Annotated in this window: 88 protein-coding genes and 1 tRNA gene; 49 read left to right on the top strand and 40 right to left on the bottom strand. The window is 60.2% G+C overall.

Annotated elements, in window-relative coordinates:
- A partial coding sequence (gene argF, locus JHD62_RS05295; RefSeq protein WP_199102055.1) for an ornithine carbamoyltransferase occupies positions 1 to 881 on the top strand: 881 nt, incomplete at its 5' end.
- 265 nt (positions 882 to 1,146) lie between these two features.
- Positions 1,147 to 2,091: a carbamate kinase gene (gene arcC, locus JHD62_RS05290; RefSeq protein WP_199102054.1), complete on the top strand. Its 945-nt coding sequence runs from the start codon at positions 1,147 to 1,149 to the stop codon at positions 2,089 to 2,091.
- A 111-nt stretch (positions 2,092 to 2,202) separates the two neighbouring features.
- Here the strand turns inward: arcC and JHD62_RS05285 are convergent, their stop codons facing one another.
- Positions 2,203 to 3,240: a patatin-like phospholipase family protein gene (locus JHD62_RS05285; RefSeq protein WP_199102053.1), complete on the bottom strand. Its 1,038-nt coding sequence runs from the start codon at positions 3,238 to 3,240 to the stop codon at positions 2,203 to 2,205.
- Positions 3,241 to 3,453: 213 nt separating this feature from the next.
- On the opposite strand from JHD62_RS05285, the gene JHD62_RS05280 reads away from it, so the two are divergent.
- Entirely contained in the window at positions 3,454 to 3,792 is a 339-nt protein-coding gene (locus tag JHD62_RS05280) for a PadR family transcriptional regulator (protein WP_199102052.1), read from the top strand.
- On the top strand, positions 3,789 to 4,619 hold the full coding sequence (locus JHD62_RS05275; RefSeq protein ID WP_199102051.1) for a DUF1700 domain-containing protein: 831 nt from the start codon (positions 3,789 to 3,791) through the stop codon (positions 4,617 to 4,619). The genes JHD62_RS05280 and JHD62_RS05275 overlap by 4 nt, the downstream gene beginning before the upstream one ends.
- 67 nt (positions 4,620 to 4,686) lie before the next feature.
- On the opposite strand, the gene JHD62_RS05270 is transcribed toward JHD62_RS05275, so the two are convergent.
- Both JHD62_RS05270 and JHD62_RS05265 read right to left on the bottom strand, forming a co-directional pair.
- On the bottom strand, positions 4,687 to 5,244 hold the full coding sequence (locus JHD62_RS05270) for an adenine phosphoribosyltransferase (RefSeq protein ID WP_199102050.1): 558 nt from the start codon (positions 5,242 to 5,244) through the stop codon (positions 4,687 to 4,689).
- A gap of 100 nt (positions 5,245 to 5,344) precedes the next feature.
- A complete protein-coding gene (locus JHD62_RS05265) occupies positions 5,345 to 6,643 on the bottom strand; it encodes an NCS2 family permease (protein WP_045845437.1) in 1,299 nt (432 codons plus the stop codon).
- A 167-nt stretch (positions 6,644 to 6,810) separates the two neighbouring features.
- Between JHD62_RS05265 and gmk the strand changes: the two genes are divergently transcribed.
- The 9 genes from gmk to rpoD all read left to right on the top strand — a co-directional run bounded on the left by gmk (position 6,811) and on the right by rpoD (position 15,661).
- Positions 6,811 to 7,440, top strand: a complete 630-nt coding sequence (gene gmk / locus JHD62_RS05260; protein ID WP_199102049.1) for a guanylate kinase — start codon at positions 6,811 to 6,813, stop codon at positions 7,438 to 7,440.
- Positions 7,441 to 7,510: 70 nt separating this feature from the next.
- Positions 7,511 to 7,717, top strand: coding sequence for a DNA-directed RNA polymerase subunit omega (rpoZ, locus tag JHD62_RS05255; RefSeq protein ID WP_045845439.1), 207 nt, complete (start codon positions 7,511 to 7,513; stop codon positions 7,715 to 7,717).
- A 23-nt stretch (positions 7,718 to 7,740) separates the two neighbouring features.
- Complete coding sequence (locus JHD62_RS05250) at positions 7,741 to 9,897, top strand: bifunctional (p)ppGpp synthetase/guanosine-3',5'-bis(diphosphate) 3'-pyrophosphohydrolase (protein ID WP_045845440.1); 2,157 nt, start codon at positions 7,741 to 7,743, stop codon at positions 9,895 to 9,897.
- Between the two features lie 3 nt (positions 9,898 to 9,900).
- The gene (gene thiS / locus JHD62_RS05245) at positions 9,901 to 10,101 is read left to right on the top strand and encodes a sulfur carrier protein ThiS (RefSeq protein ID WP_199102048.1); all 201 of its coding nucleotides are present in this window, start codon (positions 9,901 to 9,903) and stop codon (positions 10,099 to 10,101) included.
- A 24-nt stretch (positions 10,102 to 10,125) separates the two neighbouring features.
- Complete coding sequence (locus tag JHD62_RS05240; RefSeq protein WP_199102047.1) at positions 10,126 to 10,920, top strand: thiazole synthase; 795 nt, start codon at positions 10,126 to 10,128, stop codon at positions 10,918 to 10,920.
- Positions 10,921 to 11,051: 131 nt separating this feature from the next.
- Complete coding sequence (gene rpsU, locus JHD62_RS05235) at positions 11,052 to 11,264, top strand: 30S ribosomal protein S21 (RefSeq protein WP_045845443.1); 213 nt, start codon at positions 11,052 to 11,054, stop codon at positions 11,262 to 11,264.
- Positions 11,265 to 11,370: 106 nt separating this feature from the next.
- Entirely contained in the window at positions 11,371 to 11,817 is a 447-nt protein-coding gene (locus tag JHD62_RS05230) for a GatB/YqeY domain-containing protein (protein ID WP_199102046.1), read from the top strand.
- A 62-nt stretch (positions 11,818 to 11,879) separates the two neighbouring features.
- Positions 11,880 to 13,661: a DNA primase gene (dnaG, locus tag JHD62_RS05225; RefSeq protein ID WP_199102045.1), complete on the top strand. Its 1,782-nt coding sequence runs from the start codon at positions 11,880 to 11,882 to the stop codon at positions 13,659 to 13,661.
- A 71-nt stretch (positions 13,662 to 13,732) separates the two neighbouring features.
- The gene (rpoD, locus tag JHD62_RS05220) at positions 13,733 to 15,661 is read left to right on the top strand and encodes an RNA polymerase sigma factor RpoD (protein ID WP_045845446.1); all 1,929 of its coding nucleotides are present in this window, start codon (positions 13,733 to 13,735) and stop codon (positions 15,659 to 15,661) included.
- 479 nt (positions 15,662 to 16,140) lie between these two features.
- Here rpoD and JHD62_RS05215 read toward each other — a convergent pair whose 3' ends face one another.
- The gene (locus JHD62_RS05215) at positions 16,141 to 16,902 is read right to left on the bottom strand and encodes a tyrosine-protein phosphatase (RefSeq protein WP_199102044.1); all 762 of its coding nucleotides are present in this window, start codon (positions 16,900 to 16,902) and stop codon (positions 16,141 to 16,143) included.
- Between the two features lie 405 nt (positions 16,903 to 17,307).
- On the opposite strand from JHD62_RS05215, the gene JHD62_RS05210 reads away from it, so the two are divergent.
- Entirely contained in the window at positions 17,308 to 18,576 is a 1,269-nt protein-coding gene (locus JHD62_RS05210) for a dicarboxylate/amino acid:cation symporter (RefSeq protein ID WP_131355737.1), read from the top strand.
- A gap of 165 nt (positions 18,577 to 18,741) precedes the next feature.
- Entirely contained in the window at positions 18,742 to 19,818 is a 1,077-nt protein-coding gene (locus JHD62_RS05205) for a type II asparaginase (protein WP_082696095.1), read from the top strand.
- Between the two features lie 197 nt (positions 19,819 to 20,015).
- Here the strand turns inward: JHD62_RS05205 and JHD62_RS05200 are convergent, their stop codons facing one another.
- From JHD62_RS05200 to JHD62_RS05185, 4 genes are all read right to left on the bottom strand, one after another.
- Positions 20,016 to 21,347: a sigma-54 dependent transcriptional regulator gene (locus tag JHD62_RS05200; RefSeq protein WP_199102043.1), complete on the bottom strand. Its 1,332-nt coding sequence runs from the start codon at positions 21,345 to 21,347 to the stop codon at positions 20,016 to 20,018.
- On the bottom strand, positions 21,340 to 23,199 hold the full coding sequence (locus JHD62_RS05195; RefSeq protein ID WP_199102042.1) for an ATP-binding protein: 1,860 nt from the start codon (positions 23,197 to 23,199) through the stop codon (positions 21,340 to 21,342). The genes JHD62_RS05200 and JHD62_RS05195 overlap by 8 nt, the downstream gene beginning before the upstream one ends.
- Before the next feature lie 164 nt (positions 23,200 to 23,363).
- Positions 23,364 to 24,953: a PAS domain-containing methyl-accepting chemotaxis protein gene (locus tag JHD62_RS05190; RefSeq protein ID WP_199102041.1), complete on the bottom strand. Its 1,590-nt coding sequence runs from the start codon at positions 24,951 to 24,953 to the stop codon at positions 23,364 to 23,366.
- A 181-nt stretch (positions 24,954 to 25,134) separates the two neighbouring features.
- On the bottom strand, positions 25,135 to 26,040 hold the full coding sequence (locus tag JHD62_RS05185) for a LysR family transcriptional regulator (RefSeq protein WP_199102040.1): 906 nt from the start codon (positions 26,038 to 26,040) through the stop codon (positions 25,135 to 25,137).
- 117 nt (positions 26,041 to 26,157) lie between these two features.
- Here JHD62_RS05185 and lysA point away from each other — a divergent pair, with 117 nt between their 5' ends.
- Positions 26,158 to 27,393 (top strand): diaminopimelate decarboxylase, encoded by a 1,236-nt coding sequence (gene lysA, locus JHD62_RS05180; protein ID WP_199102039.1) that lies wholly within the window; start codon positions 26,158 to 26,160, stop codon positions 27,391 to 27,393.
- Positions 27,394 to 27,467: 74 nt separating this feature from the next.
- On the opposite strand, the gene JHD62_RS05175 is transcribed toward lysA, so the two are convergent.
- Both JHD62_RS05175 and JHD62_RS05170 read right to left on the bottom strand, forming a co-directional pair.
- A complete protein-coding gene (locus JHD62_RS05175; RefSeq protein WP_199102038.1) occupies positions 27,468 to 28,586 on the bottom strand; it encodes a porin in 1,119 nt (372 codons plus the stop codon).
- 407 nt (positions 28,587 to 28,993) lie between these two features.
- Positions 28,994 to 29,293, bottom strand: coding sequence for a BON domain-containing protein (locus JHD62_RS05170; RefSeq protein ID WP_045845453.1), 300 nt, complete (start codon positions 29,291 to 29,293; stop codon positions 28,994 to 28,996).
- Between the two features lie 260 nt (positions 29,294 to 29,553).
- Between JHD62_RS05170 and JHD62_RS05165 the strand changes: the two genes are divergently transcribed.
- The 4 genes from JHD62_RS05165 (at position 29,554) to JHD62_RS05150 (ending at position 36,072) form a co-directional block, all read left to right on the top strand.
- A complete protein-coding gene (locus JHD62_RS05165) occupies positions 29,554 to 30,801 on the top strand; it encodes a murein transglycosylase A (RefSeq protein ID WP_233160647.1) in 1,248 nt (415 codons plus the stop codon).
- Between the two features lie 76 nt (positions 30,802 to 30,877).
- Positions 30,878 to 31,954 (top strand): efflux RND transporter periplasmic adaptor subunit, encoded by a 1,077-nt coding sequence (locus tag JHD62_RS05160; protein ID WP_199102037.1) that lies wholly within the window; start codon positions 30,878 to 30,880, stop codon positions 31,952 to 31,954.
- 10 nt (positions 31,955 to 31,964) lie between these two features.
- On the top strand, positions 31,965 to 35,099 hold the full coding sequence (locus JHD62_RS05155) for an efflux RND transporter permease subunit (RefSeq protein WP_199102036.1): 3,135 nt from the start codon (positions 31,965 to 31,967) through the stop codon (positions 35,097 to 35,099).
- Between the two features lie 118 nt (positions 35,100 to 35,217).
- On the top strand, positions 35,218 to 36,072 hold the full coding sequence (locus JHD62_RS05150; RefSeq protein WP_199102035.1) for a hypothetical protein: 855 nt from the start codon (positions 35,218 to 35,220) through the stop codon (positions 36,070 to 36,072).
- A 22-nt stretch (positions 36,073 to 36,094) separates the two neighbouring features.
- Here the strand turns inward: JHD62_RS05150 and gcvA are convergent, their stop codons facing one another.
- Positions 36,095 to 36,976, bottom strand: coding sequence for a transcriptional regulator GcvA (gene gcvA, locus JHD62_RS05145; RefSeq protein WP_199102034.1), 882 nt, complete (start codon positions 36,974 to 36,976; stop codon positions 36,095 to 36,097).
- 76 nt (positions 36,977 to 37,052) lie between these two features.
- Here gcvA and JHD62_RS05140 point away from each other — a divergent pair, with 76 nt between their 5' ends.
- The 10 genes from JHD62_RS05140 (at position 37,053) to JHD62_RS05095 (ending at position 46,667) form a co-directional block, all read left to right on the top strand.
- Positions 37,053 to 37,616: a chromate transporter gene (locus tag JHD62_RS05140; RefSeq protein WP_199102033.1), complete on the top strand. Its 564-nt coding sequence runs from the start codon at positions 37,053 to 37,055 to the stop codon at positions 37,614 to 37,616.
- Positions 37,610 to 38,131: a chromate transporter gene (locus JHD62_RS05135; RefSeq protein ID WP_199102032.1), complete on the top strand. Its 522-nt coding sequence runs from the start codon at positions 37,610 to 37,612 to the stop codon at positions 38,129 to 38,131. Before JHD62_RS05140 ends, JHD62_RS05135 begins: the two co-directional genes overlap by 7 nt.
- A gap of 75 nt (positions 38,132 to 38,206) precedes the next feature.
- Complete coding sequence (locus JHD62_RS05130) at positions 38,207 to 39,127, top strand: fatty acid desaturase (RefSeq protein WP_199102031.1); 921 nt, start codon at positions 38,207 to 38,209, stop codon at positions 39,125 to 39,127.
- Between the two features lie 62 nt (positions 39,128 to 39,189).
- Positions 39,190 to 40,251, top strand: a complete 1,062-nt coding sequence (gene hemE, locus JHD62_RS05125) for a uroporphyrinogen decarboxylase (RefSeq protein WP_199102030.1) — start codon at positions 39,190 to 39,192, stop codon at positions 40,249 to 40,251.
- Positions 40,252 to 40,741: 490 nt separating this feature from the next.
- The gene (locus JHD62_RS05120; protein WP_370541030.1) at positions 40,742 to 42,916 is read left to right on the top strand and encodes a primosomal protein N'; all 2,175 of its coding nucleotides are present in this window, start codon (positions 40,742 to 40,744) and stop codon (positions 42,914 to 42,916) included.
- Entirely contained in the window at positions 42,917 to 44,329 is a 1,413-nt protein-coding gene (dacB, locus tag JHD62_RS05115; RefSeq protein ID WP_199102028.1) for a D-alanyl-D-alanine carboxypeptidase/D-alanyl-D-alanine-endopeptidase, read from the top strand.
- A gap of 26 nt (positions 44,330 to 44,355) precedes the next feature.
- Positions 44,356 to 44,613: a glutaredoxin 3 gene (gene grxC / locus JHD62_RS05110; RefSeq protein ID WP_045845463.1), complete on the top strand. Its 258-nt coding sequence runs from the start codon at positions 44,356 to 44,358 to the stop codon at positions 44,611 to 44,613.
- 147 nt (positions 44,614 to 44,760) lie between these two features.
- Complete coding sequence (gene secB, locus JHD62_RS05105) at positions 44,761 to 45,213, top strand: protein-export chaperone SecB (RefSeq protein WP_045845464.1); 453 nt, start codon at positions 44,761 to 44,763, stop codon at positions 45,211 to 45,213.
- Positions 45,213 to 45,659: an SH3 domain-containing protein gene (locus JHD62_RS05100; RefSeq protein WP_199102027.1), complete on the top strand. Its 447-nt coding sequence runs from the start codon at positions 45,213 to 45,215 to the stop codon at positions 45,657 to 45,659. Before secB ends, JHD62_RS05100 begins: the two co-directional genes overlap by 1 nt.
- 3 nt (positions 45,660 to 45,662) lie before the next feature.
- Complete coding sequence (locus JHD62_RS05095) at positions 45,663 to 46,667, top strand: NAD(P)H-dependent glycerol-3-phosphate dehydrogenase (RefSeq protein ID WP_199102026.1); 1,005 nt, start codon at positions 45,663 to 45,665, stop codon at positions 46,665 to 46,667.
- Positions 46,668 to 46,737: 70 nt separating this feature from the next.
- On the opposite strand, the gene JHD62_RS05090 is transcribed toward JHD62_RS05095, so the two are convergent.
- The 7 genes from JHD62_RS05090 to aroQ all read right to left on the bottom strand — a co-directional run bounded on the left by JHD62_RS05090 (position 46,738) and on the right by aroQ (position 52,290).
- On the bottom strand, positions 46,738 to 46,968 hold the full coding sequence (locus JHD62_RS05090) for a hypothetical protein (protein WP_199102025.1): 231 nt from the start codon (positions 46,966 to 46,968) through the stop codon (positions 46,738 to 46,740).
- 187 nt (positions 46,969 to 47,155) lie between these two features.
- On the bottom strand, positions 47,156 to 47,701 hold the full coding sequence (locus tag JHD62_RS05085; RefSeq protein WP_045845468.1) for a thiol peroxidase: 546 nt from the start codon (positions 47,699 to 47,701) through the stop codon (positions 47,156 to 47,158).
- Between the two features lie 123 nt (positions 47,702 to 47,824).
- Positions 47,825 to 48,991 carry a DUF3426 domain-containing protein gene (locus tag JHD62_RS05080; protein ID WP_199102024.1) on the bottom strand — a complete coding sequence of 389 codons (1,167 nt, stop codon included), beginning with the start codon at positions 48,989 to 48,991 and terminating at the stop codon, positions 47,825 to 47,827.
- Positions 48,988 to 49,884 (bottom strand): 50S ribosomal protein L11 methyltransferase, encoded by an 897-nt coding sequence (gene prmA / locus JHD62_RS05075; protein WP_045845470.1) that lies wholly within the window; start codon positions 49,882 to 49,884, stop codon positions 48,988 to 48,990. The genes JHD62_RS05080 and prmA overlap by 4 nt, the downstream gene beginning before the upstream one ends.
- A complete protein-coding gene (accC, locus tag JHD62_RS05070) occupies positions 49,884 to 51,242 on the bottom strand; it encodes an acetyl-CoA carboxylase biotin carboxylase subunit (protein ID WP_199102023.1) in 1,359 nt (452 codons plus the stop codon). Before accC ends, prmA begins: the two co-directional genes overlap by 1 nt.
- 99 nt (positions 51,243 to 51,341) lie before the next feature.
- Positions 51,342 to 51,806, bottom strand: coding sequence for an acetyl-CoA carboxylase biotin carboxyl carrier protein (accB, locus tag JHD62_RS05065; RefSeq protein ID WP_199102022.1), 465 nt, complete (start codon positions 51,804 to 51,806; stop codon positions 51,342 to 51,344).
- A 34-nt stretch (positions 51,807 to 51,840) separates the two neighbouring features.
- On the bottom strand, positions 51,841 to 52,290 hold the full coding sequence (gene aroQ, locus JHD62_RS05060) for a type II 3-dehydroquinate dehydratase (RefSeq protein WP_199102021.1): 450 nt from the start codon (positions 52,288 to 52,290) through the stop codon (positions 51,841 to 51,843).
- Positions 52,291 to 52,590: 300 nt separating this feature from the next.
- Here aroQ and queA point away from each other — a divergent pair, with 300 nt between their 5' ends.
- The 6 genes from queA to ubiB are packed head-to-tail and all read left to right on the top strand — an operon-like array spanning position 52,591 to position 57,550.
- Positions 52,591 to 53,622, top strand: a complete 1,032-nt coding sequence (gene queA, locus JHD62_RS05055; RefSeq protein ID WP_199102020.1) for a tRNA preQ1(34) S-adenosylmethionine ribosyltransferase-isomerase QueA — start codon at positions 52,591 to 52,593, stop codon at positions 53,620 to 53,622.
- Between the two features lie 27 nt (positions 53,623 to 53,649).
- Positions 53,650 to 54,021 (top strand): gamma-butyrobetaine hydroxylase-like domain-containing protein, encoded by a 372-nt coding sequence (locus JHD62_RS05050; protein WP_045845475.1) that lies wholly within the window; start codon positions 53,650 to 53,652, stop codon positions 54,019 to 54,021.
- A 2-nt stretch (positions 54,022 to 54,023) separates the two neighbouring features.
- Positions 54,024 to 54,758 (top strand): bifunctional demethylmenaquinone methyltransferase/2-methoxy-6-polyprenyl-1,4-benzoquinol methylase UbiE, encoded by a 735-nt coding sequence (gene ubiE / locus JHD62_RS05045; RefSeq protein ID WP_045845476.1) that lies wholly within the window; start codon positions 54,024 to 54,026, stop codon positions 54,756 to 54,758.
- 11 nt (positions 54,759 to 54,769) lie between these two features.
- Positions 54,770 to 55,399, top strand: coding sequence for a LysE family translocator (locus JHD62_RS05040; protein ID WP_199102019.1), 630 nt, complete (start codon positions 54,770 to 54,772; stop codon positions 55,397 to 55,399).
- A 26-nt stretch (positions 55,400 to 55,425) separates the two neighbouring features.
- Complete coding sequence (locus JHD62_RS05035; RefSeq protein ID WP_199102018.1) at positions 55,426 to 56,004, top strand: SCP2 domain-containing protein; 579 nt, start codon at positions 55,426 to 55,428, stop codon at positions 56,002 to 56,004.
- A 19-nt stretch (positions 56,005 to 56,023) separates the two neighbouring features.
- Positions 56,024 to 57,550: a ubiquinone biosynthesis regulatory protein kinase UbiB gene (gene ubiB / locus JHD62_RS05030; protein WP_199102017.1), complete on the top strand. Its 1,527-nt coding sequence runs from the start codon at positions 56,024 to 56,026 to the stop codon at positions 57,548 to 57,550.
- 74 nt (positions 57,551 to 57,624) lie between these two features.
- On the opposite strand, the gene JHD62_RS05025 is transcribed toward ubiB, so the two are convergent.
- From JHD62_RS05025 to JHD62_RS05005, 5 genes are all read right to left on the bottom strand, one after another.
- The gene (locus tag JHD62_RS05025; RefSeq protein WP_199102016.1) at positions 57,625 to 58,305 is read right to left on the bottom strand and encodes a CoA transferase subunit B; all 681 of its coding nucleotides are present in this window, start codon (positions 58,303 to 58,305) and stop codon (positions 57,625 to 57,627) included.
- Between the two features lie 2 nt (positions 58,306 to 58,307).
- Positions 58,308 to 59,021: a CoA transferase subunit A gene (locus JHD62_RS05020; protein WP_045845717.1), complete on the bottom strand. Its 714-nt coding sequence runs from the start codon at positions 59,019 to 59,021 to the stop codon at positions 58,308 to 58,310.
- A 19-nt stretch (positions 59,022 to 59,040) separates the two neighbouring features.
- Complete coding sequence (locus tag JHD62_RS05015; protein ID WP_199102015.1) at positions 59,041 to 59,817, bottom strand: 3-hydroxybutyrate dehydrogenase; 777 nt, start codon at positions 59,815 to 59,817, stop codon at positions 59,041 to 59,043.
- 61 nt (positions 59,818 to 59,878) lie between these two features.
- On the bottom strand, positions 59,879 to 61,270 hold the full coding sequence (locus JHD62_RS05010; RefSeq protein WP_199102014.1) for a GntP family permease: 1,392 nt from the start codon (positions 61,268 to 61,270) through the stop codon (positions 59,879 to 59,881).
- 293 nt (positions 61,271 to 61,563) lie between these two features.
- A complete protein-coding gene (locus JHD62_RS05005; protein ID WP_370541029.1) occupies positions 61,564 to 62,979 on the bottom strand; it encodes a sigma-54 interaction domain-containing protein in 1,416 nt (471 codons plus the stop codon).
- Between the two features lie 131 nt (positions 62,980 to 63,110).
- On the opposite strand from JHD62_RS05005, the gene JHD62_RS05000 reads away from it, so the two are divergent.
- Entirely contained in the window at positions 63,111 to 63,470 is a 360-nt protein-coding gene (locus tag JHD62_RS05000; RefSeq protein ID WP_199102013.1) for a carboxymuconolactone decarboxylase family protein, read from the top strand.
- A gap of 75 nt (positions 63,471 to 63,545) precedes the next feature.
- On the opposite strand, the gene JHD62_RS04995 is transcribed toward JHD62_RS05000, so the two are convergent.
- The gene (locus JHD62_RS04995) at positions 63,546 to 63,914 is read right to left on the bottom strand and encodes an Mth938-like domain-containing protein (protein WP_045845718.1); all 369 of its coding nucleotides are present in this window, start codon (positions 63,912 to 63,914) and stop codon (positions 63,546 to 63,548) included.
- A gap of 245 nt (positions 63,915 to 64,159) precedes the next feature.
- Between JHD62_RS04995 and JHD62_RS04990 the strand changes: the two genes are divergently transcribed.
- From JHD62_RS04990 to JHD62_RS04950, 9 genes are all read left to right on the top strand, one after another.
- The gene (locus JHD62_RS04990; protein WP_131360836.1) at positions 64,160 to 65,389 is read left to right on the top strand and encodes a pyridoxal phosphate-dependent aminotransferase; all 1,230 of its coding nucleotides are present in this window, start codon (positions 64,160 to 64,162) and stop codon (positions 65,387 to 65,389) included.
- Between the two features lie 139 nt (positions 65,390 to 65,528).
- On the top strand, positions 65,529 to 66,839 hold the full coding sequence (locus JHD62_RS04985) for a homoserine dehydrogenase (protein WP_131355686.1): 1,311 nt from the start codon (positions 65,529 to 65,531) through the stop codon (positions 66,837 to 66,839).
- A gap of 52 nt (positions 66,840 to 66,891) precedes the next feature.
- Positions 66,892 to 67,239 carry a hypothetical protein gene (locus JHD62_RS04980; RefSeq protein ID WP_199102012.1) on the top strand — a complete coding sequence of 116 codons (348 nt, stop codon included), beginning with the start codon at positions 66,892 to 66,894 and terminating at the stop codon, positions 67,237 to 67,239.
- Positions 67,240 to 67,306: 67 nt separating this feature from the next.
- Complete coding sequence (gene thrC / locus JHD62_RS04975) at positions 67,307 to 68,716, top strand: threonine synthase (protein WP_199102011.1); 1,410 nt, start codon at positions 67,307 to 67,309, stop codon at positions 68,714 to 68,716.
- Positions 68,717 to 68,888: 172 nt separating this feature from the next.
- The gene (flgA, locus tag JHD62_RS04970; RefSeq protein WP_233160645.1) at positions 68,889 to 69,563 is read left to right on the top strand and encodes a flagellar basal body P-ring formation chaperone FlgA; all 675 of its coding nucleotides are present in this window, start codon (positions 68,889 to 68,891) and stop codon (positions 69,561 to 69,563) included.
- Positions 69,564 to 69,633: 70 nt separating this feature from the next.
- Positions 69,634 to 69,933, top strand: a complete 300-nt coding sequence (gene flgM / locus JHD62_RS04965; protein ID WP_199102010.1) for a flagellar biosynthesis anti-sigma factor FlgM — start codon at positions 69,634 to 69,636, stop codon at positions 69,931 to 69,933.
- 24 nt (positions 69,934 to 69,957) lie between these two features.
- A complete protein-coding gene (locus JHD62_RS04960; protein WP_045845490.1) occupies positions 69,958 to 70,422 on the top strand; it encodes a flagella synthesis protein FlgN in 465 nt (154 codons plus the stop codon).
- Between the two features lie 98 nt (positions 70,423 to 70,520).
- A complete protein-coding gene (locus tag JHD62_RS04955; protein WP_045845491.1) occupies positions 70,521 to 71,441 on the top strand; it encodes a CobD/CbiB family protein in 921 nt (306 codons plus the stop codon).
- 121 nt (positions 71,442 to 71,562) lie between these two features.
- Positions 71,563 to 72,975 carry a DEAD/DEAH box helicase gene (locus JHD62_RS04950; protein ID WP_199102009.1) on the top strand — a complete coding sequence of 471 codons (1,413 nt, stop codon included), beginning with the start codon at positions 71,563 to 71,565 and terminating at the stop codon, positions 72,973 to 72,975.
- A gap of 122 nt (positions 72,976 to 73,097) precedes the next feature.
- Here the strand turns inward: JHD62_RS04950 and JHD62_RS04945 are convergent, their stop codons facing one another.
- The 4 genes from JHD62_RS04945 to JHD62_RS22950 all read right to left on the bottom strand — a co-directional run bounded on the left by JHD62_RS04945 (position 73,098) and on the right by JHD62_RS22950 (position 77,243).
- Positions 73,098 to 73,664, bottom strand: coding sequence for an LUD domain-containing protein (locus JHD62_RS04945; protein WP_199102008.1), 567 nt, complete (start codon positions 73,662 to 73,664; stop codon positions 73,098 to 73,100).
- Positions 73,661 to 75,061, bottom strand: a complete 1,401-nt coding sequence (locus JHD62_RS04940) for a lactate utilization protein B (protein ID WP_199102007.1) — start codon at positions 75,059 to 75,061, stop codon at positions 73,661 to 73,663. The genes JHD62_RS04945 and JHD62_RS04940 overlap by 4 nt, the downstream gene beginning before the upstream one ends.
- Positions 75,058 to 75,813, bottom strand: a complete 756-nt coding sequence (locus JHD62_RS04935) for a (Fe-S)-binding protein (RefSeq protein WP_199102006.1) — start codon at positions 75,811 to 75,813, stop codon at positions 75,058 to 75,060. The genes JHD62_RS04940 and JHD62_RS04935 overlap by 4 nt, the downstream gene beginning before the upstream one ends.
- Positions 75,814 to 75,917: 104 nt before the next feature.
- Positions 75,918 to 77,243 carry a PAS domain-containing methyl-accepting chemotaxis protein gene (locus JHD62_RS22950; protein ID WP_199102005.1) on the bottom strand — a complete coding sequence of 442 codons (1,326 nt, stop codon included), beginning with the start codon at positions 77,241 to 77,243 and terminating at the stop codon, positions 75,918 to 75,920.
- Positions 77,244 to 77,541: 298 nt separating this feature from the next.
- Here JHD62_RS22950 and JHD62_RS04925 point away from each other — a divergent pair, with 298 nt between their 5' ends.
- On the top strand, positions 77,542 to 78,111 hold the full coding sequence (locus JHD62_RS04925; RefSeq protein ID WP_199102004.1) for a hypothetical protein: 570 nt from the start codon (positions 77,542 to 77,544) through the stop codon (positions 78,109 to 78,111).
- 207 nt (positions 78,112 to 78,318) lie between these two features.
- Here the strand turns inward: JHD62_RS04925 and JHD62_RS04920 are convergent.
- From JHD62_RS04920 to JHD62_RS04910, 3 genes are all read right to left on the bottom strand, one after another.
- Positions 78,319 to 78,413 (bottom strand) — tRNA-Sec (locus tag JHD62_RS04920).
- Positions 78,414 to 78,435: 22 nt separating this feature from the next.
- Positions 78,436 to 80,349, bottom strand: a complete 1,914-nt coding sequence (gene selB / locus JHD62_RS04915) for a selenocysteine-specific translation elongation factor (RefSeq protein ID WP_199102003.1) — start codon at positions 80,347 to 80,349, stop codon at positions 78,436 to 78,438.
- Positions 80,346 to 81,284 carry a cation diffusion facilitator family transporter gene (locus tag JHD62_RS04910; RefSeq protein WP_199102002.1) on the bottom strand — a complete coding sequence of 313 codons (939 nt, stop codon included), beginning with the start codon at positions 81,282 to 81,284 and terminating at the stop codon, positions 80,346 to 80,348. Before JHD62_RS04910 ends, selB begins: the two co-directional genes overlap by 4 nt.
- Before the next feature lie 174 nt (positions 81,285 to 81,458).
- Here JHD62_RS04910 and JHD62_RS04905 point away from each other — a divergent pair, with 174 nt between their 5' ends.
- Positions 81,459 to 81,797, top strand: coding sequence for a GlpM family protein (locus JHD62_RS04905; protein WP_199102001.1), 339 nt, complete (start codon positions 81,459 to 81,461; stop codon positions 81,795 to 81,797).
- Here the strand turns inward: JHD62_RS04905 and selA are convergent.
- Both selA and JHD62_RS04895 read right to left on the bottom strand, forming a co-directional pair.
- Positions 81,794 to 83,212: an L-seryl-tRNA(Sec) selenium transferase gene (gene selA / locus JHD62_RS04900; RefSeq protein ID WP_199102000.1), complete on the bottom strand. Its 1,419-nt coding sequence runs from the start codon at positions 83,210 to 83,212 to the stop codon at positions 81,794 to 81,796. The two genes, JHD62_RS04905 and selA, sit on opposite strands and share 4 nt — an antisense overlap.
- A 10-nt stretch (positions 83,213 to 83,222) precedes the next feature.
- Positions 83,223 to 83,450, bottom strand: a complete 228-nt coding sequence (locus tag JHD62_RS04895) for a hypothetical protein (RefSeq protein ID WP_199101999.1) — start codon at positions 83,448 to 83,450, stop codon at positions 83,223 to 83,225.
- 97 nt (positions 83,451 to 83,547) lie between these two features.
- Here JHD62_RS04895 and JHD62_RS04890 point away from each other — a divergent pair, with 97 nt between their 5' ends.
- Complete coding sequence (locus tag JHD62_RS04890) at positions 83,548 to 84,540, top strand: serine/threonine protein kinase (protein ID WP_199101998.1); 993 nt, start codon at positions 83,548 to 83,550, stop codon at positions 84,538 to 84,540.
- A 21-nt stretch (positions 84,541 to 84,561) separates the two neighbouring features.
- On the opposite strand, the gene JHD62_RS04885 is transcribed toward JHD62_RS04890, so the two are convergent.
- The 7 genes from JHD62_RS04885 to JHD62_RS04855 form a co-directional block, all read right to left on the bottom strand.
- Complete coding sequence (locus JHD62_RS04885) at positions 84,562 to 85,773, bottom strand: EAL domain-containing protein (protein WP_199101997.1); 1,212 nt, start codon at positions 85,771 to 85,773, stop codon at positions 84,562 to 84,564.
- A 14-nt stretch (positions 85,774 to 85,787) separates the two neighbouring features.
- The gene (locus JHD62_RS04880; RefSeq protein WP_131355649.1) at positions 85,788 to 86,849 is read right to left on the bottom strand and encodes a chemotaxis response regulator protein-glutamate methylesterase; all 1,062 of its coding nucleotides are present in this window, start codon (positions 86,847 to 86,849) and stop codon (positions 85,788 to 85,790) included.
- Positions 86,850 to 86,887: 38 nt separating this feature from the next.
- On the bottom strand, positions 86,888 to 87,361 hold the full coding sequence (locus JHD62_RS04875; RefSeq protein ID WP_199101996.1) for a chemotaxis protein CheD: 474 nt from the start codon (positions 87,359 to 87,361) through the stop codon (positions 86,888 to 86,890).
- A 67-nt stretch (positions 87,362 to 87,428) separates the two neighbouring features.
- A complete protein-coding gene (locus JHD62_RS04870; protein ID WP_199101995.1) occupies positions 87,429 to 87,947 on the bottom strand; it encodes a chemotaxis protein CheW in 519 nt (172 codons plus the stop codon).
- The gene (locus tag JHD62_RS04865) at positions 87,940 to 88,467 is read right to left on the bottom strand and encodes a chemotaxis protein CheW (protein ID WP_199101994.1); all 528 of its coding nucleotides are present in this window, start codon (positions 88,465 to 88,467) and stop codon (positions 87,940 to 87,942) included. Before JHD62_RS04865 ends, JHD62_RS04870 begins: the two co-directional genes overlap by 8 nt.
- Positions 88,468 to 88,525: 58 nt before the next feature.
- Positions 88,526 to 90,136: a methyl-accepting chemotaxis protein gene (locus JHD62_RS04860; protein WP_199101993.1), complete on the bottom strand. Its 1,611-nt coding sequence runs from the start codon at positions 90,134 to 90,136 to the stop codon at positions 88,526 to 88,528.
- Positions 90,133 to 91,885, bottom strand: a 1,753-nt coding sequence (locus JHD62_RS04855) for a chemotaxis protein CheA (protein ID WP_199101992.1), incomplete at its 5' end; no start/stop codon positions are given. The genes JHD62_RS04860 and JHD62_RS04855, both read right to left, overlap by 4 nt.

Raw genomic sequence — 91,885 nt, 5'->3', positions numbered from 1 at the left:
TGAAGGGCAAGAACATCGCCCTGATCTTCGAAAAAACCTCCACCCGCACCCGCTGCGCGTTTGAAGTGGCCTGCTACGACCAGGGCGCCAACGTCACCTACCTCGGACCGTCCGGCTCGCAGATCGGTATCAAGGAATCGATGAAAGACACCGCCCGCGTGCTCGGTCGCATGTATGACGCCATCGAATACCGCGGCTTCGACCAGGACATGGTCGAGAACGAACTGGCCAAATTCGCCGGCGTCCCGGTGTACAACGGCCTTACCGACGAATGGCACCCCACCCAGATGCTGGCCGACGTACTGACCATGTGGGAAAACAGCGACAAGCCCATCTCGCAAATCAGCTACACCTACCTGGGCGACGCCCGCAACAATATGGGCAACTCCCTGCTGGTGATTGGTGCCAAGCTGGGCATGGACGTGCGCATCGGCGCCCCGAAACACCTGTGGCCGACCGACGAACTGGTGGCCGAATGCCGTGAAATCGCCACCCGCACCGGCGCCCGCATCACCCTGACTGAAGATGCTGCCGCAGCCGTCAAGGGCACTGACTTCATCCACACCGACGTCTGGGTATCGATGGGCGAACCGGCCGAAGTGTGGGCCGAACGCATCCGCCTGCTCAAGCCCTACCAGGTGAATGCCGCCCTGATGGCTGCTGCCCAGAACCCGCAAGTGAAGTTCATGCACTGCCTGCCGGCCTACCACAACAGCGAAACCAAGGTGGGCAAGGAAATTGCCGCCCAGTACCCGGACCTGGCCAATGGCATTGAAGTGACTGAAGACGTGTTCGAAAGCGAAGCCTGCATTGCCTTCGAGCAAGCCGAGAACCGCATGCACACCATCAAGGCGATTCTGGTAGCGACGCTCGGAGATTAAGCCTGAGGCACCGTGGCAAAGCCCTGCGGCTTTGCCACACCGCCAGTGACTGCAGTCTGACAGCCACACCGCTTCACCCACCACGACGACACCCCCTTGAAGTCGTGGCGGCGGAATCCGCTCCCCCTCACTCAGGCGGATTCCACCCTCCGGCAGGTCATCCCCCGGTGACCTGCCGCCCCATCCGACACACACCGGCCTGCCACAGGCAGACCGGCCACGCCACTGTCCCGACTGTGCGGACAGGGCCAGAAAAGGAAACATCATGCGAGTCGTCGTAGCCCTGGGCGGCAATGCCCTGCAACGTCGTGGCGAAGCCATGACCGCTGACAACCAACGCGCCAACGTCAAGGTGGCTGCCGAACAACTGGCCGCCGTCACCCGGCTGGGCCACAACCTGGTGATGTGCCACGGCAACGGCCCGCAAGTCGGCCTCTTGGGCCTGCAAAACGACGCCTACGCCCGCCACGTCGACGGCAAGGTCACCCCCTATCCGCTGGATGTACTGGGTGCCCAGACCGAAGGCATGATCGGCTACATGATCGAACAGGAACTGGGCAACGTGCTGCCGTTTGAAGTGCCGCTGGCCACCATCCTCACCCAGACCGAAGTCGACGCCGCCGACCCGGCCTTCCAGAACCCCACCAAATTCGTCGGCCCGGTGTACAGCAAGGAAGAAGCCGAAACGTTGGCTGCCAGCCACGGCTGGACCGTCAAGGCCGACGGCGACTACTACCGCCGCGTGGTGCCCAGCCCGAAACCGAAACGCATCTTCGAGCTGCGCCCCATCAAATGGATGATAGAAAAAGGCGCGGTGGTGATTGCTGCCGGCGGTGGCGGCATCCCCACCATGTACCAGGGTGACAAGCTGGTCGGCGTGGAGGCGGTGATCGACAAAGACCTGGCCTCTGCGCTGCTGGCCCGCGAAGTGGACGCCGACTACTTCGTCATCGCCACCGACGTGAAGAGCGTGTTTGTTGGCTGGGGCACCCCGGAAGCCAAGGCCATCCGCCACGCCCACCCGGACGAAATGGACAAGCTGGGCTTTGCGGCCGGTTCGATGGGCCCGAAAGTGGAAGCTGCCTGCGAATTTGCCCGCCTGACCGGCAAGCGTGCAGTGATTGGCGCGCTGGAAGACATCGAGAAGATCGTCAAGGGCGAAGCCGGTACCATCATCTCCACCGAGAAGAGCGGTATCGAGTGGTACTGAGGCCGGGCGCTGCAACACCTGCGGCGGCGTGTCGACGTCGGCTGAAGGGCAGGTGAGATGTGGATCAACAAGGGCTGCCAGGGCAGCCCTTGTTGCATGGTGGCGGCAGAATCAGGCCAGGCCCAGTTCTGCTGCATGGTCGCGGCATAATGCCTGTCCGGCCGCATAGCCTGCCTGATACATCTGCGACAGGTTGGAGTAGGACCAGTCCAGTTCCTGCTCGCGCTGTTCCGGGCGGATGAACTTGTCATAGGGCACGCGCAGCAAATTGGTGCGCGGCTTGCCCTCGGCATCCTTGTTATGCAGGGCCTCGAACAGCTTCAGGTCATCGCGGGCAATTTCGGTCAGCGGGGTGATGATGGATTGCACCCAGGCGTCGTACAGGTCGCGTGGCGGATGGAGGATCTCTTCGCTGCCCAATACATCGAATACCACGGTGGTATCGATGTAAGGGTGATCCTGGAACAGGCGCTTGAAGTTGAGGGTGTCAATGGCCGCGCCTTCGATGTAGTAATCACCATCCAGCAGGTAAGGCGGGTAGATCAGCGGGAAGGACAGCGCGGCCAGAAAGTGTTCGTGGTTGATCTGCTGCTTGTTCCAGCAATCCATGCGCTTTTTGCTGAGGTTGTAGGCATTCAGATAAAACTGCGGCTTGATGTCGGCCAGTCTGGCAAAGTCCACTACCTGGTCGATAAACGGTACATGCGCGCACAGGCCCTGGCTTTTGGCGTTCAGATCGCTGGGGCAGAGCGTGGCCATCAGCCAGCTGCTCCAGTCGGCCGCCAGCCGTTGCAAGGGGCCCTGGTCTGCCTGGGCCTGGATGGCTTGCAGTACCGGATTGGCCTGCTGCCACTGGCGCCACAGATCTGCCAGCGGGCCGGGTTTGTTGAATACCTTGAAGTTGACCGGGAAGACAGAGTACAGCGCATCGGCCACTCCCATGTCGGCCAGTTTTTCCAGTGCGGCTTTCGGGTCCTGCCCTTTGGCGGCGGTATAGAGCAAGCCGACAATGGCACCCGCACCCGAGGTGGAAATGATGTCGAACTCCACACCCGCTTCGATGAAGGCTACCAGCGAACCTGCCATCAATGTGGCGTTAGGGGCGCCGCCGCCCAGTACCAGCGCCAGCGATTTCTTCTTGCTGCTCATGTCTGCCACTCCTGCATGGGAAATGATCAGAATTATGCTTTATGAATTGTGAATTTTCTTTTATTTGATAAGAAAATTCTTAGCAGGAGCTGACTGTTTAGCTAAGTGGTTTTACCATGTACCTTGCAATACATAATAGCTGGAACTAGAATCCGGTCTGACCTTGCGTTGGGCACGTCAAACTATCGTGCAATGCAAGGTAGAGGGTTAAACATGAAAACACAGTTGAAGAAGGGCACGCTGGACATGTGTGTGCTGGCTGCACTGGCGGCGGGGGACAGCTACGCCTACGAATTGGTGAGCATCCTGTCGCGCAGCATGGAGGTGAGTGAGGGAACCATGTATCCCCTGATGCGCCGCCTGCAGGCCGAGGCCTGGGTATCGACTTATCTGGTGGAGTCGGCCAGCGGGCCGTCGCGCAAGTACTACACCTTGACGGCTGAAGGACGACGCCAGCTGACGCTGATGCAACAGGAATGGCAGGAGTTTGTCTGCGACGTAAACAGTGTGTTGCAACTGGCCGCAGGCCGGGCCACGGGAGAAATAGCATGAACCAACAGGAATTCATCCGTCAGTTGCAGGACGCACTGGCACGACTACCGCAGCAGGAAAAGCAGGAGATCATCGCCGATTATCAGGAATACTTCCGCGATGGACTGGCCGCCGGTCGGTCGGAGGAGGAGATTGCCGCTGCTCTGGGTGACCCGCAACAACTGGCGCGGGAGCTGATGGCACGCCACCATATTGCCCGTTGGGAAGACCGCAAGACGGTCGGCAACCTGTTTGCCGTGGTGGGTGCCATTGCCGGCATGGGCTTGCTCAATTTCCTGTTGGCCGTACCCTTCCTGTTTTATCTGTGGATGCTGACCATGGCGGCGCTGGCTTCCACCGGCATCCTGATTGGCGGTCTGGTGCTGTTTGGCACCCTGGCGTGCAATGAGCTGTTCGGCTGGCCGGCCATTCACGAATCGCGCGACGTACGGGCCATCTGGTCCGATTTCGCTCAGGGCGGCCCGGCGGGGAATATTCATATCCGTGGCAGTAACGGCGAAACGGTTGATGTGGTGCGCGAGGCGTCGTCCGGCCGGGCCAGCATTCATATCCAGTCCAGTGATGGTACGGTCAGCCTGGAGCGCAATGCCAGCGAGGCGCTTGGCCGGCTGCATATCAAGGATGAAACCGGGCAGGTGGATATCGGTGGCCTGGACTGGGGCCTCAGCCGCCATGGCATGCTGCTGACCGGCTTGCTATTGATGGCGCTGGGTGGTGGCGGCTTGTTTCTGTGCTACTTGCTGGCGCGCTGGACCTGGCGTGGCTTGCTGGCCTATGGCCGTTACCAGCTGGGTTTGCTGGACAAGGCCAGGGGGAGGGATGTTTGAATAGTCTGGAGTGACAAGCAAAAACGGACCCGCGGGTCCGTTTTGCATGATGATGACGCTGAGAGCCTCAATGGCCGTCGTAGGAGCAGACGGTGAACACATCCAGCCCGCTATCGCGGATCAGCTTGCCGCCACCCAGTTCCGGCAGTTCGATGATGGCGGCGGCTTCCAGTACATCCGCCCCCAGTTTTTTCAGCAGCTTGTAACCGGCCATCATGGTGCCGCCGGTGGCGACCAGGTCATCGATCAGCACTACCCGGTCACCCGGCTTGCAGGCATCGGTGTGGATTTCCACCGTGGCATTGCCGTATTCCAGCTCGTATTCTTCTGCCACCGTGGTGAATGGCAGTTTGCCCTTCTTGCGGATGGGTACGAAGCCGACATTCAGTTCGTAAGCCAGAACCGAGCCGATAATGAAGCCACGTGCGTCCAGTCCGGCAATCAGATCCACCTGTTCCAGCATGTAGCGATGCACATAGATATCGATCAGCATGCGGAAGGTTTTCGGGTTTTGCAGCAGCGGGGTGATGTCGCGGAACATCACGCCCTGGCTGGGCCAGTTGGGTACGGTGCGGATCCAGCCTTTCAGATAGCTGGAATAGTCGAGATTGCTGAGATTTTCCATGGCGCTATTGTACTTTCAAATGAAGCGACCGTGTTTGCTGTCGCACAAAGCAAAAAGGCCCGCCGCACCACGCAGCAGGCCTTGAGTGACCGGATCGGGATCAGGCAAAGAATGCCAGCTTGAAGATCCACAGTGCGGCAATCACCACGACTGCCGGTTTCAGGTCGGCAAAGCGGCCAGCCAGAATCTTGATCACAGCATAGCTGATGAAGCCAAAAGCGATACCGTCGGCAATCGAGAAGGTAAACGGCATGGCCAGTGCAGTCATCACCGCAGGGGCGGACTCGGTCAGGTCGCTCCAGTCGATTTCTGCCAGACCACGTGCCATCAGCACGGCAACATAGCACAGGGCCGGTGCGGTGGCGTAGGCCGGTACGGTTTTGGCCAGCGGGGAAATCCACAGGCAGGCCAGGAACAGGATGGCCACCACGGTGGCGGTCAGGCCGGTACGACCACCCACGGCGGTGCCGGCGGCGGATTCGATATAGGCAGTGGTGGAGGAGGTACCCATGATGGCACCGGCAGTGATGGCCACCGAGTCAGCCAGCAAGGCGCGCTTCAGGCGCGGCAGCTTGCCGTCCTTGTCCAGCAGGCCGGCGCGGTGCGACACACCCACCAGGGTGCCGGTGGTGTCAAACAGGTCGACAAAGAAGAACACGAAGATCACGCCCACCAGACCGGCGCTCATGGCACCGTGCAGGTCCATCTTCATGAAGGTGGGTTCCATGCTCGGTACCGGAGCGAAGATGCCTTCAAACTTGGACAGGCCCAGCGCGATGGACAGTGCGGTCACTACCAGAATGCCGATGATGATGGAGCCCGGCACCTTGCGGTATTCCAGCGCCACGATCAGGAAGAAGCCCAGAATGGCCAGCAGGGTGGTCGGATTGTGGATGTTGCCCAGCGTCAGGTAGGTGGCCGGATGGGCTGCAATCACGCCGGCATCTTTCAGCGCGATGATGGCCAGGAACATGCCGACACCGGCAGAAATGGCAAACTTGAGCGAACGCGGAATGGCGTTGACGATGGCTTCACGCACCTTGAACAGGCTGACAGCCAGGAACACGATGCCGGAAATGAATACCGCACCCAGAGCCGCCTGCCAGGGGATCCCCATGCCCTTGACCACGCTGAAGGTGAAGTAAGCATTCAGGCCCATGCCCGGTGCCAGTGCCATCGGATAATTGGCCACCAGGCCCATGATGGCGGTGCCAAGTGCAGCGGCCAGGCAGGTCGCCACGAAGACTGCGTTCAGGTCCATGCCGGTGGCCGACAGGATCAGCGGATTGACCAGGATGATGTACGCCATGGTCAGGAAAGTGGTGAAGCCGGCAATGACTTCGGTCTTGACCGAAGTGCCGTGTTCCCTCAGCTTGAAAAAGCTTTCCAGTATTTGCATGTCAGAGATGCTCCGAGCCTTGTTATGGTTTGGTGAAGACGCGCGATTTTACTTCGGTGTGAAGACAAATACCTAAATCTTGACATGAAGATACTTTTGCACTTAACCGGAAAAGCAGTCTGTGGTATTCTGAAAAATTACCCTTTCTTTGGCAGGAAGCGCGTTTGATGACCAAAGCAGTCGGGAACATCTATATCGTAGTGGCCCCGTCCGGTGCCGGCAAAACCTCTTTGGTGTCTGCCCTGTTGCAGGCCGAACCCGCGGTGGAGTTGTCCATCTCCTACACCACGCGTGCGGCCCGCACCGGTGAAGTGGATGGTCAGCATTATCATTTTGTGGATCATGCGACTTTCCAGTCCATGATTGCCGCCGGTGACTTCCTGGAATATGCCGAAGTGTATGGCAATTTCTATGGCACCAGCGTGCGCTGGCTGCAAAGCCGCCTGGAAGAGGGACGCGACATCCTGCTGGAAATCGACTGGCAAGGGGCGGAGCAGGTGCGCAAGGTTTTCCCTGAGGCACTTGGCATTTTCATTCTGCCGCCGTCCATCGAAGAGCTGGAACGCCGCCTGCGCGGTCGTGGCACGGACACCGAAGAAGTCATTCTGCGTCGCCTGTCCTCCGCCCGCTCGGAAATCGACAAGGTCGCAGAATACGACTACATCGTGGTCAACGATGACTTCGAACGCGCACGGCTGGACCTGATCAGCATTTTCCGTGCACGCCGCCTGCGTGCTGCCGTGCAAGTGGCACGGCTGGCTCCGGCACTGGCGCGCATGGGCGTGCAGCGCAGCTAGCACGCATTGGTTGCCCCGGCAAAACTCGATATAGTTAAACGCATTGCGTTTCATTCATGAAAGAAATCACATGGCACGTATTACCGTAGATGACTGCCTGGATCGTATCCAGAACCGTTTTGACCTGACCCTGGCTGCAGCTTACCGCGCCCGTCAGGTAGCCTCCGGTGCCACCGCCTTTGTGGATGCCGGTCGTCACAAGCCTACCGTGGTTGCGCTGCGTGAAATCGCGGCTGGCCATGTTGGCCGTGAAGTCCTGACTCGCAACAAGGGCTGATCTGGGTGGTGGCGGAGCGAAGCATGGAGACCGGAGTTCAGAGCGTCATCGACTACAACGCACTGATCGAGCGCGAAGCCGCGGCCTTTTTCGAGGCGGCGGCGCGCTACCTGAAGCCGGAAGACGTGCAACTGCTGCGCCAGGCATTCGAAGTCAGTCGTGAAGCGCACGAAGGCCAGACGCGCAAGAGCGGCGAGCCTTACATCACCCACCCGCTGGCCGTAGCCACCATGCTGACCGACTGGCGGCTGGATGTGCAGGGCCTGGCGGCGGCGTTGCTGCATGATGTGCTGGAAGACACCGGGGTGACCAAGCCCACCCTGGTGGAGAAGTTCGGCAAGGTGGTGGCCGACCTGGTGGACGGCCTCTCCAAGCTGGAAAGGCTGGAATACCAGACCAAGGAAACCGCCCAGGCGGAAAACTTCCGCAAGATGGTGCTGGCCATGGCGCGCGACATCCGCGTCATCATCGTCAAGCTGGCAGACCGGCTGCACAATATGCGCACGCTGGACTCCATGCGTGAGGACAAGCGCCAGCGCATTGCGCTGGAAACACTGGAAATCTACGCGCCGATTGCCAACCGCATCGGCCAGAACAAGGTGTACCGCGAGTTGCAGGATCTGGCCTTCAAGCACCTGCATCCGCATCGCTACAGCGTATTGTCCAAGGCAGTGCGTGCCGCACGCGGCAATCGCCGCGAAGTGGTCAACAAGATCCTGAAAACCGTCAGCCAGCGGCTGGTGGAAAGCAATATCGAAGCCACCATCAAGGGGCGCGAGAAAAACCTGTACAGCATCTACAAGAAAATGCAGGAAAAACACCTGTCGTTTTCCGAGGTGCTGGATATTTACGGTTTCCGCGTGGTGGTGAATGACATTCCCAGTTGCTACCTGGCGCTGGGGGCCCTGCACAGTCTGTACAAGCCCATCCCGGGCAAGTTCAAGGATTACATCGCCATTCCCAAGGGTAATGGCTACCAGAGCCTGCACACCACCTTGTTCGGCCCGTACGGCACGCCGGTGGAAATGCAGATCCGCACCCGTGAAATGAACGGTGTGGCTGAAGCAGGTGTGGCTTCGCACTGGATGTACAAGAGCGGCGATGCCGGCATCAATACTGCCCAGCAGCGCACGCACCAGTGGCTGCAAAGCCTGCTGGACATGCAGGAGGAGAGCGACGACGCCGTCGAATTCCTCGAGCACATCAAGATCGACCTGTTCCCGGACGAAGTGTACGTGTTCACTCCCAAGGGCAAGATCATGGTGCTGCCGCAAGGCTCCACGCCAGTCGACTTTGCCTATGCCGTACATACCGACGTAGGTCATCGCTGTATTGCCGCGCGCGTCAATCATGTGCTGATGCCCTTGCGCACCGTGCTGCGCAATGGCGATACGGTGGAAGTCATCACATCTACCCAGGCCAAGCCCAATCCGTCCTGGCTCACCTTTGTGCAGAGTGGCCGTGCGCGCTCCGGCATTCGCAATTATCTGAAGAGCCTGCAGCGCGAAGAAGCTTCCACGCTGGGTGAAAAACTGCTCAAGCAGGCGATTGGTGCCCTGGCGGTATCACCGCTGCTGCTGGACGATGCACTCAAGGCCGAGTACATGGCAGTGCATGGCGACAAGCTGCAAGGCTTTGCCGAAGTGCTGGCCGAAATTGGTGCCGGCAAGCTGCTGCCCATTGCCGTGGCCCGCCGTCTGGTGGAACTGGCGGGAGAGCGTCTTGGCGAGGACGTCAAGGTTGGCCCCGTCACCATCCGTGGCAATGAGGGTGGAACGGTTCAGCTGTCCAGCTGTTGCAACCCGCTGCCTGGTGATGAAATCCTCGGTGTCATCACCAAGGGGCAGGGCCTGGTGATTCACCGGGTGGCTTGTCCGAATGTGCAGCGTGTTGATCATGACAAGCTGTTGAATGTGAACTGGGAAACTCAGCGCGACCGCATGTTCGGTGTCAGCGTCAGTGTGCTGGCGCGCAACGAGCGCGGTGCCCTGGCGGATATTGCCGCGGCCATTTCCCAGGCTTCGGCCAATATCGAAAGCGTGGACACGCAGGACACCCATGTGGGCGATGGCTTCATCCACATTCATTTCCGTTTGCAGGTGGAGAGTGTGGATCACCTCTCCCGCGTACTGAATGCCGTGCAAAGCCTGGTGGTGGTGCAGCGGACGGAGCGGAGATAACACATGCAATTGCGCATCAATGGTGAAGTGAAAGAATTCGCCCGGCTGGCCACGGTTGCCGAGCTGGTGCAGGCGCTGGAGATTGGAGACAAGCGCATTGCCGTCGAGCTGAACGGAGAAATCGTACCGCGCAGCCAGCATGCCGTGATGGCGCTGGCCGACGGGGATGAGCTGGAAATCGTCGTTGCCGTTGGCGGCGGCTGACAACACCGTAGCAAGGAGTAGACAGTGCAGGATCAACTGGTCATCGCAGGCAAGGCATACAATTCCCGTTTGCTGGTGGGTACCGGCAAATACCGCGATTTCGAACAAACCGCCCAGGCGCTGGATGCCTCCGGTTGCGATATCGTCACCGTGGCCATCAGGCGCGTGAATCTGGGTCAAAACGCCGGCGAACCCAATCTGCTCGATTTTTTGCCGCGAAACCGTTACACTCTGCTCCCCAATACGGCGGGGTGTTATTCCGCCGAGGATGCCATCCGTACCTTGCGCCTTGCGCGCGAGCTGCTGGATGATCACCGGCTGGTGAAGCTGGAAGTGCTGGGTGACTCCGGCAATCTCTTCCCCAACGTCAAGGAAACCCTGAAAGCTGCCGAAGTGCTTGTAGCCGAAGGCTTTGATGTCATGGTGTATACCTCCGATGACCCGATCATTGCGCGTGAGCTGGAACAGATAGGCTGTTGCGCAATCATGCCGCTGGCCAGCCTGATTGGCTCCGGCATGGGCATTTTGAATCCGTGGAACCTGAAACTGATCATCGAGCAATCCAGAGTGCCGGTGCTGGTGGATGCCGGGGTGGGTACCGCCTCCGATGCGGCCATCGCCATGGAACTGGGTTGTGATGGCGTGCTGATGAATACCGCAATTGCCGCTGCCGGCAATCCGGTATTGATGGCACATGCCATGAAACTGGCTGTCGAGGCTGGCCGTGCTGCCTACTGTGCAGAGCGGATGCCGAAACGTTTTTATAGCGCTGTACCAAGTTCTCCTAGTGAGGGGGTGATTTCTTCTCGCAAGCCGTGATGCACAAAAGCGCCACAAAAAGCTTGCCGGGAATGCTTCAGACTTTTACAAACTGCGTATTGTTGTTAAAATGCTGTTTTTTATAGGTTGCCCTATGGGCGCAGCCTAGAAATCTAAGGATACTTGAGTCAATGCCGAATATTCGCGTTAAAGAAAACGAGCCGTTCGAAGTCGCCATGCGTCGCTTCAAGCGCGCTGTAGAAAAAACCGGTCTGCTGACCGAACTGCGTGCTCGCGAGTTCTACGAAAAGCCGACCACCGAACGCAAGCGTAAGCACGCTGCTGCCGTTAAGCGCCACTACAAGCGCATTCGCAGCCAGATGCTGCCGCCGAAACTCTACTAAGAGTTGCATCGGTCATAAAGCGGGACCGCAGGCCATGCCTGCGGTTTTGCCATTTGTACTCCAGAATTCTCGCCATGTCTTGACATGGCCCTCTCGTGAGCACGACATGAGCCTCAAAGTCCGTATCAGCGATGATATGAAGTCCGCCATGAAGGCGAAGGAAACCGAGCGTCTGGCCGCAATTCGCCTGTTGATGGCAGCCATCAAGCAGAAGGAAGTGGACGAACGCATCGAGCTGGATGATGCCGCCATCGTGGCGGTGATCGACAAGATGCTCAAGCAGCGCCGTGATTCCATTTCCCAGTACGAAGCAGCCCAGCGCCAGGACCTGGCTGACAAGGAAAAAGCCGAAATGACCGTGCTGATGGCCTACATGCCGCAGCAACTGTCCGAGGCTGAAATCGACGAGCTGGTTGCCAAGGCCGTGGTCGATTGCGGTGCGGCTTCCATGCAGGACATGGGCAAGGTCATGGGCCTGTTGCGTCCCCAGCTGGCTGGTCGAGCCGATATGGCATTGGTTTCGACGCGTATCAAGGCCAGGCTCTCTGCCTGATCTCCGGCCGGTTACCGTATGGTGCCGGTAATGTTTTTTCCGTGTAAGGCAGGTGTTCGGCGTTGATTCCACAGGACTTTGTTGATCAGTTGCTGTCCCGTGTCGATCTGGTCGACGTGGTGGATCGCTATGTCCCGCTGAAAAAGGCTGGCCAGAACTATCTGGCTTGCTGCCCGTTCCACAAGGAAAAATCCCCCTCTTTTACGGTAAGCCCCAGCAAGCAGTTCTATCACTGCTTTGGCTGTGGTGCGCATGGCTCGGCCATCGGCTTTGTCATGGAGTATCAGGGGCTGGGCTTTGTCGACGCCGTCAAGCTGCTCGCCGAAAGTATCGGCATGCAGGTGCCACAGGTGCGTACCGCCAACCCGGAAGCAAGCCGGGTGGCGCGCGAACGCCAGATTTCGCTGGAAGAAGCCATGCAATTGGCTGCCGGTTATTACAAGCAGCAGTTGAAGTCGGCCCCGGTTGCCATCAGTTACCTGAAAGGGCGCGGTGTCAGCGGCGAAGTGGCCGGTCGTTTCGGTCTGGGCTATGCCCCGGGTGAGTGGCAGAACCTGCAAGCTGTTTTTCCGCAGTATCAGGATGACAAGCTGGTGGATGCCGGCCTCGTCATTTTCAACGAGGAAAGCGGCAAGCGTTACGACCGTTTCCGTGAGCGGGTGATGTTTCCCATCCGTAATCAGCGCGGCGCCATCATCGGTTTTGGTGGTCGCGTGCTGGACAAGGGGGAGCCGAAGTACCTGAACTCGCCGGAAACGGTGCTGTTTGAAAAAGGCCGTGAACTGTACGGCCTGTACGAAGCCCGCCAGGCTATCCGCGAGAAGAACCGCGTGCTGGTTGTTGAAGGTTATATGGATGTGGTGGCGCTGGCCCAATACGGCATCAGCTATGCAGTTGCCACACTGGGAACGGCCACGACTGGTGAGCATGTGCGCAAGCTGATGCGCCATGCAGACCAGGTTTATTTCTGTTTTGACGGTGACAAGGCTGGTCAGAAGGCAGCCTGGCGTGCACTGGAAAACAGCCTGCCGCAATTGCAGGATGGCAAGGCGCTGAATTTCCTGTTCTTGCCGTCAGAACACGACCCGGACAGTTACGTACGGGAGTTCGGTGCCGAGGCATTCGAACAGCAGTTGGCAGAGCACAGCCTGCCACTGTCGGTTTACTTTACCCGCGAGCTGACAGGCCGCGTGGACATGAATACGCCGGAAGGGCGCGCCGACCTGATCAAACAGGCCAGCCCCCTTCTGGCACAGATTGCAGCACCGGCGCTTGGCTTCATGATCAGAAAGCGGCTGGCAGAACTTGCCGGCATGGACGTCGACGATTTCGACATGCTGACTACAGGCAAGAAGGCGCCGGAGCGCAAGGGCAAGCGGGAATACCGTTTGCCGGAGGAATCATATCGCCAGATCAACACGCCCATTGTTCACAAGCAGATCAAATGGCTGCTGATGAACCCGGCGTGGGCCAGCGATGTGAGTTTGCCGGACAGCCTGCCGCTGTCCGACGAGCTGGCCTGCTTTGCGATGTTGGCCGAAAGCGTGCAACAACACGAACAGCCGCCCAATACGGCGCAGTTGATAGAGGGCTTGCGTGGCACCCCCTACGAAGGGCTGATCGACAGTGTATTGCACCAGGCCATGCAGGATCCGGACGAGTTTGCCGATCCCGGTGAGGATGACCGCATTCAGTTTCAGCATGGCAATGCCCGGCTGTTGAAAATGTTGCGTGAGGCCCAGGTGGAAAGGCTAAAACTGAAAGACCGTAATGAAGGTCTAAGTCCGGAAGAAAAAGCATTATTCAGGGAACTGCTCCGAGACCTGCTCGGCTCGCCACCGTGAGCCCGGGCGGAAGTGACGTAGTTGTGTTATAATCAACTGTTTTTTTCGGCTTTTTTAAAGCAGGAAGCAAAATGGCGGCCTCTCCCGAAAATCAAAAAGATGTGCAGGACAACGAAGAACAGGTCATGAGCCTGGAAGAGCAGCGTAAACGGCTGCGCCAGCTGATTGCCCTGGGCAAGGAACGTGGTTATCTCACCTACGCCGAGATCAACGACCACCTTCCGGAAGATGTGTCCGATGCCGAACAGATTGAAAACATCGTCACGATGATTTCCGGTCTGGGCATCCAGGTTTATGACGAAGCACCGGACGCAGAAACCCTGCTGATGTCCGATGCCACGCCGGCCGTGGCCGACGAAGATGCGGTGGAAGAAGCCGAGGCGGCCCTGTCGTCGGTAGATTCCGAGTTTGGCCGCACCACCGACCCGGTGCGCATGTACATGCGTGAAATGGGTTCGGTCGAGCTGTTGACCCGCGAAGGCGAAATCGAAATTGCCAAGCGTATCGAAGACGGCCTCAAGCACATGATTCTGGCGATCTCGGCCTGTCCGGGTACGGTTGCCGAAGTGCTGGAGCTGGTTGAGCGCATTGGCAAGGAAGAAATCCGCGTTGATGAAGTGGTGGATGGTTTCATCGACCCCAATGCCGAAGCTGCTGAAGCTGCGCTCCCGTTTGCCGAGCCGGAAGTCGAAGAAGACGCCCTGCTGGAAGATGAGGAAGAAGAGGCCGAGGACGACGAAGCCAGCGCCGAAGCCGCCAATCTGGCCAATCTGGAAGAACTCAAGCAGCAGACACTGGAGCACTTTGCCGGTGTGCGCATGATGTTCGACAAGATGGTCAAGGTGCTGGAAAAGGAAGGCTCCAAGTCCAAGGCTTATCTGGAACTGCAAGACGCCATCACCACCGAATTCATGATGGTGCGCTTCTCTACCCGCCAGATTGAATCGCTGTGTGAATCGCTGCGCCGTCGCGTTAACGAAATCCGTACGTTCGAACGCGATATCCAGGATATCTGCGTGACGCGCGTGCGCATGGACCGCACCCACTTCATCAAGGTATTCCCCGGCAACGAAATCAACACCGCCTGGGTGGAGACCGAAATCGATTCCGGCAAGGCCTGGAGCGAGGCACTGACCCGCTTCAAGTACGCCATCATCGAGAAGCAGACCAAGCTGTCCGAGTTGCAGGATCGCGCCATGCTGCCGATCAAGGAGCTCAAGGAAATCAACCGCCAGATGTCGGCGGGTGAGTCCAAGGCGCGCCGTGCCAAGAAGGAAATGATCGAGGCCAACCTGCGTCTGGTGATTTCCATCGCCAAGAAGTACACCAACCGTGGCTTGCAGTTCCTCGACCTGATCCAGGAAGGCAATATCGGCCTGATGAAGGCGGTGGACAAGTTCGAATACCGTCGTGGTTACAAGTTCTCGACCTATGCCACCTGGTGGATTCGTCAGGCCATCACCCGCTCGATCGCGGACCAGGCCCGCACCATCCGTATTCCGGTGCACATGATCGAAACCATCAACAAGATGAACCGCATTTCGCGTCAGATCCTGCAGGAAACCGGCCGTGAGCCCGATCCGGCCGAACTGGCGGAAAAAATGGAAATGCCGGAAGAGAAGATTCGCAAGATCATGAAGATTTCCAAGGAGCCCATCTCCATGGAAACCCCGATCGGCGATGACGACGATTCCCATCTGGGTGATTTCATCGAGGACCAGAACAACCTGGCACCGTCCGATGCTGCGATGTACTCCAGCCTGAAGGACGCGACCAAGGAAGTGCTGGATACCCTGACCCCTCGTGAGGCCAAGGTATTGCGCATGCGTTTTGGTATCGACATGAATACCGACCACACGCTGGAAGAAGTGGGCAAGCAGTTTGACGTGACGCGTGAGCGTATCCGTCAGATTGAAGCCAAGGCTTTGCGCAAGCTGCGTCACCCGACCCGTTCGGAACGCCTGCGCAGCTTCCTGGACAACGAGCCGGGCGGTCAGTAATACAGCCTGTCTTTTAAGACGGCATCCCCAAGCTGCTTGCATCAGGGCTTGGGGATTTTTATTTCATTCTGTTATACTGCGCAGCTTCGGGCCTCTAGCTCATGCTTGGTTAGAGCAGCGGACTTAACAAGTGAGCTCCTACGACTCGCAAGAGTACGGAGTGCACTGATTGGGTTGCCTTGGAGCAAGTTGACTCTGCTCTCTGGTAGAACTGCTCAAATTCGGGGAAACCTCTGCTGGCGTGGCGGCGTGGCAATCCCGAGCGAAGCTCTCGCAAGAGAGAACGTGTAGAGACTGTACGGGCAGGTCGTAAAGACAAGAGACAGTCCAGACCACAAACCCGAAAGGGGCGGCGAAAGCCGTAGCGGGTAAGCATAATCCGTTGGTGCCGGGTTCGACTCCCGGGGGGCCCACCAAACAAAAAAGCCGCTGTGAATCATTCACAGCGGCTTTTTCATGTCTTGTTATCTTGGCAGTGTCTATTGCAGATACTGCTGTTGCAGTTGCCGCTTGCAGTGTGGATCCAGCCCGATGACAGATTGCAAGTAGTCATCCACCGAGCCGTAGTGTTCTTCTACCGTCCTGTAAAACCGATCCAGATACCGGCTGTCCACGCGTAGCGCAATGGCGAAGGCTGCTTGCTGGGCTGGGGTGGCACCAGCGGCCGCCGCCTGGGCAAGCAGGCGTGCGTTTTCCTCCTGGCGCAGGCGGTTGGTTTGCAGATAGTCCTGGTAGATCACAGGCCTGGCCACTTCCAGTGCTTCCAGAATCAGCATGGCGGCAATACCGGTGCGATCTTTGCCTGCGGCGCAATGAAACAGCACGCTTTCATGTGCGGCATTATTGAGCAGTTCCCGGAAAAAACGCTGATACCCGACGTGTGCGGCCGGAGCAAGCGCCAACTCCTGGTACAAGGTCAGCATGTATTCGTGGGTATTGCTGCGGTCGTCCAGCTTGCGGAATGCGGCAATGGAGGCTTGTGCCATATGCGGTGTATCGCTCAAAAGCTCGATATGGATATAACGGATGCCGTCAATGAGGGTGTCAGGTCGCTGGCGCACTTCTTCTGCACTGCGCAAATCAATGATTTTGTTCAGCTGGTAATCCTGCACCAGCTGCTTGGCTTCTGCGGCAGACAATTGCGACAGTTCGGCAGAACGTAGCAGACGATGTGCAAGCAGATGCTGACCATGTCTATTCTGTATGCCGCCCAGATCTCGGAAATTGGTGATGATGCTCAAGGCAGGGTTCCTAATGTGGTCTGATCATAATGCAGCAGCTGCCAGGCAAACTGGACTGCTTGCCGGGGCTGCCAGCCATTTTCGGTGATTCTGCCGCTTACACAAAAGGGTGGTGGTAACGGTGGAGCTGTCTGCAAGTGCATGTTGCAGTGCGGAAACTTTTCGCCGGATAGCAGGTCACAAGAGCCCCAGCGCGGTATCCACTGCCACCATTCCGGTCGGTTTTCCAAACGCCGTTTTCAGCTTCCATTCGGATTTCCGAATCAATGCTATTGTATTTTTATTTTTATTCATAAAAATCAGATATTTACGTGCTAAAAATGTGAATTTTTCTTGGCACGCTTTCTGCTGTATAGAGCGTACTCAACACCGGCCATAAAGCCGGGTTACTCTGGAGAAACGCTCGTGAAAACCAACAAGATTACCCTGTGGGTCTTGATCGCCCTGGTGCTGGGCATCGCAGTCGGCTACGGCTGTCACACCTCGATTACCGATCCGAAGCAACTGAAAGATGTTGCCGGTTACTTCTCCATCCTGACCGACGTGTTCATGCGTCTGATCAAGATGATCATTGCACCGCTGGTGATGTCCACCCTGGTGCATGGCATTGGCAGCAGTGATTCCCGCTCTGTGGGTCGTGTTGGTCTGAAGGCCATGTGCTGGTTCATGGGTGCCTCGCTGGTTTCCCTGTTCCTGGGCCTGATTTTCGCCAACAGCCTGCAACCTGGCGTGGGTTACACCCTGCCGGTGGCTGATGCTGCGGCACCGGCCCTGAAGACCAGCGCGCTGAACCTGAAGGACTTCATCACCCACATGTTCCCCACCAGCTTCTTTGACGCCATGGCGAAAAACGAAGTGCTGCAAGTGGTGGTGTTCTCGGTGTTCTTCGGTTTTGCCATTGCTTCTTACAAGGGCCCGAAACCGGACATCCTGATGAAGGGTCTGGAACAGCTGGCCAACATCATGCTGCGCGTCACCAATATCGTGATGATGTTTGCCCCGGTTGGTGTATTCGGTGCCGTTGCTTCCACCATTACCGCTGATGGCCTGGGTGTGCTGTCCATGTACGCCAAGTTCATGGGTAGCTTCTACCTGGCCCTGGCTTGCCTGTGGATGCTGATGATTGCCGCGGCCTATGGCTTTGTCGGCAAGAAGATCTTCGCCCTGCTCAAAACCATCCGCATGCCGCTGATGCTGGGTTTTGCCACCGCCAGTAGCGAAGCTGCTTACCCGACCCTGCTGGAGCAGCTGGAACGCTTCGGCATCAAGGAACGTGTTTCCGGTTTTGTCCTGCCGCTGGGTTATTCGTTTAACCTGGACGGTTCCATCATGTATACCTCGTTTGCCGCCCTGTTCATCTCCCAGGTTGCCAACATCAACCTGACCCTGGGCCAGCAAATCACCATGCTGCTGATCCTGCTGATCACCAGCAAGGGTATTGCGGGTGTACCGCGTGCTTCGCTGGTGGTGGTGGCCGCCGTGCTGCCGATGTTCAACCTGCCTGAAGCCGGCATTCTGCTGATTCTGGGTATCGACCACTTCCTGGACATGGGCCGTACCGCCACCAACGTGCTGGGTAATGCCATTGCCACTACCGTGGTTGCTGCTTCGGAAGGCGATATCGATGCCGAAGCTGCGCATGCCAACCCGGCCCTGGCCGAAGATCAGGCCTGAGCCCCGGCGTCCCTGCCACGCATAAACAAATAAGAAATCAGGCGAGACTCCCCGCCCAGCCAAAGCTGCCGATACAGGTGGACAAGCTGGTGACGGGGGGATCGCTGCAGTGAGTTGCTCCCCGGCAACGTCATCTCCCACTTGTCTTTCTACAAAGGAAGAGACATGAAAAAAACCTTCAAAATGTTGTTGTCCAGCGCAGCTGTCATGGCTGCATTGTGTGGTCAGTCCGCCCAGGCGGCTGATGCGGCCAAGCCGCACGTGGTGATTCTGGCAACCGGTGGCACCATCGCCGGTACTGGCGCTACCAGCACCACCACCATTGGTTACACCGCAGCCAAGCTGGGCGTGGACAAGATGATTGCCGCCGTACCCGAGCTGTCAAAGGTGGCTGATGTACGTGGCGAACAGGTTGCACAGATCGCCAGCGAAAGCATGACCAATGAAGTGTGGTTGAAGCTGGCCAAGCGTGTGAACGAACTGCTGGCCCAGAAGGATGTAGACGGCGTGGTGATTACCCACGGTACCGACACCATCGAAGAAACCGCTTACTTCCTGGACCTGGTGGTGAAGAGCAAGAAGCCGGTGGTTGTGGTTGGCTCCATGCGTCCGTCCACCGCCATCAGTGCAGATGGCCCGATCAACCTGTATAACGCGGTGATTCTGGCTGGCAGCAAGGATGCGGTTGGCAAGGGTGTGCTGGTTGCGCTGAACGACCAGATCAACGCCGCCCGCGAAGTCACCAAGACCAATACTTCCACTACCGACACCTTCAAGACGCCGGAACTGGGTTATCTGGGTTACATGCAGGACAACAAGCCGCACTTCTACCGCATGTCCACCCGCAAGAACACTGCAGATACCGAATTTGACATCTCCAAGCTGAACAGCCTGCCGCGCGTCGACATCGTTTACGGTTACGCCAACATGGACCGCGTGGCCATGGACGCCGACATTGCTGCCGGTGCCCAGGGCATCGTGCAAGCCGGTGTGGGCGATGGCAGTATTGCCGCCCAGATGATGCCTGCCATCCGTGATGCCCGTAAGAAGGGTGTGATCGTGGTACGCAGCTCGCGCGTGGGTAGCGGTATCGTGGCGCGTAATGGTGAAGCCAATGACGACCAGGAAGATCTGGTGGTGAGCGACACGCTGAATGCGCAAAAAGCCCGCATCCTGCTGATGCTGGGTCTGACCAAGACCCACGACACCAAAGAACTGCAACGCATGTTCTACACCTATTGAGCTGGCTGACAGGCGCTGTACCGGCCTGTCTGTCGACTGCGACACCGTTGGTGTGATCCCCCAGCAGCGACAGCATGGTGTAGCGACTGATCAAGCAGCCTTTGGCAAGCGGCCCCGGTGGCCGCTTTTTTTATGCCTGCAGCCCGGTGCCGGCCGGGACTGCGGGCATGCCAACAGCCCGGTCATCAACCGGGCCATCAACCCGATTGATTCAGGCCGTATTTTTTCAGTTTGTCGAACAGGGTGGTCTTGGCCACTTTCAGCGCTTCGCTGGTGCGGCTCAGGCTGTAACCGTGGCGACGGAACTCCTCGGCAATCAGTGCCCGTTCGAACGCTTCCACGGTTTCGGCCAGCGGCAGGCTCTGGCTTGGCTCGCCGGATTCCGACAGCGGGGTGCGAATGCCCAGCACATAGCGTTCGGCCACATTGCGCAATTCGCGCACATTGCCCGGCCAGTCGTAGGCCAGCAGCTCGGCCTGTTCATGGGCTTCCAGTTGCGGGGTAGGGCGGTCGAAACGGCTGGCCGATTGCAGCAGGAAATACTCGAACAGTAGCGGAATATCCTCGCGGCGTTCGCGCAGCGGCGGTAGTTGCAGCGTGACCACGTTCAGCCGGTAGTAGAGGTCGCTACGGAAGCTGCCGTTATTGCCCATGGCTTTCAGGTCGGCCTTGGTGGCCGATATCACGCGACAATCCACCGGAATGGGGGTATTGGAACCCAGCCTTTCCAGCGTGCGTTCCTGCAGCACGCGCAGCATCTTGATTTGCAGCGGTAGCGGCATGCTTTCGATTTCATCGAGAAACAGCGTGCCGTTATTGGCATATTCGATGCGGCCGATACGGCGTTTGGCGGCCCCGGTGAAAGCATGGGCCTCGTGGCCGAAAATCTCGCTCTCGAACAGGTTTTCCGCCAGCCCGCCACAATTGACGGCGACAAAGTTGTGCTTCTGGCGACGGCTGATTTCATGCAGGCAACGCGCCACCAGCTCCTTGCCGGTGCCGGTTTCACCCAGGATCAGCACATTGGCCGAGGTATCGGCCAGGTCGGCAATCATGCGGCGCACTTTTTCCATGGCCGGCGAGCGGCCGATCAGGCGCGATTCCAGGCTTTGCTTGTCCTGCAGCTGACGGCGCAGGCTTTCCACTTCCAGGCTCAGGCGGCGCTGCTCCATGGCACGGCACACCACATCGTGCAGGCGCTCTGGGGAGAAGGGCTTTTCGATGAAGTCGTAAGCGCCATCTTTCATTGCCTGTACCGCCAGGCTGACATCGCCATGACCGGTGATCAGGATCACCGGCAGGCTGGCATCACGGGCCAGCAAGTTGCGCATCAGCGCCATGCCATCCTGTCCTTGCAGGTGGATGTCGCTGACCACGACGCCTGGAAAGCCTGGGGTGACTAGCGCCAGGGCTTGCTCGGCGCTGGCCACGCCGCGGGCATCCAGGCCTTCCAGCATCAGCGCTTGCTCGCAGCCCAGCCGCACGTCCGGATCATCTTCGACGATCAACACTTTCATCCCATCAAACATGACGGTTTTCCTTTGTGGCAAGCGGCAGGGTGATGGTGAACACGGCACCGCCCTGCGGGTGATTGTCGGCACTCAGGCTGCCACCGGCTTCGGCAATGATGCCGGCGCTCAGGGTCAGCCCCAGGCCCAGGCCGATACCGGCGGGCTTGGTGGTGACAAAGGGTTCGAACAGCTGGGCGCGCACTGACTCGTGCAGGCCGGGGCCGTTATCGCGGATTTGCAGCACCAGCTGGGTGGGCGTGCGATGACCGCTGATTTCAATCTGCCCTTCCGGGCGCTGTTGCAGCTCGTCCAGTGCATTGGCCAGCAGATTCACCAGCACCTGTTCAAAGCGGTTGGGGTCGCAACGTGCTTGCCATGGCTCCGGGGCATTGGGGCGCAATATCCTGATGCCACTTCCCTCCAGCCGGTTGCGCAGCAATAACAGGGCGCTGTCGATGGCCATGCTGATGTCTACCGTACCCAGGCTGTTGGTGGACTTGCGCGAGTAGCTTTTCAGCGCACTGGTGATTTCGCCCATCTTGTCCACCAGCTGGCAGATGGTTTGCAAATTGGTGCGCACCGTGTCGGTTTGCGCGCGCTCCAGAAACTTGATGGCATTGCCGGACAAGGTGCGCAGTGCCGCCAGCGGCTGGTTCAGTTCGTGCGCCACACCGGTAGCCAGCTGGCCCAGTACTGCCAGCTTGCCTGCCTGCACCAGATTGTCCTGCGTCTGGCGCAAATGCTGTTCGGTCCGGATACGTTCGCTGACTTCTTCTTGCAGTCGCTGATTGGTCAGCGACAGGTCGGCGGTACGTTCTTCCACCTTGCGTTCCAGCTCCCGGTAGGCTTGCTGCAGCGCTTCGCGTGCGGCCAGCTTGTCGCGCAGGCGGCGACGGCGCTCGTTCAGCCACAGAATGCCGGTCAGGCTCAGCAGTGTCAGCACTGCGGCCAGCGCGGCCCGGTTGTAGGCCAGCTGGTAGACCGGGTCCAGGCTGGACAGCACGGTGAGCCGCCAGTTGGACAGCGGCAGCTGCAAGGACTGGCCCAGCATGTCCCGCGGGTAGGCCAGGCGGCTAAGCGGCTTGCGTCCTCCCTGTTCCAGCCGGTAGATGTGGCTGCCATTGCCCAGGCTGCGCCGCTCTTCCAGCCCCAGTGGCGGCAGACGTTTGCGGTTGTACTGCAAATTGCGGTCAAACGCGTCCTGCAAGGCCTTGCTGAAGGGTTTGAGCGTATTGAATTTCCAGCCCGGTTCGGTGGCCAGAATCACCACGCCGTTCTGGTCCGATACCATCACCGTGGTCTTGTTTTCCCGCCACAGTTTTTCCAGGTATTCCATATTCACCTTCACCACCGCCACCCCGATGATGCGGCCGTGGCTGCTCAGCGGTTCGGACAGATAGTAACCGGCTTCGCTACGGGTGGTGCCAACGCCAAAAAAGCGGCCGGGCTGGCCATTCATGGCATCGGTGAAGTAGGCGCGGAATGCGTCGTTCTCGCCCAGATAACTGTCCGGCTGGCGCCAGTTGCTGGTGGCCTTGACCACGCCCTTGTCATCCATGATGTAAATGGCACTGGCACCGGTGCGCTGGCTCAGGCGTTCCAGATAATCATTGGCGGCCTGCTGGCGCTGGACATCGTCCGGAGCGTGCAGCAAACGGTCTACATAGGGGGACAGGCCCAGCAGGCTGGGCAGGCGGGCGTAGTGCCCGATTTCACTTTCCAGGCTGTTGGCGTACAGCTCCAGTCGCTGGGTATTGGCCGCACGCAGTTCTTCCAGCGAGCCGTCCACGCTGGCGCGAAAGGCACTGACGGCAGCAATGTCCATCAACACCAATAACAGCGCAATTCGTAGCACGGTACGCAGTTTCAAGCGAAATCCAATCCTGAGGTCGAAAGTTGCCCGGCTGGCGGTCTGCTGGCCGTAAAACACAGCAAGGCGGCCCAGGGCCGCCTTGTTCAGATTAGTGCTGCCCCAGTTGACGGGGCAGGGCTATTGTAGCAAAAGCATGGCGCTTCGCGTGGATGCTGACCGGCTCACAGATGACGCTCGAAGTGGCTGACCAGTCGCTTCAGATCATGCGCCGTGGTGTGCAATTGCTGGGCCACTTCACGCGTGGTGGCAATGCTGTGGCTGTTCTGCTCGGTCAGCACGCTCATGGTTTCCATGTTCTGTGCCACTTCGGTGGAGGCCGAGGACTGCTGTTGCAGCATCTCGGCCACATTGGCGGCTGAAGCCGACACGCCCTGATTGGCCTCGCGGATGGCTTCCAGGCTTTCACTGGCGGTGCTGATGGCGCTTTCCACGCCTTCCACCTTGTTCAGTGCCTGCTGGACGTTTTGCAATACCTGGCGGGTGCGTTCGTGCAGCACATTGATGGACTGTTCGATTTCCAGGGTATTGCCGGCAGTGCGCTCTGCCAGTTTGCGTACCTCATCGGCCACCACGGCAAAGCCGCGACCTTGTTCTCCGGCCCGGGCTGCTTCGATGGCGGCATTCAGCGCCAACAGGTTGGTCTGATTGGCAATCTCCTTGATCACCGAGGTGACCGAACCGATTTCTTCCGCCGACTTTTCCAGTACCAGAATGGCATCGCGGGTATGTTCGAACTCGCCCATTACCTGACGGGTGGCCTGGCTGGTTTCCCGCATTTTGTCCTCGCCCTGATCCGCCAGCCGGGTGGCTGCACTGGCGTGGCCTGCTCCTGTCTTGGTGGTGAGGGAAATCTCATTCACCGATACCGATAGCTGTTCCAGCGCAGCGGCAACGCGGGTGATGCCTTCCAGCGCGTGTTCACCGCGTTTTTCCAGATGGGTAGCTTCGGTATGGGTGGCGGTTGCCGCCTGGCTGATGTCATGCGCGCCGGTCACCACATCGGCCAGCACCGCACGGGTATTGATGCGCATGGTTTCCAGCATTTCCATCATCTGGCGCATGTCCTGGCAGCCGGACTGCGCTATCGGCTCCTTGAAATTGCCTTCTGCCAACCTGCCCAGACCTTGTTTGGCCTGTGCCAGGGGTGCGGCAATGCCCTGGTAAATGAAGAAGGCTGCGCCAATCAGCCAGAGGATGCTGCCTGCATTGAGAAGGTCGTGGACGATGCTGTCCGGCAGGATGAATTGGGCCAGCAAGGCCAGAATCGGCGGCAGCATGGCCAGCAACAGCAGGCGCTGCATGGAGAGCCCCTTGTGCTGGCGGGTGACCGGGAAGGGGCTGCGCTTGGCACGGATTTCGGCATACAACTGCTCGGCCTGCTGGCATTGCTGCTTGTCCGGTGCGCTGCGCACCGACATGTAGCCAACCATTCTGCCGTTTTCCATCATCGGTGTGACATAGGCATCCACCCAGTAATAGTCACCCTGCTTGCTGCGGTTCTTCACCAGGCCGCGCCAAGGGTGGCCGGCTTCCACCGTGCGCCACAAGTCCTCGAATGCCTCGGCTGGCATGTCCGGATGCCGCACCACATTGTGAGGCTGGCCAATCAGCTCTTCCTCGGTAAAGCCGCTGATTTCGATGAAGGCACGATTGGCGTAAGTAATCAGCCCCTTGATGTCGGTCTTGGTGACGATGGGCCGTTTGGGATGCAAAAACAGCTCATGCTGGGTGACAGGCTGATTGTTACGCATGATTGATCTCTGAAAAATGACGGAGCATCCAGTGCCCGGCTGGCTATTACACAAGCTTGTTCAGCAGCCGGTCTCACTCCCAAAAAATGGAGCACTGATTGCGGTATAGCTGAAAAAGTTAATGCCATAATCATTTTTTTGCAAAGTTTTATTGATGTCTGTGTTACTTGGCGTTTGCAAATCAGCGTGTATTCGGAATATTCCCGGCCAAAACTGCAGATAATTCGTCGGCAAAATGCTCAACCAGTGCTGACGCAGGACGGTGCAACGGGCGAATCAGATTGACCCGGAACGGCAGCGAAACGGCCAACGGGCGAATGCAGACACCTTGCCCGGCATATTCCTGCGCGGTGAGCGGATTGACCACTGCCATGCCTATGCCCTGGCGCACCATGCAGCACACTGATGCCGCGCTGTGGGTTTCCAGCACCAGTTGCCGTGTGACCCCGGCATTGGCAAACAGCATGTCCAGTTGCTGACGATAGATATCGCTGGCGGACAGGCTGATGAACGGCTGCCCGGCAAAATCGCTGAGCTCCAGCACCGACTTGCGGCATAGCGGATGGGTGTCGGGCAGTACCGCCACTTCGTCAGCGCAAAACAGCTGTTGCTGGCTGGTGCCCGGTGGCTGGATATGGCTTTCGCTCAGGCCCAGGTCATGGCGCTGTGCGGCCAGCCATTCTTCCAGCAGGGGGGATTCCTGCGGGGTGATATTCAGCTTTACCTTGGGATAACGGGCCAGAAAGCGTTGGCATGCCGCAGGCAGCACCGCCTGGGAAAACATGGGCAGGCAGGCAATGGATAGCTGACCGGTGTCGAAGTGACGCAAGGCCTGGGCGGTGCTGACAATCCGCTCCAGGCCCAGATAGGAACGCTGCACCTCTTCAAACAGCTGCAAGGCTTGCAAGGTAGGGCGCAAGCGTCCGCGTACCCGCTCGAACAGCACCAGACCGCTGAGCTGTTCCAGCCGGGCCAGTTCCCGGCTGATGGTGGGCTGGGAGGTATGCAGCAAGGTGGCCGCTTCGGTCACACTGCCGCTGGTCATGATGGCGTGGAAAATTTCCACATGGCGCAGATTGAAGGACATGGCAGCTTGTTCAGGCAGGCAATGGTCATATCATAAATGAAAGACATGGTGATGAATTGATATTTTATTTTTGTCCATGCAGGCCTCACACTGCTGGAAAACCATGAATGGATTGCCATGAAAACCTTTGCCCCCTCCCGCCTGGCCGCGCTGGCCGAACAGTTTTCCGCTCCGCTGTGGGTGTATGACGCACAAGTCATCCGTGAACGCATTACCCAGCTCAAGCAGTTTGATGTCATCCGTTATGCGCAAAAGGCCAACTCCAATACCCATATCCTGCGCCTGATGCGCGAGCAGGGCGTGATGGTGGATGCCGTGTCGCTGGGGGAAATCGAACGGGCGCGCCTGGCCGGTTACGACCTGAGTTCGGCCGAACCTTCCGAGGTGGTGTTTACCGCCGACGTGCTGGATCGCGCCACGCTGGACAAGGTGGTGGCCGAGCGCATCGTGGTGAATGCAGGCAGCATCGACATGCTGCGCCAACTGGGCGAACGCTCGCCCGGCCATCGGGTATGGCTGCGCATCAACCCCGGTTTTGGCCATGGCCACAGCCACAAGACCAATACCGGCGGTGAAAACAGCAAGCATGGCATCTGGCATGCCGACCTGCCGCAGGCACTGCAAGTGATTGCTGCCAGTGGTCTCAAGCTGGTGGGCATCCACATGCATATCGGTTCCGGGGTGGATTATGGCCATCTGCAACAAGTGTGCGGTGCCATGGTAGAGCTGGTGCGCAGCCTGGGACAGGATATCGAAGCCATTTCCGCCGGTGGTGGCCTGTCCATTCCCTATCGTGACGGTGACAGCCGCATTGATACCGAACACTATTTCCAGCTGTGGGACAGCGCGCGCAAGGAAGTGGAACAGCTGCTGGGTCACGCGGTGCGGCTGGAGATCGAACCGGGCCGCTTCCTGGTGGCCGAGTCCGGCGCACTGGTGGCCGAGGTCCGGGCGGTCAAGGATATGGGTAGCCGCCACTTTGTGCTGGTGGATGCCGGCTTCAACGACCTGATGCGTCCATCCCTGTACGGCAGTTATCACGCCATTTCGGTGCTGGAGCGCAATGGCACCGAAAAGTCCGGTGCCGTGCCGACGGTAGTGGCCGGCCCGCTGTGCGAGTCCGGGGACGTGTTCACCCAGCAGGAAGGCGGGGTGGTGGAAAGCCGCCAGCTGCCTGCAGCCGGGGTGGGTGACTGGCTGGTGTTCCATGATGCCGGTGCCTACGGTGCCACCATGTCCTCCAATTACAACAGCCGACCGCTATTGCCGGAGGTACTGCTGGATGGCGATGAGGCCAGGCTGATCCGTCGCCGCCAAACCATGGCCGAGCTGCTGGCGCTGGAGACGGTGTAAGCAAGGTCATTCTTTATGCAAAAGCCCGCCATCTGGCGGGTTTTTGCATTCCCGGAGCAGGTCTGCGGAGTTGATTAAAAATCGGTCCGCATCATCATCCAGGCGGTGCTGGCGCTGGATTTGCTCCAGGCCAGCGCGCTTTGTCCCCCGGCATTCTGTCGTACCGCGCCGTAACCCGCTTGCAGCAGGCTGCGCTTGCTCAGGGTGTATTCCACGCCGGCAGCCCACTGATTGGCCGACCAGTTCAGATGCTGGCCATCCATGTAAACCCGGCCTCGGTGTGAGTACTGCAGCATGGGTTTGAACGCCCCCAGCTGATAGCCGGCACTCAGCGCCACCACCTGGCTGCTCAGTTTGTTTACTCCGTCCTGGGCAATGCCGGTTTGCTGCAGGATGCCGGGAATCTCGAAATCATCACTGCCATTCTTGTTCTTCAGTGCATTGCCATACAGGCGGATTTTTTGCACGGTGGCGGCCATTTGCAGTGCATCACCGCGATAGCCCAGTTCCACGCGGTGGATGGCGCTGTTATTGGTGTTGATGGCATTCAGGCGGGTCATGACTGCGTAGTTGATGAAATAGCCGGCATCGGCATATCCCAGGCGCAAGCCCCAGGTTTCGCCCGACTTGTGCCCATCGCTTTGGCTTTCTCCGGCACCATACTGTAGCGAGGCCTCCATGCCCTTCCAGCGCGGGCTGTCGTAACGCAGGCTGTTTTTGGCGCGGCTGTCGCCGTAATTGTTGCTGCCGAAAATATCGCGGGCTTCATACAGCGGATAGGCAATGCCGCTGCTGGCCTCGCGGCGTGGGCTGGCAAAGATGTCGGTCGCCTGGGTGCTGGTCAGCACATCATCCAGATAGCCGGCACGCAGCCTGCCCCAGCTGTCCTGCACGCCGATAAAGCTCATACGGTTGGCCAGGGTGCCGCTGCCGGTGCCGCCGGTAGGCATGCCATCCATGGCCAGTCCGGTTTCCACCTGCCAGATGGCTTGCAGCTGACCATCCAGCTGTTCACTGCCCTTGAAACCGATGCGACTACTGAAGTCGTCAATGCCGGTGGTGTGTTTGAAGCGGGTATCTACACTTTGCATGCTGTCGATACCAACGCGCAGGCTGCCGTACAAAGTGGTCTCAGCCATGGCCATGGCTGGAAGCAAGCTGAGCAGGGTGCAGGAGAGGATACGGCTGGACATGATGATTCCTGAGAGGTGACGGGACAAAAAAACCTTCCGCTGAACAAGGGGAAGGTCGGTGCGGGGCAGAGTGTGCAAATCCGGCATGTCTGGCGTCAATGGCTCAGGGATTGGTGTGCTGTTAGCGTGTTTTTACGATAATTTGCCTGTTTTTGGGGGTATTTTCGTTTAATTACCGTTCAATTTCGGCGACACTGCTGGCCACGGTGCTGCTGTGGGCCGGCAAGGACTGTACGGAGTGCCTGGAAAGTGGGTAGTCGCCAGGAAAATTCAGCATGTTGATTGGCAAGCGGATGGCAGTAATGCTGCCAATCAGACTACTGCTGCAGAAATTTCATGCACAGCCGGCCACAATGCAAACGCCCCCGGCAGGCGGGGGCGTGCGGCAAGCAGGTGCAGCCTGACGCTTACATATTCATGTTGTTGATGACAAATTTGACGCCGGGTACTTTTTCGGCAATCACGCCGGCTTTGTACATTTGCTGGTCATCGGTCATCTTGCCGTCGATGGTGACTTCCTGCTTCTTGCTGACTACATGCAGATTCAGGGCCTTCAGTTCCGGGTCGCTGTCCAGCGCGTTCTTGACGTTGCTTGCCAGTTGTTCATCGCTGACCGGGGCGTCCTCGGCGTGGGCGATGACAGCGTGTGAACCCATGAACAGGGCCAGGCTAGCCAACAGGGCGGAACGGGCGAAAAGGCGTTTCATCGGATATCTCCTTGCTTCAAGCTGAGTGATGGCCTGGCCAAGCTTGTAGTAGCGCGCCAGTGAATGATGTTGTGCACGCCATGTTAGCCAGCTTTGTTTGCATTTTTGTTGCAGCTCGATGAAATGCGCAGACGGCAGAACCGGCAAGCACGCTGACGGTCCCAAGGCCTTGTCCGTGCAGCTTGTTCCGCTGCGCGGTAACATGGGCGACCGGTGCTGGCTGCCGGTTTTTCTTACCTATCTTCTCGATGTTGCAAATCATGTTCAGACGCTTGCTGTTACTGCTGCCGCTTATCTGGCTGGCCGCTTGCTCCACCACGTCAACTCCACCGTCGTCTGTCGGCAGTGGCCCGCTCAGCCCGTCAGCCTTGCCGGGCTGGCAACAGCAGCGCACCGGCGATACCCTGCAAGCCTTGTTGCAAAGCTGCAAGGTATTGGCGCGCAAGTCCGCCTGGCAGCCAGTCTGTAGCGATGCCTCCCGTGTTGCCGAACAAGACGAGGGGCAGGTCCGCCAGTTTTTCGAACAGCGCTTCAATGCCTGGGCGGTACAGGATGCCGGCAATGGCAATGGTTTGATCACCGGGTATTACGAACCCTTGCTCAATGGCAGCCGTACGCGCAGTGCGCGTACTCCATGGCCGGTGTACGGTGTGCCCGCCGACTTGCTGGTGCTGGATTACCCGCCGGCAGCACGTGGCAACAGCGTGCTGGTGGCGCGCAAGGTGGCGCATAACCGTTTGCAATGGCTGCCGGGCAAGACCCAGGCCGGTAGCGGAGAAATCGAAATCCACCCGGCAGATTTCCCGGCCGATAACCGCAGCGGCAAGCTCAAGGGCCGTCTGGCGGGTAACCGCTTGCTGCCGTATTACACCCGCGCAGAAATCGCCCAGGGCAAGGGGGTGGCCAGCGCCCCGGTACTGGCCTGGGTGGAAGACCCGGTGGAACTGTTCTTCCTGCAGGTACAGGGGTCGGGCCGCATTCAGCTGGAAGATGGCAGTTTCCTGCACCTGGGTTATGCCGAACAAAATGGCTACAACTACCAGTCCATCGGCAAATGGCTGGTGGATAAAGGGGAAATGACGCTGGCCAATGCCTCGATGCAGGGTATCCAGGCCTGGATCAAGGCCAACCCGGGACGTCAGCAGGCGCTGTTCGACGTCAATCCCAGCTATGTGTTTTTCAAGACCCTGCCCGGTGGCGACAGCGGCCCGGCTGGTGCGCTGGGGGTTCCGCTGACCGGTGGTTACAGCATTGCGGTGGATCCGCGTTATATCCCCTTGGGAACGCCGGTTTTCCTGTCCACCAGCTGGCCGGGTAGTGCACAGCCGCTGGCGCGGCTGGTACATGCCCAGGACACCGGCAACGCCATTCGCGGTGCGGCGCGGGCCGATTTGTTTTGGGGCTTTGGCAGTGAGGCCGGCATGTATGCCGGCAGGATGAAACAGAACGGCAAGCTGTGGATGTTGCTGCCCAAAGGCATGACGCCTTCCATGGCGGCACTACCGTGAGCAACGCCGGTACAACAATAAAAAGTGGAAGCTTGAAACAATGAAGTCAGCCAGCTTGGGGTGGTGCGTTTTGCTGATGATGTTGACCGCTTGCCATGGTGCGCAGGACGGAGGCGCGGCGGACAAGCCGGCCTCTGCCGCTGCCGCACAGACCTTGGCGCGGACATTGTCGCGGGCCGATGTGGTGGTGGCACGGCCCGGTGTGCTGCGTGACACCTTGCCGTTCACCGGGACACTGACGGCGTTGAAAAGCAGCAGCATCGCTGCCGAAGTGGAAGCCCGGGTGGAACAGGTGCTGGTACGGGAAGGGGAGATGGTAAAACCCGGTCAGGTGCTGGCCCGGCTGGATTCCGAATCGCTGGATCAGTCGGTGACCGAGCAACAGGCCCAGCTGGCGGCCAATCAGTCGCGGCTGAAACTGGCGCGTATCAAGCTGGATAAACAGCACGAATTGCTGCAAAAGGGCTTTATCTCCCAGCTGGCTTATGACGAGGCTGAAAGCGAGTACACCGTGCGCCAGGGCGAATTGCAGGCGCAAACCAGCCAGTTGGCGCGTGCCCGCCGCCAGCAGTCGGACAGTGTGGTCCGTGCGCCGATTGCGGGTGTGGTGTACGAACGCAAGATCAATCCCGGTGAAATTGCTGCCCGTAATGCGCGGCTGTTTTCCATTGCCGATTTGTCGGTACTGGAACTCAGCGCCAGTGTGCCATCGCAGTGGATAGGCCAAATCAAGGCGGGGCAGCAGGCACGTTTCAGCGTGGAAGGCCTGCCGGACGAGGTACTGGGGGACGTGGTGCGGGTCAATCCGGTGGCGCAAAGTGGCACCCGCAGTTTTCTGATTTACATCCGGGTGAATAATGCGGATGGTCGCCTAAAGGCCGGCCAGTTTGCCAAGGGCGGCCTGGTATTGCATGAAGAACGCGGGCAGGTGGTGCTGCCGCAGGATGCGGTACAGGATTTGTCCGGCCATCCCTGGGTGATGCTGGTGGAGAAAGGGCGCTTGCAGCGCCAGCCGGTGCGCGTGTTGTTATGGTCGCAGACCGAGCACAAGGTTGCCGTTGTCGGCCTGCCGGTTGGCAAGGTGCTGTTGGCTGCGCCCTTGCTGGGTGTGCGCAGCGGCGATGCCGTGATCCTGCCGACCGATCTCAAATAAGGGGAATGGCATGTGGTTGACCCGCGTCAGCGTGCGCAATCCCTATTTCGCTACCGTCCTGATGTTGTCCCTGTTGGTGCTGGGGCTGTTTGCCTGGACGCGACTGCCAGTGGAGGAACTGCCGGACATCCGTTTCCCGGTGGCGGTGGTGAGCACCGGGTATGGAGGTGCCTCGCCCGAAGTGGTGGAGAGCGAAGTGACCCGCCCGCTGGAAGAGGCCATCAATACCATCAACGGCATCAAGCACATCCGTTCCTATTCGTTTGAAGGCAATTCCACCATTGTGGTGGAGTTCGCGCTGACGGTGGACCCGGCGGTGGCGGTGCAGGATGTGCGCGACCGGGTGGGCGGTGTGCAGGGCCGTTTCCGCCGCGAAATCGGCACGCCGTCGGTGTCGCAGTTCAATCCTAACGATCAGCCCTTGCTGTCCATCACCTTCAGTTCGGACCAGGTGTCGCAACGCAGTCTGACCACCTGGCTGGAAAACACGCTGAAAAAACGCCTGCAGATGGTGTCCGGCGTGGGTGAAGCCAAGGTGGTGGGCGGGCTGAGGCGGCAAATCCGCATTGATGTCGACCCTTACCGGCTGGAGTCCAGCGGCTTGTCCTTGCAGGAAGTGGCCGATGCCATCCGCGCCGGCAACCGGGACTTTCCGGCCGGGGCAGTCAGCAGTGCCAGCAACGAGCTGAATGTGCGGGTCAGTGGCAAGCTCAAGTCGCCGGAAGACTTTGCCAATCTGGTCACCGGCTATCGCAATGGCAGCCCCATCCGGCTGTCGGATGTCGCCAGTGTCAGCGATGCGGAAGCCGAAGCCACCAGCACGGCCCTGATTGACGGCAAACCGGGGGTGGGTATCGATATCAGGGCGGCACGCGGGGCCAATGTGGTGGAAGTAGCCAATGGCGTGAAGCAGGTGATCGATGCCATGCAGGGCCGCATGCCTGCTGGTACCCAGGTGCACTTCACCTATGACAAATCCGCCGAGGTGAAAAAGTCGCTGGCCAATGTGGAGGCCACCTTGCTGGAAGGCGCTGCGCTGACAGTGCTGATCGTATTCCTGTTTCTGGGCAGCTGGCGCAGTACGGTGATTACCGGCCTCACCTTGCCGGTGGCGCTGGTGGGTACCCTGTTTGCCCTGCAGGCGCTGGGCTTCACCCTCAACCTGATGACGCTGATGGCACTTTCGCTGTCCATTGGCCTGTTGATTGACGACGCCATCGTGGTGCGGGAAAACATCGTGCGTCATCGCCAACTGGGCAAAAGTCATGTGCAGGCGGCGCTGGATGGCACCAATGAAATCGGTCTGGCGGTGCTGGCCACCACCCTTACCGTGGTGGCGGTGTTCCTGCCGGTGGGCTTCATGAGCGGCATCATCGGCAAGTTCTTTCACCAGTTCGGCCTCACCGTAACGGTAGCCGTGCTGATTTCCATGCTGGTCAGCTTCACGCTCGACCCCATGCTGTCTTCCATCTGGCCAGACCCGCACCAGCATGGCGACCGGCATCGTGGCCCGCTTGGGCGCATGCTGGACTGGTTCGAGGCTTCGCTGGACCAGTTGGCCAACCGTTATGTCGGGGTGATCAGCTGGTCGCTGGCGCATCGCAAGACGGTACTGTCGCTGGCTGTCCTGCTATTGCTGGGCAGTTTCATGCTGTTGCCGCATATTGGCGGCGAATTCATGCCGCGTCAGGACAAGGGCAAATTCTCGCTCTCCTTCAAGACGGCTCCCGGCTCCTCGCTGGATTACACCGTGGCCAAGGGCCGCGAGCTGGAAGCCTTGCTGCGCCAGCTGCCCGATGTGCGTTCCATCCAGCTGACTGCCGGCAGCAGCAGCTTTGGCGCCAGCAAGAGTGACGGCCGACTGGTGGTGGACCTGGGTGACAAGAACAGCCGCCTGCACAGCCTGTTTTCGCTGATGCAACAGGCACGCGCCAAGGCGGGCCGGGTGGCTGGCGTGGAGGTGGAGTCCATTGAGGAAATGGGCAAGGAAGGCCCCGGTGGCAAGCCCATCAGCATTGGCCTGCGTGGCAGTAATCTTGCCGAGCTGGATGCCGCAGCCAACCAGCTGATGAGCCGCCTGGCACGGGTAAGAGGGGTGGGCGACCTGCAAAGCAGCCTGTCCGATGCCGACCCGGCCATCAAGCTGGAAGTACGCCGCGATGCCGCCGCCAGCCTGGGGGTCGACCTCAACAAGGTGGGCAGCACGCTGTCGCAACTGCTGGCCGGGGATGTGGTCAGCACCTGGGAAGCGCCGGACGGAGAAAACTACGATGTGCTGCTGCAAGTGCCGCGCAGCGAACGCAGCAATGCCTTGCTGGACATTATCACCGTGGCCGGACGGGCCGATGCCAATGGCGCAGCCAGCATGGTGCCGCTGTCCACGGTGACCCGGCTCAGTCCGGGGCTCAGCCCGCGCCAGATCGACCGGGTCGACCTGCTGCGGCAGGTGACAGTCACCGGCAATATCGCCGGGCGCGATGCCGGTTCGGCCTTTGCCGATATCAGCAAGATCACCGCCAGTCTCAAGCTGCCCGCCGGGGTCAGCCTGGCCGAGGAGGGCGAGCGGCGCGACATGGAAGAGTCGCTGGGCTATGCCTTGCAGGCGCTGGCCATGGGGGTGATCTTCATCTACATGATCCTCGCCGCCCAGTTCCGCAGCTTCACCATGCCGCTGGCCATCATGGTGGCGCTGCCATTGGCCTTTGTCGGCGTGTTTGTGGCGCTGTGGCTGTCCGGTTCCACGCTCAACATGTTTTCCGTCATCGGCATCATCATGCTGATGGGCCTGTGCGCCAAGAACGGCATCCTGCTGGTGGATTTCATCAACCAGTCGCGCCGGGAGGGCTTGGCGCGTACCGAGGCCATCATTGCTGCTGGCCGGGTGAGGCTGCGCCCCATCATGATGACCAGCCTGGCCATGATCTTCGGCATGCTTCCCATGGCCGTCGGCAGCGGGGAAGGGGTGGAAACACGTGCCCCGATGGCCTTTGCCATCATCGGTGGCATGGTGAGTTCCACCGTGCTGACCCTGCTGGTGTTGCCGGTGGTGTACAGCTATCTGGATGGCGTGCGCCAGTTCTTGCGGCGCAGGCTGGCGGCCGGCAGCCTGCAACCAGCCGGGAAAGATGGTGCACGGAAAGACTGATCCAAAGGGCAGCTAGACGACAGCCCCGTTTTCTATAATCGGATTCTTGATTCTGTCTGAAGCATCCGGTTTTCCGATCTGCAGTCCGAACGGTTGCGAAAGGCCTTGGGAGAACGTCATGTACCGCTGCTTTGCCTGCTGTTTGCTTGCTGTGCTGTTGTCACTGTCCGCCCTGGCTGCGGTGCCGCCTGTCCAGCTGCGTTATGCGCTGGTGTCCGGGCTGGAAGACCCGCACCTGCCCTACATGCTTTCCCTGTTGCAACTGGCCTGTGACGAGGCGGAGCTGCGCTGCCAGCTGCAAGCCGCCGCCGCCATGAACCAGTCGCGGGCCATGGTGCAGATGGGCAAGCGGGACGGTGGCATTGACCTGTTCTGGGGCATGACCAGCCGCGAGCGCGAGCAACAGGCCATTCCCATCCGCATTCCGCTGGACAAAGGCTTGCTGGGCTGGCGGGTGGCACTGGTCAATGCCAGCCAGCCAGACGTGCTGGCAGGTGTCCGTGATGTGAAGCAGCTTTCCCGGCTGGTGGCCGGGCAGGTGGCGGACTGGCCGGATACCGCCATCCTGCGCAATGCCGGCTTGCAAGTGCTGACCAGCCAGGATTACGGCAATCTGTTTCCCATGCTGCAACGCAAGCGCTTTGACTACTTTCCGCGCAGTGTGATGGAAGTACAGCGCGAAGCAGCCTTGCCGGTGGCCAAGGGCTTGCTGATCGACCGCAACCTGGTGCTGCACTATCCCACGGCCATGTATTTTTTTATCAGCCCGCTCAAACCGGAACTGGCCGCGCAACTGGAGCAGGGCCTGCGCAAGGCATTGAAGGATGGTCGTTTCAACCAGCTGTTCCAGCGATATAACGGCCAGTTGCTGTCGCAGCTGTCACTGGGCAAAAGGCAGGAAATTCCATTGGTCAATCCGCAGTTGCCAGCGGCCACGCCCTTGCAGGACCGCGCCTTGTGGTACCGGCCTTGATGTCGGTACTGGCATATCAGTGTTATTGCCCTTCTTCTTCCAGCCACTGGCAAAAGGCGGTGACCAGTTCATCGCCCACCAGTGACTGCGGTACGGCCCAGGAATAACCCCGTACCGCAATTTCCGGCCCCGCCAGTGGTGCCACCAGTTTGCCGCTGGCCAGTTCGCTTTCTATCACCGGCAGCGCGCCCAGCGTCACGCCCAGCCCGTCCACCGCAGCCTGCAAGGCCAGGTAGTAATGATCGAAATGCTGGTCGGCGGCGGACTGCAAGCCGGGCATCCCGGCAGCAGCCAGCCAGCGTGCCCAGGCAACCGGCCTGGTTTCCGAGTGCAGCAAGGTGTGTAAAGCCAGGTCGGCGGCTTGCCGGATGGGCAGGCGCTCCAGCAAGGCCGGGCTGCACACCGGGATTTCCCGCTCGGTGAGAAAAGCATGCGAGACAAAGCCATGCCAGTGATCCTTGCCACGGCGGATGGCAATGTCGAAGTCGGCATTCTGGTTGTTGATGCTGGCATCCGATGTTGCCAGGCGCAATTCCACCCCGGGGTAACGCAGCTGGAAGCGGGTGAGCCTGGGCAGCAGCCAGTGCATGGCCAGCGTGGGGGTGACATTGATGTTCAGCCGCTTCCCCTGCTGGCGCGCCTGCAGTTTTTCGGTGGCGCTGGCAATGCCGTCCAGCGCGGTCTGGATGGCGGGCAGATAAGCCTGACCGGCGGCCGATAGCCGCACCCGGCGGCCATGGCGCTCGAACAGGCTGACACCCAGCCAGTCCTCCAGCTGTTGGATCTGGCGACTGATGGCACCGTGGGTCACATACAGGGCTTCGGCTGCGGCGGTGAAACTGCCTTGTCGTGCAGCAGATTCAAAGGCCTTGAGCGCATTGAGTGGAGGAAGGCGGCGGTTCATGCTGGTGAGTTTAGCTCACAAAGAATGCCATAAAAACTCGTTTGTTCTGATGGCTCTGGCGGGCTAGCCTTGCACTATGCATCCATCACTTGTCATTCCTACTCGCCGCCAGTTGTTTCTGGGGTTTTTCAGCATCGGCCTGAGCGGCTTTGGTGGCGTACTGCCACTGGCGCACCGCATGCTGGTGCAGCAACGCCGCTGGCTGAACGAGGAAGAGTTCACCGAACTGTTGGGGTTGGGGCAGATTCTGCCCGGGCCCAATATCGTCAATATGTCCATCGCCATCGGCTCGCGCTTTCATGGTGTGGCCGGCGCCTGGCTGGCTGTGGCCGGGCTGATGCTGGCGCCGCTCATCATCGTGCTGGCCATGGCCATGTTGTACGACCATTACCAGAGCCTGCCGGACGTGCAAGGCACCTTGCACGGGCTGGCCTCGGCGGCGGCAGGCCTGTTGCTGGCCATGGTGTTGCGCATGGGCCAGAAACTGGAAGTGCACTGGCAGGCGGTGCTCTTGGCCATGCTCACCTTTGTGGCGGTCGGCGTGTTGCGCTGGCCCTTGCTGCCGGTGTTGCTGGCACTGGGGCCGCTGTCGGTATGGCTGGCCCTGCGTCGCCAGCGCTCTGGAGATGATCCATGTTGATCCTGCTGTCCTTGCTGGCCAGTTTTTCCCTGTTTTCGCTGATGGCGGTGGGCGGTGCAGTGACGCTGATTCCGGCCATGCACAGCTATGTGGTGGAAAGCCATCACTGGATGAGCGCTCAGGAGTTTGCCGCCCTGTTTGCCATCGCCCAGGCGGCACCGGGACCGAATGTGCTGGTGGTCAGCCTGATTGGCTGGAAAGTGGCGGGCCTGGCCGGTGCGCTGGTGGCCACCGTGGGCATGTGCGGGCCGTCCTCGTTGCTGTGTTATTACGTTACCCGCTTGTGGCAACGCTTTCATGGTTCGCCGTGGCGTCGGGCCATCGAGCGCGGGCTGGCCCCGCTGACCATCGGCCTGGTGGCGGGCAGTGCCATGCTGATGAGCGAGGCGGCCAATGCCCACTGGACCGGCTGGTTGCTGTGCGGCGTAGTCGCTGTCATCGCCTGGCGCAGCCGCATCAATCCGCTGTGGCTGCTGGCTGGCGGGGCCTTGCTCGGCTGGTTGGGGTGGATCTGAAGCGTTGTCCGGTGCGTCATCAGTGTTTCACGCAGTGTGGGCAGACTGATCGGCTTGCATGCTGACGGAGAAACCATGCGCCTGTGGCCATTGACCCCTGCCCGGCAAAACCTGTTGCTGACCCTGCTGGCCTTGCGCCTGTATCTGGTGGAGCTGGTGGCCGTTCCGGTGGCGGTGCTGTGCCTGCATCCGGCCTGTGGTTTGCTGCTGCTGCTGACCTTGCTGCTGATTCCGCTGCGCTGGCAATTACTGCATGAGGCAGCACATGGCCATTTATTGCCATCTCCCAGCCATAACCGGCTGGCCGGCCGGCTGATGGGTATCACGCTGGGCCTGCCATTTGATGTATGGCGGCAGGCCCATCAACTGCACCACCGTTACAGCCGCAGCTGCTGGCATCAGGTTGAAGTGTACGACCCCACCCGTGAACGCTACTGGATACGCCAGTTGCTGCTGATCCTGCGCATGTGCGGCGGTGCCTACCTGCTGGCCTGGTGTGGCAGCCTGTTGCTGTTGTTCGTGCCCGGCTCGGCGCGCTGGCCGTTCTTGTGTCGCCACTTCGCCTTGTGGCCACGCCTGCAGGTGCGCATGCAGCGTTGTGGCCGTCTGCCTGCGGCGCGCACCGATGCCGCGCTGGCACTGCTGTTGCCGCTGCTGTCCTTGCTGGTGTACGGCCAGCATGACTGGATGCTGTGGCTGGCACTGCTGCTGCGCGCGGTGCTGATTTCCCTCACCGATCATGTTTGCTTTGCCGCCCAGGCGCTGGGTTGCCCGCGTCGGGCGGCTAATCTGTTCTTGCCGCGCTGGCTGGGCTACGGCTTGCTCAACAGCCATCTGCGCGGCGTGCACCAGCGCTGGCCGCATTTGCCCTGGCAAGCGCTGCCGCAGCAGTTGGCCAGCACCAGTGAGGGCTGGGACGGGGATTATCTTGAGCGGCTATGGGGCAAGCAATGGCAGCTTCAGGCCAGAGACCATCTGCCGGTAATACCCCTGTAGAAGTCAGGGATGGGTATAATGCCGCTGAATTCATTACGCCAGGCTAGCAAGCCCACACCGACATGACCCAGCTCAAGAATGACACTTTCCTGCGTGCGCTCCTGAAGGAGCCGGTTGAATACACCCCCATCTGGATGATGCGCCAGGCTGGCCGTTACCTGCCGGAATACCGCGCCACCCGCGCACGCGCAGGCAGCTTCATGGGCTTGTGCACCAGCCCGGACTACGCCACCGAAGTGACCCTGCAACCGCTGGACCGCTTCCCGCTGGATGCTGCCATTCTGTTCTCCGACATTCTCACCGTGCCGGATGCCATGGGCCTGGGCCTGTACTTTGCCGAGGGCGAAGGCCCCAAGTTCGAACGCCCGCTGCGCGACGAGCAAGCCATCCGCGCACTGCACGTACCGGTACTGGACAAGCTGCAATACGTGTTCGACGCCGTGTCCAGCATCCGCAAGGCGCTGGATGGTCGCGTGCCGCTGATCGGCTTCTCCGGCAGCCCCTTCACCCTGGCCTGCTACATGATTGAAGGCGGTGGTTCGGATGACTTCCGCCACGTGAAAGCCATGCTGTACAGCCGTCCCGAACTGCTGCACCACATTCTGGCGGTCAATGCCCAGACCGTGACCGACTACCTGAATGCCCAGATTGACGCCGGTGCCCAGGCGGTGCAGATCTTCGATACCTGGGGTGGTGCGCTCAGCCATGCAGCCTACAAGGAATTCTCGATGGCCTACATGCAGCGCATTGTGTCCGGCCTGAAGCGCGAAGCCGACGGCCGCCGCGTGCCGGTGATCGTATTCACCAAGAATGGCGGTCAATGGCTGGAAGACATCGCTGCCATCGGTGCGGACTGTGTCGGCCTGGACTGGACCACCGACATCGGCCTGGCCCGTGCGCGTGTGGGTGACAAGGTGGCACTGCAAGGCAATTTCGACCCGAACGCCCTGTTTGGCTCGCCAGCGGCCATCGAGGCGGAAGCCGGCCGCATTCTGGCGGCCTATGGTCAGGGTTCCGGTCATGTGTTCAACCTGGGGCATGGCATCTCCCAGCATGCCGACCCGGCTCATGCCGCGGCACTGGTTGAAGCGGTACATCGTCTGTCGCGTCCTTACCATCAGTAAGTCTTGCCGGCAGGTTGGAGCATGCTGCCCCGGCCTGCCCATTTGCAAGAATCCAAGCTTTATTTCCTGCCCGATTTCCAATAGTTTTTCGATTTTCCGCACTTGCTGTATCTTTTCTCCTGGCTGCGGGGGAGGGGGTATATCCTGCCTTGCCTTGCGGTTTTGGCGGAGTGTGGCAACAAATGAAGCGTCTGCCAGACAGGGGAGTTGACAGTTGCACCGACTGTTGTTCTCCGAGTTATGCACACTGGAATTGCCCTTGGAAGCAAATTGTCAAGTCCGATGGGCAAAATTAGTGCAATGTACTTAAGTCATTGAAATTAAAAGAAATATTATTCTGATTAATTTTTGTGCAATCTAATGGAAATGCTGATTTAATGGCCTTTCCATGCCTGGATGCAGAGTTGTTCACAAAGATATCCACAGCTTCTGTGCATAGATGGCGCAAAGCCTTGTCGGTGCTGGGTTTGCTGTAAAGGGAAAATTTACCGTGGGTTCTCAGAGAGTTCAGGTGGTGGTTGATCTGCCCCTGTTTGGCGCATTTACCTACCTGTCTCATTTTGATGTCATACCCGGTCAACGGGTGGCGGTTCCCTTTGGCAAAAGACAGCTGTGTGGCGTAGCCGTCACTGGCATACCCCCAGAGGGTTTGTCCGACAGCCAGCTCAAAACCATTGATCAGGTGTTTGACGGCTTGCCGCCACTTCCGGCGGATTTCCTGGCCCTTACCGAATTTGCCGCTGCCTATTACCACTATCCCCTTGGGCCGACGCTGTTTACCGCCTTGCCCACCGGCCTGCGTGAAGCGCGCGATATCACCCCTGTCGATGAACGTCCTTTTGGCCTGAGCGAGCTGGGGCAGGCAAGCCAGCCTCCTGCACGGCAGCGGGCGCGCCTGGCCTTGTGGCAGGCCTTGTGCGATGGCCCGCTTACGCAGGCACAAGCCCGGCTGGTCACGCCTCAGGCAGGCAAGATTCTGGCGGACTGGCTGGCCGAGGGGCTGGTGCTGCGTGTGACGGCAGAAAAGCCTGCCTTGCAGCTGGGCAGTGCGCCACAACTGAATGCAGACCAGCAGGCCGCACTGGATGCCTTGTTACAGCAGCCCGGCGGCTTCCAGCCCTGGCTGTTGCATGGCATCACCGGCAGTGGCAAGACCGAAGTGTATTTGCAGCGCATTGCCCATAGTCTGGCAACCGGGCAGCAAGTGTTGGTGCTGGTGCCGGAAATCAACCTCACACCGCAACTGGTGGAGCGCTTCATCCAGCGTTTTCCTGCCACCCGCATTGCGGTACAGCACAGCCAGCTGGCGGAAGGCGAGCGCCTGCGCAACTGGCTGGATGCCTGGCAAGGACGTGCCGATATCGTGATCGGCACCCGCTTGTCGGTATTCACCCCCATGCCGCGCCTGGGGCTGATCGTGGTGGATGAAGAGCATGATGGCTCGTTCAAGCAGCAGGACGGTCTGCGCTACCATGCGCGCGATCTGGCCATCTGGCGTGCGCATCGCGCCGGCTTGCCCATCATTCTGGGCAGCGCCACCCCCAGTCTGGAAACCGTGGCCAATGTCGAAGCCGGGCGTTATCGCCAGCTCAAGCTCAGCCAGCGGGCACATGGTGCCGCCAGGCTGCCGCAGGTGCGGCTGGTGGATACCCGGCGTGCCAAGTTGACCGAAGGGCTGTCCGATCCGCTGATCAAGGCTCTGGCCGCCCGGCTGGAACGGCGCGAAATGAGCCTGGTGTTCATCAACCGGCGCGGTTTTGCCCCGGTGCTGGCCTGCAGTGATTGCGGCTGGACCAGTGGCTGCCCGCGTTGCTCCACCCGGCTGGTGCTGCATTTGCTGGAGCGCAAGCTGCGCTGCCACCATTGCGGCTGGGAAGAAGCGGTACCCCATGCCTGCCCGGAGTGCGGTGCGCCGGACATCAAGCCGCTGGGCGAGGGCACGCAGCGGCTGGAATCCGCACTGGGGCGCCTGTTTCCCACTGCGCGCATCTTGCGCATAGACCGCGACACCACCCAGCGCAAACAGGCCTGGGAGGAGATCTACCGCCAGGTACATGCCGGTGAGGTGGACATGCTGGTGGGCACGCAGATGCTGGCCAAAGGCCACGATTTCGGTACCCTGTCTCTGGTGACGGTACTGAATTCCGATGGCGGCTTGTATTCGGCGGACTATCGCGCCTCCGAGCGCCTGTTCGCCCAGCTCACCCAGGTGGCCGGCCGCGCTGGCCGGGCCGATGCACCCGGTGAAGTGCTGGTACAGACGCAATGGCCGGATCACCCGCTGTATCAGGCACTGGTGGCGCACGATTTTGATGGCTTTGCCGCCAGCCTGCTGCAAGAGCGCCGTCAAGCCGCCTTTCCGCCGTCGGTACATCAGGCCCTGCTGCGTGCCGATGCCACCGAACTGGCGCAGGCCACGGCCTTTCTCACCCAGGTGCGCAGTCAGGTACAAAACCTCGCCACTGGCGTGCTGATTTCCGGCCCGGCCCCCGCGCTGATGGTGCGGCTGGCCAACCGCGAACGCGCCCAGCTGGTGCTGGAGTGTGCCAACCGTCAGCAACTGCACCAGTTTCTCGATCAATTACCCCCGCTGCTCGATCAATTGGCACGCCAGTATGGCCGCGGTTTGCGCTGGTCGCTGGATGTCGACCCGCAGGAGATGTAAATGAAGGTGTTTTCCCCCGTTGTGGCACTGGCGCTGTCCTGCCACATTGCCACTGCCGCCGCGCTTGACCTGCACGGACTCAAACCCGATGAAGTAGCGGTCTGGGCCGCTCCGGTGGAAGGTGGCCCGGAGCTGGCCAGCCTGCGTGCAGATGTGCCGGTCAACCCGGCTTCCACCATGAAATTGCTCACCAGCTGGACTGCGCTTAACAGGCTGGGCCCCGGCTACCGCTGGACCACCCGGCTGGTCTCGGCCGCACAGGTACAGGACGGTGTGCTCAAGGGTGACCTGGTGTGGGTAGGAGCGGGCGATCCGCGCTTTGGCATGGCCAATTTGCGTAGCCTGCTACATGACTTGCGCTTGCGTGGCATCCGCCAGATTGATGGCCGTCTGCTGCTGGACAAGAGCGCCTTCAGCAGCATAGGTACGGCCGAAAATTTTGGCGGAGACGAAGGCAAATCCTTCACCGTGGAGCCGGATACCCATCTGACCGGGCTTAAAGTGGCCTGGTTGCGTTTTTTCAACGACAGCAACGGCACACGCGTAGTGCTGGACCCGCCACTGGCCGGAGTCAGCCTGCAGGCGAGGCTGAGCAATGGCGGCGACACGGCAGGCAGTTGCCCGGATGTGCGCCAGTGGGTGCACATCAGAGAGCAGGGCAGCCAGCTTGAAGTCAGCGGTAAGCTGCCCACCGCCTGTGATGGCAGCCAGGCCTATGTCAACGTGCTGGATCACAACGACTTTGCTGCACAGAGTTTTGCCGCCTTGTGGCAAGAGCTGGGCGGTAGCGGCCCGCAGGGCATGGCACTGGGCCGTGCACCGGCCAATGCGCGCACGCTGGCGCAATTCCAGTCCGAGCCACTCATCACGGCGCTTAACGACATCAACAAGTACAGCAATAACACCATGGCGCGCACGGTATTCCTGACGCTGGGGCGCGAGGCTGCGACAAGCGGCGATACCCCGGCGGATGCACAGACCGCGGTGCGCAGCCTGCTGGCCGAGCAACATATCGCGGCAGATGCGCTGGTGCTGGAGAACGGTTGCGGCTTGTCTCGCCGCGAACGGGTATCGGCCCGCCTGCTAGGCCAGGTATTGCTCAACGCCGCCCGCGGACCTTACGGCAACGAATTGATGACCAGCCTGCCGCTGGCAAGTGAAGACGGCACGCTCAAGCGCCGCTTTGCCAGCATCGGCCCGCGCCTGCGCATGAAAACCGGCACGCTGAAAGACGTGAAGGCCCTGGCAGGCTACTGGCAGGCGGCAGATGGCCGCCGGCTGGCTATTGTGGCCATCGTCAACAGTCCGCGTGCGCCAGCCATGGCCGGCGCACTGGATGCCGTGGTGGCCGACCTGATTCACCGCTTCGACCACAGCGCGCCTGCCCCGGCTGACGCTATAATGCAACCCTGAACCCACCACGCATCAACAGGTTTTTCATGAAACACGTCACCATGTACACCACGGCGGTTTGCCCGTTCTGCATTCGTGCCAAGCAATTGCTGGCCAGCAAGGGCGTGACCGGCATTGAAGAAATCCGCATCGACCTGGACCCGGAAGCCCGCGACCGCATGATGAGCAGTACCGGCCGCCGCACCGTGCCGCAGATTTATATCGGCGACACCCATGTGGGTGGCTGCGACGATCTGGTGGCCCTGAACCAGGCCGGCAAGCTGGACATCCTGCTGGCGGATTGACCGCCATCAAGCCCACATCAGGCAGCGGGCAAACACAGCAGGGATAGCACAGTCCCCCTCTGGTGGCCTGCCGTGCTTTCATGCGATGATGCGAGCTTGATTTTCTGACCAACCGGCCGCCGCGCGCGGCCCTGAGCGAGACAAGACATGAGCGAACAACAAGAGCTGCAACCGGTTTTCTCCATCGAAAAGATCTACGTCAAGGACCTGTCCCTGGAAGTGCCGAATGCACCGCAGGTATACCTGGAAGCCGCCCAGCCGGAAATCGACATGCAACTGGCCAGCGAAGGCAAGCAGATTGACGATGGCTTCTTCGAAGTTGCCCTCACCGTGACCGTAACGGCCAAACTGCCGGAAAAAACCATGTTCCTGTGCGAAGTGACCGAAGCCGGCATCTTCCGCATCGAAAACGTACCGGCTGAAGACATCGAACCGATTCTCGGCGTGGCCTGCCCGAACATCCTGTTCCCGTATGCGCGCGAAACCGTGTCCAACCTGGTAAACCGTGCCGGCTTCCCGCCGGTGCTGCTGTCGCCGATCAACTTCGAAGCGCTGTACATGCAACAGCGTGCCCAGCAAGCCGAAGCCGGCAACGCCTGATGCTGCGCTGCCTCGTCACTGTCACCGCCATGCTGGCCGGGTTCATTGCCCTGCCAGCCCAGGCACTGGAGTTCCGTTCGGTCAAGGAAACCGGCGTGGCGCTGTACGAGGCGCCTGCGCTGAGTGCCAAAAAGCTGTTTGTGGTCAGCCGCTACTACCCGGTGGAGGTCCTGTCCAGCCAGAAGGAATGGTCACGCGTGCGTGATGCCACCGGCGGCATCGCCTGGATACCGCTGGCGGCATTGTCCTCGCAACGCTGGTTGCTGGTGACCGCCGACCAGGCCGTGGTGCGTGATGCACCGGCTGCCGATGCCAAACCCTTGTTTTCTGTCGCACGCGATGGCGTGCTGCAATGGCAGGAAGCCCCCAAGGACGGCTGGGTGCGTATCAAGCACCGTGACGGCAGTGGCGGTTATGCCCGCATCAGCGATCTGTGGGGTTTGTAAATCATGAAACTGGCCATTCTGGGAAGCGGAGCCTGGGGCAGTGCCCTGGCCATGGCGTTTGCCCGTCATCATGATGTCAGCCTGTGGGGACGCGATGCCGCCCTGATGGCCGAACTGGCAGCCGAGCGCGTGAACCGTCGCTATCTGCCGGATTGCCGCTTTCCCGACTCCATTACCCTGACTGCCGAATTGCCGCGTGCCATCCAGCATGCCGAGCTGATCCTGATCGTCACCCCGATTGCCGGTTTGCGCCCCACGCTGCGGGCGCTGACTGCGCTGTCATCCGGTTTGCCGCCCATCCTGTGGGCCTGCAAGGGCTTTGAAGCGGGTTCCAGCCTGCTGCCGCATCAGGTGGTGGCCGAAGAGTTGCCGCAGGATCACCCCTGCGGTGTGTTGTCCGGCCCCAGCTTTGCCCGTGAAGTGGCCGAAGGCCTGCCGGCTGCCGTCACCATTGCGTCGGACGATGCCGAGTTTGCCCGTCGTATCGCCCGTGAACTGCACAGCCCGCTGCTGCGCCTGTATGCCAATGATGATCTGGTAGGGGTGGAAGTGGGTGGTGCGGTAAAGAATGTGATGGCCATTGCCACCGGTGTGGCGGATGGACTGGGTTTTGGCATGAATGCGCGCGCCGCGCTGATTACCCGCGGGCTGGCGGAAATCACCCGTCTGGCCAGTGCTCTGGGTGCCAGCCAGCAAACCATGATGGGCCTTGCCGGCATGGGCGATCTGATCCTGACTTGCACCGGTGCGCTGTCGCGTAACCGGCAGGTGGGTCTGAAGCTGGCCGAGGGCAAGTCGCTGGACAGCATTCTGGCCGAGCTTGGCCATGTGGCCGAAGGCGTCAGTACCGCACGTGAGGTGCTGACCATGGCCGAACGGCTGGAGGTGGAAATGCCGATTACCGCTGCGGTGTGCGGTCTGTTGTATCAGGGCAATGACCCGCACCGGGTGGTGGAGGGATTGCTCAGCCGCGCACCCAAGTCTGAAGGTGGTGGCGTGCTGCATTAAGCCATCCTGCTGTCGTACCAGTCAAAAAGCCTCCCGATGGGAGGCTTTTTGCTGTGCAGTACCCGGCGGCTTAGTGGGTACGCTGGTTTTCACGCAGGCTTTGGGCATCCCAGTAGGCATTGATTTTCTGGATGCGCTGCTGTTCGGCAGCCGGCAGCTTGTCAAATTGCGCCTTGATGGCTTGCTGTTCGGCTTGCCAGGCAGCCACGCTGTCCGGGGCCGGCGGGTTGTTGTTGGTGTCGTGGGCAAATGCTGCGCTGCTGGCAATCAGGCTAATCAGGGCGATGGCTGCGGTTTTCATACTGTGCTCCTTGCTAAGTGCGTTATCTGCTGTGTCTTACAGCTTGAGTACAGTATATTGACCATTTATTTTTCAATAAATACGATTTTATTTAACCATTTATTTACTATTGGTGTTTAATTACTGGAAACTTACGGGCCGGCAGTTTGTCACTGCGGCCCGTAATAGCAGGGTGCTGCAGTCTGCTTTACCGGGGAGTGGCGGAGCCCGGCTCCGGTTCTGCTGCCAGCAGGGCTGCAATGGCATGCTGGTTGAAACGGTCGGTGGTGTGGTGCAGGCGTTCGGCGTAGTGGATCAGGTTATCGCCATCGGCTATCAAAATGGCTGGTGCCGTGTAGCCGCTCAAGGGATAGCCCATCGCCAGTACGCCGTACTGCTTGTGGAAGTCGCGCCCGCGCAGGGTGGATAGCAGGCTCACGCCGGGCAGGCCATGCGCCTGACGGCAGCGCAGCAGCGAGGAGGGCGAATCCACCGTGATGACGATAATGGCCAGTTCCGGCCAGCTTTCCAGAAAGCGCCGGGTGTCCTGCAGTAGCGCCAGTCCGGCGTGCTCGTCTTCGTCGACCGATAGCAGGGTGATGATGGCCTTGGGCTGACCGGCAAAGTTCTCCAGCGCCAGGTCGCGTTTCTGGTCATCCACCAGCATGAAGCTGGGCAGAAACTGTCCTGCCTGCGGGAAGTCTCCGGCGACAGGAATGTCTTCGTCACCGTATTGCAGAATGAAATCGCTCATGCTTGTCTCCTTGTCCGTATCCTCATGGTGGACAGCATGGCGGCAAAAACAAGGTCGATTACTGGTTTTGTTGACCAATGACGTAAAAAAAGCGGCCGGGGCCGCTTTTTGCTGTGCGCTGAATCAGGGATAGAACCAGTACAGGCTGTAACCCATGGCGCGTACCTTGCCGATGTCCAGCCGCATGGTGATCTTCACCTCACTGTTGGCATTGAAGCGTTGCAGCTTGAGGTCATCCGCCTTCAGGTATTCCTTTGGTGCAAACACCTTGCGGATCAGCACCTGGTCGTCCGCATCCTTCAGCGACACTTCCAGCATCGGGTAATTCTGGGCAAACGCCGCGTGGTTCTTCAGCGTGGCGGACAGCTGGACCAGATTGGGATGCTCCGGCACGAAAGCCAGTTCCGACCATTCGGTGCGGATCTGCGCAATGTCGCTGGGCCAGGGCACCTTGCAACCGGCCAGCGAGCAGAATGCTTCCAGCGCCGGGCGGGCTTCCGGAACTTCAGCTGCAATCCGGGTGCGGTTGAAATATACCAGTTGGCCGGCCAGCAGCAGGGTGGCGACGGTCGCCAGCAAGACCATCAACACGGTCAGCAGCGGATTGCGGGCCTTGCCGACTGCGGCTTCATCAGCATGTTCGCTGTCGTGGGCTGCATTGGCGTCCTGATGCGGCAGTTCCATGCCGGCGCTGGCCGGTACTTCGGGCTCGGTGCTGTCCGGCGTGGCGGCAGGGGGGATGTTTTCCTCGTTGCCTCGGCGTGATTTGCCAAAGACATCGGGCAAGCCCTTGTCCTCTTCGGCATCTACCGGGCTTGCAGCGTAGGCAGTAGTGGCAGCGGGAGCGCGTCGGGTGTTGAGGGCTTCGGCCAGTGCGCGCTGGAATTCTTCCGCCTCGCTGCGCTGTTGCTCGGTGTCGGCCGCAGCCATGTCGCCTTCTTGCGCGATGTCCAGATTGAAGTCATCGCTGACCGGTGTTTCGGCGGCAGTCTGTGGGTCGAAGTCGGGCAATTCCAGCTCGAAATCGTCCATCGGGTCGTGCGCCTGCGGCGCTGACGGCGGTGGCACCAGTGGGCTGGGTGCTGCAGGAGACGGGGCGGGTGCCGGGCTTGGCACCTCCGGCTGGGTCAGAACCGGCGGGGTCGCCGGTTCGGTACTGACAAAATGCTCGGTAGCGTTGAATACATGCGCACAGCGCCCACAGCGAACCAGGCCTTTGGCGGCGGCTAGCTGCGTATCGTTAACCTTGAAACGGGTCTGGCAACTCGGGCACTGTGTGGTGTAGCTCATACGCTTGGGCGTCGGGTTCCTGTCAGTCGGGTCCAGCCTTCATCGAACACCGGAGTGTCCATGGTGAACCACTGCGCATAAATCGCAGACAGTTCGTCGGCTTGCTCGGCAAGAATGCCGGAAAGCACGATTTTACCACCGGTTTTCACATGACTGGCCAGCAGCTGACCCAGCATGCGCAGCGGATTGGCCAGAATATTGGCCAGCACTACGTCGTACTGGGCTGCCGGATTGGCATCCGGCAGGCAGAAGGTGGCGGTCACATTGTTCTGGTCCGCATTGTCGCGGCTGGAGCGCACGGCCTGGGCGTCAATGTCCACACCCACGGCACTGCCTGCACCCAGCTTGAGTGCGGCAATGGCCAGGATGCCGGAGCCACAGCCATAGTCGAGCACGCTTTCACCGCCGGCAACATGTGCATCCAGCCACTGCAGGCACAGCCGCGTGGTGGGATGACTGCCAGTGCCGAAGGCGAGGCCCGGGTCCAGTTGCAGGTTCACTGCATCCGGTGCCGGCGCGTCGTGCCAGGTGGGGGTGATCCACAAGCGGTCCGAGATGCGGATGGGCTCGAACTGGGACTGGGTCAGGCGTACCCAGTCCTGTTCTTCCACGCGCTCGGTCTTATAAACCGGCATGCCCAGCTTGCAGGCATTGCAGGCAGCGGCAATCAGCAGGGCCACGTCCGCATCTTCCGCAAACAGGGTGATGATGCGGCTGTGGTTCCACAGCTTGTCCACCGGCATGCCGGGTTCGCCAAAGATGGGCTGCTCCTGGTCGGTACCGGCCAGGGCGTCTTCAATGGCGGTCGACAGCGCACCCGCATCCATCAGCGCATCGGCCAGGCGTTCGGCCACCGCCGAATCGGTGTCGATGGTGGCTTGCAGCCAGGCCATTATGCGTCTCCCTTTTTCATTTGCGACAGGCGCTCTTCCAGATAGTGGATGCTGGTGCTGCCACGCTGGAAGGCGGCATCCATGAACAATTCCTGGTGCAGCGGGATATTGGTCTTGATACCGGAGATGGAGATTTCCGACAGGGCAACGCGCATGCGGGCCATGGCCTGATCGCGGGTGTCACCGTAGGAAATCAGCTTGCCCACCATGGAGTCGTAATGCGACGGCACGGTGTAGCCCTGATAGATGTGCGAGTCGATACGGATGCCAGGGCCACCAGCCGGGTGATAGCTTTCGATCTTGCCGGGCGACGGTACGAAGGTAAAGGGGTCTTCGGCGTTGATACGGCATTCCATGGCATGGCCGCGCAGCACGATGTCGCTTTGCTTGTAGCGCAGCTTTTCGCCGGCAGCAATGCGGATCTGCTCCTGCACGATGTCCACACCGGTGATCATTTCCGTCACCGGGTGCTCCACCTGAACGCGGGTGTTCATTTCGATGAAGTAGAACTCGCCGTTTTCGAACAGGAATTCAAAAGTACCGGCGCCACGGTAGCCAATGCGGCTGCACGCTTCGGCGCAGGCGGTGCCAATGCGCTGGCGCTGCTCGTCGGTAATGCCCGGAGCCGGTGCTTCTTCAATGATTTTCTGGTGACGACGCTGCATGGAGCAGTCCCGCTCGCCCAGATAGATGGCATTGCCGTATTCGTCGGCCAGGATCTGGATTTCGATATGGCGCGGCTGCTGCAGGTATTTCTCCATGTAGACAGTCGGGTTGCCGAATGCGGCACCGGCTTCGGTACGGGTCATTTGTACCGAGTTGATCAGTGCGCCTTCGGTATGCACCACGCGCATGCCGCGACCACCGCCACCACCGGCGGCCTTGATGATTACCGGGAAACCGATTTTCTTGGCAATCTTGACGATCTCGGCCGGATCATCCGGCAGGGCGCCTTCGGAACCCGGCACGCAGGGTACGCCAGCGGCAATCATGGCGTCCTTGGCGGATACCTTGTCGCCCATCAGGCGGATGGTTTCCGGGCGCGGGCCGATGAAGACGAAGCCGGATTGTTCCACGCGTTCGGCAAAGTCGGCGTTTTCCGACAAAAAGCCATAACCCGGGTGGATGGCCTGGGCGTCGGTCACTTCGGCAGCGGCAATCAGCGCCGGTACGTTCAGGTAGCTTTTGGTCGACGGAGCAGGGCCGATGCAGACCGATTCATCGGCCAGCTTGACGTATTTGGCTTCACGGTCGGCTTCGGAATGCACGACCACGGTCTTGATACCCATTTCGCGGCAGGCGCGCTGGATGCGCAGGGCGATTTCGCCGCGGTTTGCAATCAGGATTTTTTCAAACATGGTATGGACGTCCGTTGGGTGGCGCGTCAAACAACAGGGGCACTGACGCGGTGTCGTGCCCCTGTCATCTCTGGCGTCTATTTAGCGAGGCAGAGAGAATTACTCGATGATGAACAGCGGCTCGCCGTATTCAACCGGCTGGCCGTCTTCGGCCAGTACGGCCTTCACCACGCCGGAACGGTCGGCTTCGATTTCGTTCATCAGCTTCATGGCTTCGATGATGCACAGGGTGTCACCGGCATTCACGCTCTGGCCCACTTCCACGAAGGCCTTGGAGCCCGGGCTGGCGGAGCGGTAGAAGGTGCCTACCATCGGAGACTTCAGTGCATTGGCATTGTTGGCGGCAGCCGGGGCTTCGGCAGCGGCGGCCGGTGCGGCAGCAGCCGGAGCGGCCACTTGCTGTTGCATCGGCATTTGCATCATCGGCTGGGCGTAGGCAATTTGCTGTGCATTGGCCGATACGCGGGTGATGCGGACTTTTTCTTCCCCTTCGGTCACTTCGAGTTCGGCAATGCCGGATTCTTCGACGAGATCGATCAGTTTCTTCAGTTTACGCAGATCCATGGTAATCCTTCGGATGGGATGTACTTTTTTATGTTCAGGCTTGCGCGGACAGACGCCGGATGGCGTGCGCAAGTGCCAGTTCATAGCCCTGGGCGCCCAGGCCGCAAATCACGCCGACTGCCAGATCCGAAAAATACGAATGATGACGGAAGGGTTCGCGGGCATGGACGTTGGACAGGTGAACTTCTATGAATGGCACCTTCACCCCGGAAATGGCGTCACGCAGGGCAACGCTGGTGTGGGTGAAGGCCGCTGGATTGATGATGATGAACGACGTTCCGTCTGTCATGCAGGCATGAACGCGGTCAATCAAGAGGTGTTCGGCGTTGCTTTGCAGCGCCTCAAGCTCGAAACCGGCGGCATTTGCCTGCTCGGTCAGCCGCTGGTTGATGGAGGCTAGCGTGTCCCGGCCATAGTGCTGTGGTTCCCGTGTTCCAAGCAGATTGAGATTGGGGCCGTGCAGCACAAGGATTTTTCCGGTCAAAGCTTTGCTCCTGAGTTCAACATGGGCGCGAGTTTGCCGCAAATGGCGACACGATGTCTAGCTTTTCCAGTATTTCAAACGGTTGTTTTATGTGTGAAACTAACTGCCGGTTTCCCCGGAAAGCCCGCCATTTCGAGCGAAAGCACTACAGTGAACCGCATTTTAAACGGTGGCAAATTTTTTACAGTTTCTTGCCACATACCCTTGATCAAGCTCAAATTCCACCCCGGGCCGAACAAGTCCGTGCCGGGGCAGGCGGTCGCAGGTATAATTTGCCGGTTTTGATTCGAGCTTCACACCATGCTGCTGTCTGATTTTGATTACCACCTGCCTGATCACCTGATTGCCCAGCACCCGCCTGCGGTGCGTGGTGCCAGCCGTTTGCTGCACGTTGCCGGCCATAACCTCAGCGACGGCCAGTTCGCCGATTTTGCCAGCCTGCTTGCGCCGGGCGACGTGATGGTGTTCAACGACACCCGCGTCATCAAGGCGCGACTGTTCGGCGAAAAGGCCAGTGGCGGCAAGATTGAAGCACTGATCGAGCGGGTACTGGACGAACACACCGCACTGGCGCATGTCCGTTCTTCCAAATCGCCCAAGCCCGGCACCCGGCTGATTTTTGCCGAACGCTGGGAAGCCGAAATGCTGGGTCGCGAAGGCGAGCTGTTCAAGCTGCGCTTTCTGGCCGAGGACAATCTGTTCGACATTCTGGACGCCTCCGGCAAGCTGCCGCTGCCTCCCTATATAGAGAGAACGGCAGAGGGCGAGGACGACGAGCGCTACCAGACCGTGTATGCGCGGGAAAAAGGCGCAGTAGCGGCACCGACTGCCGGCCTGCACTTTACCGAAGAAATGCTGGCCGCCCTGCAAGCCAAAGGCGTGGAACTGGCCTATGTCACCCTGCATGTGGGCGCGGGCACTTTCCAGCCGGTGCGGGTGGAAAACATTGCCGACCACAAGATGCACAGCGAAATCTACGATGTGCCGCAACGCACTTACGATCTGATCCAGGCCGCCCATGCCCGTGGCAGCAAGGTGCTGGCTGTTGGCACCACCAGCATGCGCGCGCTGGAATCCGCCGCCCGTAGTGGTGAGCTGGTGGCTGGCCGTGGCGAAACCGACATCTTCATCACCCCCGGTTACCGCTTCCGCGTGGTGGACCGGCTGCTCACCAATTTCCACCTGCCCAAATCCACCCTGCTGATGCTGGTGTCGGCCTTTGCCGGTTATGCGGAAATGCGTGCGGCCTACGCCCATGCAGTGCAGCAGGAATACCGCTTCTTCAGCTATGGCGACGCCATGCTGCTGGAGCGCAAGGACGAACAGGGCTGAACCCCTTACCCCACAGATGAGGCAGACATGGCAGGATTGACTCCCGATAGCCCGCAAGTGCAGGAAATCACCTTGCATGCAGTGTCCCGCACGCTGGAAATCAGTTACGAGGATGGTGCCCGTTTCCAGCTGCCGGCCGAATATTTGCGCGTGTACTCGCCATCAGCCGAAGTGCGCGGACACGGCGCGGGGCAGGAAGTATTGCAAACCGGCAAGCGCCATGTCGGCATCACCGCGCTGGAGCCGGTTGGTCATTACGCGCTGAAGATCACCTTTGATGACGGCCACGACAGCGGCCTCTATAGCTGGTCTTACCTTTACGAGCTGGGCACGCAGCAGACCGCGTACTGGCAGGATTATTTGAATCGCCTCGCCGCCGCTGGCGCGAGCAGGGAGTGAATATGGATCAAGAAACGCATTTTGGCTTCAAGACGGTGGCCGAGAGTGAAAAGGCCGGCAAGGTAGCCGAGGTTTTCCACTCTGTCGCCAAGAAGTACGACGTGATGAACGACCTGATGTCCGGTGGCCTGCATCGCGTGTGGAAGCATTTCACCCTCACCACCTCCGGCGTGAAGCCCGGTGACAAGGTGCTGGACATCGCCGGTGGCACCGGCGACCTGGCGCGCGGCTGGAGCAAGCGCGTGGGCAAGAAGGGTGAAGTATGGCTGACCGACATCAACAGCTCCATGCTGACCGTGGGTCGTGACCGCCTGCTGGATGAAGGCCTGATTCTGCCGGTATCACTGGCCGACGCCGAAAAACTGCCGTTCCCGGACAATTATTTCGACGCCGTGTCGGTGGCCTTTGGCCTGCGCAACATGACGCACAAGGACGCAGCACTGAAAGAAATGTGCCGTGTGCTCAAGCCGGGTGGCAAGCTGATGGTGCTGGAATTTTCCAAAGTGTGGAAACCGCTGTCGCCCTTCTATGACTTCTATTCCTTCAAGGCGCTGCCGGTGATGGGCAAGATGGTGGCCGGCGATGCCGACAGCTACCAGTACCTGGCCGAATCCATCCGCATGCATCCGGATCAGGAAACCCTGAAGGCCATGATGCTGGAAGCCGGTTTCGGCAAGGTGGATTACCACAACATGACCGGCGGCGTGGTGGCGCTGCACAAGGGCTACAAACTGTAAGGACACGCGCCATGGACGGCATCACCAATCTGTGGGCCTTCATGGCGGCAGGCTTGTTGCTTAACCTGACGCCCGGCCCGGACACCTTCTACATTCTGGGCCGCAGTACGGCACAGGGCAGCAAGGTGGGGCTGTTGTCGGCGCTGGGCATAGGCCTTGGCAGTCTGGGCCACACCCTGCTGGCGGCTTTTGGCCTGTCGGCGCTGCTGGCGACATCTGCCATGGCCTTTCTGTCGGTGAAGCTGCTGGGAGCGGGCTATTTGCTCTACCTGGGCGTCAAGATGCTGCGCAAGCCCGGCAACAGCGTGGCTGGCGATGCTGGCGCGCTGGAAGCTGCGCGTCCGGGCAAGATTCTGCGTGAGGCCTTCTTCACCAATCTGTTCAACCCCAAGGTGGCGCTGTTTTTCCTCGCCTTTCTGCCGCAGTTCGTCAAGCCGGGTGCCACCGCGCTGTCTTTTGTCATTCTGGGGCTGACCTTTGTCGCCACCGGTTTTGCCTGGTGTGCGGCGCTGGCCTTGTTGTCGGCGCGGCTGGGTGACTGGCTGCGCCACAAGGGCGTGGCGCAGCGGCTGGACCAACTGTGTGGCGGCCTGTTCATCCTGCTGGGTATCAATCTCTTGTTTGCCCGCTTGAAGCACTGAGCCAGCATTCTTCCGGAGAAGACGCGATGCGCATTCAGATTGCAGTATTCAATCATCTGCTCAACCAGCAGCCCGCCGTGCGTGCCGAACTGGCAGCGCATGCCGGGCGGCGACTGGGCGTGGTGCTGGCACCGATGACGGTGCGCGGGGTAGTGACCGAAGAAGGCTGGCTGGCCGCCTGCGAGGGCGAGCCGGAAGCCACCATCCGCCTGAGTCATGCTGCGGCGCTGGCTGCTGCCAGCGGGCGCGACCCGGCGCTGAACGAGGTTACGCTGGAGGGCGATGCCGAACTGGCCGCCGCTGTGGGCCGCTTGCTGGCCCGCCTGCGCTGGGATGCCGGTGAGGATTTGTCCCGGCTGGTGGGCGATGTCGCCGCCAATCGCCTGCAGCGTGTGGCGCGTGCCTCGCTGGGCTTCAAGGGTGAGATTGCCTGGCGTTTGCTGGAAAACTGGGTAGAACATTTGCGGGAAGAAGCCCCCATGCTGGCCAGCCGTCAGGCAGTAGGCGGCTTTGTGGCCGCAGTGGATGGCCTGCGTGACGATGTGGCGCGCAGCGAAAAACGACTGGCGCGGCTGGAAGCGGCGCTGGCGCAAACCAAGGAATAAGGGCAAGCCCGTTCTCATTATGCGGATTTCGCGTTTTTTCAAGATTGTTTCCACGCTGTACCGGTATGGCCTGGATGATTTCTTCCAGGGCCATTCCCGGCTGGGCTTTGTCCACAGTTTGCTGAAACTGTGCCCGGTGCCGCGCGATATCAGTGCACCGCTGCCTGAGCGGGTCAGGCTGGCGCTGGAGAGCCTGGGGCCGATTTTCGTCAAGTTCGGCCAGGTGCTGTCCACCCGGCGCGACTTGTTGCCGCCGGACTATGCCGACGCGCTGGCCCATTTGCAGGACCGTGTCGCTCCGTTTGACGGCGCACTGGCACGGCAGGTGATCGAACAGAGCTTTGGCCAGCCAGTAGAGAATCTGTATGTGGATTTTGACATCACCCCGGTGGCCAGTGCCTCGGTGGCACAGGTACACAAGGCCTGGCTGAAACAGCCGGATGGCAGCCGTGGCCGCGAAGTGGCGGTAAAGGTATTGCGCCCCGGCATCCAGCCGGTGATCGAGCAGGACCTGGCCTTGATGGCCACGCTGGCAGGCTGGGTGGAGCGCTTTTTCATCGACGGCAAGCGGCTGAAGCCGCGCGAGGTGGTGGCCGAGTTCGACAAATACCTGCACGACGAGCTGGACATGATGCACGAGGCTGCCAATGCCTCGCAGCTGCGTCGCAACTTCACCGGTTCGGACATGCTGATCGTGCCGGAGGTGTTTTACGACTACAGCAACCGGCAGGTGCTGACGCTGGAATGGATGCACGGCACGCCGGTGGGGCAGATAGAGCGCCTGCGCGAGCAGGGCGTGGACCTGCGCAAGCTGTCGCGCTTCGGGGTGGAAATCTTCTTCACCCAGGTATTCCGTCACGGTTTTTTCCATGCCGACATGCATCCGGGCAATATCTTTGTGGCGGAAGATGGCCGCTATATCGCGCTGGATTTCGGGATTGTCGGCAGCCTCACCGACGAGGACAAGCATTATCTGGCGGTCAACTTCCTGGCCTTCTTCAACCGTGACTACCACCGCGTGGCCACCGCGCATATCGAATCGGGCTGGGTGCCGAAAGAAACACGCGCCGAAGAGCTGGAAGCAGCGGTGCGTACGGTGTGCGAACCCATCTTTGAAAAGCCGCTGTCGCAGATATCCTTTGGCCTGGTGCTGCTGCGCCTGTTTGAAACCAGCCGCCGCTTCAATGTGGAAATCCAGCCGCAGCTGGTATTGCTGCAGAAAACCCTGCTCAATATCGAGGGCCTCGGCCGTCAGCTGGACCCGGAGCTGGACTTGTGGGACACCGCCAAGCCCTTCCTCACCAAGTGGATGAACGAGCAGATCGGCTGGCGCGGCATGTTGCGCACGCTCAAGCAGGAGGCACCGCAATGGGCCACCACCCTGCCCACGCTGCCGCGCAAGCTGAACGAGGCCTTGTCGGCAGCCAAGAGCGATTTGCTGGTGGAGGGTTATATGCATTTGATGCGCGAACAGAAACGGCAGAACTTCCTGCTCAGCCTGATTGCCATCCTGCTGACCGCCTTGCTGGTCAAATCCTTGCTCTAGCCCTTGCGGGCCGGCAGTACAAAAAGCACGCTTCTGGCAGTCAGACGCGTGCTTTTTTCATTGCTGATCACAACTCAGCCGGCGATGGCGCTTTCCCTTGCTTGCAGAGCTGCCGGTACATGCAGCGGGGCGGCAGTGCGGGCGCGGATATCCGCCACGCTGACATCCGGTGCCAGCTCTTGCAGATGCAGGCCGTCTGCTTCCACCCGGATCACGCCCAGATCGGTGATGATCAGGCTGACCACCCCCACGCCGGTCAGGGGCAGGGTGCAGCGCTCCAGCAGCTTGGCTTCTTCGCTGCCGTCCTTTTTCTTGGCGGTATGCTCCATCAGCACCACCACCTTGCCGACGCCAGCCACCAGGTCCATCGCCCCGCCCATGCCCTTCACCATCTTGCCCGGTATCATCCAGTTGGCCAGGTCGCCATGCTGGCTGACCTGCATTGCGCCGAGGATGGCCAGATTGATCTTGCCGCCGCGGATCATGCCAAAGGAGTCGGCCGAGCTGAAAATGGCCGAGCCGGGCAGGGTGGTGATGGTTTGCTTGCCGGCGTTGATCAGGTCGGGGTCGACCTCGTCCTCGGCCGGAAACGGGCCAATGCCCAGCAGGCCGTTTTCCGATTGCAGCCACACTTCCATGCCGTCCGGCACATGGTTGGCCACCAGCGTGGGCAGGCCGATGCCCAGGTTCACATAAAAGCCATCCTGCAATTCCTGGGCTGCCCGTGCAGCCATTTGTTCGCGTGTCCAGGCCATGTTCATGCCTCCGTCAGGGCGGCGGCGCGTACGGTGCGCTGCTCGATGCGTTTTTCGGGATGGGCATTGAGCACCAGTCGCTGCACGAAAATGCCGGGGGTATGGATGGCGTCAGGGTCCAGCATGCCGTTTTCGACAATCTCTTCCACCTCGGCCACGGTGATGCGTCCGGCCATCGCCACATTCGGGTTGAAATTGCGCGCGGTGCGGCGGTAAACCAGGTTCCCGGCCCGGTCGGCCTTCCAGGCCTTGACCAGGGCAATGTCGGCAAACAGGGCTTGTTCCAGAATGTGCGGGTGGCCGTTGAATTCGCGCACCTCCTTGCCTTCGGCCACCAGCGTGCCGTAGCCGGTACGGGTGAAAAATGCCGGAATACCGCTGCCGCCGGCGCGCAGTTTTTCTGCCAGCGTGCCTTGCGGGGTGAATTCCAGTTCCAGTTCGCCGCTCAGGTACTGGCGTTCGAATTCCTTGTTTTCACCGACATAGGACGACACCATCTTGCGGATCTGCCGGGTTTGCAGCAGCAGGCCCAGGCCAAAGCCGTCCACCCCGGCATTATTGGAAATGGCGGTGAGATTGCGCACGCCGCTGTCGCGCAGTGCAGTGATCAGCGCTTCGGGAATGCCGCACAGGCCGAAGCCGCCCACGGCGATGGTCTGGCCGTCGGCCACAATGTCCGCCAGTGCGCTGGCGGCATCCGGGTAAAGCTTGTTCATCGTATTGTCCTTGCTTTGCTTATTGGGCAGTCCAGCCGCCATCCATGGCCCAGGCAGCACCACGCACCTCATCGCCAGCCGGGCTGCATAAGAACACCGCCAGTGCGCCCAGTTGCGCCGGGGTGACAAACTGGCCGGAGGGTTGTTTTTCGGCCAGCAAATCGTGCTGGGCCTGCTGCGGGCTGATGCCCTGTGCGCTGGCGCGGTCGGCAATCTGCTGTGCCACCAGCGGGGTGAGCACCCAGCCCGGACAAATGGCATTGCAGGTGACCGGGCTGTGGGCAGTTTCCAGTGCCACGGTCTTGGTGAGGCCCAGCACGCCATGCTTGGCTGCGACATAGGCGGACTTGCCGCTGGAAGCCACCAGCCCGTGGGTGGAGGCGATATTGATGATGCGGCCCCAGCCGCGCTGGCGCATCAGCGGCAGCAGCAGGCGGCTGGTGTGGAATACCGCGCTCAGGTTGATGGCCAGCACCTTGTCCCACTGGGCGGGCGGAAAGGCTTCGATGGGGGCTACATGCTGGATGCCTGCATTGTTCACCAGCACGTCCACGCCGCCGGTTTCGTGCGCGGCAAAGGCGCACAGCGCGTCAATCTGGGCCGGGTCGGACAAATCGGCCGGATGATGCCAGGCCTGCACGCCATGGCTGCGGATCAAAGCCAGAGCAGCTTCGATGTCGCCAAACCCGTTGAGCACGATATCGGCCCCCGCTTCGGCCAGTGCCAGGGCAATGCCCAGACCGATGCCGCTGGTGGAGCCGGTAACCAGCGCAGTTTTGCCTGCCAGTGTTGTCATGTTGATGGTCCTGTCTGGCCCTGCGCAGCGCAGGGCCGGTGGATGGGATTGCCGGATGGAGTCAGACCAGCCCGGTGAGATAGAAAACGGTAATCACAAAGAACACTGCCAGTGTCTTGATCAGGGTGACGGCAAAGATGTCGCGGTAAGCCTCGCGGTGGGTGAGGCCGGTGACCGCCAGCAGGGTGATCACCGCGCCGTTATGCGGCAGCGTGTCCATGCCGCCACTGGCCATGGCCACCACGCGGTGCAGCACTTCCAGCGGAATACCCGCCGCCTGGCAGGCGCTGATGAACTGTTCGCCCATCGCCGCCAGCGCAATGCTCATGCCGCCGGAAGCCGAGCCGGTCACACCGGCCAGCGTGCTGACCGTGACCGCAGCATTCACCAGCGGGTTGGGAATGCTCTGCAAGGCATGGCCAATCACCATGAAGCCGGGCAGGGCGGCAATCACCGCACCAAAGCCGTATTCCGAGGCGGTGTTCATTGCGGCCAGCATGGCTCCGGCAATCGCGCTCTTGCTGCCTTCGGCAAAGCGTTCCTTGATGGCGGGCCAGGCAGTCAGTGCGACAAAGGCAATGCCCAGCAGCAAGGCGGCTTCCACCGACCAGATGGCGGTGACGGTGGAAATCTGGGTGGTGACCGGCTTGGCCATGCCGGCCAGATGCAGTTCGTGACTGCTGCCGTACCAGGCGGGAATCCAGCGGGTAAAGGCAAAGTTGCTGATGCCGATCAGCAGCAGCGGGGCAATGGCCAGCCAGGGCGAGGGCAGGCTGCTGGTGTCGATGTGCTCCGGTTCATTGCGCAAATCGGTGCCATAGCCTTCGCCCTTGGCCATCAGGCTGCGGCGGCGCCATTCCAGATAAGCCAGCCCCACCAGGGTGATGAACACCGCACCGCAGATACCCAGTGCCGGGGCCGCCCAGGCGGTGGTCTTGAAAAAGGTGGTGGGGATGATGTTCTGGATTTGCGGCGTGCCAGGCAGGGCGTCCATGGTGAAGGAAAACGCGCCCAGTGCCACGGTGCCGGGAATCAGCCGCTTGGGGATATTGCTCTGGCGGAACAGTTCGGCGGCAAAGGGGTAGACAGCAAACACCACCACGAACAGCGATACCCCGCCATAGGTCAGCAGTGCACATACCGCCACGATTACCGCGATGGCGCGCTTTTCACCGATAAAGCGGATGACGGCGGCAACGATGGATTTGGAAAAGCCGGACATCTCCACCAGCTTGCCGAATACCGAACCCAGCAAGAACACCGGGAAGTACAGCTTGATGAAGCCCACCATCTTGTCCATGAACAGTCCGCTGAATGCGGGTGCCACGGCGGAGGGGTCGGTCAGCAGCACTGCGCCCAGGGCGGCCAGTGGTGCCATCAGGATGACGCTGTAGCCGCGATAGGCGGCCAGCATCAGGAAGAACAGGGCCAGCAAGACCACGATAAAGCTCATGGTGTTTCTCCTCAATCATTGTTGTATGGCCTGTGCAAGACCGGACGATCATGGGTATGCCCCATGTCGGTGCGTTGATATTGCAGGAAGCGTGCCAGATTTGCTGTTTGTTTTAAATCAATGACTTGCCGGGATTTCAGGACCGGAGACTGGCTTGCTGTCTCGATCTGGAGACGAGCTGGACGGTACTGCACGGCGGTAAAGCCTTGTGGCAGCAGGAAAAGCGGGGGAGTCTCGATTTGTAGACGCCGTCTCTGTTTGGAGACGGCTAGCGGGAATGGTCGGGTTGTGTTTCAGAAATCACTTGGGTTGATGCCCAGGGCAGCCAGCTTTTTGTACAAGGTGGCGCGCCCCATGCCCAATTGCCGCGCGGCGCTGGGCACGTGGCCCTGACAGGCTTGCAAGGCCTGGCGTAGCAACTGGGACTCATAGTGGGCCATTTGCTGCTGGTAGCTGGCACCGACCGGGGCAGCAGCAGTGCTCGGCTTTCCCAGCAGGGCGTTGATGTCTTCTTCGTCCAGCAGGCTGCTGCGCCCCAGCATGCTGGCACGTTCCAGGATATTGCGCAGTTCGCGCACATTGCCGGGCCAGTGATAGGCGGCCAGCCTTTGCAGGGCGGCATGGCTGATCTGCTGGCGCGCCACATGGCCGTGCCGCGCCAGCTGGGCGAGCAGCGACTCGGCCAGTTCCGGCAGGTCTTGCAAATGGGCGCGCAAGGGCGGCAGCTGGATGGTGAGTACGTTCAGCCGATAGTAAAGATCGGCACGGAAGCTGCCGGCAGCCACTTTTTCTTCCAGCCGGGCCGAGGTGGCGGCAATGATGCGGATGTCCGCCCGCAGCACGCGGTTGGCACCCAGCTGTTCGAACTCCTTGTCCTGCAGCACGCGTAGCAGCTTGGCTTGCAGGCTGGCTGGCATGTCGCCTATTTCATCCAGAAACAATGTTCCGCCATCGGCCAGTTGCAGCTTGCCGATGCGGCCTTTCTTGTCCGCGCCGGTATAGGCATTAGGGCTGGCACCAAACAGCTCGGCCTCCAGCAGGGTGTCGGGAATGGCCGCCATATTCAGGCTGACCAAGGGCTTGCCGGCGCGGGGCGAGGCAGCATGAATGGCATGCGTCAGCACTTCTTTGCCGGTGCCGGTTTCGCCCAGCAGCAATACCGCACCTTCCAGCGGCGCGGCCAGCATGGCCTGACGCCGGACTTCGATGATCTGGCTGCTGCGGCCGACAAAATCGTCAAAACTGTATTTGGCACGCCGCGCCTGCGCCAATGATTCGCGCGTGGCCGCCAGCTCCTCGCCCAGCCGGGCAAACTTGGCTACCAGCGGTGCCAGTGATTGAATCTGGTCGAACAGGGCAAAGCCCACCGCTCCGATGATCTTGCCCTGGCCATCCTTCAGCGGCAGCCGCATCACCACCAGCTGGTCCTTGCCCGTGGGCATGATGTCCAGCAGCATCGGCACGCCGGTTCTCAGCACTTCGCGCATCTGGCTGTTGGGGATGACGTTTTCCACCGGCTGGCCCAGCGCAGAGGCCGGGTCGGCAAAGCCAAAGCGCTCGGCATAACGGGCATTGATCCAGATGATGCGGGCCTGATCGTCCACAATCACCGTGCCCTGGTAGCTGTCGTCCATGTGCTGGAACAGCGACTGCATTGCCCATTGGCGTACATGATCGTAGTCGGCCAGTGTGGTGGGAGTGTGGGACACGGGTCATCCTTGGGCGAGTACAAGGCAGCCAGATTACCATGCCTGCATTTTGTGCTGGCGCGGTGCCAACATGCCTTGCAATGATATATAAAAATATATAATATTAATTTGTAACTTATTGGGAGAGCAAAATGAGCCACGATTACACCGCACTGGCACAAGACTTGGGCAGCAAGCTGGCTGAATTCCGTCGCGAAATTCCTGACACCATGAAAGGCTTCGGCCAGATGAGCCGCGCCGCCCATACCGAGGGTGCGTTATCCAACAAGACCAAGGAGCTGATTGCGCTGGCCATCGGCATTGCCAGTCGTTGTCAGGGCTGTCTGGCCTTCCACAGCAAGGCGCTGGTGGAGCTGGGCTGTACCCGGGCGGAATTCATGGAAATGCTGCAAGTGGCGGTATACATGGGCGGTGGCCCGTCCTTGATGACGGCTGCCGAAGCCTTGCAGGCGTTTGAAGAGTTTGGCGGCGAGAAAGCTGCGGCTGTCTGAATCAAGCTGCTGGCCGGATACAAGCAAAAGCCCCGCATGACAGCAATGCGGGGCTTCGTTTATGGCAGGACCGGTTCAGATGGCCAGAATGGCGGCAATCACCCGGCGGTCTTCCGCCATCAGGATATTGAAGGTGCGGCAGGCGGCCTGGGTGTCCATCACATCCACGCCGATACCGGCATTGGTCAGGGCTGCCATCAGTTTGGGGTGGAAAAAGCGCAGGCTGGCACCGGAGCCGAACAGCACCACCTCCGGCTGCATCTCCAGCAGCATGCTGAAATGCTGTTCCGTCAGGCTGGCAAAATCGGCCACGCCCCAGGGCTGCACGCTGTCCGGGGTGACAATCAGGTTGCCGTCATGGCGTTCGGCATTGATCAGCACATGGCCTTCGCCGTAGCCGGTAAACAGGTTTTTGCCCAGTCCCAGGGCCTGATGCATTTTCATGGAGTGGATTTCCCGCAAGGAATAAATATCAGCACGCAGCGCTGTTGCAGCCATGCCGGTATGGCGCGCACGTCGTCATGCAGTGCAACACGGATTGGGATAGGATTATACCCTGACCAGCCGCCAAGGCACGCTTTGCCCGTGGCCGGGACAGACAAGGGACTCCAATGAAAGACAACAAGCCGCGCCGCCGCCAGCACACCGCCGTAGCCGGGGCGCGGTCCGTGACGGAAAAACAGGCCACCATGCAGCCAGTACACAAATCGCAGAAGCTCGCCAATGTCTGCTACGACATCCGTGGCCCGGTGCTTGAGCATGCCAAGAAGATGGAAGACGAAGGCCATCGCATCATCAAGCTGAATATCGGCAACCCGGCGCCGTTCGGTTTCTTTGCGCCGGATGAAATCATCGAAGACGTCATCGTCAACCTGCCATCCGCTTCCGGATATTCCGATTCCAAAGGCCTGTTTGCCGCGCGCAAGGCCATCATGCATTACGCGCAGGAAAAACACCTGCCCAATGTCAGCATGGACGACATCATCATCGGCAACGGCGTGTCCGAGCTGATCGTGATGGCCATGCAGGCCTTGCTGGACAATGGCGATGAAGTGCTGGTGCCCGCGCCGGACTATCCGCTGTGGACGGCGGCAGTCAGCCTGGCCGGTGGCAAGGCGCTGCATTATGTCTGTGATGAAGAACAGGGCTGGTTCCCCAGCATCGACGACATCCGCGCCAAGATCACCCCCAATACCCGTGCCATCGTGGTGATCAACCCCAACAACCCCACCGGTGCGGTTTATCCGCCAGCACTGTTGCAGCAGATTGTCGACTTGGCGCGCCAGCACCAGTTGATCATCTATGCTGATGAAATCTACGACAAGGTGCTGTACGACGAGGTCAAGCACACCTCCATTGCCTCGCTGGCACCGGACCTGCTGGTCGTCACCTTCAACGGCCTGTCCAAGAACTATCGCGCCTGTGGCTACCGCGCGGGGTGGATGATTCTGTGTGGCGAGAAAAAACACGCACGCGACTATATCGAAGGCCTGAACATGCTGGCCTCCATGCGCCTGTGTGCCAACGTGCCGGCACAGTTTGCCATCCAGACCGCCCTGGGCGGTTACCAGAGCATCGACGACCTGGTGGCTCCAAGCGGACGCCTGGCTCGCCAGCGCGACCTGGCGCACAAGCTGCTCACCGATATTCCGGGTGTGACTTGTGTCAAGCCGCAAGGGGCCTTGTACCTGTTCCCGCGCCTGGACCCGAAAATCTACCCAATCAGCGACGACCAGCAGTTCATCCTGGAACTCTTGCAGGAAGAAAAAGTGTTGCTGGTGCAGGGCAGCGGGTTTAACTGGATTGCGCCGGATCACTTCCGCGTGGTATTCCTTCCTAACTCGGATGACCTGATCGAAGCGATAGGCCGCATCGCCCGCTTCCTGGCACGTTACCGCCAGCGTCACGGCACGGCCTGATGCTGTATCCAGCCGACGGATGTCACAATCCTTCGGCTGAATCATCTGCCTGAAGACCTCCTGGCAAGCCGGCCACCGCCGTTTTGCCAAGAGGCCGTCGGCCCGGGACAAAACACTAGAGACAGACATGGAGAATGTTATGAAGCCGATCAATATTGGCCTGATGGGAGTGGGGACAGTCGGTGGCGGTACCGCCACCGTACTCAAGCGTAACGCCGAGGAAATCAGCCGCCGCGCCGGTCGCCCCATCCGCGTATGCATGGCCGCCAACCGTGATGTGGCCCGCGCCCGCGAGGTGCTGGGCGAAGGCGTGCCGGTGGTGGATGACGCCATGCTGGTGGTCAACAATCCGGAAGTCGACATTGTGGTCGAACTGATTGGTGGTGACACCATCGCCAAGGAGCTGGTGCTCAAGGCCATCGAAAACGGCAAGCACGTGGTGACTGCTAACAAGAAGCTGCTGGCCGTGCATGGCAATGAAATCTTTGCCCGCGCCCAGGAAAAGGGCGTGATGGTGGCCTTCGAAGCTGCAGTTGCCGGTGGCATTCCCATCATCAAGGCGCTGCGTGAAGGCCTGTCGGCCAACCGCATCGAATGGATTGCCGGCATCATCAACGGCACTTCCAACTTCATCCTGACCGAAATGCGCGACAAGGGTGCCAGCTTCGCCGACGTACTGGCCGAAGCCCAGCGCCTGGGCTATGCCGAAGCCGACCCTACCTTCGACATCGAAGGCCACGATGCCGGTCACAAGCTCACCATCATGGCTGCGTTGGCTTTTGGTATTCCGATGCAGTTTGACAGCTGCTATCTGGAAGGCATCAGCAAGCTGGATGGTCGTGACATCAAGTACGCTGAAGAATTGGGCTACCGCGTCAAGCTGCTGGGCTTTACCCGCCGTACTGACGCCGGCGTGGAACTGCGCGTGCATCCGACCCTGATTCCGGAAAGCCAGCTGATCGCCAACGTCAATGGCGTGATGAACGCGGTACTGGCCAAGGGCGACGCCATCGGCCAGACCCTGCACTATGGTGCTGGCGCCGGCGCACTGCCGACTGCTTCTGCCGTGGTGGCTGATATTGTCGATGTGACCCGCCTGCTGACTGCCGATCCGGAACATCGCGTGCCGCATCTGGCTTTCCAGCCGGACCAGCTGAAAAACCTGCCCATCTTGCCGATTGATGATGTTTACAGCTCCTACTACCTGCGCATCGGTGCTGCCGACCGCGCTGGTGTGCTGGCCAATATCACCGGCCTGCTGGCAGAAAACGGCATTTCCATCGAAGCGCTGATCCAGAAGGGTTCGGCCAGCGAGGGCAATGCCGAAGTGGTGATCCTCACCCATCGTGTGCAGGAACGCGCCATCAATGCAGCCATCGCCGCCATCGAAGCGCTGGAAAGCGTATCGGGCAAGGTGGTGCGCCTGCGCATGGAAGAACTCAACGACTAAAGCAGTTGCCATCCCCGCGTCTGGGCGCGGGGTGGTGACAGGATGGCTGCAAATGGCAAGGTACTGGATGAATGGAGTGGGCATGGCCTGTGCGCTGACTGCATCGGCCCTGCACGCAACACCACTGACACCGGGTCAGCATAATCTGCTGCAGGGTTTCCTGATGCGCAGCTGTATCAAGCGCACGCCGGCATCGGATGGTGTCAGCGAACGCTCGGATGTCCAGATCCAGAAATACTGCCAGTGTGCCAGCGAGCATCTGGCCAATACCTTCAGCTCGGAAGAAGTCATGGGCGTGCTGACCGGGCAAATCCGCAAGGACGACCCGCGCGGCAAAAAGCGCCTGGCTGAAGCCTCTGCTGCTTGCAGTCATCATCTGGAGGCCAGTGCCGCCGATTGACGCTCACTAGTCCGCGGCCATCCTTCTTGCAACGTCTTCTGCATTCGTACAGGTTGAATCACATCACATGAAGTACATCAGCACACGTGGCGGCATGCAGCCGCAAAGTTTCAGCGACATCCTGCTCATGGGTCTGGCTCCCGATGGTGGCTTGGCGCTGCCGGAAAGCTACCCGCAGATCAGCCGCAGCCAGCTGGATGCCTGGCGCGGTCTGTCCTATGCCGAACTGGCTTTTGAAATCATCCGCCTGTTCGCCACCGATATTCCCGAGGCCGACCTCAAGGACATCGTCAGCCGCACTTACACCGCAGCCGTGTTTGGCAGCGAAGCCATCACCCCGGTCAAGCGCCTGTCCGATGGCCTGGTGATTCTGGAGCTGTCCAATGGCCCGACGCTGGCCTTCAAGGACATGGCCATGCAGTTGCTGGGTAATCTGTTCGAATACGTGCTGGGCAAAAAAGGCCAGTCGCTGAATATTCTGGGCGCCACCTCCGGGGACACCGGCAGCGCGGCCGAATATGCGATGCGCGGCAAGCAGGGTATCAGCGTGTTCATGCTCAGCCCGGATGGCCTGATGAGTCCCTTCCAGCGCGCGCAGATGTTCAGCCTGCAGGATGCCAACATCCACAACATCGCCATCAAGGGCATGTTCGATGACTGTCAGGACATCGTGAAAGCCGTGCAGAACGACCACGCTTTCAAGGCCAAGTACCAGATCGGCACCGTCAACTCCATCAACTGGGCACGCGTGGTGGCGCAGGTGGTGTACTACTTCAAGGGTTACTTCAACGCCACCAGCAGCAATGACGAACAAGTCAGCTTCTGCGTGCCGTCGGGTAACTTCGGCAATGTCTGCGCCGGTCATATCGCGCGCCAGATGGGCCTGCCGGTGCAGCGCCTGATCGTGGCCACCAATGAAAACGACGTACTGGACGAATTCTTCCGCACCGGTGCTTACCGTCCGCGCGGCACAGCCAATACCTATGTCACCTCCAGTCCGTCCATGGATATTTCCAAGGCCTCCAACTTCGAGCGTTTCGTGTTCGATCTGGTTGGTCGCGACGGTGCTGCCGTGAAGGCATTGTGGGCAGATGTGGATGCCGGCAAGGGCTTTGATCTGTCGGCCAGACTGGGCGATGCTGCCCAAAAGTTTGGTTTTGTATCCGGCAAGAGCAGCCATGCCGATCGTCTGGCCACCATCCGTGCCGTGGACGCGACCGATGGCGTGGTGGTGGATACCCATACCGCCGATGGCATCAAGGTGGCACGCGAGCTGCGTCTGCCTGGTGAAACCATTGTTTGCCTGGAAACCGCGCTGCCGGCCAAGTTTGCCGACACCATCCGCGAAGCGCTGGACCGTGATCCGCCACGTCCCGCCGGCTTTGATGGCCTGGAAGACCTGCCGCAAAAAGTGGTGGTGTTCGATGCCGATGCCGCCAAGGTCAAGGCATTTGTCGAACAGACACTGGCGCAGTAAGTGCTGGTGTTGTTGAAAAACAGGCCCGTGTGGCCTGTTTTTTTATCTGTCGGCGCAACTGTCGGCGTATTTCGCACTCAGAAAGCTGTGCTTGCAAGGCCGTCCCGCCTGGCAGTCACCGCATGGGCCGGTAGCGATACGCAGGCAGGATCGTAGCGGATACAATGGCAGGATGAAATTCTCCCCACTGATGTTGGCCTGGCTGCTGCCCGGCCTTGTGCAGGCAGCCGCCAGCCAGGATATGGCCGCGCTGGAAAAACTGGCCGACCGTTTCATGCAGCAGGAAATGGCCTCGCGTCAGGCCAGCTACAAGCTGGGCAAACTGGACCGGCGACTGGTATTGCCTGCCTGTGCATCGCCACGGGTGGACTGGTCTAACGCTGCCCAGACCACGGGCAACACGGCTTTGGTGATTGTCTGTCCGGACAGCGGATGGAGCATACGTCTGCCAGTCAGCATCAACGAAAAGCAATTGGGTGTGGTACTTACCCGCTCGGTGAGCGCCGGTGAAGTGTTGCAGGAAGGGGATGTCAAACTGGTGGAGGTTGCCAACCCGGCCATGGCGCGCAATGTGCTGACCAGTCCGGCTCTGGCAATTGGCCAGACCATGCGCAGCGGTGCACCTGCCGGCAGTTGGCTGCGCAGCTTCATGGTTCATGCCCCTTATGCCATTCGTGCCGGCCAGCCGGTCAAGGTGGTGGCGGGGGGAGACGGCTTTAGCGTGTTGTCAGAAGGCATTGCCAATAACAATGCGGCGGTTGGTGATGCGGTGTCGGTGCGGCTGTCCAGCGGGCGTGTGGTGCGCGGCATGGTGCAGCCGGATGGCAGCGTCAGTCTGAGTTACTGATAAATATTTCAAGAGTTTGCTTTTTCAGCCGATAATAGAGAAACCCCTAGCTAGTTTGGAAGGCCACGCCATGAAAATCGACAACTCGGGAAATGCCGTTGGCGCTTATGCCAGTCAGAGCAAGCTGGCCCGGCGCGATACCAGCGCTCCGGCTGCCGGATCCGGGTCCACCCCGACCGATAGCGTGAAGATCAATCCGCTGGCCAGCAGCATCAGTGCGCTGTCTGCCCAGGCAGATACCACGCCTGCCTTTGATGCGGCCAAGGTTGATGCCATCAAGAACGCTATCGCAGCGGGCACCTTTTCGGTGAATCCGGACAAGATCGCCGACAGCCTGATCGCCTCCACCCAAGAACTGCTGAACCAGTAAGTACTGCAGATGGGTGTGGCAGCAATGACGCAAGAACAAGGTTTTGCCCAACTGTGCCGTGCTGAAGCCGAGCAGGTGACACGCTTGATCGACCTGCTGCAACAAGAGCAGCAGGTGATGATTGCAGGCCAGGTGCACCGCCTGGAAGACCTGGCGGACAGCAAGAGCAAAGTGCTGGATGAACTGGCCATGCATTCGCAATCCCGCGCCCGGCTGATGAAGACACTTGGCCTGTCCGACAGCGACACCGTATACATCTGGCTGGCCGACAAGCCCGAAGAACGCCAGGCCTGGCTGGCACTGGAAGATCTCATCCACCGTGCCCAGGGCATCAACCAGCTCAATGGTACTTTCATCGAGCAGCAGCTGGGCCAGGTAGAAGCTTCGCTGGCCGTGCTGCGTCAGGCGGCTGCTTCCACGCTCAGTTATGACCGTGGCGGACAGCAGCCGCAACCTGCCGGCGGACGCCGCTTTCTCGGCTCTGCCTGAGTATTCCATGTGGCTGGCCACATGCGATGTGGTGGGCGTACCTGTCCCTTTGTGGTATCTTCGCCACTGGGCCTGAGCAAACCACCATTCAAATTCTGATGACCCTGATTTCCCTGATCATTGCGCTGGCACTTGAGCAGCTGCGCCCTCTGGGCAACCGCAACCGCGTTTGGCACGTTTTTACTCGTTATGCCAATCATCTGGAACGCAATCTGAATGCCGGTGCCAACCGTCATGGTGTTTTTGCGTGGATGCTGGCCATCCTGCCTCCGGTGTTGTTGAGCCTTGGGGTGTACTACGCCTTGTACGCGGCCAACCCGCTGCTGGCCATTCTGTGGAATGTGCTGGTGCTCTACCTCACCATGGGTTTCCGTCATTTCTCCAGCGCCTTTTCCGAGATTTCGCTGGCCTTGACCGAAGGACGTGATCTGGACGCCCGCATGGCGCTGACACGCTGGACCGGGCATCCCTCTGCCGAGTTGTCTGTGGGGGAAATTTCCCGTCTGGCAATCGAGCAGGGTGTGGTGGACAGTTACCGGCATGTTTTTGGCACCATGTTCTGGTTTGTCCTGCTGCCGGGCCCTTCCGGTGCCTTGCTGTACCGGCTGTGCAGCATGTTGGGCCAGAAATGGGGTAGCCGTCAGGGTGATGAAGACCGTTTTGGTCGTTTTGCCGGCAGTGCCGCTGCCTGGCTTGACTGGTTGCCGGTGCGTCTGACCGCTGCCAGCTTTGCCGTCATGGGCGATTTTGAAGATGCAGTCTACTGTTGGCGTTCCCAGGCCCGGACCTGGGGCAACTACGCCAATGGCATTCTGCTGGCCTCCGCTGCCGGTGCGCTTGGTGTCAAGCTGGGTGATCCGCTCAGACAGGATTACACCATCAAGTTCCGGCCGGAACTGGGCCTGGGTGACGAAGCCGATCCGGGCTTCCTGAAAAGTGCAGTCGGCCTGGTCTGGCGTTCAGCCTTGCTATGGCTGTTTGTCATCCTGTTGCTCAGCGTTGCCAACCACATGGCCTGATGCCTGCCTGCCGCCGCCCCTGATGGGCGGCGTTGCCATTTGGGCCAGGCCATGTTCATGAACAAGGGGATGCGTCGCATGCTGCGATGTCATCGCCCAACCGAATTGCAGGAGCACACACATGCTGTTTTCCGAACTCGGGCTGTCGCCCGAGATTCTTCGTGCCATTGAAGAACAGGGCTATTCCGAGCCCACACCGATCCAGGCCAAGGCCATTCCGCTGGTGCTGTCCGGTCGTGACTTGCTGGCTGCCGCTCAAACCGGTACCGGCAAGACTGCCGCCTTCATGCTGCCCATCCTGGAGCGGCTGAAAAAGTTTGCCAATACCAGTGTTTCCCCTGCCATGCACCCGGTGCGGGCGCTGGTGCTGTCGCCCACGCGCGAGCTGGCCGACCAGATTGGCGTGAATGTAAAAACCTATACCAAGTATTTGCCTTTGCGTGCCACCACCGTGTTTGGCGGCATGAACATGGACCCGCAGACTGCCGAGCTGCGTCGTGGCATGGAAGTGGTGATTGCCACCCCTGGACGTTTGCTGGACCACATCCAGCAAAAAAGCATCCAGCTGAACAAGGTGGAAGTGCTGGTACTGGACGAAGCCGACCGCATGCTGGACATGGGCTTCATCCAGGATATCCGCAAGATCATGAGCATGCTGCCCAAAGAGCGGCAAACCCTGTTGTTTTCGGCCACCTTTGCGCCGGAAATCAAACGGCTGGCTGCGGATTTCATGAAAGACCCGCAAACAGTGGAAGTGGCCCGCCAGAACGCGACCAACGAGCAAGTCGAGCAACTGGTGTATTCCGTCGATGCCGGTCGCAAGCGTTATCTGCTGAGTCATCTGATCAAGAGCCGTGACATGAGCCAGGTCATCGTGTTCTGCAAGACCAAGCTCAGCGCCGACCAGCTGGCGCGTGACCTCAAGCGCGACGGCCTGGTGGCCGAAGCCATTCATGGCGACAAGGCACAGGCCTCGCGTCTGGAAATTTTGTCGGCATTCAAGGAAGGCAGCCTGCGTGTGCTGGTGGCTACCGACGTGGCGGCACGTGGCCTGGATATCAGCGAACTGCCCTTTGTGGTGAATTACGAGCTGCCCAACTCACCGGAAGACTATGTACACCGCATTGGCCGTACCGGTCGTGCTGGTGCCAGCGGTGTGGCCATTTCCTTGATGAGCCCGGCGGAAACCCGCCAGCATGAAGCCATTGAGAAACTGACCCGTCAAACACTGACGCCACAGACTGTGGCTGGTTTCGAGCCTGGTGCAGCCGCACCGCGTGAGGAATCTGCGCCGCGCCGCGAACGCGAGCGTGATGCTGGTCGTGAACAGAGTCGTTCGGGCACCCGTACTCCGGCGCGTGAAAGCCAGCGCGACCCCATGTCGGTACCGGCATCGGCCCTGATGGCCGGCAAGTCCGGCGAAGGCCTGAAAACCATCAAGCCTGCCGGTAGCAGCCGCCGCAGCCGCAAGGCGCAGCGCGAAGTGCCGGCCCTGTTGCTGCCGCCGCGCTACAAGGTGGAAGTCAGCCGCTGATCGCCTGACTGCAGTGACACCACAAAACCGCCTGTCTTGCGACCGGCGGTTTTTTCATGGCCAGGCAGATATGAAAAAAGGCCCCGCAGGGCCCAAGGAAGCAAATGCTCCATACGTAGAAATCAGACAAATATCACCAGGGCCGCCATAGCACCATGAGCACCCATCACCAGGCTTTGCTCGATATCCGCGGTACGCGAAGAGCCGGAAATGAAGGCACCAAAGCCATGCTCTGCCAGCTGGATGCAGGCATAGGCGTCGCGCATGGTGTCCACCATGGCCTCACTCGGTACCACCAGGACCAGCTTCTGGGTGAGGAAGTAAATCGAGCGGAAACGGTTGTCCGGATGGCTGACCCACACTGTGGCATTCTCCGCCACGGCCAGCTGGCCGGGCACGATGGCGACGTCGACATCATGCCAGGCGTGCGGATCATCCACTTCTTCGTGCTGCGCCACGGTCAGGTCGACGGTGCGACCGGCATCCGGCCAGCGTGCGGCCACGACATCGGCCACGCTCTGGCCATCCTGCAACTGGACTGCGTCGCCACCGAGATTGCGGATCAGCGTGGCAAACGCCTCGAACTGGTTGTCGTAACGGATGAACGGTACGGCGTGAATATCCGGCAGGGCTGATGCTTGCGGCCGGTTCTGGCGAATGCGGGCCAGGATGTTGTCACGGGCGCTCATTGTTGGCCCTCCTTGTCCTTCTTGTCCTGACTGCGCTGTTGGTACAGCTCCTTGAAACTTTGGCTCGGCATGGGTGGCACATCGCGTCCGGCACGGCTCCAGGCGCTGTGGCGGGTAAGGCTTTCCGGAATGATGGGCACTACCTTGCGCATCACCTTGCCGCCCAGGTCGAACAGTGCCGGGTGTTGGGTGAGGAAGCGCATGGCCAGCAAGCCCATTTTCTTGCCGGCGGGCAGCAGGTTCTGGTCAAACGCCTTCTTGCGGTGCAGTACCAGTTGTTCGTGCAGGTTGATCTTGACCGGGCAGACATTGGAGCAGGAGCCGCAGGTACTGCAGGCAAAGGCCATGCTGCCGTGCTTTTTCATGTCGCGGCTGGGGCCCAGGGTAGAGCCGATGGGACCGGGAATGATGTAGCTGTAGCTGAAGCCGCTGCTGCGCCGGTAGACCGGGCAGGTATTCATGCAGGCACCGCAACGGATGCAGCGCAGGCTCTGGTAGAAGTCTTCATTGCCCAGAATCTCGCTGCGGCCGTTATCCACGATGACAATGTGCATCTCGCCACCGGGGCGCGCCTGGTGAAAATGCGAAGTATAGGTCGTCACCGGGGAACCGATGGCCGAGCGGGCCAGCAGGCGGGTGAACACGCCCAGGTGTTCCAGCTTGGGAATGATTTTTTCCAGCCCCATGCTAGCAATGTGAATGGGCGGCAGGCTGGTGCCCAGGTCGGCATTGCCTTCATTGGTGCACACCACCACGCCGCCGGTTTCGGCAATGGCAAAGTTCACCCCGGTCAGGCCGGCATCCGCAGTCAGGAAGTGCTCGCGCAGATTGGCCCGTGCCGCGTGGGTGAGATAGGTGGGGTCGTTATTACCGGCCTCGGTGCCCAGTTCTTTGTGGAACAGCTCGGAAATCTGCTCTTTCTTCAGGTGGATGGCCGGCATCACGATGTGGCTGGGCGCTTCGTGGCGCAATTGCACGATGCGCTCGCCCAAGTCGGTATCCACCACTTCGATGCCGCGCTGTTCCAGATAGGGGTTCAGTCCGCACTCTTCGGTCAGCATGGACTTGGACTTGACCAGCTTCTTCACCTGTTTTGCTGCCAGAATGCCGTGCACGATGCGGTTGTGCTCGTCGGCATCAGCTGCCCAGTGCACGGTGACACCGTTTTTCTGCGCATTGGCTTCAAACTGGGCCAGGTAATCGTCCAGCTGCGACAGGGTATGCGCCTTGATTTCGCGTGCCAGCCGGCGCAGTTCTTCCCATTCCGGCAGTTGTTTGGCCTGGGCATCGCGCTTTTGCCTGACCCACCAGATGGCGCTGTCGTGCCATTTGGCCTGGGCGCGGTCCTTCAGGAATTCAGCCGCTGCCTGCGGGTGTTTAACGCTATCGTCTTTCATGCGCCTGCTCCCCGGCCGGTGAGGATTTCCACAATGTGCAGCGGGCGGATGGTTTTGCCCTGATGACGGATGATACCGCCCATGTGCATCAGGCAGGAGGGGTCGGCGCCGACGATGTATTCCGCGCCGGTGGCTTCGTGCTGGGCAATGCGGTCTTCGCCCATGGCGGTGGACAGTTCCGGTTCATCGACACAGAAGGTGCCGCCAAAACCGCAGCATTCGTCACGGCGTTCTGGCAGTAGGACTTCCACGCCGTCCACCAGCTTGAGGATGGACTCCAGGCGCGAGTGATAGGGCATCATCAGTTCGGACGGACTGGCGTGATGCAATTCGCGCAGGCCGTGGCAGCTCTGGTGGATGGAAACCTTGTGCGGGAAATACACCGGCTTGGGCAGCTTTTCCAGCTTCAGTACATCCTGCAGGAATTCGATGACTTCGTAGACCTTGGGCTTGAGTTGCTGGTAGGCACTATCTTCCGCGATGTACCAGTCGTAATGATGGGTCACGTGGGACACGCAACTGCCAGAAGGGGCAACCACATAGTCGTAACGCTGGAAGACATTGGTGAAGCGGCGTGCGGCATCGCAAGCGCCTTTGCTGTCACCGTTATTGGCCAATGGCTGGCCGCAACAGGACTGTTCCATCGGAAATTCGACTTCGCAGCCCAGGCTTTCCAGTAGCTCCAGGGTTGCCATGGCGACATGGGGGAACAGTTCGTTGATGAAACAGGGAATGAACAGGCCGATTTTCATGGGGCAGGGCCTCCGACAGGCAGGAGCAGGGTTCAGGTCCGCATTAGATAATGATCCCCCTGCGGCTGCCAATTCGGATTTACCCTTGCGCGCAGAAAGTTGCTTCAGGAGGCCTGCGATTTCATCTCGGCAAAGCGGCTGACACTGCTGACCACGCCCTTGGCTTGCTGGTTGATCTGGCTGATGGTTTCACCCACTCGCTGTGACAGGCCGACATTGCCATTGGCCTGTTCCAGCAGGTGTTCCATGCTGGAAACCGCATGCCCGGTATGGTTCTGGATGTCATGCACCATGCGATTGATTTCCACCGTCGAGCTGGCCGTGCGCTCCGCCAGCTTGCGTACTTCGTCGGCCACCACGGCGAAGCCACGGCCCATTTCGCCTGCGCGGGCGGCTTCGATGGCGGCATTCAGTGCCAGCAGATTGGTCTGGTCGGCAATTTCCTTGATGGTTTGCACGATGGAGCCGATTTGCTGCGAGCGTTCGCCCAGCTGCAACACCTGCTGGCTGCCGCGTTCGATATCGCTGGCCATGGTCATGATGTTGTCGATGCTCTGTTCGATATCAAATACACCGGCATTGGCCAGGGCCTGGGTTTCCTGCGCTGTGGCGTAGGCTTGCAGTGCGGAGTCACGCTCCATGGTTTGTTGTTCGACCTGGGCGGTGATGTCGGTGGCAAACTTGATGACGCTGCGCACCTGGCCGCTTTCATCCAGTACCGGGTTGTAATTGGCTTCCAGCCAGATGGTTCTGCCGTCACGTGTGCGGCGACTGATGCGCCCGCTGTAGTACTGGCCGCTGCGCAGCCGCTCCCATAGCGCGGCATATTCCGGGCTGTTGGCAAAGGCAGGGTCGCACAGGATGCGATGATGCTGGCCGATCAGGCTGGCACGGCTGTAGCCGGTGGCCTGCAGAAAGTGGTCGTTGGCTTCAAGAATCTGGCCATCGGCTGAAAATTCGATACAGGCCATGGCCCGGTTGATGGCTTGCAATATGGCGTTGTTACGTGTCGCATTCATCACGCTGTCGGTAATGTCCGTCGCCAGTTTGATGATGCTGCCAACCTGGCCGGTGGCATCCAGGACCGGGGAGTAAGTGGCCTGCAGCCACACGACGTGTCCGTCACGGGCGATGCGTTTGACCCGGTCCCGATAAAACTCGCCGCGGCGCAGTTGCTCCCAGAAACGGCGGTATTCCGCGCTGCCGGAATAGGCAGCCTCGCACAACAGGCTATGCGGCTTGCCTTGCAGCTCCTCACTGCCCTGATAACCCATGGTGTCGAGAAAGTTCTGATTGGCTTCCAGAATCCGGCCATCGGGGCTGAAGCGAATCAGCGCCATGGAGAGATCCAGCGCCTGTTCCAGTTGCCGTGCTGCCGACAGTTGTTGTTCCAGTGTGGCAATTCGCTGCTTGAATTGTTGATTGAACATGATTCTTATCCCCAGGCAGATGCTTTTTTGTATGTTTTGTTATAGAAGCTGGCCAAGTGGAGAGAAAGCAGGTTCTTCTGCCGGCCCGGCGGGTGATACGCTTTTGTTGTCAAAAGGCTTGCTGCAGTCTGCTTGGCGTTTATCCATGCTCAGGCATTTGCCAGCCAACAAGCACATCGGAAGACAAATAATTTAAATGAATCAGTTTAATTGTGCCGATATGACTTATAACTAGAAAAATCAGGTCAAAGCGGAAAACCGGCTGCCACGCGCACTTGGCAAGTGGTGCCGGAGTGATATGCTTGGCAGAACCTGTGTGATGGCAAGCAATGAGACCACCCGTCTGTTGCCCTGTCCGGTCTCAAGCAGCGCCCCCACCGCCTGCTGTCCGGACATGGCTGTCTTGCAGGAAATCCATGTCCTGCATTCCATGCAAGCCTTTGCCTGTGCAGGGCATGTGGTGTTAGAGGCAATAGTCAGCGAAAGTCAGTGTGGCATCATGATCAATATCAAACAAAATATGACGATTTGCTGTGCAGCGCTGTGTTCCGGAAAAGCAGACGAAGATAAGATCATCCAGACCATTGCCCTGTTCAAGGCCTTTCATGTCCTGTATGTCAATGTGCATTCACCGGAGGCAAAACTGATACAGCATGTGATTGAAAACCTGAAGTCGGTGTTTTCGGTTTATCAGTCCCGCGATGAAATCGTGTTGATGCCTTACGAGGTCCGTGAGCTGAATGCTGCACGGCAGGCCTGCATGGCAAAGTCCGGTCGCCGCAGTGTCAGCGTGCTCAATCACCTGTACACGGCTTATCTGGACTACTATCGCCATCGTCTGATGGGGGATGGTAGTCAGCCGGGTTGACTGGCCGTTTCTTCTTGAGCAGTCCGTTTCACCCTGCCGAACCCGCTGATGCGGGTTTTTCATTTTGGCGGGATGGCTTTGCTCTGCCTGCGGAATGAGCGTAGAGCAAGAGTGCGCTACAGCTTGCTGAACCTCATCCGTGTGGGAGCGGGACAGGGGAGCTGCATGCTGCGCAAGATCTGCGTCTGCGCGGACGGGCGGTGTTGATGGCGGAAGAGAATGGGAGTCGAACCCACCCGGGACCGCTGGCGGCCCCTTCTGGTTTTGAAGACCAGCCACCCCACCGGGAGTGCCTCTCTTCCGTGAGGGCTGATTATAGCGGTTTCACTGCTGACCTGCAGCGGGTGCGTCTGCCTGCAGGCTGGCACTGCCAAACAGCATGCTTTCCCGTAACAGGTGCCTGTCTGCCAGACGGCGGGTAAAGCCGCTGCGGTCATAAAACTCCAGAATCTGGATGGCCAGCTTGCGACCGCAGCCCAGCTGGTCGCGAAAGCTGGCGGCATCGGCATGTCCGTGCTGCTCGCACAGTGTACGGATGATGTCGGCCATGTGGTGCACGTGACGGGTGGAGAAATAGCGGTCCTGCACCACGGCGACCACGTGTCCAAGCCGGGCCGCCTTGTGCAGCAGGCGACGCATGTCGGTTTCTTCCATGGCGAGCAGGCGGGCCAGGTCGCGCGCCCATTGCGGTTCGCTGCCGGCAAAGCAGGGGGCCAGGCGGTGCCATTGTTCCTGTTCCTGTGCGGTGAAACTGAGCACATGTTCCGGCAGGTGCAGCCAGCCACGCGTCTGGCACAGCAAGCCTTGTTGCAGTAGCTGGTTCAGCAGCAGGTTGACGGCGGCTTCAGGCTGTCCGGGCAGGGCCAGTCGTCGCAGCCGTCCCCGGCTGGCACCCAGTTGATCCGGTTGTTGCTGATGCAGTATGGCCAGCCGTTCCAGCACGCTGTGCTGCATCGACTGCCAATGCGCCGGGTGATAGAGCCAGCCTTCTACTTGTTGACCCTGGCAGGTACTTAACAGCGCCTGCATGGCCTGGCTGTCCAGCTGCTTGGCCCAGGCGAAGGCATCCAGCGCCACGGCTTGCTGTTCGCTTTGCCTTTGCAGCTGCTCGGCCAGAGGCTGTGCAGGACCGGACAATTGCTGCAGATAGTCCAGTCGTGCGCTCTGACGCTTGCCCCGCTCCGGTACTTGCAGTTCCAGCACCCGCGCACCGGCAATGGTGTGGCGAGCACTGGCATCGCGCAGGATCAGCCTGTCGCCATCGGCCAGCCACAAGGGCTGGTCCAGCACCAGTTCGGCCAAACCGCTTTCCGTGGTTGCCAACTGGCTGTGATCCAGCAGGCACACCCGTCCGGTGATATGCCGTGCCGCGTGGTGGATATGCACAGCTTGCCAGTGCTTGATGGTGGCAATGGCCTGCAATTGAACAGTGACGCGCTGGCTAGGTGCCGGCGGCTGAACGCCGAACAGCCAGTCACCACGCTGGATGTCCTGCTTTTGCACCTCACCCACCAGATTCAGCGCAATGCGCTGCCCTGCCTGGCCAGATTCGGCAGCGGCGTTCTGTACATGCAGGCTGCGTACCCGGACCTGGCCGTCTCGTCTGCTCAACCACAGTCTGTCACCCACGGACACCTGTCCGTTCAGTGCGGTGCCGGTGACCACCAGCCCGGCGCCGCTCAGGCTGAAGGCGCGGTCGATCGCCAGGCGAAAGCGTTGTCCTTGTGGTGGGCGGGGAGCTTGCAGGCTGTCCAGCAGATGCTGGCGCAGTTGGGCAATGCCGAGGCCTTGCACACTGGAGACCGCAAACAGCGGCGCATCCGGCCAGGGGCTGTCCTGCAGCCAGTGGCGTACTGCGCGGCTTTGCGCCTGCAAGGTGGCTTCATCTACCAGGTCAAATTTGCTGATGACCACGGTGAGCCGGGGAATGCCGCTGAGTTGCAGAATGGCAAGGTGTTCGCGGGTTTGCGGCATGATGCCGTCGTCCGCCGCAATGACCAGCAGGGCATGCGGAATGCCGGAAAGACCACACAGCATGTTGGCCAGAAATTTTTCATGGCCGGGGACGTCAATGAAACCGGCAATGCGTCCATCGTCCAGCGGCAGGTAGACATAGCCCAGGTCGATGGTCATGCCGCGCTTTTTTTCTTCCGGCAGCCGGTCGGCATCGTGGCCGGTCAGTGCGGTCAGCAGGGATGTCTTGCCATGGTCGACATGGCCGGCCGTGGCAAAAATCATGCGATTGAGCGGTCTGCCGGATGTTCCAGACCAACCGGGTCGATATGGGTCATCACATTGAGTACCGGATGCGCGCGCATGACTTCATCGCGTGCCCGCTCGGCAATATCGTGGGCTTCAAACACATTCATGTGGCCATCCACTTCCAGATGGACATCAACCAGAATCAGGTCGCCCATTTTGCGGGTGCGCAAATCATGCAGGGCCAGTACCCCCTTGGTCGCCAGCAGGGTCTGGCGGATGGCGGCGGTTTCTTCCGCATCGGCAGCACGGTCCATCAGGTCGTGCAGCGAGCCCCAGGCAAAGCTCCAGCCCATTTTACCCACGATGAAACCAACAATCAGGGCGGCTACCGGGTCCAGAATCGGATAGCCCATCAGGTTGCCGATGATGCCAATGGCCACCACCAGCGAGGAGGCTGCATCGGAACGTGCATGCCAGGCATTGGCCACCAGCATGCTGGAGCGGACGCGTTGTGCCACCGCCAGCATGAAACGGAACAACAGTTCCTTGCTGACCAGTGCCGCGACGGCTACCCACAGGGCGATGCTGTGCACTGTGGGAATGGTTGATGGGTCGTGAAACTTCACGGCGGCGGACCACAGCATGCCGATGCCGACAGCCAGCAGGAGCAGTCCCAATACCAGAGAGGCAGCGTTTTCGTAACGCTGGTGACCATATTGGTGATCCGCATCCGGTCCCTTGCGGCTGTGGTGCCCGGCCAGCAGGACGACAAAGTCCGACAACAGGTCGGACAGCGAGTGGACACCATCGGCCACCAGCGCCTGGGATTTGGCAAACACGCCAATCAGCACCTGGGCGGAGGCCAGCACGATATTGACCCATACGCTGACCATGGTGCTGCGACGCGCAGCCTTGTTGCGCGTGGCTTCGTCGGTGGTTTCCTGGGGAGAATGACTGGTGTGCAGGGTCATGGCTATGTGTTTCAAATCAGGTGGGTTGTGCAGTATGCCATAGCTGCCTTAAGTTTTTCTTAATTGGATGTTATGGTTTGGTAAATAAAAACAATAATAAGAATAATGTGCATTCAGCTGCTGCGATGGTTCATGTCAGAATAGCGACTGTCTGCATTTATTTCTGGAATGATCTTGGCGCTGTTGTTCAAGTCTTTGCTGGGTGCACTGGCGGTGGTGTTGATCAGCCTGTTGTCCCGCTCGCGCAATTACTATATCGCTGGCCTGGTGCCTTTGTTTCCCACGTTTGCCCTGATCGCCCACTATATTGTCGGCAGCGAACGTGGCGCACTGGCGCTCAAGACCACGGTGCTGTTTGGCATGTGGTCCTTGCTGCCGTATTTCGTCTACCTGTTCAGCCTGTATTGCCTGCTGGACCGCCTGCGCCTGCCGTGGGCGCTGGCGGCGGCTACTTGCAGCTGGGGTGTGGCTGCGATGGTGCTGATAATGGGCTGGAGCCGCTGGCACGGTTAACGGGGCTGAGTGGCACCGTCTGCTGGCTGCAGGTTGTTCAGAAATGCGCCTTCATCTTCCAGGCAACGCAAATCCAGCCACAACTTTCCGTCGTATAACCGCCCGATCACCGGAGAGGGCAGGCTGCGCAATTGCTGGGCCAGTGCTTCCAGCGTGCTGCCGCGTCCATCCCGCGGGCTGAAGGTGATGGCCCAGCTGGGCAGGCGGTCCACCGGCAGGGAACCACTGCCGATTTGCGACAGGCAGGCGCTGCTGCCAAGGTCAAAACTGCTGCCGGCGTAGCTACTCAGTGCGGGTAGCAGACGCTCCGCGAGCTGACGGATTTCAGCCTGCGGTCGGGTGAGGCGGCGCAGGGTGGGCAGCTGCTGTACCAGCTTGTCCGGCTGCAGGTACAGGCGCAAGGTGGCTTCCAGTGCTGCCAGCGTCATTTTGTCGCAGCGCAGGGCACGCTTGAGTGGGTGCTTCTGGATTTTGTCTATCCAGCTTTGCTTGCCGATGATCAGCCCTGCTTGTGGTCCACCCAGCAGCTTGTCGCCGGAGAAACTGACCAGATCGACGCCCTGTGCAATCATCTGCTGCGGCATGGGTTCGGCTGGCAGGCCATAGGCGGAAAGGTCCACCAGTGCACCCGAACCCAGATCGGTGGCCACCGGCAAGCCATGCTCGCGGGCCAGCGTGGCCAGTTCGGCTTCGCTCACGCTGTGGGTGAAGCCTTCTATCTGGTAATTGCTGGTATGTACCTTCATCAGCAGCCCGGTGTCCGGTGTGATGGCCTGGCGGTAGTCACGCAGATGGGTGCGGTTGGTGGCACCCACTTCCACCAGCTGGCAGCCGGCTTGCCGCATGACGTCCGGCATGCGGAAGGCCCCGCCGATTTCCACCAGTTCGCCGCGCGACACAATCACTTCGCGCCCTGCTGCCACCGTGGACAGCATGATCAGCACGGCTGCGGCATTGTTGTTGACCACGCAGGCCGCCTCGGCACCGGTCAGCTCTTGCAGCAGCGCGCTGATGACGCTGTCGCGGTGACCACGTCCTGCGCCGTCCAGATCGTATTCCAGGGTTACTGCTTCGCGCATGGCGTGGCTGACGGCGGTAACGGCTTCTTCTGCCATCGGTGCGCGCCCCAGATTGGTGTGCAGCACCGTGCCACTGAGGTTGAACACCGGCCGCATCTGCACCTGCTGGCGCGCACAAACCCGCTGACTGGCGGCATGCGCCAGCAGTCCTTCATCCTCAGCCCATTGCGGCAGGCTGTGTGTGTTGCGGATATGCTGGCGTGCTTCGTCCAGCGTCTGGCGCACGGCTTCGGTCAGCGCGGCATTGCCATGCCGGTCAATCAGCTTTTCCACCAGCGGGTGGTTGAGCAAGCGGTCTACTGATGGCAGGCGCGAATACAGGGTTTTCAGCGGCATGATTGGACGTTCAGAAACGGGAAAATCGATAGAGCAGATACAGCAGCCCTACCAGGACCAGGTTACCGGCCAGCCATCCGAGCATGTGGCGCAAGCCGGCGGGACGATCATCCGCGCTTTCGCAACGTTGCCGGTGCAGGGTGTTGGCAATGCATTGCCAGCCGCTCCAGGTGGCTTCGGCGATATCGGCAGGCAGTGACAACAGGTTTTTGTCGTGACGCGGGTTGCTGGTGTGCATGGCAGTCTCCTGCGATTGGGTGGTCTTGCATTCTGGATACTAGCCGACTCGGACCAGACATGGATAGCGATGACTGATCTGCACGTATAATGCGCCCATGACACAAGAAACCACGCCCCCGTTTGCCGGCCTGACGCCGGATGTGCTGCTGGATGCGGTAGAAAGCCTGGGCCTGCGTGCTTCAGGCAGCCTGCTGGCACTCAACAGCTATGAAAACCGTGTGTACCAGCTGGGCATGGAAGACGGCCCGCCGCTGGTGGCCAAGTTTTATCGACCGGCACGCTGGAGCGATGCGCAGATTCTGGAAGAACACGCGTTCAGCCTGGCACTGGCCGAGCGGGAAATCCCGGTGGTACCGCCCATGTTGTTTGACGGTGCCAGCCTGCATGATTACCAGGGCATCCGTTTTGCCTTGTTCGCCCGGCGTGGCGGACGCGTGCCGGAGTTGGGGGACAGCAATACGCTGGAATGGATTGGCCGCTTTCTGGGACGTATCCATGCCTTGGGGCAGGTAGAGGCTTATCAAGCGCGTCCGGTGCTGGATATCTTCAGTTTTGGTGAAGAGCCGGTGCAATACCTGCTGGATGCCGCTGTGGTGCCTGCGGATTTGCGCGAGGTCTATCGCGGCGTGGCATCGCAGGCGCTGGATGGTGTGCGGCGCTGTTTTGACCGGGCCGGTACAGTGCGCCAGTTGCGCCTGCATGGTGACTGCCATCCGGGCAATATGTTGTGGACGGATGATGGCCCGCACTTTGTCGATTTTGACGACAGCCGCATGGGGCCGGCGGTGCAGGATATCTGGATGCTGCTGTCCGGTTCGCGCGAAGAGCAATCCGGCCAGCTAGCCGATGTGCTGGCCGGTTACGAGGATTTCTGCGACTTCAATCTGCGCGAGCTGTATCTGGTGGAGGCACTGCGGACACTGCGTTTGCTACACTATGCGGCCTGGCTGGCAAGGCGCTGGCATGATCCGGCTTTCCCGCTGGCCTTCCCCTGGTTTGCCGCTCCCCGTTTCTGGGAGGAGCAAATCCTGTCGCTGCGCGAACAGATTGCGCTGATGGACGAGCCACCGTTGTGGACGTTGCCCTAGCCTGAGCGGCGGCGGTAGCGTTCAGCCCGGTGTGCGTTGTGTCAGGTTCAGGCCGGGTTGATGCTGTTTGGCCCAGGGCAGCAACTGGGCAGCCGGCATCGGGCGGGCAATGAAGTAACCCTGGCCTAGCTGGCAGCCATGTTGCTGCATGATGTCCAGGTCCTGCTGGGTTTCGATGCCTTCGGCCACGGTGCACAGCTGCATGCGGTTGCCCAGTTCGATGATGCTGTCGGTGATGGCCTGCAAATGCGGCTTGTCGGCAATGGCCGTCACCAGAGACTGGTCGATTTTCAATTCGGTGAACGGAAAACGGGTGAGTTGCTGGAAGGTGGCAAAGCCGGTACCGAAATCATCAATCGACAGGCCGATGCCGGCCAGCCGCAAGCGCGCGGCAATGCCGATGGCGTCGGTCAGGCTGTCCGAGATGGCAGTCTCGGTAATTTCAAAGGTGATGTAACGCGCGGGCACCTTGCTGCGTTGCAAGCGCTTCTCCACTGCTTCGCTCAGGCTGCTGCCATGCAAGGAGCGGCCGGACAGGTTGATCGACAGGGGCAGGCGCAAGCCTTGCCGCGTCCATTCCTGCCACTGGTGCAGTCCCTGATCCAGCATGGACAGGGTGAGGTCGGTATCCCAGTCCTGTTGCTCGATGACCGGAATGAAGCTTGCCGGTGGAATCAAGCCGCAGTCCGGGTGCTGCCAGCGGGCCAGCATTTCAGCGCCCTTGATGTGGCCGGTTTTCAAGTCGATCTTGGGCTGGTAGTAGGGAATGATCTGTCCCAGATCCAGTGCCTCGCGCACGCGGGCCGGTTCGTACAAGGGGCAGGCTTCGCGGTTTTTCCCGGCTTGCGGGCTGAGGCGTTGCAGCAAGTCCTGCAGCTGGTTCTTGTTCAGGGGTTTTTTCAGCCCGCCCAGCACGGGCAGGCCCAAACCGGCACCCATCAGTTCCAGGGTGGATATCAGCATGTAATCCTTGCCGGAGGTCAGGATGATGTGCGGCGTCAGCTTTTCAGCCGCCAACTGCTGCATCACCTGCACCCCGTCCATGAGCGGCATCTCCAGATCAAGCAGCAGCAGGTTCGGCACGCACTGGCGCATCATGGCCATGCCTTCTTCACCGTTGCTGGCATGGCGAACGCTGGCAAAGCCCAGTTGCTGGCAGATTTCGCTGGCCAGTTGTCGGTGCAAGTTGCTGTCTTCCACGATCAGGACATCTTGCATGTCGGCAGGCTGCATGCTGGGCGTCTCCTTCAGCGGCATATGGCCTTGGCGATATTGTCCAGTGGCATCACTTCGTCGGCAGCGCCCAGTTTGATGGCTTCCTTGGGCATGCCGAACACCACACAGCTGTCTTCATCCTGGGCAATGGTTTTGGCGCCTGCATCATGCATTTCCTTGAGTCCGCGTGCGCCGTCATCGCCCATGCCGGTCATGATGATGCCCAGTGCGTTGCGCCCGGCAAATTTGGCGGCAGAGCGGAACAGTACATCGACGGATGGCTTGTGGCGGCTGACCAGCGGCCCGTCCACCACTTCCACCTGGTAGTAGGCCCCGCTGCGCTTGATCATCATGTGCTTGCCACCCGGGGCAATCAGTGCCCGGCCCGGCAGTATGCGGTCGCCGGTGGCGGCTTCCTTCACTTCGATTTCCGACAGGCGGTCCAGCCGTTCGGCAAATGATGCGGTGAATTTCTCCGGCATGTGCTGCACGATGGCAAGGCCGGGACAGGTGCGTGGCAGGGTGGTCAGAATGGCTTCCAGTGCCTGGGTGCCGCCGGTGGAGGTGCCAATGGCGACGATGCGCTCGGTAGTCTGGAACATCTGCTGCCCGGTGGGGGCGGCCAGCACCGCATCGGCCGACAGTTTGGGGCGGGTTTCCATCGGAGTGGGCGGCAGCGTGCGCATGCGGCTCATGCGGGCGGTGGCGGCAGCCTTGACCGCCTGCACCAGCAGGTTGTTGCTGTCCTGCAAAAACTGCTTTACCCCGGCGTGGGGCTTGGCAATCACCTCGACCGCCCCGGCGGCCATGGCCTGCACGCTGATGTCGGCCCCTTTCTGGGTGAGCGAGGAGCAGATCACCACCGGCGTCGGTCGGCTGGCCATGATCTGCTTGAGAAAGGTAATGCCGTCCATGCGCGGCATTTCCACGTCCAGCACGATGACATCCGGCCAGCGCTGCTTCATTTTCTCCATCGCCACAATGGGGTCGGTGGCGACATCCATCACGGTGATGCCGCTGCTGGCGGTAAAGATTTCGCTCAGTACCTGACGTACCACGGCGGAGTCGTCCACGATCATGACATTGATGCTCATGCTTTTTTCCTTTTTGTTGTCAGCCCTGGCAGCTCGCTTTACTGGGACAGGCGAACCCGGACCTCACCTGTTTGCACATCCAGAACCACCATGCGGGCACAAGCACCACCCAGGTTTTCTGTTTGCACTTGCAAATCAAGTTGTCGTGCCATCTGGCGTGCCTGCTCGATATTGTGCCCGGCCACATCGTGCTGATGATCGCCATCGGGATGGGCCAGTACCGATGCCCCGCCCAGCAGGTGGCACTGGAATTCATGTAGCGGTCTGCCGCAGCCCAGTACGGCGCGCAGCAGCAACAGCATGGCCTCTTCGCCGTAGCGGCCTGACAAGGTGTCGCTCGGGCCATTGCGCCTGGCCAGCAGGTAATGACACATTCCGCCCAGTTGCAGCTGTGGATGCCACAGTACAATGGCCACGCAAGAGCCCAGCAGGGTGCTGATGCGGACATGGCCTGCTTCAAATGCCCATTCTCCAGGGTGAAGGAATATTTCCTTGTCAGCATGGTTCTGCATGATGTTCTGACCGGTGGCTGTCCTACCCGCCGGATGTGGCGGGTTGCAACAAACTGCTTAACCCAATCTAGTTCACTGCACCGGTGATTGCCGCCTTTATCTGCTCAAGACCCGGTTTCGCCAGGCCGATCATCTCCTCCAGCGACAGCACTTGTTCCATGTTCAACAGCAGGATGTGGCGGCCATCCGGCATGGCCGTACCGGCGATGAAGTCCGGCCGGATCGGGTTGCCAAACGGCGGTGGCGGCATGATGTCTGCCGCAGGCAGGCTGATGACTTCATGCACCGCATCCACCAGCAATCCCAGATCCTGGCCGCTGCTGGCGGTTGTTTCCACGATGACAATGCAGCTGCGGCGCAGCACGCGACTACTGCCATGCCCCAGCCGCTGCGCCAGGTCGATGACCGGCAGCACGCTGCCACGCAGATTCATCACCCCGTGAATGAAGCCCGGCATTTGCGGGATGGTGGTGGGACGCTGGTATTGCAGGATTTCGCGCACCTGCAGGATGTTGCAGGCGAAGTATTGCGTGCCCAGCTGGAAGCACAGGTATTCGTTATCAGGCGATGCGTGTTGTTCAGTCATCGGCGGCTCCGCAGTCCGGCTCGGGGATGATGGCGGTCACATGCCGGGCCAGTGTGCCCAGGGTGTGGCTGCTCAGCAGCCGGTTGGCATCCAGCAACAAGGTGAAGCCCGCCGTTTCGCGGATCATGCCGGCCAGCATGCCGGTGGACATCAGGGGTTCAAGGGCCGGTGCCGCTTCAATGTCGCTGCGCTGGATGTCTTCCACCATCAGCACTTCATCCACCAGCATGCCAAGCTCGTGGATCTGCAATGGCAGGGCCAGTTGCAGGATGATGATGCAGCTGCGCCGTTGCGGTTCGGTGGCGGGCAAGCCCAGTCGCTGTGCCAGGTCGATGACCGGCACGGCGCTGCCGCGCAGGTTGAGCACACCACACAGCGGGGCCGGCATGGTGGGAATGGGTGTAAGCGGCTGGTATTCCAGCAGTTCGCGTACCTGGTGCAGCAGGATGCCAAGCCTGGTATCAGCACAGCGAAAGCACAGGCATTGCAGCGAGACCTCGGCAGGGGCAGGGCTGTGCATGCGCGTTGTCGTGGCTGGCGTCTGTCGCCAATGGCGGGGGGCTCCCATGCTGTCCTGCCTAGTAAGTGTTGAAGCCGGAGGCTTGATTGCGGGCGCGGGCAATGGGCGTGGCACTGTGCGGATGCGATGGCTGTGCAGCGGTTTCGTCAAACTGGAAAAAACGCATCAGCGCCAGCAGATGCTCTGCCTGACTGCTCATTTGCTCTGCCGTGGAGGCCAGCTCTTCGCTGGCAGAGGCATTCTGTTGGGTGTTGCTGTTTTGTTGCTGCACCGCGCTGCTGATCTGGTTCACCGCTGTGGCCTGCTCGCTGGAGGCCGCGGCGATTTCCTGTACCAGATCGGCGGTGCGGCCGCTGGAGCGGACCATGCCATCCAGTAGCTTTCCGGTCTCATTGGCCAGTTCCACGCTGTTGGCGGCGACCTGACCGATTTCCTGGGCTGCAATCTGGCTGCGTTCCGCCAGTTTGCGTACTTCACCGGCAACCACGGCAAAGCCACGGCCGTGTTCTCCGGCGCGGGCTGCTTCAATGGCGGCATTGAGCGCCAGCAGGTTGGTCTGGTAGGCAATGTCATCGATGATGCCTATCCGGTCGGCAATCTGGCGCATGGCCGCGGTGGTATGGCGCACCGCATCTCCGCCTTGCCGCGCTTCGCGGGCAGCCTGTTCGGCCAGCCCTTCGGTTACCCGGGCATTGTCATTGCTATGGCTGATGGCGGCGGACATTTCCTCGATGGCTGCGGTGGTTTCCTCAATGCCGGCGGCCGATTCGCTGGCCGATTGCGCCAGGGATTCTGACGTGGCATTCAACTGCTGGGCAGCCGAGGCCAGGTTGGCGGCACCACTTTTCACTTCCAGAATGATGTCCCTGAGCGTGTTAACGGTACGGGCGATGGCATGCATCATGCTCTGCTCATCCCCCTTGCGTAGTGGCAGATGCACATCCAGCTTGCCGGCAGCCAGTTGATGCATGATGTGGGCCACTTCCTGCGGCTCGCCGCCCAGGGTACGGCGCAAGGAGCGAACGGTCAGCCAGGCGAGCAAGCCACCCAGCACGATGGCGGCAGCAGACAGCAACAGCATGATGCGATGAGCCTGCTGCATCTCCCGCTCACTTTCCTGCCTTGCCTGTGCGTTCAGTCGCAGCTCGGTGTCGTACAACTGGCGCAGCACTTCCATCAACTGATTCATGGCCGGGCCAACTTCAGCCTGCATGATGCGCGTAGCCGCTTCCTTTTCGTTGATGGCGGCTTGCGCTTCGGACTTGTCCATCAGGTTGAAAGCAACCGGCCGTACCTTGGCCAGCTGGTTCAATAAATCACGCTCCCGCTGGGTCAGCCCCGGTTCGGCCAGCATGTCGCGCTGGGTGAGCTGTTCGGCGTCCAGATAGCGCTGTTTTGCCTGATTGTATTGCTGGATGGCTGTGTTGATGGCGTGCAGGTCGGGGTAAATGATGATGTTGCGGTAGCTCACCCGCAGCTCCTGTGCCTGCTCGATCAGTGAGGAAACCCGGGTGGCATCGCGATCGTTGATTTGCATGTCGGCCAGCATGGCGCTGTTGCGGGCAAAGCCGTTGAGTGCAACCAGCACACACAGGACCAGCAACAGCAAGATGCTGCCAAAGCCCAGACTCAACCGTGTGGTGACCCGCATGGATTGTGTTGATTTCATGTTGTTTTCCCCGCAGACAGAATGGTTGAGGGCGGATGGCTCAAGGCCGTTTGCTGGTGGCGTGCGTATTCCAGGCTGCGCGCGTGCTCGCTCAGCGCCAGCACATCCAGAATGAGCGCCACTTCACCACTGCCCAGTATGGTGGAGCCGCTGATGGCTTTCAGATGCTGGAACAACGGGCTGAGCGGCTTGATGACGGTCTGGTATTCGCCATGCAGTGCGTCCACCAGCAGGCCCACCTTGTATTCGCCGGTCTGGATGATGACCACGTTCTGGCGGCGTGCCGGCTGGCCGTCCAGTCCCAGAAAACGGCGCAGGCACAGCAGGGGCAGCATTTCGCCGCGCAAGTTGAACTGCCCTGCGGCCGCGGTGGTTTGCCAGCCTTGCGGCAGGGCAATGCATTCGGCGATGCAGTCCAGCGGAACGACAAAGGTGGCCGCACCCACCGTGACCAGAAAACCGTCAATGATGGCCAGCGTCAGCGGCAGGCGCAGGCGGAAGGTGGTGCCAAGTCCGGCTTCGCTCTCCACTTCCACTGTGCCGCGCAGCCGGGCAATGTTCTGTTTCACCACATCCAGGCCCACCCCGCGACCGGACAGATTGCTGATGGTGCTGGCGGTGGAAAAACCGGGTTCAAAAATCAGGCGGTAGATTTCCTGTTCCGCCATTTCCCGGTCGCCGGTGAGCAGGCCGCGTTGCCGGGCTTTTTCCAGGATGGTGTGCTGGTTCAGGCCACGGCCATCATCGGCCACTTCAATCACCACGCTGCCGGATTCGTGATACGCATCCAGCCACAGGCGACCGGCTTCCGGCTTGCCCGCTGCACGGCGCTGCGTCGTGTCCTCGATGCCATGGTCGATGGCATTGCGCACCAGGTGAGTCAGCGGATCGGTCAGCTTGTCCACCATGGACTTGTCCAGCTCGGTGTCCGCTCCGCTGACAAACAGGCGGATGTCTTTGCCCAGTGCCTGGCTCACATCGTGCACCACCCGGCCAAAGCGGCTGAAACATTCACCGATGGGCACCATGCGCATGCCCAGGGTCTGGCTGCGTATCTGTTCGATCAGTCCGGCCAGCACCGAGGTAGATTCCAGCAAGGGCGCATTGCCATGCTGTCTGGCCAGCAGATGGCTGGCTGCCCCGGCAATCACCAGTTCACCGACCAGGTTGATCAACTGGTCCAGCTTGGCTGCTTCCACCTTGATGAAGCGGCTTTCGCTGCTTTTGCCGGTTTTGGGCGTGGCCGTTGCAGCGACGGCTGCCGGCTGTACCTCATCAGCCCCGCTTGCGGACGGGCTGGCTGCCGGGGGCTGCCACAGGCCCCATTGCTGCCAGATCTCACTGGCTGCCTGTTGCTCGGCGGCATCCCCGGCGGACAGCGCCTGTTGCAAGTGGCTGTCCAGTTGCTGGCGCGGGCTGATGATGAACTGGCCATCTTCGCTGGCAAAGGCAAACACGCTTTCCAGCTGTGCGGCATCGACCGGGCCACTGAATTGCACCTCCACCCGCAGATAGTTGCGCTCCGGATCAAACCGGTCCTCATCGCCTTCTGTGGCCAGCCCTGGGCAGCAACTGGCAATGGCCTGGATTTCGCCCAGGGTGCCCAGATAGCGGATGAAGGAGGCCGGGTCCATGCCATTGCGCAGTACATCCGGACCGAAGCGCAGTGACAGCAGCCAGTCGCTGCTGGGCTGCTGGGCCGCGGGCGGCTCCAGGTGCTCGCCGGATGCATAGCGCAGCGTGTCGCTG

This window comes from Aquitalea sp. ASV11 (assembly GCF_016429185.1).
Lineage (GTDB): Bacteria > Pseudomonadota > Gammaproteobacteria > Burkholderiales > Chromobacteriaceae > Aquitalea > Aquitalea pelogenes.
The sequence above is the reverse complement of the archived record's forward strand: the minus strand, read 5'-3'. Positions and strand labels throughout refer to the sequence as shown.

Excerpts from the sequence above, each read along its gene's own strand:
- arcC (WP_199102054.1), top strand. The coding sequence starts at position 1,147 with ATGCGAGTCGTCGTAGCCCTGGGCGGCAATGCCCTGCAACGTCGTGGC.
- JHD62_RS05285 (WP_199102053.1), bottom strand. The coding sequence starts at position 3,240 with ATGAGCAGCAAGAAGAAATCGCTGGCGCTGGTACTGGGCGGCGGCGCC.
- JHD62_RS05280 (WP_199102052.1), top strand. The coding sequence starts at position 3,454 with ATGAAAACACAGTTGAAGAAGGGCACGCTGGACATGTGTGTGCTGGCT.
- JHD62_RS05275 (WP_199102051.1), top strand. The coding sequence starts at position 3,789 with ATGAACCAACAGGAATTCATCCGTCAGTTGCAGGACGCACTGGCACGA.
- JHD62_RS05270 (WP_199102050.1), bottom strand. The coding sequence starts at position 5,244 with ATGGAAAATCTCAGCAATCTCGACTATTCCAGCTATCTGAAAGGCTGG.
- JHD62_RS05265 (WP_045845437.1), bottom strand. The coding sequence starts at position 6,643 with ATGCAAATACTGGAAAGCTTTTTCAAGCTGAGGGAACACGGCACTTCG.
- gmk (WP_199102049.1), top strand. The coding sequence starts at position 6,811 with ATGACCAAAGCAGTCGGGAACATCTATATCGTAGTGGCCCCGTCCGGT.
- rpoZ (WP_045845439.1), top strand. The coding sequence starts at position 7,511 with ATGGCACGTATTACCGTAGATGACTGCCTGGATCGTATCCAGAACCGT.
- JHD62_RS05250 (WP_045845440.1), top strand. The coding sequence starts at position 7,741 with ATGGAGACCGGAGTTCAGAGCGTCATCGACTACAACGCACTGATCGAG.
- thiS (WP_199102048.1), top strand. The coding sequence starts at position 9,901 with ATGCAATTGCGCATCAATGGTGAAGTGAAAGAATTCGCCCGGCTGGCC.
- rpsU (WP_045845443.1), top strand. The coding sequence starts at position 11,052 with ATGCCGAATATTCGCGTTAAAGAAAACGAGCCGTTCGAAGTCGCCATG.
- JHD62_RS05230 (WP_199102046.1), top strand. The coding sequence starts at position 11,371 with ATGAGCCTCAAAGTCCGTATCAGCGATGATATGAAGTCCGCCATGAAG.
- rpoD (WP_045845446.1), top strand. The coding sequence starts at position 13,733 with ATGGCGGCCTCTCCCGAAAATCAAAAAGATGTGCAGGACAACGAAGAA.
- JHD62_RS05205 (WP_082696095.1), top strand. The coding sequence starts at position 18,742 with ATGAAAAAAACCTTCAAAATGTTGTTGTCCAGCGCAGCTGTCATGGCT.
- JHD62_RS05200 (WP_199102043.1), bottom strand. The coding sequence starts at position 21,347 with ATGTTTGATGGGATGAAAGTGTTGATCGTCGAAGATGATCCGGACGTG.
- JHD62_RS05190 (WP_199102041.1), bottom strand. The coding sequence starts at position 24,953 with ATGCGTAACAATCAGCCTGTCACCCAGCATGAGCTGTTTTTGCATCCC.
- JHD62_RS05185 (WP_199102040.1), bottom strand. The coding sequence starts at position 26,040 with ATGTCCTTCAATCTGCGCCATGTGGAAATTTTCCACGCCATCATGACC.
- lysA (WP_199102039.1), top strand. The coding sequence starts at position 26,158 with ATGAAAACCTTTGCCCCCTCCCGCCTGGCCGCGCTGGCCGAACAGTTT.
- JHD62_RS05175 (WP_199102038.1), bottom strand. The coding sequence starts at position 28,586 with ATGTCCAGCCGTATCCTCTCCTGCACCCTGCTCAGCTTGCTTCCAGCC.
- JHD62_RS05170 (WP_045845453.1), bottom strand. The coding sequence starts at position 29,293 with ATGAAACGCCTTTTCGCCCGTTCCGCCCTGTTGGCTAGCCTGGCCCTG.
- JHD62_RS05165 (WP_233160647.1), top strand. The coding sequence starts at position 29,554 with ATGTTCAGACGCTTGCTGTTACTGCTGCCGCTTATCTGGCTGGCCGCT.
- JHD62_RS05160 (WP_199102037.1), top strand. The coding sequence starts at position 30,878 with ATGATGTTGACCGCTTGCCATGGTGCGCAGGACGGAGGCGCGGCGGAC.
- JHD62_RS05155 (WP_199102036.1), top strand. The coding sequence starts at position 31,965 with ATGTGGTTGACCCGCGTCAGCGTGCGCAATCCCTATTTCGCTACCGTC.
- JHD62_RS05150 (WP_199102035.1), top strand. The coding sequence starts at position 35,218 with ATGTACCGCTGCTTTGCCTGCTGTTTGCTTGCTGTGCTGTTGTCACTG.
- gcvA (WP_199102034.1), bottom strand. The coding sequence starts at position 36,976 with ATGAACCGCCGCCTTCCTCCACTCAATGCGCTCAAGGCCTTTGAATCT.
- JHD62_RS05140 (WP_199102033.1), top strand. The coding sequence starts at position 37,053 with ATGCATCCATCACTTGTCATTCCTACTCGCCGCCAGTTGTTTCTGGGG.
- JHD62_RS05135 (WP_199102032.1), top strand. The coding sequence starts at position 37,610 with ATGTTGATCCTGCTGTCCTTGCTGGCCAGTTTTTCCCTGTTTTCGCTG.
- JHD62_RS05130 (WP_199102031.1), top strand. The coding sequence starts at position 38,207 with ATGCGCCTGTGGCCATTGACCCCTGCCCGGCAAAACCTGTTGCTGACC.
- hemE (WP_199102030.1), top strand. The coding sequence starts at position 39,190 with ATGACCCAGCTCAAGAATGACACTTTCCTGCGTGCGCTCCTGAAGGAG.
- dacB (WP_199102028.1), top strand. The coding sequence starts at position 42,917 with ATGAAGGTGTTTTCCCCCGTTGTGGCACTGGCGCTGTCCTGCCACATT.
- grxC (WP_045845463.1), top strand. The coding sequence starts at position 44,356 with ATGAAACACGTCACCATGTACACCACGGCGGTTTGCCCGTTCTGCATT.
- secB (WP_045845464.1), top strand. The coding sequence starts at position 44,761 with ATGAGCGAACAACAAGAGCTGCAACCGGTTTTCTCCATCGAAAAGATC.
- JHD62_RS05100 (WP_199102027.1), top strand. The coding sequence starts at position 45,213 with ATGCTGCGCTGCCTCGTCACTGTCACCGCCATGCTGGCCGGGTTCATT.
- JHD62_RS05095 (WP_199102026.1), top strand. The coding sequence starts at position 45,663 with ATGAAACTGGCCATTCTGGGAAGCGGAGCCTGGGGCAGTGCCCTGGCC.
- JHD62_RS05090 (WP_199102025.1), bottom strand. The coding sequence starts at position 46,968 with ATGAAAACCGCAGCCATCGCCCTGATTAGCCTGATTGCCAGCAGCGCA.
- JHD62_RS05085 (WP_045845468.1), bottom strand. The coding sequence starts at position 47,701 with ATGAGCGATTTCATTCTGCAATACGGTGACGAAGACATTCCTGTCGCC.
- JHD62_RS05080 (WP_199102024.1), bottom strand. The coding sequence starts at position 48,991 with ATGAGCTACACCACACAGTGCCCGAGTTGCCAGACCCGTTTCAAGGTT.
- prmA (WP_045845470.1), bottom strand. The coding sequence starts at position 49,884 with ATGGCCTGGCTGCAAGCCACCATCGACACCGATTCGGCGGTGGCCGAA.
- accC (WP_199102023.1), bottom strand. The coding sequence starts at position 51,242 with ATGTTTGAAAAAATCCTGATTGCAAACCGCGGCGAAATCGCCCTGCGC.
- accB (WP_199102022.1), bottom strand. The coding sequence starts at position 51,806 with ATGGATCTGCGTAAACTGAAGAAACTGATCGATCTCGTCGAAGAATCC.
- queA (WP_199102020.1), top strand. The coding sequence starts at position 52,591 with ATGCTGCTGTCTGATTTTGATTACCACCTGCCTGATCACCTGATTGCC.
- JHD62_RS05050 (WP_045845475.1), top strand. The coding sequence starts at position 53,650 with ATGGCAGGATTGACTCCCGATAGCCCGCAAGTGCAGGAAATCACCTTG.
- ubiE (WP_045845476.1), top strand. The coding sequence starts at position 54,024 with ATGGATCAAGAAACGCATTTTGGCTTCAAGACGGTGGCCGAGAGTGAA.
- JHD62_RS05040 (WP_199102019.1), top strand. The coding sequence starts at position 54,770 with ATGGACGGCATCACCAATCTGTGGGCCTTCATGGCGGCAGGCTTGTTG.
- JHD62_RS05035 (WP_199102018.1), top strand. The coding sequence starts at position 55,426 with ATGCGCATTCAGATTGCAGTATTCAATCATCTGCTCAACCAGCAGCCC.
- ubiB (WP_199102017.1), top strand. The coding sequence starts at position 56,024 with ATGCGGATTTCGCGTTTTTTCAAGATTGTTTCCACGCTGTACCGGTAT.
- JHD62_RS05025 (WP_199102016.1), bottom strand. The coding sequence starts at position 58,305 with ATGGCCTGGACACGCGAACAAATGGCTGCACGGGCAGCCCAGGAATTG.
- JHD62_RS05020 (WP_045845717.1), bottom strand. The coding sequence starts at position 59,021 with ATGAACAAGCTTTACCCGGATGCCGCCAGCGCACTGGCGGACATTGTG.
- JHD62_RS05015 (WP_199102015.1), bottom strand. The coding sequence starts at position 59,817 with ATGACAACACTGGCAGGCAAAACTGCGCTGGTTACCGGCTCCACCAGC.
- JHD62_RS05010 (WP_199102014.1), bottom strand. The coding sequence starts at position 61,270 with ATGAGCTTTATCGTGGTCTTGCTGGCCCTGTTCTTCCTGATGCTGGCC.
- JHD62_RS05000 (WP_199102013.1), top strand. The coding sequence starts at position 63,111 with ATGAGCCACGATTACACCGCACTGGCACAAGACTTGGGCAGCAAGCTG.
- JHD62_RS04995 (WP_045845718.1), bottom strand. The coding sequence starts at position 63,914 with ATGAAAATGCATCAGGCCCTGGGACTGGGCAAAAACCTGTTTACCGGC.
- JHD62_RS04990 (WP_131360836.1), top strand. The coding sequence starts at position 64,160 with ATGCAGCCAGTACACAAATCGCAGAAGCTCGCCAATGTCTGCTACGAC.
- JHD62_RS04985 (WP_131355686.1), top strand. The coding sequence starts at position 65,529 with ATGAAGCCGATCAATATTGGCCTGATGGGAGTGGGGACAGTCGGTGGC.
- JHD62_RS04980 (WP_199102012.1), top strand. The coding sequence starts at position 66,892 with ATGGCAAGGTACTGGATGAATGGAGTGGGCATGGCCTGTGCGCTGACT.
- thrC (WP_199102011.1), top strand. The coding sequence starts at position 67,307 with ATGAAGTACATCAGCACACGTGGCGGCATGCAGCCGCAAAGTTTCAGC.
- flgA (WP_233160645.1), top strand. The coding sequence starts at position 68,889 with ATGAAATTCTCCCCACTGATGTTGGCCTGGCTGCTGCCCGGCCTTGTG.
- flgM (WP_199102010.1), top strand. The coding sequence starts at position 69,634 with ATGAAAATCGACAACTCGGGAAATGCCGTTGGCGCTTATGCCAGTCAG.
- JHD62_RS04960 (WP_045845490.1), top strand. The coding sequence starts at position 69,958 with ATGACGCAAGAACAAGGTTTTGCCCAACTGTGCCGTGCTGAAGCCGAG.
- JHD62_RS04955 (WP_045845491.1), top strand. The coding sequence starts at position 70,521 with ATGACCCTGATTTCCCTGATCATTGCGCTGGCACTTGAGCAGCTGCGC.
- JHD62_RS04950 (WP_199102009.1), top strand. The coding sequence starts at position 71,563 with ATGCTGTTTTCCGAACTCGGGCTGTCGCCCGAGATTCTTCGTGCCATT.
- JHD62_RS04945 (WP_199102008.1), bottom strand. The coding sequence starts at position 73,664 with ATGAGCGCCCGTGACAACATCCTGGCCCGCATTCGCCAGAACCGGCCG.
- JHD62_RS04940 (WP_199102007.1), bottom strand. The coding sequence starts at position 75,061 with ATGAAAGACGATAGCGTTAAACACCCGCAGGCAGCGGCTGAATTCCTG.
- JHD62_RS04935 (WP_199102006.1), bottom strand. The coding sequence starts at position 75,813 with ATGAAAATCGGCCTGTTCATTCCCTGTTTCATCAACGAACTGTTCCCC.
- JHD62_RS22950 (WP_199102005.1), bottom strand. The coding sequence starts at position 77,243 with ATGTTCAATCAACAATTCAAGCAGCGAATTGCCACACTGGAACAACAA.
- JHD62_RS04925 (WP_199102004.1), top strand. The coding sequence starts at position 77,542 with ATGCTTGGCAGAACCTGTGTGATGGCAAGCAATGAGACCACCCGTCTG.
- selB (WP_199102003.1), bottom strand. The coding sequence starts at position 80,349 with ATGATTTTTGCCACGGCCGGCCATGTCGACCATGGCAAGACATCCCTG.
- JHD62_RS04910 (WP_199102002.1), bottom strand. The coding sequence starts at position 81,284 with ATGACCCTGCACACCAGTCATTCTCCCCAGGAAACCACCGACGAAGCC.
- selA (WP_199102000.1), bottom strand. The coding sequence starts at position 83,212 with ATGCCGCTGAAAACCCTGTATTCGCGCCTGCCATCAGTAGACCGCTTG.
- JHD62_RS04895 (WP_199101999.1), bottom strand. The coding sequence starts at position 83,450 with ATGCACACCAGCAACCCGCGTCACGACAAAAACCTGTTGTCACTGCCT.
- JHD62_RS04890 (WP_199101998.1), top strand. The coding sequence starts at position 83,548 with ATGACACAAGAAACCACGCCCCCGTTTGCCGGCCTGACGCCGGATGTG.
- JHD62_RS04885 (WP_199101997.1), bottom strand. The coding sequence starts at position 85,773 with ATGCAGCCTGCCGACATGCAAGATGTCCTGATCGTGGAAGACAGCAAC.
- JHD62_RS04880 (WP_131355649.1), bottom strand. The coding sequence starts at position 86,849 with ATGAGCATCAATGTCATGATCGTGGACGACTCCGCCGTGGTACGTCAG.
- JHD62_RS04875 (WP_199101996.1), bottom strand. The coding sequence starts at position 87,361 with ATGCAGAACCATGCTGACAAGGAAATATTCCTTCACCCTGGAGAATGG.
- JHD62_RS04870 (WP_199101995.1), bottom strand. The coding sequence starts at position 87,947 with ATGACTGAACAACACGCATCGCCTGATAACGAATACCTGTGCTTCCAG.
- JHD62_RS04865 (WP_199101994.1), bottom strand. The coding sequence starts at position 88,467 with ATGCACAGCCCTGCCCCTGCCGAGGTCTCGCTGCAATGCCTGTGCTTT.
- JHD62_RS04860 (WP_199101993.1), bottom strand. The coding sequence starts at position 90,136 with ATGAAATCAACACAATCCATGCGGGTCACCACACGGTTGAGTCTGGGC.